This is a genomic window from Paenibacillus sp. FSL E2-0178, assembly GCF_038593005.1.
GTDB classification, from domain to species: domain Bacteria; phylum Bacillota; class Bacilli; order Paenibacillales; family Paenibacillaceae; genus Paenibacillus_AQ; species Paenibacillus_AQ phytohabitans.
This window is the reverse complement of sequence record NZ_CP151953.1, coordinates 6508503-6623845: the sequence shown is the minus strand read 5'-3', so window position 1 is coordinate 6623845 and position 115343 is coordinate 6508503. Positions and strand designations below refer to the sequence as shown.

Genomic DNA, 115343 nt, shown 5'->3' with positions numbered 1-115343 from the left:
CGTTCTTCTTCAGCCAGCTCCAGGAACAGCTCAATCAGGCTGTCATCCGGTTCCGCGCCGCCCGTCTGGCGCTGGTAGAACTTGCGGAACAATTCCTGCACAGGCATGCGTGAACGTGCCATCTCTTCCAGCTCCTGCTCCATCTGCGGATAAACCGGACGGATATGTACAATGCCTTCCCGAGACTTGCGCAGCCGCTGGATATCGTTCATCGACATCGCTTCCGTCAGCCGGAGCTCCAGATCGATGAAGGCCCCCGCATCCCTGCCTTCATCCAGCCAGCTGTAGACCTCCTGTAATCCGCCGGTTGACTTCCAATTAACCAGCGGACGGCCGCAGCTCAGATAGATTTCTTCGAAGACCGGCTCCCCTCCGGGCGCAACATCTATCAGGGCTACAGATTTTGCCTGCCCTGCCTCTGAGAAGCTGTAGGCGAGCGGCGATCCGCTGTAGCGGATCATGCCGTCGCCCTTGACCCGCTGGGCCCGGTGAAGATGCCCGAGTGCCGTATACTGTGCACCGCAGGAGAGCGCCGAAGGATCTACGGTATAGGCACCGCCTACCTGGATCGGGCGTTCAGAGTCGCTCTCCACCCCGCCCAGTACATAAATATGGCTCATCGCCAGATTGACGGTCTGCGGCGAGAACTCCCGGCCGAGCAGATTCATCAGCCTGCCGACACGTGCGCTGTAAGCCAGCCGCAGCTCAGCCTCTCCGCCGTCACCGGCGAGCAGCTCGCCAAGCCGGGCTTCAGAGGGGTAAGGGAGCGCAGCGATTTTGGCAATCTCACCGGTTCTTGCAGCATGCACCGTCACCGGCTCTGAGGTCGGCATCCCTACCAGTGTAATCCCCTGTCTGCGGACAAGCGGAGACACGGAAGCTACGCGCTCCGGCTGATCATGATTGCCCGAAATGACAACCAGCGGCCTGCCGCCTGCTGTCAGTCTGGCCGCAGCCTCGTAGAACAGCTGCTCCGCCGCAGCCGGAGGATTTACCGAATCGTAGACATCTCCCGCCATCAGAATCAGATCCGCTCCGGAGGAATCTGCAATCCCCACCAGCTCATCCACGAACTGCTCCTGCTCCTTCTGCCGGCTTCTGCCCTCCAGCGTCCGCCCCAGATGCCAGTCTCCCGTGTGCAATATGCGCATTTCCGCCCTCTTTTCCCCGCCTGTCTGCGGCAATCATAGATTTATATATAGATGTTTGGATTTCCTGCTGCTGTAGCCAGAGCAAAAGTTTGATAATCTTCCATATGTGTTGACCATCCGCGTATTTTGTTGAAATCCTGCACGAAATACAACATTTTCCTCATAATATCGATCCTAATCCAGAATTGTTGTATAAAAGGCAGCATTTCTGCTTCTCCAAGCGGATTAGAAGGAGAATTCTTGTATTTCGTACAACAATCTCTCGAATAGCTATGAATATAAGAATTCAAGTTGTATAACGTACAACATTTGCTCCTGTGCAGCGTAAACGTAAGGCTTTCATTTCTTTTCTGCCACTAAAATCAGGTATAAAAATCAAAAGATTCCGAGTGACAGAATAGCGGTGGCCGGTTACTTGTTTGTTTATAGTCTAAGCGCCTTCTATATAGGAACTCTTCGTCAGTCTATCCGCTCAAACTCGTGACTCCAGAGAACACTTCGCCCTCCGGCCGTTGCCCGTCTGCAGATTTCTTGAAATATTCCGCTGTTCACGGTGGAAATCCGCAGACAACGGCAGACGCTGACGCTCCTATATTCCAAAATGGTTCCCCGCCACGTTCCCCTGTCTATATACTTTCATGTTCAACCTACATATGTTACATCTCTCATTCTCTTAATCTCTAAGTCTATGAGAATCCTTAGCCTCTTGTCTAATAGCATCCTAAGTCTCTTAGTCTGTTAGTCTGTTAGCACAGTTAGCACTCTTAGCACTCTTAGCACTCTTAGCACTCTTAGCACTCTTAGCACTCTTAGCACTCTTAGCACTCTTAGCACTCTTAATCCCCTATTCTCATAGCCTCACAGCATGTCCGCCATCGAAAAAGTATAGCCAGACCTCGCTGACAGGCTCGCCCAGAATATCAAGCAGCGCCTTGCTGTACAGCTCCAGCTGGAAGCGGTATTTCTCAGTCAGCGATTCGAGCCCGCCCTCTTGCACCGGGACGAAATCTGTTTTGTAATCGAGCAGAATCAGGCGCCCTTCCTCCCGGAACAGACAGTCGATTACCCCTTGAATCAGAACGGTCTCATTAAAAGCTCCGCTGGCGCCGTCAGCCGGGAGTCCCGCCGCCGCTTCGTCCAGGTATGCCAGCCCCTGGTAAGCCTCGTCTGCAGGAACGCTATAGCTGAAAGGCTGCTCTCTGGTCTTCCAGGAAGACTTAAAGAGTCTGCGGCCCAGTTCACTAGTACAGAAATCCTCTACTTCGCCCAGTTCAACCGCGTCTGCCTGCTCCTTGCTGAGTATGGCTAGCCGTTCAAGCCGTGCAAGCGTGGCCTCGAGAACAGACCGGTCCACCGGCTCATCCAGCGGAATATGCTGCATAACGGTATGATACGCGGTTCCGCGCTCAGCAGGGGTAAGTCCCCGCTTTTCCATAAATTTCGGGCGCTGCAGATGCAGGCTGTCCCCATATCCGGTACCGCCGCTTCTTGTGTTCTGCTCCCCGGGAATATAGGTTTCTTCCAGCAAATCAAGGGAGGGCTGGTCCTGCATGGACAGCAGTGCCTTCAGCTCGGTCACCGATGTTTTGGCGGGAATGCCGGAAGCAGCCGCATATGGATAGGTCCACTGTAGCCTGTCCGTAACCTGCCCTGCTGAGGCAGTTCCCAGCGAAGGCACAGTCCTGCCCTGACGGAGCGCCTCAAGCGCTATACGGCGTTCTTCGTTCTTGTCACTGTCACCGTCTGCTGCCAGAAAAGATCCGGAGCCAAGCTCCGCAGCGCCGAGCACCGATATGCTCCAGTTGGACTCATCGCCGTGAAGCACCGTAGATACCGTGCCTTCACTACCCGCAAGCTTGCGCAGAATAGCGGCTGCGGGATGGCGGATCAGCGCCGGTCCCACCCAGTCCAGATAGCTGCGGCCCCGGGCCAGCAGATGGTCTGCCAGGAGCAGCTCCTCCCGGCCCTGCATAGCAGTCCAGCCGGATACTGTGCGCGGCAAATCGCGGACCGTGCCTACCAGGATCATTTTGTCGCGCGGACGGGTCAGTCCGACATAGAGCACGCGCATCTCCTCAGCCAGCAGCTCCAGCCGTGAACGGCGGTTGATGGCCAGGTAAGGCAGCGTCGGGTAGCTGACCCGTGTCTCCCTCTCCACGAAGCGGGGGCCGAAGCCGAGTTCCTTATGCATCAGGAACGGGGAATGCAGATCCTGGCGATTGAACATTTTGGCCATGCCTGCCAGGAATACAACCGGGAACTCCAGACCCTTGGACTTGTGGATCGTCATAATCCGGACGCCGCCAGCCTCCTCACTGCTGCCTCCGGCCACCCCCAGATCCCCGCCGTTCTCTCTCAGCCGTGAGATAAACACGAGGAAGCGGAACAAGCCTCTGGCTGAGGTCTCATTCTCGAACTGAACAGCCCGGTCATACAATGCCTTCAAATTGTTCTGGCGCTGAAATCCGCCGGGAAGTCCGCCAACCCATTCAAGATATCCGCTTTCCCGGTAAATACGCCAGATTAGTTCGCTTAAGCTTCCCTGCCGGGCGGCGTTTCTCCAGTCCTCCAGCATGTCCCGGAAGGTCTTCAGCTTCATCCGCAGCTGCGGATGAATAGCCGTCAGCGCCGCAGAGGCTTCTGTCTCGGCAGCCTTGTCTTCAAGCAGAGTCTCTTGCTCTGATGTTGTAAAAAGATCATACGCGGCAGCAGTCTCTGCCGTTAAATCACCGCCTGCATCGCCGCCGTGCTCCACCCGCAGGGCAGCACCCGCTGAACCCATCGCCGGAGGATTGTCCCCCGGTATATTCGCAGCTTCGGATGCAGCAACCAGCGCGTCATAGAACGTTCCGGTGCTGCATAGGCGCACCTTGGCCAGCTCCTCCTCGCGCAGATTCACCACCGGCGAGCGCAGTACACCGGCCAGCGGAATATCCTGGCGGGGATTATCGACAATCTGCAGCAGCGAGAGGGCGATCTCCACCTCGGTAGCCTGGAAGTACCCCTTGTTCTGGTCGCCGTATGCCGGAATGCCTTCATTCCGCAGCTCTTCAATCATCAGCGGCGTCCACACACGCGCGGAACGCAGCAGAATAACGATATCACCGTATACTACCGGACGCATGATCCGCAGTGCCTTATCATAGATCAGCAGCGGTTCCCCGCCGGTCATTCCTGTCATCTGCGAGATGCGCCGGGCAATGGCCCGTGCTTCCAGCTGTGCAGTCTCACTCTCTACTGCCTCATTCTCCTGCTGGGGCAGCTCATCGTCCTCCCCGGTTTCCTCCGGCTGACCGGATGCAGAGGTACCCTTATCAATCAGCAGCAGCTCCGGCGCAAAATAAGTATCCGGCCCTTTCTCCGCCGCTCCCGGGAAGTTGGCTCCATAGACCAGCTCTGCGCGCTCGTCATAGCTTATCTCCGCGACATTGCTGTCCATGATCTGCCGGAAAACCATATTTACGGCATTCACAACCTCCAGCCGGCTGCGGAAATTGCGGGCCAGATCGATGACCGAACCGCCGCCATTATCGTTCTGCCCGGGACTGGCTTCAGTCCGGGGATCCGTTTCACCGGCAAGCAGGCTACTGCCGTTACCGCCAGCAGACGGCTCAGCGCTGAACCTGCGGTATTTGTCCAGGAACAACCCCGGCTCAGCCAGGCGGAAGCGGTAGATACTCTGCTTCATATCCCCGACCATAAAGCGGTTGCCGGGGAACTCACGGGAGATCAGCCGGACGATCTCCTCCTGTACGCTGTTGGTATCCTGATATTCATCCAGCAGCACCTCATCGAACTGGCTGCGGTATTCCATCGCCGCATCCGAAGGCAGGGAATGCCCCGGAAGCGAGTCCGGATGCCTCAGGATCTGCAGGCAGTAATGCTCCAGATCACTGAAATCCACCAGCCCCCGGCCCGCCTTCTCCAGCCGGTAACGTTCACCGAACCCTATAACCGTCTCCGCCAGCTCGTGCATCAGTGGTGCCGCTTCATGAAGTTCACCCAGGAAAGACTCCGCCGGACGCCCGAACAAGGATTTCTGCAGCTCCAGCAAGCTCTTCTTCACTTGATCCCGAATTGCCTTAACACTCTCCTGCAGGCCGGGATCGGTTGCATCCTTCTTGCAGGGCTTCAGCTTGCCGAAAGAGATTTCCATGAAAATATCATAGAGTTCAGCCCATGGCTGCGATTCTACCGCATCCCGTAATCCCTGCGCCATATCCAGATCGGCCGCCAGGTTATCCGCATAAGGAGCAGGTCCGCCGGGTTGAAGCGCGATCTCGCGGGCCTGCAGCAGCTGGCTGATGGCACCATCCAGCGTCAGCCTGGCTTCAGCGAGAATGCTCTGTACCCAAGGGGTATGGCTCAAGGACTCTGCATCCGGCAGTGAGAAATCAGCAGCCGTATCCCGCAGCCACTGTGCCGGCCAGGGATGACTTCGCGCGAAATCATGCAGCCGCTGAATCAGCGAATGCACCGCATCGTCACTGCGCTCCCCGCTGAACCAGTCCACAAGCCGGACAAATACGCTATCTTCCCCGTCTTCAGTGACCTCACCGTATTTCTCCTCCATCAGCTCTTCCAGCAGCTCCTGGCGCATCATTTCCGCTTCATGCTCATTGAGTATACGGAAGCCCGGATCAATCGGAATCAGCTGATAATACCGGCGGATCACTTCAAGACAGAAGGAATGCAGCGTAGTAATAGAGGCTCTGCCCAGCAGAGCAAGCTGGCGGCGCAGATATTCGTTCTCACCGCTTGTGTCCTCTTCCAGCTTGCGCTCCAGCGCCTCCCGGATCCGCTGCCGCATCTCGGAGGCTGCAGCCTTGGTGAATGTCGCTACCAGCAGCCGGTCCACGCTGAAGCCTGCTTCCTCATTGCTGATTTTGCGGATAATGCGCTCTACGAGTACCGCAGTTTTACCGGAACCCGCTGCTGCCGCGACGAGAATATCGCTGCCGCTCTCGGCAATGGCGCGCCACTGGTCGTCACTCCACAGACTCCCTTCCGGCTTCGCTTCCGTTACAGGATGTATGCTCACAATTTTTCTCCTCCTTTGCGGGACAGCAGATCCCAGATTACGTCTTTGCCGGGCTTACTCAGATTATTGTAGCCATTGCCCTCCACAGCCTCGTCGAACTGGCAGACCGGGCGGAAGGAGCAGAAGGTACAGGCAGTCTCCTGCTGGATGCGGTAAGGCTGAATAGCCACATCACCTTCCGTAATACGCGTACCGATATCCGAAATCGTGCTCCGCACTGAAGACAGCAGCTGACCCCATTGCTCCGGGGTAGCTACAGACGCGCTGCTGTAGAAGCTGCCGTCGCTCTTCAGCGCTACCGGAACAATAGAGGAATAGCCTTTGTCGAGTGTGGTATCCATCAGTGAGACCACTTCACGGTCAGCCGTCAGCAGCCCCTTCATTTTGAAGCGCTTCATCAGCTCCTGCTCCGCTTGCTCCCGGTTCATTCCGTTGGCTGAGGTCAGCAGCGGATCATGAACATGGAAATAGAGCGCGCCTGCCGGGAGTGCAGCCTGGCCAAGCCATTGCTCGGAATAGGTGAGCAGCACATCAAGATAGGTCAGCATTTGCAGCGACAATCCATAGTAGACCTCGTGCAGCTTGAGATCCTTCTGGCTTGATTTGTAGTCAATGACCCGCAGCAGAATACCCTGCTCGCCTTCAGCCATATCCACACGGTCAATCCGGCCGACCACCTCCATTACGCAGCCGTTCGGCAGTGTAATTCTCAGCGGAGGCAGATCCTTCCCGGGACCGAAATCCAGCTCCAGCCCGACCGGCTCGAAGCTCCCCCTGCGCGAATGCTCGCCGAGGATCACTGAAGCGCGGCCGACAATATTCTTCAGCTTGCGTGAGATATAGCTGTAACGTTTGCTGCTCATCAGAATTTCGCCCTGCAGCAGCGGGGACAGACGGTCTACCGTCTCACCCGCCTCACGGCGGCATTCCTCGGCCGTCATACTGCCCCAGCTGCGGCCCTCCTTCTGCAGCCGCTGCGCCATTTGGCTTAGAGCCGCATGGAACAGCTGCCCGATATCCGGGGCCTGGAGCTTATAGAGCTGGCGTTCCTTCAGCCTTAGCCCGTAAGAAGCGAAATGAGAGAAGGAGCAGGCGACAAATTTCTCCATGCGCGACACGCTGCCGCGCAGTGTGTCGCCGCCGTACAGCCGCAGGCTGGTCTCCCGCTTCAGCCTGATCCCTTCGTTGCGGTAGAACAGCGAGCCCAGCAGCCGTTCAAGCTGCAGCTTCATTGAGACTTCCGCCTGCCCATCTGCCGCTGCCTGTGTGTTCACCGGTTTGTCCGCATGTCCATCGGCCGCAAACCAGTTATAGACATCCCACCACAAGCGGGGAATCTCTACCCCCTGGCGCCACTGCCGGAGCTGAAGCATCAGCATGCGGAGGGTTTGCTCAGGATGGCCGATAAAATTCATGTGGACCGCTTCCGTTTGTGCAGACATGCTGTCTTCAGCTGCTTCCCCTCCCTGGGGGAAGCCTGACAGATGCTTCTCATCCAGCCCTTCAGGGAACATGCCCTGCAGCTGGCGGATAATCTCCGAGGGCAGCAGCGCTTTGCCTTCATCATCAGCCGTTGCGTAACTAATCCACAGCTTCCTGCTGGCAGTTGTAAGCGCATTGTAGATCAGGAAGCGCTCATCCAGCAGCTTGCGGGATGAACCGGGGGCGAGCTCCATACCGGCATTCTCCAGCAGCAGACGCTCTCCCTCGGACAAGATCCCGTCTTCCTTGAACTGCGCCGGAACCACACCTTCATTGAAGCCCAGCAGGAAGGCATACTTCACGCCCGACACCCGCGTACGGTCCATCGTTCCGACCAGCACCTGATCAAGGGCAGGCGGGACAAGCCCCATCTTGAGCTCAGCCAGCCCTGTTTCCAGCACGCCGGCGAACAGCTCAAATTCCATTCTTTCCTTGCCCATCATCTCGGCAATCTGATCGAGCAGATCCAGCACAGCCCCCCACAGCTGGTTATGCTCACGGGCAGCTTCCGGGCGTCCCTGCTCCAGAGATTCGGCTCCCATCCGTTCCAGCTTGCGCGCCGCCTCTGTGTCCTCAAGCAGCAGATATACCGCTCTGCACAGCTCCAGGCCGCTGCGGCTGGCTTTGACCCTCTGCTCAAAAGCCTGCAGTGGTCCTGTGATCGCGCTCCGGCAGGCTTCCATTCTGGCCAGCATGGCTTCATCTACGGCCTCACTCCCCTCCAGCGAGAGGCGGGGAATGCCTTTCCAGGAACGGCCGTCAGTCCACCGGTACCCGTGAATACCGCAGGCCAGCACGTAATTCTCCAGTTCATCCATATTGGCGCGCGTAATGCTTCCGTCCAGCGGAAGCAGCAGCTCGGTCTTCACGCAGCGGAACACATCCTCATAGCGCCAGCGGCGGCGGACTACATCCAGAGCGGAACGGATGAATTCCACCAGCGGATGATGCAGCTCATTCAGCTTCTGGTCCAGGAAGAACGGAACGCCGAAGTCCTGGAACAGCGGAGCAATCAGCGGCTCATAATCACTCATATTCCGCATGAATACAGCCATCTCACCAAACTTGGCCCCTGAATCTCTGGCCAGGCTAAGCATCTCGCGCAGCACGCCTTCAACCTCTGTCCGGCGGGAGGCCGCAGCCCGGATACTGACTGCCTCCTCCACTTGCCCGGCCGCTCCGTTCCAGCGCAGCCGTCGCTGGAATCCGCGCTCCAGATGGGCTAGAGCCGGACTCTCCTTGAACCTTGGAAGTACAGGCGGGGCCAGAAGCTGGTCCCAGACTGTAAGGCCCATCTCCTCGGCCATACCCCGCAGCTTGATATATGTAACCGCAGCCGGGTGAAACAGCTCCAGCTCATGCGGCGCCTGGCCTGCGGGATAGATCCGGTCCAGCGTCAGGGCAATGGTCACCCCCGAAGCATATTGCATAAGCTCACGCAGTACGATGAATTCCTGATTGGTAAACCCATGGAACCCGTCTACCCAAATCTCGGCTCCCCGGATATAGCCGGAATCCTGAATATGCTCAGCCAGCTCAGCCAGCCTGTCCTCCTGATCCATGTAGAGCTGTGACATTTCCTGCTCCAGCTCACTGAAGACCAGGTGCAGATCTTCCAGCTTGCCGGCCAGAATCGGACTTCCTCCCAGGGCATCCCGCATTCTGCCGAGCTGTTCTTCGAGGTCACCTGCTCCAAGGCAGCAGCGCTTGAGCTCCGTGTGCAGGTCGCTGAGCCGTTCCACGAATCCTGGCCGGTCCGAGGAGGCGCCGAACAGCTTCAGTTCCTCCTTGCGTCGGTTGACGATCTTATAGATCAGCATCTTCTTGCCTTCCTCGCTGATTGGCAGACTCGCGCTGCCGCCGGTCTCCTGCTTCACCCGGTAGGCCAGCCGCGAGAAGCTGAGTGTCTGGGCGCGGATGCTGCCCTTCACGTTGCCCGCAGCCAACAGCCCGCGCTCCGCACCGAATGATCCCTGTTCAGGGACAAGTATAATTATCGGCGCTCCAAGCGGCTCTGTCTTCAGCCGTGAGGATACCGTCTCCCATATTGTAGTTGTCTTGCCGCTGCCCGAGCGTCCGATCAAAAAGTTAACCGTCATATCAGCAGACTCCTTCCGTGGCGGAGAATTAGAATGCAGGCCGCCCTGCTGCTGCACACACAGAAGCGGATTGCCTGATGAATATCAGAATCTATGAATAATCTCGTCCCAATAGTATAGCATACCTCCACCGCGCGCTCCAGAACGTACGTTTGCCATTGTTTGCAAATACCTGCCGCTTTTTTTAGGCCACGGCAACCAAGGGCAACAGCAAAGAAGACTCTCCCGGAGCCATGGATCAGCTGGTCGGGAGAGCCTGGATGGATTGTATTATTTAGCCGGATCGGATATATAACCGGGATAGCCGCAGAATTAAGTGTCATAAATCCATCTAGCATCAATCCGGAAGGATAAACCGGATTATTAAATGGAGAAAATCCAATTAAATCAGCAGAGTCACTCCTCTGCTGATTCCGGCTCAAGTGCAGGACAGCACCCAGCGCGATTCCTCTGCGTAGTTCATGATCCCCAGCCCGGGAAGCGGACTGAAACTCCGTTATATGAGCAGATCAGGCGGATTCGCCGGGCAAACGGACTCAGATTCCGCTAAGGGACCAGTCAGAGCTCCTAATGGAATCCAGCCGGCAACATAACGGAATCTCAGTCCGCTTAGGCCCCATTCTGAGGTTTTTTGGAGAAATAGGAGCTTCTCAGTCCGCTTCGCTCTGCTGACGGTTCCCCGCTACAGTGCACAGCAACTTCCCTGTAAGAAAAAAAGAGAGCCTCAGTAGCTGAGACTCTCCCGGACAAGCCTTCCGGCTTGAACTAACATCATTATTTGCTGCGCACTTCAAAGATGGCAAACTTCAAATAATGCCCTTCGTCCACGCCGAGGATCTGCGGGTGATCCTTGCCTGCGGCCCGCCACTCGATCAGCCGGAGCACTTTGCCGGCATCCTTGGCCGCTTCCTGGATGGTCTCCAGGAACAGCTGCGGCTGCATATGGTACGAGCAGCTGGCCGTAACCAGATATCCGCCTTCGTTAACCAGCTTCATCCCGTGCAGATTAATGTCCTTGTATCCGCGGACAGCGCCTGCTACAGCACTTTTGGTCTTGGCAAAAGCGGGCGGATCAAGAATAACGACATCCCACGTACGTCCGCCGCCTGCCGTCATCGGCTTCGCGGTATCCGCCTTGGCAGCCGGCTTAGCGCCGGGTTTGCTCTCTGCCGCCGGACCTGTCGCCCGCTCAGAGCGTTCTTCCAGTCCCTTAACCTGATTGCGCAGGAAGGCAAACGCATCATCCACTACAAATTCCACCCGGTCGGTGAATCCGTTGATCTCCACATTGACTTTTGCACTCTCAATCGCATGCGCGGACACATCAAGGCAGGTTACCTTCTTGGCGCCGTATTTGCAGGCATGCAGGGTGAAGCTGCCGGTGTGCGCGAAGCATTCCAACACGGTTGCGCCGTCCCAGAACGGGAAGGTGACCGGCTTGCCGCTTTTGTTGACCGGCAGCATCTGGAGCGATCCGTCCTCTGCCGCTACCTCCTGCAGCGTAATTCCGCTGCGCCCGCCCCAGCCCTTCATGAGCGGAGCGATGGAGGCTCTGTTCTCGCGCTGATCGAAGAAGTAGCCTGTCTTCTGGCCTTCTTCAATATCGACGATAACCTTCAATCCATTCTCGCTTACCGTAATGTGGCGCGGGCATTCCCCGTAGAGTACGCCTGTGGTCTGCTCAAGGCCTTCCAGCTCGCGGACGCTGACATCACTGCGCTCATAAATACCGCGCGGCGACATGACCTGCACCAGCGCTTCCACAATCTCGGAGCGGTGCTGATCCATCGCCAGCGTCAGCAGCTGCACGACAAGAACCTCACCGAAGCGGTCGATGATCAGCCCCGGCAGGAAATCCGCTTCCCCATACACCAGGCGGTAAGCATCCGCACCCGGCAGGAAACGCTCCCTGTGCTGCAGAGCGCTTGTGAACCGGCCGGCAAAAAATGCCGTATCCATCGCCGCAAGCTTACTCTGCGACAGAATTCTTACCCGGATCTGCGAGGCCGGATTGTAATACCCCGTGGCCAGATAACGTCCCTGGTGATTCAGCACATCCACAAGTCCCCCTGCCTGCGGCTCCCCGTCTACCGAGGCCACTTCGCTGGCGTAGACCCACGGATGTCCCTGTTCCAGTCTTTTCTTACGGTTTCGTTCCAGAATTACCGATGCCAATGACTTCAACTCCCTGTTCTTGTTGCTGGATTTGTATACATGTCCCATGCAATGCCTTCATATATTGGTGTACAACCCCCGTCCAAAAAGGAGCCTGTCCTTATGATCCGTGACCTGCTGTTCCCTGTCATTTATGGCCTTGTCATCTTTCTCGCCGGCATGAAGGTGATGGAAGCCTCATTGTCGAGGCTCGCCGGCCCGCTGCTAACCCGGAGTCTGCATAAGGCAACCTCTACGCCGGCCAAAGGCCTGATTGCCAGCAGCCTGCTGTCCGCACTGCTGCAGAGCAGCACGGCCGTAACCGTGCTGACCATCGGCATGGTCAATGCCGGGCTGCTGACCTACGCCCGGACGCTGGGCATTATCCTCGGCAGCAACATCGGCACCTGCCTGACTACAGAGCTGATCAGCCTGCAGATCAGCACACTGGCAGCGCCGCTGCTGGCTGCCGCGCTATGCCTCTGGGCGGCCGCGGTGATTGCCGGCGAGCTATCCCCGCAGGCATGGCGGCTGGTTGAAGCCTGCCGCCGGATCTCGGGGCCGCTGCAGTTCATCTGCCTCGCGGTGGCCGGCTTCGCCCTGGTCCTGTGGGGCATCGCGGTCATGCAGTCGATTGGTCCGGCTCTGGAAGGCAGCGAACTGTTCCGCTGGTTCCTCGGGCATGCCGCCACGAGCGCACTGTGGGGGCTGGCCGCAGGTGCCGTGCTGACCGCGATGGTGCACAGCAGCGCGGCGGTAATTGGCATGGCGATGGGCCTCGCGACCAGCGGCGTCATGCCGCCGGAGCTGGGGATCGCCATCGTGCTGGGCGCGAATATCGGTACCTGCGTCACGGCCGTAATCGCCGCCATCGGCAGCACGCCGTCCGGCGTGTTCGTTGCCTGGTCGCATGTGGCGCTCAATGTCGGCGGCGCCCTGCTCTTCCTGCCCTTCATCGGACCGCTGCAGTCACTCTCTGCCTGGATCGGCGGCGGACCTGCCGCACAGCTCGCCCATGCCCAGACCATCTTCAATGTTGTGTGCTCGCTCGGGGTACTGCCGCTGTGCTACCTGCCCGTATGGACCAGGCTGGAGCAGCGGCTTCAGCGCTAATCCACACCGTCCGGCCAGGATTACAACTGTCTTATTATACTTCAATCCGCCCCGCAGTTCTACGGAAGCTCCACTTCCAGCATCCCCCTCAAAAAATACTATAAAACCGCGAACCGTCATAAAAAGTAATAATCGTCGCGGCTGCGGATATCCCCACCATCAGACACAGCGCAGCATAGTCGCTGCGGGTAAACGGCCGGGCCCGGTACCAGGTCCGGGTGCGGCCAGTTCCGAAGCCGCGCAGCTCCATCGCGGTGCTGATCTTCTCGATCCGCTCGATACTGGTCAGAATCAGCGGCAGCAGGATGGATACGATGTTCTTCAGCCGCTTAGGCAGCTTCTCCTTGCGGGAGATATCAATGCCCCGCGCCTGTGCCGAGAATGAGATGTTCTCGTAATCCTGCTGGATGTCAGGAATATAGCGCAAAGCCAGCGAAACGGAATAAGCGATCTTGTAATTGACCCCGACCCGGTTCAGCGAGGCGGCGAATTCACTCGGATCTGTCGTCAGCAGGAACAGCAGCGCCATCGGAATGACCACGGCATACTTCAGAGCGATATTGAATTGGTAGAAAAGCTGCTCCGCCGTCAGCGTATAACGTCCGGCGAGATGCAGCAGATCATGCCGGGTGCCATAGATTCGTGTACCTTCCAGCGGTGAGAAGGCAAAGATCGCGATGTGATTCAGCAGGAAGAAGAGCAGAATGAAGTAGAGCACAAAGGCATAGTCCTGAAACCGGACCCGTGAAATGCGGAATACGGCCAGGCTGAAGAGCAGCATCAGCAGCAGGCAGCGGGTATCGTAGATAATCATGGCAGAGACCGACCACACGGCAAAAATAATCAGCTTCGTTGCCCCCGTCAGCCGATGCACCGGAGAATCTTGCCTGGTATAGGTTAGCATCTTAGCTTTCATCCGCGCCGGTTCCCCCTGTCATATTCGATAAACCGCCGGACAAATTCCACCGGCTGGTTAAGTCCCGCCTTCACTGCCAGAGCAAACAGTGATGTCTCCTTCAGGTTGGCGCTGCCCACAATATCCCGGTCCGTCAGAATCACCTCCGGCCGGGCATCCGCCAGCTTCCTGCCCTCCGCCAGCACAATTGTCCGCTCTGCATACTCCAGCATCAGGTGCATGTCATGCGTAATCATGATCACCGTAATCCCGGTGCTGCCGAGTCCGCGCAGAAACTCCATAATCTCGTTATAGTGCCGGTAATCCTGTCCGGCGGTGGGTTCATCCAGAAGGAGCACCTCCGGCTCCAGCACCAGGATGGAGGCAATGGTCACCCGTTTCTTCTGCCCGTAGCTGAGCGCTGAAACCGGCCATTCGCGGAACTCATACAGTCCGCAAATCCGGAGCACCTTATGTACCCGCCCGCGTATCTCTTCTTCCGCGAAGCCCCGCAGCTTAAGTCCGAGGGCAACCTCGTCATAGATCAGCGTCATGGAGATCATATGATTCGGATTCTGCATCACGAAGCCGATATGCTCTGCCCGCTCCTTGATCGTATCCGTTGCCAGATCCCGCCCGTTCAGCAGAATACTTCCCGCTGACGGCTTGTAGAACCCGCAAATCAGCTTCGACACCGTTGATTTGCCCGCACCGTTCCTACCGGCAATGCATAGCATCTCGCCGCGGCGGACGCTGAAGGACAACCCCTGCAGCACCTTCGCCTGCTTGTCATAGCCAAAGGTAAGATCCCGCAGCTCAAGCAGCACAGGTGCTGCTTCCTCCTCCTGCGGTACTTCACTGGCCTCATACCAGGCGCGGAGCCTGGCGGCTCCGGTCTCCAGCCTGATCCCGTCCAGATGCTGCGGGTTCATCTCCGGTGTAATCTCGCAGCCGGCATATTTGAGCGCAGTAAGATAGAGCGGCTCCCGGAGGCCTGACTCTGCAAGCAGCGGTGAACTCAGCAGCTGCGCAGCCGGCAGGTCCGCCGCAATCAATCCTTCATTCATGACAATGATCCGGTCCACCGGCCGGTGCAGCACTTCCTCCAGCCGGTGCTCGATAATAATGACCGTATTGCCGGTCTCACGCTGCACCCGGTCGATCAGCTCAATGGCCCCTGTTCCCGTATAGGGATCAAGGCTGGCCAGCGGCTCATCGAACAGCAGGACGTCCACATTACTGACCAGGACCCCGGCCAGCATGGTCTTCTGCTTCTGTCCGCCGGACAGCTCCTGCGGAGAAGCTGTCAGCAGCTCCTGAATATCGACCGCTCTTGCCGCAGCTTCTACCCGCTCATGCATCTCCTGCACCGGAACCGCTGCATTCTCCAGACTGAAGGCAATATCCTCGCCTACGGTCAGGCCGACAAACTGCCCGTCCGGGTCCTGCAGCACAGTCCCCACCACCTCCGACAGGCCGGCAATCCCCAGCTCCTTCGTGTCTGTTCCTTTAACGGTAAGAGTACCGCTTATTTCGCCCGGATACGCAAAAGGAATCAGGCCATTGATGCAATGGGCCAAGGTGCTTTTGCCTGACCCGGAGGGCCCGACAATCAGAATCTTCTCGCCTTCATGAATTTTCAGGTTAATCTTATGCAGTGTAGGTTCCTGCTGGGCCCGGTATTTAAAGGTGAAATCGGTGAATTCTATAACCGTTTTGCTCATGGGTACCCTTCCTCATATGCTGATTTACGTATCCTAACTGACCCGCTCAAACAGAAAGGCCGGTGACGGGCACCGGCCTTTCTGTTTGAATTATATATTATTGCAGTCTTTTCAGGCTACCCTGTTTCGTTCTCGTCTTGGAGTAGGCTATAGCGAGCAGTGTTCCGATGACCGCCACCGTTACGATGTTGGACGCCCCGGCGATCAGCCCCTGGGTGAAGACCTTGTTAGCCGGTTCCGCGTAGATGAGAATGTCCAGCACCGGCGCTACCAGGAACCACGCAATGGCGTTGGCGACAATCTGCGCTAAATTGAAGGCAATGATCTCCTTCCGGCCGAACTCACCGTCCCTGATCGCTATTCTGGCTGCCAGCAGCCCGATAATCAGTCCGACCAGTCCCGAGGAGATGACCCAGCTGAACCAAGGGGAGCCATAGAATATCGCATCCTTCAGTGTGTGCCCGATCAGTCCGATGAAGAGCCCTGCAACCGGTCCGTATAGCAGCGCAAACAGTGCCAGAAGTGCGTATGTAGTCTCAATGTTGGTATTCGGAATACCCGAAGGAATGGAGCCGAACCTCCCCAGTATTACGAACAACGGCGAACCGATGCCGATTGCCACAATCGTTTGAATGGATAATGCCTTGTGCTTAGCCACCTGCTTCATCTCCCTTAATGGACTTTATAGTACGCTTTTTCCGAATTATACATCGGTTTACTCGGGATTACTATAGGGGAGAGCAAATTAATATCCGAAACTGTTACACAATAAAAGACCTGAACACCACCCAGAGGCAAATGTTCAGGTCTGATGATCATGCTTAAGGATAGCAGGCAGTACTGTACTATTTCACAGTAACTGATACTGTCACTGTCTTCGTGCCCAGCTTGCCTTTAACCGATGTTGTTCCTTTGCTTACCGCTGTAATCTGCCCGGAGGAATTCACTTTAGCCACAGAAGGCTTGGAGCTGGTCCAGACTACGCTTCCTGTGACAATAGCGCTCTTGCCTGTATCATACAGTGCGGTTACAACTACGCTTTTGCCTGCACCCGGAGCAAGAATCAGCTTATTCTCACTGACCGTAATCTTCATTAGCTTCGGCACCACTGAGATTTTGACGGTGGCAGGAATTCCCTGATAGGAACCGCTCAAGGTTACTGTACCTTCCGTAATCGCTTTGACTGACGTTCCCTTCACAGAAGCAACTTCCGGATTTGACGATACCCAGTTCATTCCGCCCGAGAAGTTCGCAGTTTTGCCGTTTGAGAAGTATCCGGTGACCTTAATCGTCTTGGAGCCTTTGATATTCATCTCAAGCACAGCCGGTTCTACGACGAGCTTCACGACCTTCTGCTCAATTGTTACCGGAACACTGATCGTCTTATTGGAATAAGTACCTTTGAGTGTTGCCGAGCCTTTGACCAGACCTTTAATGGTCTTGGCAGCTGCCGATTGCTTGAGAACCGCGTTGCTTCCGCCCAGTTCCCAGACAATAGTGTCTGTCACATCGAGCTCATCACCGTTCTCCAGTACGGCCTGAACCGCCGGGAGCGGCGTTTCTTCACCGATGACCAGACCCAGTGCATCTTCCGGTCCAATCAGGACAAGCACTTTATTCTTAACTGTAACTTTGAGCTCAACGGTCTTGGAGCGGATCGCAGTAGCAGAACCTGCAGTTACTGCACCTGCTTTGATCTTGCCCGTCAGGGTAGCCGTACCTGCCTTACCGCCGGTAAGCTTCCCGTCCTTAATCGAGACAATCTCTTCATTGGCGGAGGTCCACTCGATTTCATCGCTGATATCCAGCTTGGTTCCGTCATACTTCGTTCCGCTTACCTTCGGCAAGCCGGCGGAGTCTGCTGTGTATATTTCCTGTTCTGTCTTCTCGAGGGTCAGCTCCGTCAGGGTTGGATAGACCGTTACCTTGAAGGTTTTGCTGATTCCGAGGTGATCTGCTTTGATGACAGAAGTTCCTACCGCTTTGCCTGTCACTGTAGCAAAAGCATTGCTGGCATCGGTAACATTGGCAACTACCGTAGCTGCCATCAGGTTGTCCGAGGTCCAGGTAGCTGACGCCGTTTCGTTCGTGGTCGAATTGACCGCATTACGCATCTTTGCCGTTACATTTAGACTTTCTCCCAGGAAAATGGACTGGTCGCCGGATGGTGTCAGCAGGAGCGCTTCATAAGGCGCCCGCACATAGACGTCAACGGACTGTTCCACACCCAGGTAGCTTGCTGTAATGACAGCCTTACCCACGCCATGAATAGTAATCATGCCGTCTTTTACTGTAGCTACGCTCTCGCTTGAGCTGCTCCAATCTGCCTCTTTCTCGATAGGGAGCTCATCACTCACCGCTGTAGCTTTGGTTACTGCTTTCAGCTGCACCGGGTTGTCTCCAACCAGCATTTCAAGCTCTTTGACTTCCGCACCGCTCACTTTGTCTTTAAGCATGATTGCCGAATAAGGAAGCTCCACAACCGCCTTGAAAGTCTCGGTTAATCCCTTGTACTTGGCAGTAACTGTCGCCGTTCCTTCGCCAACCAGCGTAATCTTACCCTCTGTAATTGTCAGTACGCCTGAATTCGAGCTGCTCCAGTCGGCGTCCTTCGTCACATTTTTCTCTTCAGTGGCTGATTCGCCGCCCTTGGCCGTTGCGGTAACCAGGAGTGAGGCTTCTTTGTCTCCTAGTTTATAGCTGCCCTCCGTGCTGCGTTTCAGTGTCAGATCTTTATACGGATACGTAACAGATACCTCAACAGTATCTACCGCATTATTACTATAAGTAGCTGTAATCATTGCCGTCCCGTAAGTAAGCGGCTTGATCTGACCGTTAATTACGCTGACAACTTCATTCTTGGAGGAGGTCCATGTGGCGGATGCCGTCACATCCCTCTTGGAGGAAGAGCCTTCTACATTGGCGTATACCTTAAGCTGCTTCGGTGTCTGGCCAACGGTTAGCTCTATTTTGTCAGAGCTGTCGATTTCAATAGAGTTGATGTCTCCAGCAGCGGCAAAGACGTTTACCGGAAAAGCTGCAGCAACGAGCAATATCATAATGAGGAGCGTTTTTGTCATTTTCCTGTACACGGTCATCTGTTCTCTCCTTAGACGGTCTTATTATCGGTGGTCTTTTACCACACTCTTCCACTATATCGACAAATGGAGCCCAAGTCTTTACCCCATTTTCAGTTAATTTTCAGTTTCTGCTGAATTCAGGTCTTTATAACTATAAAAATCGCGTTCTATATCTATACATTTAGTTCTTCATCATCGGCGCCTTGCTGGCCAAGCACAGAACTGAACTGATGAGCCTCTGCCGGCGTGCCGGACAGCTGTGCAAAGCGGCCGGCCTGGCCGCAGCGATCCTGCTCTATGCCTACTCCCGTCTCCTCTCCGACAAAATCCATCTGCCGTTCAACCGTGTTATCGATGACTATGGAATTACTCTAGCCATGGCGTTCTTCATCATCCTTGCACTTACTTCAGCGCAGCTGAGGCTGTGACGCAGCAGATCTGATTTCTTGATACCGGCAGGCGGTTTGGGTCAGTAGACTAGTCAGCTATCGATCAGGAAGCAAAAAAAGGGGAGCCCTTAGAGCCGTTACCGGCTCTTGGAGGCATCCCCTGAGTGTTGTTCATACTTGCGTACGCTTACGCGCGGCGCGGTTCGGCTGTGGCTCTGCTCACACTGACAAGCTCACCGCGGCATTCATTTACACCAGCTTCTGTCACCTTCACCTCGCAGAGCTCGCCCTGAAGCGAATCATCACCGCTGAACAGAATCTGCAGATAGTTGTCACTGAAGCCGTGCTGAATGCTGCGTCCCGGTGAACCCTTGGCTGCACGCTCAGGAATGACGGACAGTGTTCTGCCGACGAATTTCCGGGCATAAGCCAGCTGCATCTCCTCAGAGAGGTCAATCAGCTGCTGGACACGCGCATTCTTGATCTCTTCATCCACTTGGTTCAGCATCCGTGCTGCAGGCGTACCGGTCCGCTTGGAATACGGGAACACATGCATCTCGGAATAGTTGACCGCCTTCATGAAGTCATAACCGGCGCGGAACATCTCCTCGGTCTCGCCCGGGAAGCCGACGATAACATCGGTTGTAATGCCAACATCCGGCATCGCCTGGCGGATCAGCTGCATTTTGGCATAATACTCTTCGGTCGTATATTTACGGCGCATGGCCTTCAGCACATCGTTATGACCGGCCTGCAGCGGAATATGCAGATGGCGGCACATCTTGGAGCTGCGGTTCAGCACCTCAAGCAGCTTGTCATCAATCTGGCTGGCTTCAATCGAGCTGATGCGGACCCGCTCCAGGCCATCCACCTGATCCAGCTCCCACAAGAGATCGGCCAGACGGTAATTCTCCAGATCATCGCCGTAGCCCCCGGTATGAATCCCGGTCAGGACAAACTCCTTATATCCCGCCTCCACAAGCTGATGTGCCTGGGCGACAATCGATTTCGGATCACGGCTGCGCGACAGCCCGCGCGACCAGGGAATGATGCAGAAGGTGCAGAAGTTATTGCAGCCGTCCTGAATCTTCATGAATGCACGCGTCCGGTCAGCAAATCCGGGAACGTCCAGCTCCTCGAACTCCCGGGTCTTCATAATGTTGCGGACCGCATTCACAGGCTGGCGCGATTCCTGGATATTCTTCACATGGGTCATGATATGCTCGCGGTCCTGGTTGCCGATAACCAGATCGACACCGGGAATGTCGAGAATCTCTCCGGGCGAGGTCTGCGCGTAGCAGCCGGTTACAGCGACGATGGCTTCAGGATTGCGGCGCACCGCGCGGCGGATCATCTGCCGGCTTTTTTTGTCGCCCGTATTGGTCACCGTACAGGTATTGATCAGGTAGACATCGGCGGAACCTTCGAAATCCACCTGTTCGTACCCTTCATTTTTGAACAGCTGCCAGATGGCTTCTGTATCGTAGAAATTGACTTTACAGCCTAATGTATAAAATGCTACGGATGGCATTGTTTAAGCTCCCCCCATTTCTCCGGATTCATATAGAATGCATGCGGCGGCGACCATACCTGCGGTTTCACAGCGCAGAATGCGTGCTCCCAGGCCTACGGAGACCGCACCGGCCTCTTCGGCCGAGCGGCATTCCTCCGGACTGAAGCCGCCTTCCGGTCCGACAACAATCATTACCTTCGCAGTAGAATCCTGCGGCAGCGAGGACAGCCAAGGCGCGGCTGCGCTGCGGAGCTGCAGCCCTTCTTCTTTTTCATAACAGAAATAGACAGCGTCATACCTACTAAAGCTCTTCAGCAGCAGCTTCCAGCTAAGCGGCGAATGCACTTCCGGAACGATATTCCGGTGAGCTTGTTCAGCGGCCTCCTTGCAGATTTTGCGCCAGCGCTCTACCCGCTTGCTCTCCTTGCGTTCATCATACTGCACAATCGTCCGCTCGGAGAGGAACGGGGTGAAGGCAACCGCACCGATCTCGGTACATTTCTGGATCACCGTCTCCAGCTTGTCCCCCTTCGGCAGGCTCTGGGCTACAGTAATCTTAATCCGTGGCTCGTGGGTCATGGCCAGGTTCTCCAGTATGCTCACGGTTACGAGGCCAATCTCTATTTCAGCGATCTCAGCCAATGCCTCGCGGGAAACGCCGTCGCTGACGATCAGCTTATCCCCTGCCTTGCCGCGCATCACCTTGGCAATATGCCGGGCATCTTCGCCGTCAATGCTTACCTTATCTTGGCCGAACTGCGCCGGTGTTACGAAATAACGCTGCATCTTTTATCATCATCCTGTCTCTTATTCAGCGTAAAAGCGGCGGCGTTCCCGTCAAATCAGGTCCCGGCCGCCGCTTCGCATACATGATTAAACCTCGAAAATACCACGTTATATTGTACAACGTTTAGAGCTGCATGAACATCCCTCAATCTGGATTCTAGCCGCCGAACAATCCGAAAAAGAATTTCACGGCTCCGGCGCTCATTTGATTGGCCCAGTTATCCAGCGGTGTAATCGTGTAGGCACGCAGACCCGGGATAAACAGAATCAGCAAAAAGATGAAGACCGCCCACTGCTCATACTGCTGCAGTCTCCCGCGGATCGGACGAGGAGCCAGATCCTCCACGATCCGGTAACCATCCAGCGGCGGCAGGGGAATCAGGTTGAACAGGAACAGGAAGAAGTTAAGTTGAATGAAAATGCCGAAGAACCAGTAAATAGCCTGAAGCACACGGTCATTGCTGATAGATTCCAGCACTCCAGTCGCCGCCAGAGCCGAATAAATCATTGCTCCGAGGAACCCCAGCAGCAGATTGCTGATCGGACCGACAGCAGATACGATAACGCCCATCAGACGGGGGCGGCTGAAATTGTCACGGTTGACCGGAACCGGCCGCGCCCAGCCGAATCCGGCGACCACGAGCAGGATAATTCCGAAGAAATCGAAATGTACCGCCGGGTTCAGGGTCATACGGCCGAGCAGGCGGGCTGTCGGGTCACCGAACTTATTCGCAAAGTAAGCATGGCTAAACTCATGTACTGTAAAGGCGATCAGCAGGGTAATAAGCAGGAACGGAAGCTGTTCCAGCGGCATTCGTATAAAGCTTTGCAGAAATTCCATCTCTACCTCTTTCCGGCTGTGAACGCCACCCAATCTTCTTCACGGGTTACTTCTATAATCTCGAAACCGGAAGACTTCAGCGCTTCTGCCACAAGTCCTTCCTTATCCTTGTAAATACCGGAGGTGATGTAGATTCCTTCCGGCTGAAGTGCACGGTACACATCATCCGTGAACAGCACAATGATCTCGGCCAAAATATTCGCCACGACAACCCGCACCGGCAGGGTAACTCCCAGTCCCTCAGCAGCCGGAGCAGCGGCAGGAATAGCTGCTTCCTGTCCAGCCTGTTCAGCAGTATAGCCCGGTCTGGCCGAAGGCCACATATCTCCGGCTGTAGTATCTGCCGCCCGTTCTCCGCCGAGCAGGGAGAGCAGATCGCTCTCCTTAACGGTAATGGCAGCTTCAAGCCGGTTCAGCGCCACATTCTCACGGGCGCTCTCCACCGCCACAGGGTCGAGATCCAGGGCTAGAACGGATTTCGCGCCCAGCAGCACCGCACCTACGGCAAGGATGCCGGAGCCTGTGCCGACATCGATCACTTCATCGCCGCTGGCGATATGCTTCTCAAGCGCGCGCAGGCACAGCGCCGTCGTCGGGTGCGTCCCCGTTCCGAAGGCCATGCCGGGGTCGAGCTCAATAATCTTTTCATCCGGGGATGCCGGGGTATATTCTTCCCATGTAGGCTTAATGGTCAGCCGTTCCGAGACGCGCAGCGGCTTGAAGTACTGCTTCCAGGCATGGGCCCATTCATCCTCATCCACTGTCTTCCAGGAGATCAGCGCTTTGCCGGGATCGATCCCGAACCCTCTCAGCTCTTCCACCCTTGGCGTTACCTCCGCCACAATCTCGTCCATTGCCACCGTTTCGGCATAATAGCCCTTAATTACCGCTTCCCCCTCGGGGATGTCATTCAGCGGCTCATCGTATAATTCACCATAACGGGTATCCCGTACTTTATTCAGCGTTCCGGATTCCTCAATGGAAACTCCGCCCGCACCGGCCTCATACAGCAGATTGGATATCATCTCCTGTGCTTCCTCCGTTGTATGTACCGTCAGTTCGTGCCATAGCATGTTAGTAAATCCTCCTGAAAGTTTGGTAGCATATGCTCCGTTGGTTCTGCTTCGCAAAACTTGCTTCGAAAGCATAAGCTTAGTTATGAGAGCCCAGTCTCCCTGAAATCACTCCGCGTAACTGGATTCGAAAGCGCGGGCTTAGTTGTGTGAAGCATATCTAGGATAGTATAGCATTTCTTACCCGTGCAGCGCCAAACTGCGGGTCAGATCCCTTAATCCGTCACACCGCTGCGGCAAAAGCAATCCAGTACATGATCGTCCACCATCCCCGAGGACTGCATGAATGCACAACAAATGGTTGAACCGACAAACTTCATTCCCTTGCGCTTCAGCGCCTTGCTCATGCTGTCAGACTGCGGAGTGGTAGCGGGAACCTCTGCTCTGCTCTTCCATTGATTCACCACCGGCGTTCCGCCTATGAAGCTCCAGAGATATTCTCCGAAGCTGCCTTCCTCCCGGCCAATCTGCAGATAGGCCTCCGCATTGCGGATGACCGCATTAACCTTCAGCCGGTTGCGGATAATCCCCTCATTCTGCATCAGCTCGGCTATCTTGTCCTCCCCGTACAGCACAATCTTCTGCGGATCAAAGCCGTCGAAGGCTTCGCGGAAATTCTCCCGCTTCTTCAGTACCGTATACCAGCTCAGTCCGGCCTGCATGCCCTCCAGCATCAGCAGCTCGAACAGCTTCAGATCATCATATAGCGGCTTGCCCCATTCCTCATCATGATAAGCAATATAAACAGGGTCCTCATTCACCCAGGCGCAGCGTGTTATCGTCAAGTCTTGTTCTCTCCTTATGCACTGAAATGGAAATTCAGGATAGTTGTATTATGTACAATTAAAAACAGCGAAAATGAATGCTCGCAACTTATAAGTGTAGTCTGTACAACTAAATCTGCCCAATGGGCGATAATCCGTCTACATAGAGCTGTTTAATTGTATGAAATACAACTAAACGGATAATCGGTGGAAAATCAGACGTTTTAGTTGTACAAAGTGCAATTAAGTATACCGCATATCCCGTAATCGGGTCACGGCCAACCCTTTATATGTATCTACTGCGAAATCCGTCCGCCAGATGGCATGCGGGAGCCTTCAGCATAAAAAGAGCAGCCCCGGCCGGGCTGCTCTTCCTAATTGGACTCGTTTATTCCTATACTCGCTACAAAATGCTGCCTATTATTCCATGAGCTTATCCATAAGGCGGAGGATCATCACTACAGATTCGGCGCGGGAAGCCGGTTCCTCCGGCTTGAACTGTCCATTGCCTTTTCCCGTTACGATACCTGCTCCCGCAAAGGCATTGATAGGCCCTGCTGCCCAGCCCGCAGTGACGTCAGAGAATGGAACACTATCGCTGCTCACATAATTCGTCAGACGGGACAGCATCGTCACCATCTCCGCCCGGGTGATCTCCTGCTTGGGATGGAAGGAGCCATCGGCGTACCCGGTGATCACTCCGTTGCCTTGAAGTGCACTAATGGCTTCCGCGGCCCAGTGCCACCGCGTATCCGAGAAGCCGGTTCCGCCGGAAGCGCTCAGACCAAAGGCCTTGAACAGCATCGCTGCAAACTCGGCGCGGGTTACTCTGGCGTCAGGACGGAAGGAACCATCCGCATAACCGGTTATTATCCCCATCCGGGCTGCACGTTCAATGAATGCGGCACTCCACAGAGCTGCTGGGGCATCCGGGAATGTAACTGCAGGAGCGGATTGCCCTTTTGCCATGATCGCTTTTACCTTATCAAGATCTACTCTGTCGTTGAACACAGGCTTCGTTACGGTTGGCAGCGTTGGCTCCGTAGTTACAGCCGGTGTCGGTGTTACAGCTGGAGTGGATGTTGCCGTTGCTGTCGGAGTTGGCGTTGTCGCTGGCTTTGGAGTTGCTGCAGGTACCGCGCCTCCGTCATTGTTGCCTGTAGCCGCCGTTACGGAGACCTGAATCTCCTTCTTCACTCCTCCGTATGAAACTGTGATCATCGCCGTTCCCGTACCCACTGCTGTAACTACGCCTGCTTCGCTCACAGCAGCAACCGAAGGATTGCCAGTGGCATATTTCGCTTCCAGGGTCTTGAGGGCGCTAGAAAGGTCGGAATATTTCGCCGTGACTGCCAGGCTTTGCGTCTGACCTGCTGTCAGGGAGACTGAAGCTGGCGTCACCTCCAAATCAACCACTGCCGGTGCGGATACCTCCGAAATCACAATCGGAACCGCAACGGACTTGCCTCCGAATGAAGCCGTGACCGTTGCTTCGCCTGCCGCAACGCCCGTGATAAGCCCATTGTCCGATACAGAAGCAATAGCAGGGTCCGAAGATAGCCAAATGACTTGATCCGTGACCACCAGGTTCTCTGCATGATCATATACTGCCGTTATCACAGAAGCTGCGGTCTGACCCACTTGCAGCGTATGTTTACCCGGATCAGCTGTCAGTTTCAGCAGAACAGGAGCCGTGCTTTCCGCCTGAACCGTTACAGCAATGCTGACTGCCGGCAAGTTTCCGTATTGTGCTTCGATTGTAGCACCGCCTGCTGCTAACGCGTGAATCACGCCTGCGGCATCTACCGTAGCCACATTGTCATTGGAGGAAGTCCACAACGCTTCATTAGTGACATCTGCTGTGGACTTATCGCTATACGTAGCGGTGAGAACTGTCGCGCGTTCCTCCCCGGCCTGCAATGTCAGCTCCGTAGGCGATACCGCCACGGAAGTCACCGTAAGCTCATCCTTCTTTTCAATAGTATAATTGTCTATTAATGCATCGCTTTCCGTAGTACGGGCCTGGATGGTGATTTTGTCATGGCTGACTTGAATGGCAGAATACACCGGAACGTCCTCGTCAAACATGAAGTTGAGATACTCATACTGCTTACCATCATAGAATTTCCAGCCGGAGGCGCCCCCGTCCAGATAGACCGTCCCGCGCTCGCCGTTTAGCAGCGGCTTTCCTCCATTCATCGGATAGGTGCGCGCATACACATGGTCATGGCCTTCCAGCACCAGATCTACTTTCAGTTCCTCCAGAACAGGTGCAAAATACGTTTGCGTGTATTCAATTACATTCCCGCGCCCATCTTCGGTATGATAAGCAGGCTTATGGAACATTACAATTTTCCATTTTTTATCACTGGCCTGAACATCCCCGCGCAGCCATTCGGCTTGCTTAGCCATGGTCACTTCGTCTGCCTCGGAGTTCAGCACAATGAAATGCACCTCGCCTGAATCGAAGGAATAGGCGTAATCCTTCTGAATATCCGGGCCGTTCTCCGGCAAATCTAGTCCCTTGGCAAAAATCTCCTTGCCTTCACCCTTCACATCATGATTCCCCATCGTATAGCCTGAAGGAAGAGAGGATGCATAGACCGAAGAAGCTTCCCAGAACTGGTTCCACTCATTCAGGATTCCTCCGTCGTCAACCATATCGCCGCCGTGCATCACAAATTGGGTATCCGGATAACGGGTCAGAGCATCGCTGATCAGCTGCTGATAGATTTCAAGCCCATTATCTCCTTTGGTATGCGAATCAGTTACGAATACGAAAGAAACGGGAGTTTCCGGTGCTGCATCCAGCGTCTTGTATTCGTACCAGGCACTCCAATGGCCTTCATAGCCCACCCGGTAATGATAAGCCGTACCCGGCTCCAGGCCGGCAACCAATGATTTGTGGAACTTTATTTCGCCCAGCGGTCCACCCTCCACTTCATGGATGACCTCCACTTCAGTAAGCGCAGACTGCTCTACCGCCTTTGGCTGAGCACTGTCCGAGCCATTGTCCGCCCAATCGCTGTTCTTCACATATTGAATCGAAGTTGCTTGAACTCTGGGGGCCGTCTGCCAGCCTACGCTCAGCATCGTACTCATATCTTCGGTAACAAAGGTCTGGACAAATTTCGGATCATCTCCGCCGAATTGGGTCACAACATTCATGCTGAAGCTCTCACTGGTGCCGCCATCCTTGACCGCCTGCACTTTCCAGGTGCCGATCGCAAGATTAACCAGCGAAGTATGAATTTCACCCTTGGCATCCGTCAGTCCCAATCCTTCGGTAAGACTCTTCTGCTCTACATCAGCAGAGGAAATATAGCCTGTCTTCGTTCCATCCGGCAGATATACTTTGACGAATCCGGAGGTGCTTCCTGCTGTAGCGAAGAATTGCCCGTTGTTCTCTGCTGTAAGCAGCACGGCGGACGAATGATCAGCGCTTGTATATATACTCGAATTGGCGGCTGTTACCATCACATAGGTCTGAGGGCCGCTTGCATCGGTAAAATCGATCTCCGCCCCTTCTACCGGAGCTCCCGCATGGGTAGTTACGGTAATGATATTCTTCGTTTGCAGACCCGATCCCTTGACGCTTAAGGCATACGGGAAACCAATCTTATAATTAACCGGAGAGGCAAAAGAGCTTACGGCAGTCCCGCTATGATACCCAAAGCTGCCTTCCGCCATGGTGAACTGCTTGTAGGTCTCGCCACGTTCCATTTTTGCGGACCGGCTCACGGCGAAATCGATGCTGGCCAAGGCATCCGCAGAATCTCCCTGCAGTCCTTCTGCGCTAAATTCAACATAACCGCCTGTATTGTCGATGGTGCTCTGGACGTTGCTTAGTCCGTCACGAGCGTGCACAGCCTCCGCCTGCAGCGTCTGCGGGTCGAACTTAATCTTGGTCAGCACGCTGGTTGCTTCTCCGGTATTCTTCGCCGCCAGCTCCAACCGGTAAGTCTCGTTGCTGACCGCTTCCTCCGGCCCTTCCAAGGTGAGCATCGCTCCATGCTCAATTGTAAAAGCATACTCCACTGAAGCCGGATTACCGGCCAGATCCTTCACTTCAGCAACCACTTGATGATAACCGCCATCCAGCGGCACCTCCGGGTGATATGTAATGGCCTTAGTGTTCAGATCGTAAGCGTAAGCCTCCGGTGCAACCGGCTGGCCATCCACAGTTAATTGGATCGAGTCTGAATCAATGCCCGATTCCGCATCATCCGCCGACAGGATAATATCGGCTACGGTAGCATTCAAGATTTGATCCGGTGCGGGTGAAACCGGAGCCAGCACGGGAACATCCATATCTTCATCCGCCGGCTCATCATAAATAAGTCTGACGTCATCGATCCAGATGGAGCCTTTGTTCTTTTTGCTCATTTGCCGTTCTTTCATCTGGAAGTAGAATGCCACGGTACCGGGCAGCGTCAGATCACTCCCTATCTCGGCCTCGACATATTTCCAGCCGCTCCAGTCTATCCCTGTTTCTTCACTTCTCATCTCATACGTTTTGGACTTCCCGGTGGCTGATACATAGAACTTGGAGGTTAGGCCATGCCCTTCGTTATTGGCGTAAATCCACATGCCGATTTTGTGGGGCGTTCTGCCTGTCAAGGCTAACTGCGTTGCAGGCCCGACTGCAACCTGGGAGGGATTATCGGTTATGCCGATAAAGTCATAATCAATCCGTAAGGATTTTGCCCCGTCACGGACGTATTTCGGATCACTTTCAAGCGCCATATTGCCGCTGTAGATGCGCGCACTGTCAAACGTCAAGTCTGCCAGGCTCACCTGTTCAAAATCCTCCAGCATAACGACACCGTTAGGCTCAGCCGGATCCGCATACACGGTCGATGATGAGAAGGAGGGTGGAATGAACGGGATCAACACCGACATTGCCAATATCCCGGTTAATACTCTCTTTACAAGCGGATGCTGCTTACTCACTGCCTGCCACGCTCCTCGTTGTCTGTTCTTGTTCACTGGGACAAGTTATTCCAGCATAACGCGGCAACGTATTCGTGAGATCATCGCAATGTAAGCACAATAAATATTCAGCCCAATGAATTCCCGGGCGTCTCCCAAGAAAAAAAAGGCGTCCGCCCCCTTTCAGGTTTGGACTGCCTTTTAAGGCTGCAATTGCACCCGCGTTTCTTTATCCGGCTCGTTGGTGGAGTAGAAGAACATGTATATAGCAGCTTCTGTTCCTTTGAAGTCCTTATACACATCAATGCTGTGGTTATTTCCTTCTCCGCGGAAGTTCACTGTCACTATTTTACCTAAGATCCGGTCTTTCCCTATGCCGATATGAGTCTGATTCACGCCGCCAAAATGGGGATCATCGCTCTTCGTCTCTACATAGAGATCCGCACCCTGCATATAGTAGGTCCACTGTACCGGAATACCGCCGGTTTCCCGGATCAGCGTCTGCTTCTCGCTGGAGATGTTGGTCAATTGGAGTGGTGTCTTATCATCCTCATGCCGGGTAACTTTATATTTCCCTATAAGCGTCATTGACGTCGTCTTTGTAATCTCAAGATCTGCCGGCCGTTCGAAACGCAGGGTTGTCAGATCCCTGTCCCCGGTTGTCGAATACCATGCTCCGCCTTCCAGCTTCCGGCCGTCCACCTCGAGTGTATAATTAACATACGGCAATTCAGCGAATTTAGCTTTGCTCCGGACGGACACACGAATTTGCGTAGGCGTGACTACCATTTGCTCAATCCTGTTATCCGTGTCTCCCGCTTCCAGCGGCAGATCCAGCGCCGTCTTGATTGTGGCGTCTGCCATCTTCTTCTTGCTCAGTTCCAGATCAAACGTCCAAGGACCGTCTATATTGCGTTCCAGCTTGGTATAACTGAGCTTATACACTGTATCAGCCTTGGGGACGTCATCCGGCTTATAATACTGAAGCGAGGTGTATTCCCCGTTGTCTCCCGGCTTGCCAAAAGCACCTGATTGAGAATTACTGACAAGCTCTCCGTCTCTATAGGCTATGATTTGCGGGAAAGCTAAGTCCTTCGCTTCCGAATTATTAAAGACTGCCGCCGTGGACAGCATCAAACGTTCATTCCCCTCCTTAAAGGGCTGAACACTGAAGGATTCCAGTCCATCCCGGTTCACAGGGAAGCTCTGCTGCTGCGGTGAATCGGTATCCAGGTTCAGATCGACCTCCTGCTGTGAATACGACTCGATTCTCTCTGCCGTCAGGCTCACCTTGACCGTCTCCTGATCCGGCGTCCAATTCGACTCGAAATACCCGTTATACCGTTGATTCTTCTCGTCCCATTGCTGATAATTGTATTCCATTTCATCGCCGTTCCCCTTCGCATCCTTAAGGGACATGCCTTGAATATTCCACATTCCGCTTTCCCTGTCTGCACCGACATCCAGACTGTACAGAATCACCGTCCGGTTCTCATCAGTGAGCGCCGTATGCAGCGTCAGGGTTACTCCATCCTTGGTGATCGTCTGTCCAAGCGGCTGACCCAGATTCTGCGCCAGCGCGGCCTGTACACCGCCTCTATCTCTGAGCAGGATGCCCCAGTCATATTGCACAGCAGCATATACCGGTACAGCCACCAGCAGGGCGCTGAGCGAAGCAGCGATGGTGAACTTGCGCCAGCTGCGGTGACGGCGCGGAGCGGGAGCCCCTGCATCGGTTCTGCTTACTGTACCAGCATGTCCGGCCTGCTCCATCCGTCCCCACATCTCCTCAAAATCAGGATACAGAATCTCGTTATCGTCATTTAAGCGACGCTTTAGCAGTGCTTCGGTTCTGTCCATACTGCTCTTCCTCCTTAGCTATAATCTGAACTCCCGTATCCTCCAGAATTTTCTTCATCAGGCGCAGCCCCTTGTGCTGCCTGGATTTGACCGTTCCCAGCGGAATAGCCAGCATACCGGAAATTTCATCCATACTGAAATCATGCATATACCGCAGTGTCAGTACAGCCCTGATCTTTACCGGAAGACGGGACATATATCCGGCCCATTCCAGCTTCGTTTCCTTTTGCTCCGCCAGCTTCTCTACCGGGGGCTCCGGACTCCCCTTGAACAAATGCAGATTAGCCATCAGCTTCTGCTGCAGGCTGTTCCTGCGTTTCAAGTGATTCAGGCAGGTATTAACCGTGACCTTCATAATCCAAGCCTTCAAATGATCTATGTTCTGCCACTGGCTGCGGAAAAGGGTAATGAATACCTCTTGGCATAGATCCTCAGCATCGGCAGCATCGTGCACCATATAGTAGCAGGTCCGGTATACCTCTTTACTGTAGGTTTGGAACAATTCCCTATTGCCCACCTGAGCATGCCTCCTTTCTTGTTTGGACTACCCTATATAACAACCGGGGGCTTCAAAAGGTTCATTTTCTACTCACAATAAGCAAAAAAAGCATGTCTCCACGTAAATGCCCGGGATACATGCTGTAAAAGGAAATTCTATGCGGAACTGGAACAGTATCCGGAGAAAGCAACCGTCAGACGATGTTCATTACTTCACGCGCCTGATTGTCCAGTTCCTGCGCAGAGGAAGCAATCAAAGTGAATTCATTCAGGGCTACCTGAATCTGCTGCTGGCTCACACCCACATTCTCCTGAACCAGGTTAAGTCCGATAGATATTCTTCCCACTTCCTCTGTGATGGCCTGGACGCTGTCGCGGACTTCCGTGATCTGATCCTGAACCATTGCGGACAGCTTGCGTACTTCTTTGGCCACTACGTCGAATCCCCGGCCGAACTCACCGGCATGAGCAGCCTCAATAGCCGCATTAAGCGCAAGCAGGTGGGTCTGTGACGCAATATTACGGATTGTCTGCACAACGCCGTGAATGGCCGCTGCCTGCGTCTGCAAATTCAGCAGTGTATCGGTATTTTCGCTCGACACTTCGGCAATTTTATCAATACTCAACAGCAGATCCTGACTGCGCTCAATTCCTTTTTCCGCACGCTGATTCAGGCTGTCAGCCATTTCCTGCATCTGTTCCACTACACGGTTCATATTATTCTGTCTGCCCGTGATATTGGTCGCCACCTTCGACACCCCAATGACATGCGTATCCGTCTCATCAAACACCGGCATATACGTGGCTTCAAGCCAGACCGATTCCCCGTCCGCGTCCATCCGTTCGATTTTATCCTGAAAGCTCCGGCCCGCAAACAGGTTCTCCCAGAATAGCTCATAGCCGGGACTGTTCACGAAAGATGGGAAACACAGCTCCTTGTGCTGCATTCCATACATGTCCTCAACCCTGTATTTCATCGAACCGGCAAACACCTCATTTACATACGCTACCCGGCGGTCCAGATCAAATCGGATCAATGCGAGATTCTTTTCCAAAGCTTTGACAACCAGTTCGTCTGTAACTACTTGGGCTGATAGATTCTCCATTATGACTACTCCCTATAAATCTCAATTTTTATCCGGCTTTTTGTTGGTTTTGGTATTCTTCGCTTTACTCATATTAACGGATATCCGGGCAGTTTGGATTATATTAATAAATTAAAAAAATCAGCGTAAATGAAGCAGCTGCACAAGGAAGGCTTCCCGATGCCAGTCACGGTCCAGCTATACAGAAAGCCCCACCCCCGGCTGGCGGAGAATGGGACTATCTTTCTTGGAATGGGGTTATGCGTCTGGTGAGAAATCAACCGATGTGGCCTTCCTCATATATGTACAGATTCCGCACTATTTTCTGGGTCCGTAATCCCCGATCTTAATTCCCCATACACTATCCTTCTGGTACGCAGCCGCTTCCTGCAGATCCGGGAGCCTGGCATCCTGGGGATAATGGCGCTCCAGATACTGGACGAAAGCCCGGCGCAGACCAATCTCATTCTCCAGCTTATTGAACTCATTAGGGTGCTTCTCCATTTCGGCAAGTGAAGTCTCCCAGCCTTCCAGATCAGCAGCCTCCGATTGTCCGGTGCGGACCTTCGCGGTAAGCTCCCGAAGCTCCCGGTAAGCCTTTTTTACTTTGGAAGAATAGACTTGCTTCTGGTTCAGGAAGGTTAGCAGCGCAACCAGCAACGCCAGTCCAATCCATAAAATAACAGTATCCACTTCAGTACCCTCCCGGTTTGACATGTCTCTTCATTATACACGGCTGCGCACAAAAACACCCCACTTCTGTGGGGCATCTTTGGCAAAAGTATCAAACTCACATTATAAGGAAGGTTTCCGCTATTCCTTCTTCAGAATCTCCTCCAGCTGTCTTTTATCAGCCTCCCGGGACCGGTCCATTGCCTCTATATCATCGTGATCCGCTTCAGCCGCTGAGAATTCAACATCCTCTGCCTTTGCCTCATAGAGCATCTTCAACTTTTCCGTCTTGGAGAAAATTTTCGAGTTTTCTCTGTCCACTTTTAATCAGCCTCCCAAGTAGTGTTATCTGACAATCAAATCATCCCGCCGGCTTCCTCAATAAGTGACAGCGCCTGATCGTAAATGGCCGAATCTACAATTACAGTCAGCAGAATATTTCTGCCTGTCGGTCCGCCATCCCCGCCGTGACTCATCCCGCTGCCGCTCGTATGCGATGCAGAGAGGATGCCCGTATGCTCACTTACTGCGGTCATGGAATCCATACTTGCCAAATTGCCGGTGACCGGATTCACTCCGGACTGCAGCCCGCTTCCGCCAAATCTGCTGAATCTGTCAATGGAGACCTCTTCTACCCGCAGCGCCTGAAGCTTGCGGGAGACCCCTTCCGCTTCCTCCGGAGCCCTAAAGTACGCCAGTATATATCGTTCCAAGACCGTATCCCCGCTCTCTTGAGATTCAAGCTCTTAGTTGTACATGTTTATGTTGTCTTGGCTACGCCATTTTTATGCTTTTTTTTCAATAGCCCAGTATATTAATCGGATTTCGACAATTTATTCAGCACATTACCGTAATATGGTACTAAAGTAGTATATTCCAATCTGTAAATTGACTGTAAAATAAATGTAATTTTCACAATTATTTTTCTTCGAAGCAGTTAAGCCACTCGGAAGGGAGAGAACCGGTTTATAAGGTTGCTGTAATGAAAATCAAATACTACTGGGGAGGATATTAAATGTTCAAACGCTCCATTCGCAAATTTGGCATAGCCACTGCAAGTTTTAGTCTAGCGGTTTCCATTCTGCTTCCTTCCGCATCTTTCGCAAGCAGCACTTCGTTTTTACCAGCAGCACCGGATCTCAAGAATCATGTCTCTCTGCTTAACTCCAGGTTAGGCAACACCCCGGACTCCTTAAAATCATCCATCCAGAACTACACTTCAGCATTAAACTCCAAACCGCAGAATTATGCGGGCAACATCACCACTTCAGCGCCTGTAACTTTCATTGTCCAATTGCAGAACGACCCGGTCAAAGTAGCTGAGAACCAGGGCGCCAAGAGTAAGGCACCTGCTTTGCAGCGCAATATTCTCCGCACAGAGCATAACAGCTTCGCTGCCGCTGCCGCCGCACTCGGTGCAACCACCGGCCATGAATACACGGAGGTATTCAACGGCTACTCTGTGACTCTGCCGGGTAATCAAGTGGACAAGCTGCTGACCTTACCTGGTGTGAAGGCGGTCTTCCCTAACCAGAAGGTTCAAGCGCTGGAAACTGCAACAGATGCCTCTACTCTTACCGAAACCCTTAAGGAGGTAGATAAGGTCGGAAACGGAGACATCTTCGGTTCTGATGAACTGAATGAGGATGGCATTACTGGTGAAGGAATTCAGGTTGCCGTAATCGATACCGGTATCGACCTTACGCATCCGTACCTTGAGAAAATTTATAAAGGCGGGTATGATGTCGTCGACGGTGACTACGATCCGTCAGAGACAGCGCCTGATTCCGATTATGCGCCAATCAACGGCAATCCTTATGAGACGGCTCATGGCTCACACGTCTCTGGTATTATCAAGAGCGTAGCACCGGATGTTGAGCTTTATGTGTACCGCGTGCTCGGTCCATATGGAAGCGGCACTACGGACGACGTTATTGACGGTATCGAAAGAGCCGTAGCCGACGGTGCCGATGTTATTAACCTCTCGCTTGGTTCAGATGTGAACCAGCAGTATTCGCCTGATGCCATCGCAGTGGATAACGCTGCTGCTGCCGGTGTCACCGTTGTACTGGCCGCAGGTAACGCCGGTCCCGAAGCGGAAACCGTCGGTACACCAGGCGGTGCGCACCGCACCATTTCCGTTGCCGCTTCTACGACCCCTGCCGAAATTACTTTCATTAAGGTGGGTGTTACCCAGACGGTCTATGGTATCCAGGCTTCCGAAGAAGGACTTCTTGGAGAAGCCAACGGCTTGGAAGTTGTCTATGCCGGACTCGGGCTAACTGTAGATGATTATAAGAACGCAGATGTTGAAGGTAAAATTGCAATTGTTGACCGCGGAACCAATACCTTCGTGAACAAGTCGGCAAATGCCCGTGCAGCAGGTGCTGTCGGCTTGCTGATCGCTAACAACAGAGCAGGTGAACTCAATGCCGCTACTGATGCTACCGGAGTCCCTACTTACGGCATTACCCAGGACGAAGGCAAGGCGATCAAGGCTGAACTGGCTGAAGGCCGTAATACGCTGTCATTCGAAGTTGGTCCCGATAAGGACAACCTTATTGCCGGTTTCAGTTCGCGCGGACCTGCACTTCCGGACTTCACCATCAAGCCGGATGTATCGGCTCCTGGTGTAGCCGTGAATTCATCAGTACCGGTATGGGAAAGCGAAACCGGCTACGCCAAGTTCAACGGAACCAGTATGGCCAGCCCGCATGTGGCCGGGGCAGCTGCGCTGCTGCTGAGCGCAAGCATTCCTGATAACGGGGAAGAGCCATCCCTGACTCCGGACCAGGTTAAAATCCTGTTAGCCAATAATGCCACGACTCTTTCCGACCGGAATAATAAATATTACAGTGTATACGAGCAGGGTGCCGGGCTGATTGATCTGCCAAAAGCACTTAGTGCTACTGCCATCGCCCGTGTTCCGGAGGTGCTTGATACCAAACGTCCGGAAACCGAAATACCTAAGGTTAACTATGACACAAGCTCCTTGTCCTTCGGACTGGTGACTTCGCCGTCCACTGTGACTAAGACCGTGTATGTAGACTCCCTGACTGGGGAACCTGACACTTTCAATATTGATGTGGAATGGCGTACTTCATCCCATGAAGGTATTGAGTTCGCAAATCTTGAAACCTCTGTTGAAGCAGATGATTACTTCCAGGTACCGCTAACGGTAGATGCGGAGGCTCTAAGCGGAAAGTACGAAGGTGTACTGACGCTAACTTCAGGTACAGAGACTCTGACACTGCCATTCAGCGTGGTAGTAGGTGCGCAGTACAAACCTGATACCATCACGAATTTCGAAGTCGGTGCAGAGAATTTCGAGTTCATTTCACCTAACGGTGATGGACTTCTGGAGAGCACCTACCTGACCTTCTCTGTAAATGAAACGGTAGAAAACCTTGCGCTGGAAGTTGTCTCACTGGACGGTTCTACAACCGTTGTCGGAGATGTGTATGCCACAGGGCAGAAATTCTACCCGGGCCTCTATGAAGAACCGGAATGGACTGGCATCGTTGATGTTCAGGGTGAGTCTTATGTATTGCCTGACGGCATATATTCCATAACCCCTGTCCTAGACGGCGGAACGACCCGGTTCGATGACCTGTCTGCTATTGTTATTATTGACCGGGAAGCACCGGAAGTCAGCGGTGCAACCATAACGGAGCACGCCCGGACGAACGAGCAGGAACCGCGAAGTGCAACCATTAGCGGTGTCATTGCTTATGATCTGATGTTCGAGCTTATCGATGAACAGACGGATCCGAATGAACTGCTTGCAGTATCTGCAGCCTATGAAGAACCAGATGGTACTGTAAAAGAAGCGGATGGCTATATTGATTCCAACGGTTACTTTGAAATTGAGGTTCCTTTGACCGAGGGCTTGAATCAGTTCTATCTGTACGCTTACGATTACGCGTCAAACGGTTGGCTCGATTATGCTCAGCTTCTGCGCTACAACACAGATCAGACAGTTGCAACGGTCTCACCTACAGCTTCCAGTGCGACTGTTGAGCTGGGCACTTCAATCACCATTGATGCCGGCTTCTCCGTAACTGAGAATGTGTACGGTATCTACGGAGCCACTTTCAATTTGCTCTACAGCAATAGCCTGGCTCAGCCAAATATCAAGTCAAGCGTACAACTGGCAACCTATCAGGAAACTCATTTCCCTGGTGTACCGTTGCCTGAGTATACGAACCTGATTCATTTGGAGGACGGACGCGATGTCCAGCAGTATGGCGTGCATGTAACAGACGGAGCTTACGATGGAATTGGTACCGGATCCTTAGGACAGTTCACCTTTACTCCGACTAAAGCCGGAACTTATACCTTTGAATTATCGGATATCAAGCTTTGGAGCGACAATTACTCGGCGACAATTCCGGCAGGTTCATCCACTGTGAGTGTTGTCGTGAAAGAACCATCATCAAGTTCAAGTAATCCATCACCATCTCCAACTACACCAACAGCAGCTTCAGGCACTACTGCGACTTCCGGACAGCTTACTGTAACAGCTGATCCTGCAGGTGGTAAGCCTACAGCGAGCCTGGCTGTTTCCGACTCCATTCTGGATGCGGCATTGAAGAGTGCGGTGAATAACAATGTCGTACTGAGCATCACTGATGTAGACTTCTCCAAATACGGACAAGTAAGCATTGTGCTCACATCTGCCCAGGCGGACAAGCTGAAGAGTTCCGCAAGTGCACTCAGTCTGAACGGCAAGGGATTCTCCCTAACCATTCCGGCTGGCACACTTCCGGACTTCATTACCGCCAGTGGCCTAACCGTCACACTCGGTTTGCATGAGGAAGCAGATACCGCTCCGCTAAGCGGCAGTACCGGAAGTATTGATATCGGCTCCTCCTCACTGACCCTCAAGAACGGCTGGACCACAAGCAAGCCTGTATTTGTACAGCTTGCCCTGAACCCTGACGGCTTGAAGGATGTCCGCAAGACAGGGGCTTATAAAGAATCTGCTGAAAACTCATGGAGTTATTTGCAGCCAGGCACCATTCCTGCAGACGGCCTGCTGCAGTTCAGCATTACCGGTGACGGCACCTACACTGCTGCCGCCCGTAATACCAGCTTCTCGGATATCGGCACACACTGGGCCAAGGATGCTGTCGAAGTTCTTGCCGCTCACGGTATCGTAGCCGGTAAAGGAACTACCGCCAGCTTCAAGCCTGCAGACAGCCTGAATCAGGCCGAGTTGTTGACCCTGTTCGACCGTTTGCTCGGCAAAGGTGACACCTGGACAACACACATCAAGGAAAGCGGCTCCCGCGATGTCCTGACCCGCGAAGAAGCAGCGGTAATTCTGGCTGAGGCACTCGGTGCCGATGTCACTTCCTCTACGCTGACCTTTAAGGATGCAGGTTCTATCTCGGCTAACGCCAAGAACGCAATCGCTTATGCAGTAAGCAAAGGCTACCTCCAAGGTGTAGGCAACAACACCTTTAACCCGAAAGGTACCCTGACCCGTGCCCAGGCTGCTGTCATCCTGGAGCGTGTGCTCGAGGATCTGCGTAAACAGTAAGACAAGTAATCTGTATCGTAACTAATATGCCTTACTAAAGCGGCGGCAGCATCCTGATTTGTGGATGCTGCCGCCGTTTATTGTGCACAGCCAGTACATCAATTTGTTATACGTGCACGTAGATCTTACTTTTCCACTAACGGAGACCGTTTTAACCCCATCAGCCGCTGTTTCGGACTGAGATTCCGCTAATTCGGAAATTCAGTCCGATTCACAGGCCAAACGGACTGAGATTCCGTTATATGACCAGATGCCCCTAATTTCGGACTCCAATGAACAAGATAACGGAATCTCAGTCCGATTCAGCCTCAATACCGGGGGATTTCGGGAAATAAGCGATTCTCAGTCCGCCTCAGTCCGCCCCACTCTGCTGACAGCCCGGTCTGTTGCGCCAGTCAAATATAAAACGCCCGCCTCCAATTCCCATGGAGGCGGGCGTTGCTATGCGGCTCCGTAGGGCCGCAGGATTAATACTCTTATGAAGATCAGTCCCCGCGGAACGCACGCTTCACGCGGTCAAAGAAAGACTGCTCCTGCTCATGAGTGTTCTCTCCATTGTGGGAGGCGAACTGGCGGAGCAGGTCTTTCTGCTCATCACTAAGCTTGCTAGGCGTGACCACGATGACGCGGACATGCTGATCGCCGACTCCGCTGCCGCGCAGATGCGGAACACCTTTGCCTTTGAGGCGGAAGAAGGTTCCGGTCTGTGTGCCTGCAGGAATCTTAAGCTTCACTTTTTCGGTAAGTGTAGGGATTTCGATCTCGTCACCAAGCGCCGCCTGAGCGAACGTCAATGGAACCTCGCACATAATATCATCGTTCTCGCGCTCGAAGAAATCGTGATTCTTGACGCGGAACACAATGTACAGATCTCCGGCAGGGCCGCCGCGTGTGCCGCCTTCGCCTTCACCGGTCATGCGCAGCTGCGCGCCGTCATCGACACCGGCAGGAATGCGCACATGAATCTTGCGCTGTTTCTTAACCTTGCCCTGGCCTGCACATGTTGTACATTTTTCTTTGATGATCTTGCCTGTGCCGCTGCAATGGGAGCAGGGACGGCGGTTACGCATCTGTCCAAGCGGTGTATTCTGCACGAATTCCTGCTGGCCGCTGCCGTGGCATACGGAACAGGTCTCCGGCTTCGTTCCAGGTTTGGCACCGGAGCCAAAGCAGGTATCACAGGTCTCCGTACGCGGAATGGTAATATCGGTTTCTTTACCGAATACCGCTTCCTTGAATTCAATGGTCATCGTATACTGCAAATCGCCGCCGCGCTGCGGTGCATTCGGATCACGCCGTCCGCCGCCGCCGAAGAACATATCAAAGATATCGCCAAGACCGCCGAAATCTCCGCCGCCTCCGCCAAAGCCGCCGCCCATGCCCTGGTTAGGATCAATATGTCCATATTGGTCATAACGAGCCCGCTGCTGCCCGTCACTGAGGACGTCGTAAGCTTCCTTAACCTCTTTGAACTTGGCTTCTGCATCGCCCGCTTTATTCACATCCGGATGATACTGGCGCGCCAGCTTACGGTACGCTTTCTTCACATCTTCGTCTGAAGCATCTCTTCCGAGGCCCAGAACCTCATAATAATCGCGTTTATCTGCCACTGCTTTCACCTCCGTACATCGTTATTCTTCTGCCCTTAACATGGCAAGTAGAAACGGCTACGCCGTCCCGCGGGGACGGCACCGTTTCTTCGAGAAATGTAAGAAGAAATTTATGACGGGAAACCCATAAACCCTTACATTTTAAAGGGAAAGCCAAAACACGGGATGCCCCGGTTTTGACCTTCCCCTCTCACCAAATAGAAACTTATCGTTTAAGGTTACCCTTGATTCTTCTCATCGTCAACCACTTCATAATCGGCGTCTACCACGTTGTCTTTCTTGGCATTGCCTTCAGAAGCTCCCTGGCCGCCTTCAGCGCCTTGCTCAGCTTGTGCAGCCTGTTCATACAGCTTCACAGACAACTGCTGTACGATCTCATTCAGCGCCTCTGTAGCAGCAGTGATTTCTTCCAGGTTGTCGGTTTCCAGTGCAGCCTTCACTTTGTCTTTGGCTTCATTGGCTTTCTCGATTTCGGAAGCGTCGACTTTGTCAGCAAGGTCCTTGATGACTTTGTCCGTGGAGTATACGAGCTGGTCAGCGTTGTTCTTCGCTTCTACCAGTTCTTTACGCTTGCGGTCTTCCTCAGCGTGCAGCTCGGCATCCTTCATCATCTGTTCTACTTCAGCATCGCTCAAGCCGCTGGAAGAAGTGATAGTGATCTTCTGGCTCTTGTTGGTGCCTTTATCCGTAGCAGATACGTTAACGATACCGTTGGCATCGATGTCGAAGGTTACTTCGATCTGCGGTACACCGCGCGGTGCCGGTGGAATCTCGTTCAGCATGAAGCGTCCCAGTGTCTTGTTGCCGTTCGCCATCTGGCGCTCACCCTGCAGTACGTGGATTTCCACGCTCGGCTGGCTGTCAGCGAAGGTCGAGAACACCTGCGATTTGCTTGTAGGGATCGTAGTGTTGCGCTCGATCATCTTCGTGAATACGCCGCCTGCAGTTTCAATACCCAGGGACAGCGGAGTTACGTCAAGCAAGACCACGTCTTTAACATCACCAGTCAGCACGCCCGCTTGAACAGCAGCACCAAGGGCTACTACTTCATCCGGGTTAACGCCTTTGTGAGGCTCTTTGCCTGTAAGCTTCTTGATCGCATCCTGTACGGCAGGAATACGTGTGGAACCGCCGACCAGCACGATTCTGTCCAGATCAGCAGGCGTCATGCCGGCATCGCTAAGCGCTTGACGGGTTGGTCCCAGCGTACGCTCTACCAGGCTTGCAGTCAGTTCGTCGAACTTGGCACGGGTCAGGTTGACCTCCAAGTGCTGTGGTACTCCGTCAACAACCGTGATGAACGGCAGCGATACAGTAGTTGTCAGTACGCCGGACAGCTCTTTTTTCGCTTTTTCTGCAGCGTCCTTCAGACGTTGTACAGCCGCTTTGTCTTTGCTCAGGTCAATGCCTTGCTCTTTCTTGAATTCAGCCACGAGATAATCCATAACCAGCTGGTCAAAATCATCCCCGCCCAGACGGTTGTCACCGCTGGTAGCTTTTACTTCGAAGAAGCCGTCGCCCAGTTCAAGGATTGATACGTCGAATGTACCGCCGCCAAGGTCATAGACTAGGATCGTCTGGTCTTCGGATTTCTCCAGACCGTAAGCAAGTGCTGCTGCCGTTGGCTCGTTGACAATACGCAGTACTTCAAGACCGGCAATTTTGCCCGCATCCTTCGTAGCTTGACGCTGGCTGTCATTAAAATATGCAGGAACCGTAATAACGGCCTGGGTTACTGTCTGGCCCAGATAGGCTTCAGCATCGGATTTCAGCTTCTGGAGAATCATCGCCGAAATTTCCTGTGCGGAGTAGTCTTTGCCGTCAATGCTTTCTTTGTGGTTCGTACCCATGTGGCGCTTAATAGAAGCGATGGTACGGTCCGGGTTCGTGATGGCCTGGCGTTTAGCTGTCTCGCCGACGATACGCTCGCCGTCTTTCTTGAAGCCTACAACCGACGGGGTTGTACGCGCGCCTTCCGGATTCGGGATAACGACGGCTTCGCCGCCTTCCATAACGGCAACGCAAGAGTTCGTGGTTCCAAGGTCAATACCGATAACTTTACTCACTGTAATTTGCCTCCTCAGACATAAGGTGAAGCCCGGGGCTTCAACCATTCATATTATTATTGTGGTGAAACGTTGTCTTCATAGAATAATGCTCACTTATATAGACAGAACTACATGCTGACTTTGACCATGGCCGGACGAAGAACTTTATCTTTCAGGAGATAGCCCTTCTGGACTTCTTCTGTCACGATGCCTTCCTCGTGCTCCTCGCTCTCCACCTGCATGATCGCCTGATGATATTCAGGGTTAAAAGGCTGTCCTACCGTTTCCATAGCTGTAAGTCCTTCAGACCTCAGCACTCCATCCAGCTGCCGGAAAATCATATTGATGCCTTTGGTGAACGCTTCGGAATCCGCGCCTGCCGGAGATGTAGCCAGTGCACGCTCGAAATTGTCGAGTACCGGAAGCAATTCAGTTACGAGCTTGGAAGTCGCATATTGCGCCAGCTCTTCCTTTTCCTTCTGTGTGCGGCGGCGGAAGTTATCGAAATCAGCCTGTACACGCAGTGCGCGCGCCTGATGTTCATTTGCAAGCTCCTGCAGCCGTCCGAAATCCTCTCCACTGCCTGAAGCCGCCTCGCCGGCCTCTTCAGCCGTAAATGTGCCAGTGCCTTCTGCAGCTTCCGCCTCATCAGCAGCCTGGTTTTCATTTATGGAGGGATCATTCTGTTCATTCATTTCCTGAACCTCTTCCTCTTTCAAGTTGTCTTCACCTCCTTATCATCATTCACCGTAATCAATTACGCTCTGTTCACTTATACCAGTGTGCCAGCATCGCTGTCAAATCCCGGGACAGAATCCCCAGAATGCCCATTACGCGCGCATACTCCATCCGGGTCGGACCCAGGATACCGATGCTCCCCAGCGCCTTGCCATCCAGCGAATAGGTAGCGGTAATCAGACTGCAGTTCGCAAAAGCATCATGCTTATTCTCTGTACCAATGCGCACTTGCATCCCTGTTCCTCCGCTTGCCGGGGTCAGCATTTTGAGCAGGGTTGGCGTCTCTTCCAGCAGGTCCAGAATATTCTTCACCTTGTCGACGTCCTTGAACTCCGGCTGGGTCAGCATATTCGTTGCGCCGCTGAGATAGATGCGCTGTTCATGGTCGCTTTCGAGCGCCGTGTCCAGCACCTGCATTAATTCTTCATAGTGGGAGATGTGACGCTGCATTTCCTCACCCAGCTCGGAATAGAGCTGGCTCTTCAGCTTATAGAGCGGTACATTCACCAGCTTGCTGTTCAGCAGATTGACGACCTTCTCCATTTCGGATACAGAAATATCCGGAGGAAGGTTGACGATCTTGTTCTCCACCTGTCCCGTGCTGGTAACGATAATCGCCACCGCAGTGTTGTCATCGAGCGGAAGCAGCTGAAAGTGGCGCAATGAAGTATGAAAAACCTCCGGTCCCAGCAGGATGGAAGTATAATTCGTCATATTGGAAAGAATCATTGCCGCATGTTGGATAACCTGCTCTGTCGCATTCAGCTTCTCGGCGAAAAAAGCGCGGATCGTGCCCAGTTCGGCCGTTTCGGCGGAATTCCACGGTACCAGATGGTCCACATAATAGCGGTAGCCCTTATGAGAAGGGATTCTCCCTGCCGAAGTATGAGGTTGCTCCAGGTACCCCAGGTCCTCAAGATCAGCCATTTCGTTGCGGATCGTTGCAGGACTGTAGCCTACATCGCCGCGTTTCGAGATACTGCGCGAGCCTACCGGCTCAGCGGAAAGAATATAATCATCTACGATTGCATTCAGTATCATTCTCTGGCGTTCAGTTAACATGTTATTCCCTCCTATCGGCTGTGGCTCCGATTCGTTAGCACTCTAGTCAGATGAGTGCTAACCACTAATACAAAAATACCAAACTGACCTTGGCATTGTCAAGTCAGTTTCACAAATCACAAAGCACTGGCGGATGCATTTTTTTCAAGATAAAACCATTATTTCGGATATGCCCCCGCAACCATTCATCCGCTTCATCGTCAGATAGAACAAGGGGTGATGAAATGCGCTTGATGAAACCATGGTTATTTGCCTTATCCGCCGTGATCCTATGTGTGCTGTTGCTTACGGCCTATACAGTGAAAACAACTCAGAACAAGTGTTACTTTGACGATGTGGATTATGCATCCGTCCTGCAATGGAATGGTGTCCTCTATGGCGGTGATACGGATAGTGATCTCAGCGGACTGAGCAAAGGAAAGGCTATCGGCAAGATTACCTACAGCAAAACCGAGCATAGATGTCCCCGTAAGAAGATGCAGGATGGAGATGCCACGAATCTGAAGACAGGTACTCAGCTCTATGAAGTGAATGGATATGAACCTTCGGCGAGAATCTGGGCGGGTGACCAGCTCTATGAGGCGTACAGCAACCCTGCAGCCAGAACCCTTAACGATCTGCTGGATGCCGAGGGCAAAATACAAACCGTCCGTTTCATCAGCGGCAATGACGGTTCAGAGCTGATGGACTTTTCTCCGGAGGCCAACGCCATATTCATCCGTGAATTCCCCAAGCTGGAGTACATCCCGCAAGAGGAGCTGTCCAAACAGACCAAGAGCTGGGTGGGCAATCTGTACTGGATGGAAATCGAAATGAAAGACGGGTCCACCAGAAGGATTGCCTATAATACAATGTTCCCTTCATTTCACTCTGCATATGCCACTCCGGAGCTGGCCGAGCTGATAGAGCAGCAGCGCAAGCTTATTTATGCCAGGTAACCGGTCAACCGCATCTGTGTGCGAAGCGGAATTGTTGTACGTTATACAACTTGAATGCTTAGAAGCGACAACAGCAGCACAGATCCAAATATTCACTATATAGAGTGAAGTGTAACATCCACATATCCGCGCAAAAAAACCACTCCCCCGGAGCTTCCGATCCGTAGGGCAGTGGTTTCTTATTATATAGGTTGCCGCAGAATCTGTGCCCCCGGATTAATCCAATCTCTTCAGCACAGCGATTTCATCGCAGGCATGCTGCTTCTTGCAGTGCACACAATCAGTCCAGACCTTCTCCGGGAAAATCTCCTTCTCCACCACATCGAAGCCGTTTCTGAGGAAGAAATCCACGGCATAGGTCAAAGCCATAATCTTCGGGATTTTCTGGCGTCTGGCTTCTTCCGTCAGCTTCTCCAGAATCATCGAGCCTACGCCTTTGCCCTTGCCTTCATCGCGCAGACCGATCGAACGCACCTCTACGAGGTCGCTTCCGAGTCTGAACAAGGATCCGCAGCCGACAAATCTGCCGCCGATTTCGGCAATCACGAACTGATCGATCTGGCGGGTCAGTGCTTGCCTGGAACGGGGCAGCATAATTCCGCGCTGAGCGTATTCCTCTATCATCAGATACAGCGGCTCTACATCCTCCACTGTAGCATTTCTGCATATCACTTGTTGATCTCCCGCAGGAGAAGACTGGCGGAACATATCCGTTTTGACAAGCACTTTGACTCACCCCTCGTTGTTAATATGAATAAATATACAACAGAGTGAATTACAATTCAAGGGGTATTTTAAAATTAAACTTCTGTCAAAGCACCGACAAATTCTCCAAATACATCGTTGCCGAACAGGATTCCCTGCTTGCTCAGACGATAGGTGTCCCCCGTCTGCTCCAGCAGCCCTGCCTTAAGCATTTTATGCAGCGATCCCGCAAAAATATCCTCCAGCGACTTCCCGAATTGTGAGCGGAATGCCGTATCCGACACCCCTTCGCGCATCCGCAGGCCGACCATCATGAAATCCTCCATCGCCTCCTGCTCGGAGATAGGGAAGCTGTCCAGACGGGGCAGCCCGCTGCGCGTAGCTTCATTATATGGATTAACGCCCTTGATATTCATATGCCGCTGGCGGCCTACATATCCGTGCGCCCCGGCACCGAGGCCATAATAATCCTCGTTACGCCAGTAGGTAATATTGTGGCGGCTCTCCATCCCCGGCTTGGCAAAATTGCTGATCTCATATTGCGTATAACCCGCAGCTTCCATGGTGGACATAAGCAGCAGATACATCGCCAGCTCATCCTCTTCATTCGGCAGGGGAAGTTTGTTCTTATTAAATAGGGTGTGGAATAGCGTGTTCTCCTCAACCTTGAGACTATAGATAGAATAGTGGGGAAGATCCAGCGCCAGCGCCTTGTCGATGCTCTCTCTCAGCATATCCACCGTCTGGTTCGGCAGGCCGAACATCAGATCCAGCGAAAGATTATCCAGCCCGGCCGCGCGGGCATTCTCCAGACTGCGGTAGACATCATCCACATCATGAATGCGGCCGATTCCGCTCAGCAGCTCGTTCTGGAACGCCTGAACGCCGAAGCTGACCCGGTTGACGCCACCTTCCTTCATTACTCTGAGCTTATCTATATCGGTAGTGCCGGGATTAGCTTCCATAGAGAACTCGATATTCTCATCCCACTGCGGGAAGTGTCTGCGGACCGATTGCAGGAAATATGCCATCTCATCCGGTTTAAGCACTGTAGGCGTACCGCCGCCGACAAAAATAGTCTTGATTACACCGGGAGGCGTGTTCTTCACGGTCAGCTCCATCTCACGGTCAAGGGCATACAGATACTCCATGACCGGCTGATCCTTCAGGACATAGGAATTGAAATCACAGTAGAAGCACTTATTGGTGCAAAACGGGATATGAATATATACGGCCTCAGGGGGACGGCCATTGTGTGCTGTGTTCATAGCTGTCTCCTTTGTTCTATTTAATGTAAAAGCTATTTGCAGCCTCTGCTGCTGAAAAGTAAGAAGAAACGGCTGCGCCGCCCTGCTTAGGACGGCACCCGTTTCTGCGAGAAATAAGCAATGATTATTATCTTAATCCTGTTTCCCGGGAAATATAATATTTCCAGAAAAGGGAAGCCCTACGGCTTCCCTTGCAGGTCTATAATCCAGCTGTCAGCTCCAGGGAGCCTGCACGCTGCTACTCAATCTGAAGCACAGCCATGAACGCTTCCTGCGGCACCTCTACGCTGCCGACTTGCTTCATGCGCTTCTTACCTTCCTTCTGCTTCTCCAGCAGCTTCCGCTTACGCGAAATGTCACCGCCGTAGCATTTGGCCAGTACGTTCTTGCGCATCGCCTTAACGGTCTCGCGCGCAACCACCTTCGTGCCGACGGATGCCTGGATCGGCACCTCGAACATCTGCCGCGGGATAATGCCGCGCAGCTTCTCACAGATGACCCGGCCGCGGTTATACGCGCGGTCGCGGTGAACGATGAAGGACAACGCATCGACCTGCTCATTGTTCAGCAGGATATCCATCTTCACCAGATTCGACTGGCGGTATCCGGAGATCTCATAATCGTAGGAAGCATAACCCTTTGTTCCCGATTTCAGCTGATCGAAGAAGTCATAGACAATCTCGGACAGCGGAATCTCATACGTTATGGTTACACGGTTCGTATCCAGATACTCCATGTTAACGAATTCGCCGCGTTTGTTCTGGCAAAGCTCCATAACTGTACCTACGAAGTCATTCGGTACAATAATTCCTGCCTTCACATATGGCTCTTCAATGAAGTCAATCGTCCCGATCTCCGGATAATGCGACGGATTGTCGATCTGAATGGTCTCACCGTTAGTCAGCTTGATGCGGTAAATAACGCTTGGTGCTGTAGTAATCAGCGGCAGATTGAACTCGCGCTCAATCCGCTCCTGAATGATCTCCATGTGCAGCAGTCCAAGGAAGCCGCAACGGAAGCCGAAGCCCAGTGCACTGGAGCTTTCCGGCTCGAAGCTAAGTGAAGCATCGTTCAGCTGCAGCTTCTCCAGCGCTTCACGCAGATCATTATAATCAGAGGTCTCAATCGGATACAGACCACAGTAGACCATCGGATTAATCTTGCGGTAGCCCGGCAGCGGTTCAAGCGTCGGATTCTTGGCATCCGTCACCGTGTCACCGACACGCGTGTCGCCAACATGCTTAATTCCGGCCACAATGAACCCGACATCGCCGATGTTCAGCTCAGGCACAATGGTCATACGCGGCATGAATGCTCCGACTTCGATAACTTCAAAGGTTTTGTCGGTTGCCATCATCTTAATCTTGGAACCGGCACGGATACTTCCGTCCATAACACGGACATAGACAATAACGCCTTTGTACGGGTCATAGTGGGAATCGAAGATCAGGGCCTTGAGCGGTTCTTCGGAGTTGCCTGTCGGCGCCGGAACCTGCTTAACGACCTGCTCCAGAATCTCCTTAATACCGATGCCGGCTTTGGCGGAAGCCAGAACCGCTTCGCTCGTATCCAGCCCGATTACATCCTCAATCTCCTGCTTCACCCGGTCAGGATCGGCATTCGGAAGGTCAATCTTGTTGAGCACCGGAAGAATCTCCAGATTGTTATCGAGTGCCAGATACACGTTAGCCAGAGTCTGGGCTTCAATCCCCTGTGCTGCATCCACTACCAGCAGTGCGCCTTCGCAGGCGGCAAGACTTCGGGATACCTCATAGGTGAAATCGACATGCCCCGGTGTATCAATCAGATTCAGATAATAATCCTGTCCGTCGTCGGCACGATAAGTCAGGCGTACAGCCTGCAGCTTAATGGTGATACCGCGTTCGCGCTCCAGGTCCATTTGATCGAGTACCTGCTCCTGCATTTCACGCGAAGTGAGCGCACCTGTATACTCCAGAATACGGTCAGCCAGTGTCGATTTGCCATGGTCTATATGTGCAATAATCGAGAAATTGCGGATTTGTTGTTGTCGTTTCTGAACGTCAGTCATTCCTTACCCCCACAGACAGCCTAATGTTAATCCTCTTATTATAACAGTACGGGCTTCACCCATCAATCCCGCCAGCTGCGGGAAAATAAAGAAACACCCGGGGCAGCCAAAAAATCACAGGAGAATCCGTAAAAAAGAACGGCTGCGCGCTCCAATTTAAGCGGCAACCGTTGCATAATGGCATATTAACCTTCGAAGTCTGTCCGGCTGCACACGGACACTCCTTCACTCCTCCGATGAATCGAAGAGGGAGACTACCCAGCGTATGCTTTTCTGCGAAGCCTGCTGCAGCAGGCCGGCCGTCTTGTCCGCGAGCACATCTACGGTCGGCTTCTGTTCCCCGGGAATCAGAATCTGTTCAGGACTGAGGGTAGTGTAGTCCTTCACTTCCTGCTGCGGAAGGCTCCCCGTGCCGGCTGCTGTATCCGTACCAGCTGCAACCGGCTGCTGCACAGGCAGCACCTTATAGGCCCCGGTAGCCGGATCAATGACAACCGGCACATATACATAGGCTTGCCCGCCCTGAGCCCTACCCGCGGCCGGAAGAGACGCAGCTCCCGCTGTGCCGCTCTGCCCAGCCTGGAGCTGTCCACCGGCCGAAGAAGTATTCCCGGCCATAGTGTTCCAGCCCGGCAGCACGCCGGAGACTCCTGAACCGCTGCCGCCGCCGAATTGCAGACCCACCAGAAGCCCGACTCCCGCCCATATCCCGACCATGACCAGCTTTTTACCGAACCGCGTCATATTCCCCGCTCCTTTTTCAAGTGAATTAGCTTAGGAAGCACCGCCTGCGGATGTCTTCGCGCTTGTGCCCTCCAGTTTGACATCGCCCTCTTCAGGCGCCGCCGCTTTCTCTGCATCCCGGCTGGCCCAGTACACATCCGCGATGGCATCTGCCAGAATATCTGCTGTCCGCTTCAGCTCTTCGGCAGAATTATCGATTCCGCCTACCTCAATCAGCACGCTGTTCGGGGATAGTGTCTGGTTATACTCCCCATTATTCCCGTTTCCCGAGGATTTCCCCCATATACCGCGGGATACTCCCGGATAATTTTTCTCCAGCAGCTGGTGAATCTGATTGGCGAAGGCTTCATTTTGCTTCCAATTCTTATTCGCATGCCCGAGGATGAAGTACACCTGCGCATAATTTTTACCGTTGATTTCTGCTGTAGTTTTGCCATGCCGCTGCGAGTCGCGGTGGATATCGATCAGCTCACTCATTTCCTGATTGGCGGCCATCGCCGATTTCACAGTCATGCGTGAATATTTATAGGAGAAGTTCCAGTTATAATCCGGCACCTCCGTGGCGTAATCCTCCTGGGCATGGACAGTTCCTATCCCGCGGGCTTCCAGCCGCTTGGCAATATATGATCCTACCAGCATTACATTCTTGGAAGGAACCGCAGAGCTTGGATTATCGCTCGCTGCGCCAAGCAGAGGATTATAGGCCTCGCGGGGATGGGAATGATAGATTAGGATACGTTTGATCGAGGTATCCCCGGTACCGTTCTCCGCATCTCCGCTCCCGGAATAACCTTCACTCTCACCAGGGTCTGTAGCCGTACCGCTTGAATCCGGTGCAGGCGTAACCTCCGGCTGCACAACTTGTCCGCCCGGGTTGTCCGTTTCACCTCCGGCAGGCGGATCATTGGTCCCCGCCTCTGTGCCTGTGCCCAGGTCCGTTCCCGGATCAGCACCGGTTCCTGATTCGCCACCAGCCGCTAATTCATCGACACCGGGATGATAATCCGCAGGCGCCCCTGCCGTACCTGTCCCCCCGGAGCCTTCCCGCAGCAGAAAGGGATCATCTGCCGCAAGGCCGGGCATCTCACGCGATACCAGACTTTTGGGATCGCCCGGGTCAACGCTGGTGAGCAGCCGGAATACGAAGGAGGTAACCTTGTCGCCCGAGAATGCTGAAGGCTCCTCACCCTGCGGCAAATGCGGAACCTCCATGCCCAGCAGCTCCATGAAGAATCCGCTGGAGAGTGAAGCAGCCAAGCCCTTCATAGAGGGAATGGGTGAAGAGTTCAGCTTCTGTCCGGCCAATCCGCCGGCTCCAAGCAGCATGAAAAATACAAGTGAACCTCCGGCCAGCAGCAGCATCGTTCTCCCCAGCGACAGAACATCCAGCAGCCTTCCCCGCAGCCGGCCAATATTCCATAGCTGAAACCATTTTCTGTTCATGATTGTTATGTCCTCCTCTAAGCCCTCTGTAATCTCTCATACTCCAAATCTATGAGCGGAAGAGTAATGCTAGAACCTTAGAATGAGAGGACATAGAGAAGACCCGCAGGGCAGTGCTGCCTTACGGCAGACTGTGCGGGCCTGTGAAGAATGGTGCAGATTAGTGAGTATAGGCTCCAACATTGCCCGGATCTACCGCTTCATGCAGTGCAGCGTTGAGTCCGCTGGCGACAATATTGGCGATCTCTTCAATAAACTCGTCAATTTCCTTGGGGGTGACGATGAGGTCATGCCCCAGCGGTTCAAGCACTTCCTTAACCAGCGCCAGCCGCTCCTGCCCGGAGATATCATCCAGCAAGCCCATAATCTCTTTGGTATGGGCACCGCCGCCTTCCATCTTCCCGAAATGATTGCTCATCATTTCCAGCACGTTGTTGACGATCGTTGAAGCGTAGCAGACAGTAGGAACGCCGATGGCGATGCAGGGAACACCCAGCACCTCTTTGGTCAGACCCCGCCGTTTGTTGCCGATGCCTGAACCCGGATGGATGCCGATATCGGCAATCTGGATCGTTGTATTGATTCTTTCCAGCGAACGCGAGGCCAGGGCATCAATGGCTATTATCACATCCGGCTTCGTACGGTCTACAATCCCCTGTACAACCTCACTGGACTCAATGCCGGTCAGGCCGAGCACACCAGGGGCAATCGCACTCACATTCCGGTAGCCGGGCGAGACCTGATCAGGAACCAGCTCATAGAACTGCCGGGTAATCAGCGAATTCTCCACGACCAGCGGCCCAAGAGAGTCCGGAGTTACATTCCAGTTGCCGAGCCCTACAATGAGTACGGAGGAGTTACGGTTAATGCCGATCCTGTCCAGAAAATGCTCAAATTCACGGGCAAACACAGTGGAAACCTTCTGCTGCAGGCCGGTATCCCCTCCGCGCAGTGCCGGAACCTCCAGCGTCACGTAGTTGCCGATGGCCCGTCCGATCGCTTGGGAACCGGCATTGTCTGCTACAGCAAGCCGGGTAACCTTGATGCCATCTGCTTCCTGCACCTCTTCATTGACGCCGGGAATGGGCGCATTGGACCGCGCCTGAGCCATTTCCTTTGCTTCCACTGCCAAATCCGTACGTACCGAATACAGCTGAAGATCCAGTTCCATTATTAGTTCAGCCTCCTTAAGCATATTGCCGATAGTGTGCGAGAGAAAGCCGCTGTTTATACAATCCCCGGTGCTATAATTCAAAAGCTTTTAGTGTTGCTTTTTGCTACCCTTCATGCTAAACTATTTTAAGTTGTGAATCATATGATGATTTCGAATGTCTTCCAGGAGGTGAATGCAATGCCAAATATCAAATCCGCGGTTAAACGCGTCAAGACGATCGAGAAACGCCGTGCACTGAACGCTTCCCAGAAGTCCGCGCTTCGTACAGCTGTGAAAACTGCTGATGTAGCACTGACAGGTACGGAAGTGGAAACTGCTCACGCTGCTTTCCAAGCTGCTTCCAAAAAGCTGGACAAGGCTGTAACTAAAGGCCTGGTTCATAAAAATGCGGCTGCCCGCAAAAAATCCCGCTTGGCTAAGAAATTGAACGCTCTGAAGGCTCAAGCTTAAGCCACGGGCGACAATCATAACGAGCACTTGAAGAACCTGACCGCTATGCTGCATACGGTTAGGTTTTTTTGTGCTCTTTTTCTTATACCGGAATAGTCTAAGAGCCTGCCCACCCGCATAGATGCGGAGCGGACAGGCTCTTAGGCTACCCTAACCTGTACCTGATTACACGCCAAGGCGAAGCATAAACATCTCCAGCCCCAGCACTTTATCGATTGCGCCTGTCTTCATCTGATAGTCAAGATCGGCCAGTATGCTGAGAATCTGCCGCAGACGCTGGCTGCCGAACTTATGGGCCTGCTCTCCCGCAAGCTTGACCGCATACGGATGCAGCCCGAGCTGGGAGGCAATCTGCCCTTGCGAATAGCTCAGACCGGACAGATCCTTGACCTGCAGGATGATCCTGAACTGCCGCGCAATCAGTGCAGCGATCTTGATCGGCTCCTCCCGCTGCTTCAGCAGCTCATAGAGTGTATTCAGTGCCTTATCGAGGCGCAGATTCGCGATATCCTCCACCAGCGTAAATATGTTCTGCTCCGTGCCGCGGTGGACCAGACTCTCTACTGCCGCAGCATCCACCTTACCGCCAGTACCGGCGAACAGACACAGCTTGTCCATCTCTGCCGACAGGCCCTGAAGCCCGGTTCCGGCACTTGCAATGAGCACCTCGGCCGTGCCCGGAGCAGTCGTACAGCCCCGGTCGCGGAAGCCCTTTTCCACCCAGCGCAGCAGCTCCTCCGCACCCAGCGGATTGAAGGCTAAGACGGTGCCGGAGGCCTTGGCAGTTTTGACGATTTTTTTGCGTTCATCCAGCTTATCGTTGTTCACCATAAATACAATCACGCTGAATTCAGCAGGATGCTGCATATAATCGCTTAGCAGCTCTACACGGTGTTCAATCTTGGCGTTCTCCTTGCCTGCCGTGAACAGGGCGGCATCCCGCACCAGCAGCAGCTTGCGCTCTACCATAAAGGGAACCGTCTCTGCTTCTTCTATGACGGCCTGCACCGGCGTCTCGGAGAGATCGAAGGGAATCACTGCGAAGTCACGGTCCTCTTTGGCTATCAGGTGTTCCTCCAGCATGGCCGTGAATTCATTCATCCGGAATTTCTCGCTGCCATACAGCACATACAGCGGTGAAATTTTCCCCTGTTTGATGTCTTTGGCCGCCGTTTTGGCATCCATCCCGCCACTTCCTTTTCCATTTCATTGCCTGGTTGCGTACAACGTACAACACATACATTCATACATTTTAACAAAAAAACGCCTGCAAACATAGGCAAAAACGGAGCAACCTCGGCAGCCAGGGCCAAAGTTGCTCCGTTTCAGCGGCGCATCTATATAAACGACGGAGAGGGAAGCTCTAGAAACTTACCATCCGGCGGTCATACCGATGATACTCGCAAATCCTGTAATTCCTGTCCTCATACCCTAGCATATTCCGCAGGTGCTTAAAAAGTTCCAGTTCGCGATTATTTATTGGACGTTGCCGCGTCCGGAGTAATCACCGGGCTGGACTGGGGGGAAGCGGGAGCCGATGGAGCAATAGAAGGAACCGGTGCTGATGTCTCTCCCGGAACCGTGTATGTCTTCGTTGCCTGCGTACCATCCTGCAGCTGTGTTACATAGGTGAACTGGCTGCTATCCTCCGACCACACGCCGGAGACCCAGGCCCCTTCCATGGGCAGAGAATTCAGCGCAACCCGTTCTCCCTCTGCACTGCCTGCCGGAGCGCTGTAGATTACAACCTGCTGTCCGGCCAGCTCAGCCGTATAACGGCCGTCGGGGGATGGCCACGAAGGCTGGGAAGCTACCAGAGCAGGCAACAGACCCATTACTCCAGGCTCCGGTGCTGCGGGAGGCTGCAATGCTCCCTCCTCGGGAGCTGCCATATCAGCCGCCGCATCCTCCTGGGCCGTGCCCATGAATATCTGGGTCTGGCCTGCAGGATCAGCGGCACGGTCAGCATTCCCGTTGCTGCCCTTCCGGGAACTCTCTGCCGGCGGTGCTGTGGCATTGCGTTTGGCGGAAGGAGCTTGTGTTGCCGGAGGCTCCTTGGCCGGAGCCGGACCGGAGTCCGCTGCTGCAGGAGTGTCAGCACCCTTCACACTATCCTCCATGGCAGGTATTGCACTATTCAGATTAGTACCATTAGTACCTTCAACATCAGGCTCCGCTGTGGCTTGCTCTGCGAAGAAGATCTCGCCGCTGCCGTCAGTACTGTTGTTCTGTCCTGCATCCGCCGTAGCTGCATTGTCTGCGGATTCTGTCATCATCTTAGAGGAGGCTTCACTTCCTGCTGCATTATACGCCTGATCCATATCCGCACCCGGCATACTGTCCGGCATGTTGAAGACGGCGAATAACAGAATTACCGCTGCCGCAGCAGCACCGATGCCTGTCCGTGTTGCTATTGAAGCGCCCTTGGACTTCTTGCCGCGGGTGCTTTGGCGTGTAAAGGGAATAATCTTGGGATCTTCAGATCCCACCATAACAGGCTCCTCCCGGACGCCGCGGTCCAGCTGTTCAAGCTGCGGCAGGATAGAGTCAACCAGACTGAAGGGCGGCTTCACGTCCGGCAGCTCTTCCAGTTGCCGGGAGAGCATCGTCAGCCGGTCAAAGACTTCCGCGCAGGAAGGACAATCATCGATATGACGGAACATTTCAAGCATTTCTTCCTGACTGAGATCATGATCTAAATAGCGGTGCATCCATTCCATCACCTCCGCGCACTTCATCCTGACACACCACCTTTCTGATACTCCTGAAGTCTATTCTGCAGCTGTGCCCGGGCCCTGAACAGGTAGGATTTCACCGTGTTCAAAGGCAGATCCAGACAGTCTGCAATCTCGTTGTAAGAAAAATCCTGTAAATACCGGAGTACAATCACCGTCCGGTGATGCTCAGGAAGCTGATCGATCGCCTCGCGGATATCCTCCGCCAGGTAACCCGACATCACTTCGCGCTCTACGTTATGCTTATTATCCTGGAACACCATTTCGTGCTCATCGATAGAAACAGTAGGCTTCGTTCTCCGGAACTTGTCAATACAGATGTTCGTCACGATCCGCTGAACCCATGTTTTGAACTGGGCCTTCTCCTCATAGGAGCCGATCTTGGTATACACCCTGATTAATGCCTCCTGGGATGCATCCAGAGCATCCTGTTCATTATGCAGAATGTAGAAGGCCGTCTTATACACATGTCCTTCAATTTCTCGCAATAGGGTGATTAGAGCGTCGCGATCGCCCGCTTGAGCGGCTCTGATGAGTCCCTGCTCCACCACGAAGGTTCCCCCTCTCTATGCAATCTTACTGACGCGCAAGACTGCGAATTTGTTGCAAGCCTGTAATCAATATTTTTAGAATACCAAACTTGGATAATAACGCCATAATGAAGAACCTGGTTCCCGATTCTGCGGCTGCCGCAGACCGGTCCATAATCCTTACTAAGCATACAGGGGATGCTTCAATCATTCAAATACTCTTTTATAGAAGTTTGTTACAAAAATGACATGAAAAGCAGGCAGCCCCGCATGGTAACCCCCTGCGAATGAAGACTGCCTTATAATTTATAAAGTGTAGCTGCGCACAGCAGGAGGACGGCATAATTCTCTCTGGAATCATCATCTAGCACATATACTTCACCCTGCGTAAAAAGTTGCGGATGGTTATAGTTCCGGTGCAGCTTATAAAAAGCCCCTATAGTCACCCTGCAGCCGTGTACAGCGGAGCGGATTTCTATATACTCCGCCTCTTCCATATTCAAAGTGGGATACAGCTTGCTGCGAATATCATCGCCCGGCATGGCATCACCTTTCAGGAAAGCTCATCAATTTCGGCAGGCGCTTCAGCACCCCAGTCCTAGTTGTAAGTATTGCCCTGATCGGCCTTTTTCCATCATTTACACAACCGGGAAATCAGGCAGACAAAAAAATGCCCTGCCTAATAGAGGCAAGACATTTCACATGGTATAAAGCTTCAGATCCGCGAACGGCTCTGCCAGCTTACAGACCTTGGATCTCTTTGAATTTCGCTACATACTGTGCAGCCAGTTCTGTGATCTGGTCATAACGGCCTTCTTTGGCCGGTGCAGTCAGGTTGCCTCCGATGCCGACAGCGATACAGCCGTTCTTGATCCACTTCTCCATATTGTTCAGATCCACGCCGCCGGTAGGCATAATGTTCACATGCGGCATCGGGCCCTTAACTGCCTTGACATAATCCGGTCCGAACGCACTGCCAGGGAACAGCTTCAGCACATCCACGCCCAGCTTCAGGGCTTCCTTCATTTCATTCAGCGTCATGCAGCCCGGCATATAAGGAATGCCGTAAAGATTACACATCTTGGCGGTATCTTCTTCAAAAGAAGGGCTGACTACAAATTCCGAACCGGCCAGAATAGCGATTCTTGCAGTAAGCGGGTCGAGCACTGTACCTGCACCGATCACAGCGCGGCTTCCATATTCGGCAACGAGGCGCTTGATCGCCACATCCGCATCCGGAGTCGTGAAGGTGACTTCAATGTTGTTCAGTCCGCCTTCAATACAGGCTGCCGACATTTTATAAGCATCATCGGCATTATCCGCGCGGATAACGGCTACAACGCCAACAGACGTGATGTTCTGCAATACTTTGATTTTCTTCATTTAGAAACTTCCTCTCTGGGTACATTCTGATAAGAATATTTATTTAGATAAACTAATTTATCTAATTTACTAACAACAGGCTTTATCCTTCTAAGAAAATAGTAATAATATTGTTGCCATCAGTCAATATATATTTATGTGAACAACTGAAATACACTTTAAAGAAATGCATAAAAACCTTATATATCAAGGAATTACAGCCTGAGTTACGCAACTTCCCAATAAAATAAGACCGCTGAATGAGCAATGCCATATTGTACAAAACCGTTTTATGTGATAATTTCAATTTATATTCGATCCCACAGCTTTATACGGGGTTCATGCTGAACCTTAGCTTATGCTTACCAAACCCTTAGAGTACGCTTCCGTAGCGAGTTTTGCGAAGTGAATTCAAGAAGTCGATGCTATCAAAACTTAAGCGTATGCTTTCGTAGCGAGTTTTGCGAAGTGAATTCAGGAAGTCGATGCTATCAAAACTTAAGCGTATGCTTTCGTAGCGAGTTTTGCGAAGTGAATTCAGGAAGTCGATGCTATCAAAACTTTTAGGAGGAACTATTAATGAGTAAACAGCTGGATGCAGTCACATTCGGGGAGCCTATGGCCATGTTCTACGCCAATGAAGCCGGCCCCTTGCATGAGGTTACTTCTTTCTCGAAAGCGCTGGCAGGGGCGGAGAGCAATGTGGCCACCGGATTGTCGCGCCTGGAGCACCTGACCGGTTATGTGACCAAGCTTGGCGAGGACAACTTCGGCCAATTCATCGTCGGTGCGCTGAATAAAGAGAAAATTGATACGGACAGCATTACAACAACCAAGGAGTTCTCCACCGGCATGCTGATCAAATCCAAAGTGCTGACCGGAGATCCCAAAGTTGAATATTTCCGTAAAAATTCCGCCGCCTCCAAGCTGAGCCTGGCTGACTTCAATGAGGATTATTTCGCTTCTGCAGGTCATCTGCATGTGACCAGTATCTCTTCCGCCCTCTCGGCTTCCTGCCATGAGTTCTCGCTGCATGCCATGGAATTCATGAAGCAGCGCGGCAAAACCGTCTCGCTTGACCCGAATCTGCGCCCGACCCTCTGGCCGGACACAGAAACCATGGTCAATACAATCAATGACCTGGCGACCCGCTGCGACTGGTTCCTGCCGGGACACGGTGAAGGCAAAATTCTGACCGGCCTTGATACTCCGGAAGAGATTGCCGGGTACTATCTGGAACGCGGCGTATCCCTGGTTGTCATCAAGCTCGGTCCTGAAGGCGCTTATTACAAAACGTCCACCGGTGAAGAAGGTTATGTGAACGGCTTCAAGGTGGAGCAGGTTGTGGATACAGTCGGCGCCGGAGACGGCTTCGCCGTTGGCGTAATCAGCGCGATGCTGGAGAAGCTGAGCGTAGCCGAAGCTGTGAAGCGCGGCAACGCGATCGGCGCGCTCGCCGTAATGTCGCCTGGCGATATGGATGGGCTTCCAACCCGTGACGGGCTGGAGAAATTCATGAACGCTGGCGTGTAAACGGCTTCCCGCAGCTGCCGGGAACGTCTGATCCAAAAAAGTGCGATTCAGCAAACAGCATATAAAATCTTATAATTTGAAATAAGGAGCGTCATAATAAGCCACCCGGCTTATTATGATGCTCCTTTTCGTGCAGAACTTTATATAAACCGTTTTATTTCTTCAGCACCGGCGGCCGGACCGACTGGCCCTGCTGCAGCGAAGGCGGAAAACGGTAGGTAATCGGCACGGAGCCGTCCGCGTCGTTGATCAGGGAGAGCATAATCTTCGCAGCCTGCATGCCCATCTCATAAGCCGGCTGGCGGATCGTAGTGATGTCCGGATTATAGATCCGGGCGAATTCGGCATCGTCAATCCCAATGACGGACAGCTGGCCGGGAATGGCAATGGCATTACGGTTCGCGTACTTAAGGATCTCCCCTAGTACAAGATCATTGGCGGCAATCAGCGCCGTCGGCGGCTGGGGAAGCCGTAGCAGCTCATCCAGCGCAATGGCGATTTCTTCCCGCGGCACACTGCGCATATAGGCATCCTGCAGCGGCAGGCCAGCTTCCTCCATCGCTTTTTTGTAACCGCTCATCCGCTCTTTGCGCGGGGTAATAGCATTCAGGCCAAGCGGCAGTGACAATATGGCGATCGCCTCATGTCCGTGTTTGGTCAGCTCCTTGACCGCTGTCTTCACCGCCATCTCGTTATCAAGCAACAGGCTCTGGGTCGAGATCCCGTCTACCAGCCGGTCCATGAAGACCAGCGGGTATTCCGCTTCAATCAGCCTGATGTATGGCGCGGCCTGATCACCGGTCGGGAAAATAATCAGACCGTCCACCTGGCGGGCGACCAGGGTCTCCACATAAGTATTCTCCTTGTCCGCATTCTCGTCAGCGTTGCAGATAATGACCTGAATTCCGTGGCGCTGCAGCTCATTCTCAATCGCCCGGATACACTGGATGGACAACGAATAATCAATATTGGCCACAATAATACCCACCATATGCGTACGGTTCTGCTTGAGGCTGCGGGCCAGTCCATTCGGCTGGTAGTTCAGCTCATCGATAACCTCAGCAATACGCTGTCTGGTCGCCTCACTCATATATTTGAACCGTTTATTCAAAAATTGCGAAACCGTGCTTTTCGATACGCCCGCTTTCTGGGCCACATCCTCTATGGTCAGCTTTTTCATTTACCCCGCCCCACTCTTCTATATAGAACCAAACCCAGTTGTTACGTTACCGCTAAGATTACTAGTGATAAACGGAGAAAAACTTTACTTTCTGATATTACCAAAAAGTATAGCTTTTTTTTAGTAAATTATCTAGAGGGATGGAGCTAAGGGCGCGAAAATTGGAAATATGAGGTGTCGAAGGTTAGGGAAAGCGATTCGGAATTGGGCGGATAGTGCCGGGGCATTAGCGGTGGGCAGGCGATAGTAGAGGGTACTAAGAAGCGCACTAAAAAGCGCACCCAGCATGATAGGATCGGACTGAGATGCGCTTATTTTCTTAAAAAGCATCATTTCGCCGTGCTTGCGGACTCCAGTGCTCTTATTCACTGTAAGTCACCCGAAAACTGCACGATTTGGAAACAATAAACGCACTCCAGTCCGCAAGAGTGGTCAAATGTGCCAAATAGAGATAATAAGCGCTTTACAGTCCGTAAGGGGCAGGAGTTTGGCAGGAAAACGCAGAATGTGAGAAGCTGAGGTACTGGGGGCAAAAAGAAGAGGTCCCCCGTAATCTCACCGGGTTTCCTCCTGCATCTCCTCGCATGCGTCAGCTACGGAGCCTCGGGCAACATCAGCCGACATCTAAGACAGCACCAAGCTCCAACTCGCGCAATCCGGAACACCTGCTACCATAGCAAAGCAATGTAACATGATTCTGTTCATCACACAGCATCGTTGAGTTTTATCATTATCAAACCCTGATGCTCAATTTCCTTTTTTGGCTGTGTAACTTACTGTCCTTTCAACATACTCAGCCATTCGGAATCGGAATACCACTTCCGGCCGAGGAGGAACACTACTTCCGCTTTACGTTTTGTCCCGTTCACTTCATAAGTAGCCGTCTGCTGCTGCCCCTGAATGTCCATGCCGATCTTGCTGTCCACGTCCTGAATTCCGCCTGTTGCCATGTCGTATAGCCGGCCATGGACGTCGTAACCGTTATGACTATTATCGCTATAATAGACGAGCAACATATCATCATTCACTTTATCGATTGCAAGATAAGATCTGTATTCGAAGTGTTCATTCTTCAAAGTAAACAGATCAACCGGCGTAACGGTCTCACCGGCTGCGGCCGCAGTTACGTTAACGGCTGAGAGTTTTACCGGGGTTCTGATTCCGCCCTTGCCTAACGTATATGTGCTGCTGGTCATAACCACATGATCGCCGCCGGCAAAGATTACGCCCAATTCATAATAGGTCTGCGAACCTCCCGCATACAGCGGAAAGGAATAGATCCGCTTAGACGTAGCCTCTGATAGCTCCGGCTGCCCTTTTGGAGACAGATACAAGGTGTACGGCTCAGTAGGATGTGTGTATTTAGGCTTACTGTAATTCACCATCGGGGGTGGAGGCGACCATACAATCCCGGCATTCGTTTCTACGGCACGCGCAAGTCCTTTGTTTCTGTTTAACGGAAGGGGCATGTAGTACTTCATCCCGCCTATCTCAAATTCAGCAGAGCCAATCGGCGGATTGTAAGATTGCGGCGATGAGGAAGAAGTAGCTGCAGGTGATGCCGAAGGCTGAACTGCCGCTGCACCAGAACTTTGGTTGAAGATCGCCGCCAGCTGCCCCATCGGATTGCTGTTCCCCCATTGTCCGAACGGCCAGAGCAGCACGCCGAACAGCAGCACCGCTGCCAGTCCACCCAAGCCTGCTATACGCCCGAACCGCAGACTGCGTTTTCCCGAAGAACGCTCCTCGGCAGCCTGTTCAATCTTGGCCATCAGCTGCGGTGTAAAGCCCGGCTCGGCCAGCGGGTTGCGTCCTGCTTTGTCATACCAATCCTGCGTGCCGCTCATCACTTGTATTTGTTCGTTCCCGTCCTCTCTCTTCACAGGTCTTCCTCCTTTATCGCCGTTCTCACTTTATTTCGGGCCCGGCCGAGCCGGGATTTGACGGTCCCCTGCGCGATGCCGAGCAGAGCGGACATCTCGGCCACCGATAAGTCCTGCTGAATATCCAGCACCAGCACCTCTCTGTACTTATCCGGCAGCTCCATAATGATCTCCCAGATGCGGTTCGCATATTGATTGCCGATGGCTTCCTTCTCTGCGGACAAGGCCGCTTCTCCGGTATCCTCCCGGTCGCCAAGCGGAGCGAATCTGCGCCAGAAGCTGTTCCGCCTCCAGCTGAACGCGGTGTTGCGCGTGATGGTCAGCAGCCAGGTTTTCAAAGTGGCCTGGCCCCGGTACTTGCCGACACTCTTATATGCCTTAAGGAATACCTCCTGGCTGATGTCACTCGCCTGCTCCCGGCTGCGGGTTAAGAAAAAAGCATAGTTCCACACATCCGAACCGTAAGTCTCCATCATTTCCCGCAGGGTTATGGACGGAGCGATGGTCACGCTATAAGGCATCTCTCTACTTTGCATGCTTCACTCTCCCCTCTTGCCCAATAAGACTCAGCAGATCCGAAACGGTTCCCAGTAAACCCCATATTCATGTCAAAAATTATTTACGAATAAGAGATGCACACGATTGTCCTTAAATTTACGTTAAAAAAATTTATTTTTTACGTTATTTTTTACGTTTTTTATCGTAGATTCCTATGGAATGGATGATTATAATAACAGTGCCGGAAGCGATATACTGCGGCAGCACGATAAAGCGGGGGGTTCTTTTGAAGACTAAAAAAGTAACGATCACACATATCGCCCAGGCCATGGGCCTCTCACCTGTATCAATCAGCCGGGCACTCAGCAATCAACCCGGAATCAGCGACGAGCTGAAGGCGGCCATTGTGCGGAAAGCAGCAGAAATGGGCTATATTAAGCCCAAAAAGCATACGCCTGCCCGAATTCTGGTGCTGCACCAGAAGCCCTATTCGCATGATAACAGCAATTTCAGCTACATGGTACAAGGGATTGAGCTCGCTTTGCAGAAGGCGGAGACCGATTACAGCATCGAGTTTCTGGATAAGGAGAATCAGAATAAGCTGATCCTGCCTTACCGCCTGAGCCGGGGGTTCAAGTTCGACGGGGTTATCCTGATCGGCCGGTTTAATCTGGAATACGCCTCGTTTATCCATGAGCAGATTCCGAATCTGATTTTCTATACCGGTTATTCGCCGGCCTATGATTACGACAGTGTATGGTTCAGTTTCCTGGGCGCGGGCTATAAGCAGTGCAAATATCTGCTGGACCGGGGGCACCGCCGGATTGGGTTCATTGGAGATCCCAGTGCTTACCGCAACAAGGAAAAGAAAACCGGCATCACCTCTGCATTGGAAGAGCACGGGGTGCCTGTGGATGAGAAGCTTTTTCTGGGGCGGGATGAGACTCTTCCCCTGAGACTGTCCGGCCTTATTGCGGACGGCCTGCTGCCCAGCGCATTCATCTGTGATCATGATTTCACTGCGGTTGAACTGCTTCGCGAGCTGCAGGAGCATGGTATCAAGGTGCCGGGAGAGGTGTCGGTGCTCAGCAGCGGCAATACCGAGGTCTCGGCCTTCTCGCTGCCCGCTTTGACCACGATGGATCTGAATATCGAATATTCATGCCGCACGGTTGTTGCCACACTGCTGAAACGGATCGCTGAGCCCGGCAAGCCTGCCGAGAACATCGCCATTCTCAGCACACTGGTGGAGCGGGACTCCGTGCGTGAGCTGTGATTTTGTAAACCCCGGGCTCTTTATTTAACATGCGCACTATCTATAACAAGGGTATTGTAAAGGTGGGAAACCGATGAATTCATCTGTATTACTGCGGTTCTTCAAGTCCCGCAAGCTAAGCTACATTATAGGCTTCGCCTTCATGTTCGCCGCCTCCTTCATTCAAACGCTGTTCCCCAAGGTGCTTGGCAGTGCGGTCGATCTGATGAAGAATAACGGCTTTGAGCCGGGGCAGGTGCTGACCCAGGTCTTCTGGATGGTGCTGATTGCCGCTATCGTCTTCCTCTGTACCTTCCTCTGGAGAAACATTATTATCGCGAACGGGCGGAACCTGGAATGCTACATCCGCGAGGAGCTGTACCGGCACTTCCTGAAGCTCTCTCCCGGATTCTTCAGCAGCCGCAAGACCGGCGACCTGATCGCTTATGCCATCAACGACATTTCAGCGGTGCGCATGACCTTCGGTCCGGCTACGGCGATGTCTTTTAACGGAATTGTTATCTGTATCTCCTCGGTCTATTTCATGTTCGCGTCAGTCAGCCCCAGCCTCACTCTACTCACATTGTCCCCGCTCCCCTTCATCATCCTCTTGATGCTCTTCAGCGGCCGCAAGGTTCAGACCCGGTTCAGAATCGTACAGAATCAGTTCGGCGCCGTCTCGGACAGGGTTCAGGAGAACATTTCGGGCATCCGCGTCATTAAGGCTTATGTGCAGGAACGCTCGGAAATGGAGAAATTTAGTGAGCTGAGCAGCCGGATGAAGCAAGCCAACCTGGATCTGATCAAAGTCTCCGCCGCCCTTCCTGCGATGATTGAATTCGGCTTCGCCGTCTGTTTCGTCATGAATCTGATGTTTGGCGGCCGGATGGTGCTGCGGGGGGAGATCAGTATTGGTGACTTTGTCGCTTTTAACGGCTACCTCAGTCTGATTGTAAGTCCCATTGTGTCGATCGGACGGATCGTGACGATATTCCAGCGCGGGTTGGCTTCACTCGGAAGATTAAATGATATTCTGCGGGTTCAGCCTGAAATCACGGATCTCCCCAACGCTGTCCCTATTCAGCCGGAAGGAGCTATGGAGCTGCGCCAGCTGACTTTCTATTACGAAGGTTCCGATGTTCCGGCACTACGTGAGATCTCGCTCGTTCTGCCAAAAGGACACACGCTGGGAATCATCGGCAGGACCGGCTCCGGCAAAAGCACCCTGGCCTCCCTCCTCTTCCGCTTCTTTGGCGTGGAGCCTGGGCACATTCTGCTCGATGGGCGGGATATCAACGATTATGCCCTGGACACGCTGCGGGAGGGGCTCGGTGTTGTGCCGCAGGATACCTTCGTATTCGCCGCCTCCGTGAAGGACAATATTGTCCTGTTCAAAGACGGCTATACGGACGAGGATGTGCAGCATGCCGCAGCGCTCAGCCAAATTGCCGGAAGTATCGAGGCGTTCCCGGACGGCTATGACACTCTGCTGGGTGAACGCGGTGTGAACCTGTCCGGCGGGCAGAAGCAGCGGCTCGCAATCGCGCGGGCACTGATCCGGAAACCGGCGATCCTGATTCTGGATGATGCGCTGTCAGCGGTGGATGCGGTAACGGAAGGACAGATTCTGAACAGCCTGCGGCAGACCCGCAAGGGGAAGAGCAATATCCTGATCTCGCACCGGGTATCGGGCATCATGGAAGCCGACGAGATCATCGTACTGGATAAAGGGCGCATTGCCGAACGGGGCACCCACGAGCAGCTGCTGAAGAAAGGAGGTATGTATTATGACATCTATACCGAACAGCTTGAAGAAGGAGAGGTCTGCTAGACGGGACAAATCCGAAGCTGGTGCAGTAAGGCTCCTGCTGCGGTTATCGGCCCCTTACAAGTTCCAGCTTCTGCTTGCCTGTCTGTGCGTGGTGATTGTAAATGGCGCTTTTCTGATCCAGCCGCTGATTCTGCAGCGCGTGATCGACCACTTCCTGATCGGAGGCGCTACTCAGAGCGGACTGAATTCGATTGGGGGCTTAGCCCTGCTGTATGTGACCGTAGCCGCGGCTGGCGGGATCTTCTCGTATCTTCAGGCGCTGATTGCCGGCAAAGCGGGACAGAGCCTGATCCATGAGCTGCGGGTCAGAGTGTTCTCCATCATTGAACGGCTCCCCCTGCCTTATCTGGACCGGACCTCCTCCGGGCGGCTGATTACCCGGGCCACCAACGATACCGCTGAGATCAGCGAGCTATACACCGATGTGGTCATCTCGCTGGTCAAGGATGTCCTGCTGCTGCTGGGAATCATCTACGCCATGCTGCTGCTCAGTCCGTCCTTAACACTGGTTTCTTTTACCGTGATTCCGGTGATGGCCTTCCTGGTTCTCTTCATTAAGAACCGGATCAAAAAGAACTTTTTCCATATGAAGCACTTTATTGGACAGATCAACGGGTTCATTGCTGAGAGTATCTCCGGGATGCGGGTTATTCAAAGCTTCCGCGCAGAAAAGGAAAAAGAGGATCAATTCCTGAAGCTGAACGGGGAATATTTCAAAACCACCCTGATTCAGGTCCGGCTCAACAGTGTGCTGAAGCCCGCCTCGGATATGTTCCAGAGTCTGGCCGTAGCCATCCTGGTCTGGTACAGCATCAGCCGGATCTCCGGCGGCAACCTGCAGATCGGCGTGCTGTTTGCGTTCACGACGTACATCAAGCAGTTCTTTGGCCCCATCTCCGACCTGGCCGACAAGTACACCTCCATACAGTCTGCCCTCGTATCCACAGAGCGTATCTATGAGCTGATCCGTGAGGAGGACCGCCTGGAGCAGCCGGATCGCGGCTTATCGATGGACCGCCTGCACGGAACCATTGAGTTCCGCCATGTCTGGTTCGCCTATAACGACGCCGACTGGGTGCTGAAGGATGTAAGCTTCGTGATTGCTAAAGGGCAGACCGCCGCCTTCATCGGTGAGACCGGTGCAGGCAAAACTACAATTATCAGTCTGATCAACGGCTTCTACCGCGTGCAGAAAGGCGAGATTCTGATTGACGGTGTCAATGTGAACGATATCCGGCTGGATGATCTGCGGCGGAATATTTCCGTCGTGCTTCAGGATGTCTTCCTGTTCTCCGGCACAATCCGCGACAACATCACCCTTGGCGATGATATTGCCGAGGAGAACGTGCTGGAAGCGCTGCAGGCTTCCTGCGCGGAAGTGTTCGTGCTGAGCTCTCCCGGTGGGATGGAGGGCCCGGTCACTGAGCGGGGCGGCACCCTGTCTGCCGGCCAGCGGCAGCTGATCTCCTTCGCCCGGGCCATCGCCCATGATCCGGCGATCTTCGTGCTCGATGAAGCCACCGCTAACATCGACACACATACAGAGAAGCTGATCCAGAAGGCGATCGACAACGTCGCCAGCGGCAGAACGACGCTGATCATCGCCCACCGGCTGTCTACGATTGCCGGTGCGGATCTTATCATTGCGATGAAGGAAGGCCGGATCGCCGAATCCGGACATCCCCGTGAGCTGCGGCAGCGGGGAGGATATTATGCCGAGCTGCTGGAGGAGAGCCGGAGTCATATTATGAGTTCGTGACGGCGCTGCTCACACGGGGAATAATATAGTGCTTGGCGGGGCTTATCTTAGCCCCATAGCCCATCGGGGAACCTCAGCCAGTCAGGCGGACTGAAAATCCGCTATTTGCCGAAATGGGGCAGATTTGCCGGCTAAGCGGACTCAGATTCCGTTAATTGGCCTGCGACAGCCTGTTTCAGGCTCAAATGAGCAAGATAGCTGATTTTCGGTCCGCTTATGTACCGGAAAAGGGTTTTTCAGGGAAATATGAGCTTTTGAGTCCGTTTCATTCTGTTGACGGTGCGCTCCCCTACGTACGCTCACCTGGTCCAGCACCTAACATGCTGCAACTTATCCTCGCCAGGCTCTGTCCTGCAAAAAAACAACAACCCCCAAGCGGCTTATCGCTTGGGGGTTTGGTCTGCACATTTGTCCGGGTACCAGTTGGCTGAGCGTCAGCGGCTGCAAAGGGCAACTTCCCATTCTACAGGACTCAATTCTCACCCGACACCGGCCCACAAAAAAGCTTAAAAAAAATACTAATAAATTATAAGAGAATAGAATGCAGGCGGGGCGTGGTTTTCTCCCTTTTTCACGGGCAAATCAGGGGGTTAGAAGGACCAGTTGGTCTATTGACTTTTCAATATATGGTAGTAAAATGATTAAACGTTACTAAATATAGTGTATATAATAGAAAAGCCAATAAATCTAGTGAAATTGCCGTCATCATTTGTCAAGTAGAAATAGATACATGTTATAGGAGGTTAGGAACCATGCTGATTGCTTACGATTCCAAGACCGGCAACGTTAGAAGGTTCATTAATAAGCTGAAGCTTCCCGCTGTTCAAATCGAAGAGCATATGACGATCGACGAGCCTTACGTGCTTGTTACATACACCACCGGATTTGGACAGATTCCAGAGAAGGTAGCTTCTTTCTTAGAGAAGAACCATTCCAGGCTCAAAGGCATCGCCGCGAGCGGCAACAAAAACTGGGGTGAGCTATACGCGCACAGCGCAGATTTAATTGCACAGCGTTACAACGTACCGGTGGTCGGCAAGTTTGAGTTGTCGGGAACATTTGGTGATGTACAGCGCATAAAACAGGAGGTGGACCGGGTTGCGGCATATTGAACTGAACAACATGTTGATGAAGAGAGACGAAAGCGGCTTTTTCCAATTGGATAAGGACCAGGAGGCAGTAGCCGAGTTCATGCGGGATGTGGAGCGGCGCAGCCTGACCTTCACAACTACCAAAGCGAAGATCGATTATATGATTGCCAATGATTACTACGAGGACCTGTATGACCGTTATTCCGCAGCTGAGATGGAGGACGTCTACCGGATTGCCCACGAATATAACTTCCAGTTCCCTTCCTATATGGCGGCTTCCAAGTTCTACACAGACTATGCCGTCAAAAGCAATGACCGTAAGCAATATCTTGAGCATTACCCGGACCGCGTAGCTGTGGTGGCCCTGCATCTGGGACGCGGCAACGTGGAGACAGCCCGCACGCTGGCCCGCTCAATGATGGAGCAGCGCCTGCAGCCGGCTACCCCGACCTTCCTCAATGCCGGCAAGAGCCGCCGCGGTGAGATGGTCTCCTGCTTCCTGCTGGAAATGGACGACTCGCTCAATTCGATCAACTATGTACTGAACACCTGCATGCAGCTGTCCAAGATCGGCGGCGGTGTTGCGGTCAATCTGTCCAAGCTGCGCTCGCGCGGCGAGACGATTAAGGGTGTCGAGGATGCTGCCAAGGGCATCATGCCTGTCCTGAAGCTTATGGAAGACGGCTTCTCCTACGCGGACCAGATGGGTCAGCGCAAGGGTTCGGGCGCGGCTTATTATAATATTTTCGGCTGGGATGTACTCGAATTCCTGGACAGCAAAAAAATCAACGCAGACGAACGGACACGCCTGAAGACGTTGTCTATCGGCCTGATCGTGCCTAACCGCTTCTACAAGCTCGCACAGGATAATCAGCCGCTGCATGTATTCGCTCCTTATACTGTGTATCAGGCGTATGGAACGCATCTGGATGATATGGATCTGGACGTGATGTACGATACCCTGCTTGCTGATTCGCGCGTGAAGAAGAAGGTTGCCATGAGCGCACGCGACATGCTGACCAAAATCGCCATGATCCAGCTCGAATCGGGCTATCCATATATTATGAACAAGAGCAATGCCAATAACGCCCACGCCTTGCGTAATGTGGGTCAGATCAAGATGTCGAACCTGTGCACCGAGATTTTCCAATTGCAGGAGACTTCCGAGATTAACAACTATGGAGAGCAGGACGCGATCCGCCGTGATATCAGCTGCAACCTGGCTTCCCTCAACATTGTGAATGTGATGGAGCATGGCAAGATTCGTGAATCCGTTCATGAAGGCATGCTCGCACTGACTGCAGTCAGCGATATGACTACGGTCTCCAATGCTCCGGGTGTGGCTAAAGCGAACAAAGAGATGCACTCCGTCGGCCTGGGTGTGATGAATCTGCACGGTTACTTTGCCAAGAACAAGATTGCTTATGAGAGTGAGCAGGCCCGCGATTTCGCCCGGACCTTCTTCATGACGATGAACTTCCATTCGATCGAAAAGAGTATGCAGATCGCAGCGGAGACTGGCGAGACCTTCCATAGCTTCGCAGAATCCGATTATGCGTCCGGCGTGTATTTCGACCGTTACCTGACTACAGACTACCGTCCGGTTACTGCAAGAGCGCAGGAGCTGTTCGAGGGCATCTACATTCCTACAACCGAGGACTGGAAGCAGCTGCGTGATGATGTGATGAAGAACGGCTTGTACCATGCCTACCGTCTGGCGATTGCGCCGACTGCGAGCATCTCTTACATCCAGAATGCCACGTCCAGCGTAATGCCGATTGTAGAACAGATCGAGACCCGCACCTATGCCAACTCGACCACCTACTATCCGATGCCTTACCTGCGTCCGGACAATGTGTTCTTCTATAAATCTGCATACCAGATGGACCAGTTCAAGGTGATTGACCTGATTGCGGAAATTCAGCCTCATATCGACCAGGGTATCTCGACGGTCCTGCATGTGAACAGTGATGTAACGACCCGTGAGCTGGCCCGCTCTTACCTGTATGCGGCACACAAAGGGCTGAAATCCCTGTACTACACCCGGACCAATAAACTGTCTGTCGAGGAATGCCTGTCCTGCTCCATCTAAGAGCGGGCACAGGTACAGAAAGGGAGAATAGATCATTATGAGCGCAATCAAAGCCGTGAACTGGAACCGTCCCGATGACGACTACTCGCTGATGTTCTGGAATCAGAATATTATGCAGTTCTGGACCGATGACGAAATTCCATTATCCGATGACAAAATGTCCTGGCTCACGCTGAGCGAGATCGAAAAGGACTCTTATATGAAGGTGCTGGGCGGACTGACCCTGCTCGATACCATCCAGGGCGGCGTCGGCATGCCGCAGATTATGGAGCATGTGGACGGCTTGCAGCGCAAGGCGGTCCTCGGCTTCATGGGGATGATGGAGCAGATCCATGCGAAGTCTTACAGCAGTATTTTCACAACCCTGGCTTCTACCGAGGAGATCGACGGCATCTTCCGCTGGGTGGAGGACAATACGTTCCTGCAATTCAAGGCAGAGACCATCTCGGAATATTACAAGAAGATTGAGTCGCCCAAAGACCTCTATCTGGCAATGGCTGCCTCTGTTCTGCTGGAAAGCTACTTGTTCTACAGCGGCTTCTTCTACCCGCTCTATCTGGCCGGCCAGGGCAAAATGACCTGCAGCGGCGAGATCATCGACCTGATCCTGCGGGATGAGAGCATCCACGGCGTCTACGTCGGCGTGCTCGCCCAGGAGATCTTCGAGGAGCTGTCCGAAGACGATCAGCGCGATGTCTACCAGACGCTGGTCGGACTGCTGCGTCTGCTGCATGCCAACGAGGAGCAGTATACCGAGCAAATCTACGCCCAGATCGGGCTTGTAGATGAAGTGAAGTCCTTCCTGCGCTACAACGCCAACAAGGCGATGATGAACCTGGGGCTGGACCCGCTGTTCGAAGAGGAAGAGATCAACCCGATCGTCCAGAACGGGATCAGCACCCACACCAAGCAGCATGACTTTTTCTCCAAAAAAGGCAACGGCTACGTCCGTGCGATGAACGTGGAGCCTTTGCGGGATGAGGATTTCAGCTTCTGAAATAGAAGCTGAATCTAAGAACCTAACTTAAAGCTCAGCCGTCACTACAGAGAATATTTGGACTTCCGGCCGCTGCCCGTATACAGATTTCTTGATTGAACCCGCTGTTCGCGGTTGAAATCCGTATACAAAGGCGAACTCTAACGCTCCTTCAGTTCCAAAATTCCCTTCCGGTCCTTCCCGCTTATGGTTATATTCTTTTATTCAGCTTATATGGTTTTAATTAATAAGGCATCCGCCAGCTGAGAGACAAGCTGACGGGTGCTTTTTTTGAGACTAACTCCATGCAGGAACGTACCAGTAGGAGTGAATTTTTTCCAATGAGGAGTGAGCTTGCTTGGTTATGCATTATCAGGAGTATGGAGATCAAAGCGCATCTTATCTGATGGTATTCTTGCACGGTGGCGGAGTGAGCGGCTGGATGTGGGATAGACAAGTGGAATATTTCGCCCATTATCATTGCATGGTTCCAGACTTGCCTGGACACGGGTTAAGTAATGATGACGTTATATTTTCAATTCAAAGCAGTGCAGAACAATTAATCCAAATAATCGGAGAAAAGGCAGGCGGAAAGAAAGTCGTCCTGGTCGGATTCTCTTTAGGTGCACAGGTTGCTGTCCAGATGGTAAGCCTGAGACCTGCGCTCATTGATTTTGCCATAATAAACAGTGCTCTGGTCAGACCCATGTCGTACGCTAAAAGGTGGATTGGACCGGCAGTCAGACTAACCTTCCCTTTAATTAAACAGAGATGGTTCTCCAGGCTTCAAGCTAAGACACTATATCTGGGCAATGAATACTTTGAACGATATTATGCAGAAAGCTGCCGGATGCAGCCTGACGCCCTGATCGCAGTGCTGGAAGAGAATATGACGTTCACTATTCCAGCCGGTTTCAGTGAGGCCACAGGCAAGATACTGTTTACAGTAGGTGAGAAAGAAAAAGCTGTGATGAAGCAATCCGCTAAGGATCTTGTTGCTGCCAGCTCCAATTGTAATGGCGTGATCATCCCTGGCATTGGACATGGGGTCTCTCTGGCGAGGCCAGACTTCTTTAATCAAATGGTCGACATGTGGGTGCATAAAGGTGACGTACCCAAGGAATGCAAAAGGGTTTGATGTATTTTTTTGTTCATCGTAAATAGTTTATTCCGTATCCTTCATATTAAGCTTATGTCTCATTATTATCGCTTTCTTACCCACCCTGAGCTGAACCTCGCCATGCTGGTCGGTCCGGTATACCTCTGTATTTGCGTCCTCCAGCCGCGCTAGTACATCTCCATTCGGATGCCCGTACAAGTTGTTCACACCCGCAGAGATTACCGCCGCGGCCGGATGCCAGAAGGTCAGCCAGTCTGCGCTGGTGGCGGTTTTGCTGCCGTGGTGGGCGACCTTGAGGATGTCGATGGGCTTACCTGCCTGTATTCCGGCCTGCTGTGCGGATTGCAATATCGCTTCCTCCGCTGCCTGGTCCATATCGCCTGTGAAAAGAAAGCTGCGGCCGTTCATCTCCAGCCGAAACACGACCGATTCGTGGTTCTGATCCTCTACCTCGTTTAGCAGAGTCTGCCCGTCCGCAGGCGGCTCCGGCCAGAGAAAATGCAGCTGCGCCGCCTCATCCGGAGTCAGGACCATACCCTGCTGTACCGGATACAGCCGGACTCCTGCGGCAAGCGCTGTAGTCATCAGCTTGGTGTACGGCTCCGTATCTGCCAGCGTCCCGTTGAACAGCAGAGCAGACACTGGCATACCCTCCAGCACAGCCTGCAGCCCTCCGGCGTGATCCTGATCACCATGCGTCAGGATCACCGCATCCAGCCGGTGGATGCCCCGCTGCTTCAGCAGCGGCAGCAGCGTCTTGGCTCCGACCTCGAACGGGCTGCGGCGGATTCGCCATGCTTCCTTCTTCCCGAAACTCACCGTTCCGCCGCCGTCCACCAGAATATGGGCTCCGCCCGGCGTGGTAATCAGGATGCTGTCTCCCTGCCCCACATCCAGGTAGCTGATCGCTCCCGTCCCGTTCAGGTCCTCCGCATTGTAGCCTCTGTACAACAGAAGCGCCAGACTGGCAGCGCACAGCATAGCGGCGAGACTGCTCCAGCGCGTAACGTCTGAATGCGGAAATGCCTGGAGGGCCAGCGCGGCTCTTCTGCTGTTCGCAGCTGCCGCTGGGACCGCCTTGTTACTGCTGGTATTGCCGGCCTTACCACGGCTGTTTCCCGGCAGCTCCAGCTCGGCCAGCGGCCGGGTCTCATCCTCCATATACTGTGGAGCAAGCGTAATCTCCGTCCGTCTCTTCAACGCATACAACACACCGTAAAGTAGATAATAGTATAGGCAAATCCACAGTAATGAAGGTGAAGCCCAGATCAGCACACCTGCCGTAAACCCGTTTACCCACTCTACCGCCGCAAACGTAGCATTATTCAGCAGCTCTGCAAGCTGCACAGTTAAGAGGGCTGTAGTATTCCAGAACCGTCCAAGCAGCAGCGCCAGCGTACCAAGCGGCAGCACCAGGAACGTGATGAAAGGCACAAGCAGCAGATTGGCGGCAAAGGACAGCAGCGAAAATTGGTTAAAATAATATATCGTTAGCGGGAAAGAGACCAATTGCGCAATGATGGTTACCGAGAGGGCGCTGCCCAGCCAGTTAGGTAAACATCTGAACAATGGCGCGGCCAGCGGCGTATATACCATGAGACCTGCTGTCACCAGAAAGGACAGCTGAAAGCTGACGCTGAGCAGCAGATACGGGTTCCATACCAGCATCATCAGCGCGGCAGCGGCCAGAATGTTCATTCCATCCTTAAGGATAGCGAACCTTGCGGCAAGCAGAGCAATCATGCTCATTATCCCGGCGCGAACCACTGACGGTCCGGCACCGGACAGCAGTACGTAGGCTGGTACAAGCAGTAATGTTACCGTGAGTGCTGTTTCTCTCGTGAAGCGGCAGCGGCGCAGAAGAAATAAGATCACCCCGACATAAACCGCAACATGCATTCCCGAGATCGCCAGAATATGAGTCAGCCCCAGCTGTGAGAATTGCTTGAAGGTCTCCGGGTCCAGATCCTCCTGGATGCCGATGACAAGTCCCTTCATATAACCAGCATGCGGCTCCTCGAATAAGCGCTCCATCTCTGCGCCGAGGGTGGCGCGCATTCTATCATTCCAGCGCAGAATGCCGGATAGCTGCCACGATGCCGGAGGGGCAATCTTAACACTGGCTGTTCCGCTCCCTTTTAACAGCCAGTGGATTTTCTTCGTGAGCAGATAAGCCCGGTAATCGAATCCGCCGAAGTTACGCGCTATCTGCGGCTGGGCCAGCTCTCCTTCAATGACTACCCGGTCTCCCCGCTGCCATAGGGCAGCTACAGCGATTTCGCTTTCTTCCTGAAGCTTGATTTGAACGGCAACAAGCTCCCCTTTTGCTTCCTCTTCTGCTCCTGTTATTGCGTCTGCCCCTACTCCTGTTTCAGCTTCTGCTTCTGTTTCTGAATCTGCTTCTGCGCTTCCTAGTGTTGCTGCATCTGCTGCCGCCCCTGCCGCTACCACGACAGCTACTTTTTCTTTTGTAGCTACTTTAGCTCCCGTTTCTACATTCGCCGATGTTTCGGTCTCCTGACTTCCCTGCCGCTCCAATCCGATCCGTGACAGCTTCACCGTAAAATCAACCCGGTCCCCGTCCCGCTCCACCGGGGAAGCAATAACGCCTGCGGCTGTAACGTTAGCCTCATTCAGTTCGTTTGCCGATCGCCCCAATTGCTCCGGCAGCAGGCTCACGTTACGCGCCTCACTCCACTCCCAATACAGGACTGCCGCAGCAATCGCCAGCCCGAACACAGCAGCCGTTCTCCAGCGTATGCCGCCGCTGACCGCCCAGATTGCAGGCAGCAGCAGTAGGCCTGCGAGGTAGAACAGCAAGCTGCGGCCGGAAAACATACAGCCTGCCGCACTTCCGGCAATCCAGCAGATCGTGAAGCTTAAGAGCGGCCTTCTGTTCATCAGCATCTCTCCTTTAATCATGGGTCTATTCTCTTCTTCCCGTCAAAATGGAACTACTATTTTCCTGTCCCGCTGCCGCAGCAACGACAAAGAACCCCTGCAAACGCAAACACATGCGTAAGCAGAGGTTCTTCCCCTGAAGATCTGAAGCTATCCATAACACTAACCTGTCCCTATTCTGTGTGGTGACGCAAGTCCTCCGGTATACTGCCGGTTATTCCGATACCGAGATCATCGTTTCCTTCGGCGGCTCATAGTTCTCCAATTGGCGGAACACAATTCCTTTGGAGGAGAGCATGGCCTCCACCTTCTCCATATCCTTGCGGTACGGACGCAGATAGACAATCTCTACAATCCCGCTGTTGGCCAGCATATTGGCACAGGTCCAGCAAGGTTCATCCGTGACGTAGACGGTGCTGCCTTCCCGGTCACTCCGGTCTGTGAACAGCAGCAGATTCTGCTCAGCATGGATTGTACGGATACAGCGCTGCTTCTTCACCATGGTCTCTACGCCGTCAATGATCTCCCGCTCATATTGCTCGGAGACCATACAGCCTGCTTCCGAGCAGTCTGGAACACCCATCGGTGCGCCGTTATAGGCGGTGCCCAGCAGTTTCTTGCCCTGCACCAGCACAGCACCGACATGGCGGCGGGGGCAGCGGGAACGGGTGGAGACCATGCAGGCAATATCCATGAAGTATGTATCCCAGTTCTTGCGGTAAGCCACAGTCATCAGCAATCTCCACTTCCTCTTAGATAGTTGTTCATTATTGTAACATAATGCAGCATTCTTTCACTATACAGCTTGTCCTAACACTAGCCTGCCAACCGTTCTCATTACAGCATCATGCTGCGTAAACCGCAATTGCTGATAGAAACGTCGATTCTGGCGTTAAGCTCAGTTTACGGCAGGCTCAAACTTGACTGTTACTGTTACTATTCCTTTTCCTTTTCCTTTTCCTTTTCCTTTTCTGGACTTAACTGTATTCTGTACAACTAAAAAGACCGAAATTCTGATAAAAAACAGTTTAATTGCACTTCGTACACTTATATCACGATCTGCTGAGCTAAAATCGCCACACAACGTATTTTAGTTGTACGAAGTGCAACTAACTTTAAAAAATTAGTAGTTTTACAGTTTTTAGTTGTACCAAATACACTTATCTGACTGGCGGAGCATACGGTTGGGCATGGCGGGTAGACTCGGCTCCATCAGATAACTTTGTGTAACAACAACCCGGTAATTCCCTGCCAATTGTAGTGTATACAAGCTTCAGTATGAATGCTGCCGCCCGTTCGAATCATCCAGCGGGTCCCTGGACTCAAAATGCCACCAGCGGCTTCAGCTGCTCCAGCAGCTTCGGCCCGATCCCCTTGACCTTGCCCAGATCGGTCAGGCTGCGAAACGCTCCCTTGCTGCTGCGGTACTCGATAATCGCCTGTGCCTTCTTCTCCCCGATGCCCGGCAGGTCCATCAGGGCTGCGGTATCGGCAATGTTCACGTTGACCCTGCCATCAGCAGCCACTGCTGGAGCTAATGCTCCTGCGGCACCTGCTGCTTCAGCGCTCCCAACTACTCCAGCCGTCCCGCCACTTGCAGCGCCCTCGTTTCCGGATGCTCCTGCCATCCCACCACCTACGCCGCCACTTCCCTCTGCTCCAACAGTCCCTCCATTAGCGGCTCCACTCCCAGCTGCTCCTGCGATCCCGCCACCAACCGCCGCTCCGGCCTTACCGTTCGCATTCCCGTCATCCCCACCTGCCACTGCCCCGGCTGCCACTGCCCCGGTTGTCTCCGCCGGAGCAGCAATCCCGGCGCCATTAACCACTCCGGCCTTATCACTTACAGCACCGCCCTTACCTCCGGCCTCACTTACAGCACCGCCCTCACCTCCGGGCGCTGCCAGCGCCTTACTACTCCCGGCACCGCTGCCACCAATAGCCGCTGCCCCTTCAGCGCCGCTCCCACCATCTTCACCACTCTCCCCTGCCGTTCCCGCGCCGCCATCCGCCACCCCCAGCGCCTGCGCCATCCCGGCATTCAGGGTCTCCCACCCGGCGATGCCATCCTCCGCCCTGTGGTCTGCAGCCCAGACTAGGCCGCCGCCCAGCAGCGCAGCGGCAATGGCGCAGCCGATCATTCTTTTGCCCATGAAGCTGTCCTCCTTCAGTAAACTGGAATTTTATTCAAAAACAAGCTTGAAACCTGTCATTTGTCCAAGACTGCCGTGCATACATTGAACGAAGAGTATTCCTGTAAGCCCAGAACCCAGCAACATTAGAAAGGAGGTAACCACAGGATGAAAGTGGGATTTATCGGAACAGGCAGCATGGGCGGTCTGCTCATCGACACCTTTCTTCGTTCGGGAGCCCTTGATCCGTGTGATGTGCTGGCCAGCAACCGCAGCCCGGGCAAGCTGAGGGAGCTGAAGAAGCTTCATCCCGGAATCACTGTATGCTCGGGCAACATCGAAGCCGCGTCCGAGAGCGATATCGTGTTTCTGTGTGTCAAACCTTTGCAGTTCAAAATGTTAAGCGATGAGATTGCCCCTTACCTGCGCAGCGAGCAGATTGTCGTATCCATTACCAGTCCAGTTCAGCTGTACCATCTTGAATCCGTACTGCCCTCCAAAATTGCCAAGATTATTCCCAGCATCACCCATTCCGTCAAAAGCGGGACTTCTCTGTGCATCTTCGGAAGCAGATTAAATAAAAAAGACAGGCTGGTCCTGCTCCGGCTATTCTCATGTATTGGTGTTCCTGCGGAAATCCCGGAGAGTCATACGCGGATTGCCTCTGACTTCTCCAGCTGCGGCCCGGCGTTCATCAGCTATTTCCTGGAACGGTGGATCGAAGCTGCTGTAGAAGCAACCGGTATTGATGAGGCCCTGGTCAGCCGTCTGGCCGGTGAAATGCTGCTTGGTACAGGCAAGCTGCTGACAGAAGGCTCCTTCACCCCGCAGGGGCTGCAGGAACGGGTTGCCGTCCGCGGAGGCATTACAGCGGAAGCGCTGAACCACCTGCGCACGAGTCTGGAAGGGGTGTTCGAACGCCTGATCACCACTACGCATGACAAATACGATGAAGATGTGGAAAAGCTCGACGAGCTGTTCGGGCGCAGCAGCATCGTCCAGAGCCCTCTTGACCGCTAAGGCAGCTGCGGCTATAGCCTGCTGCCAACGTCCATTGCCATAGCTTATTGCAAGGGCCGTATGCCTTGCCATCGTCCTTCCCCTCTTGCCATGCCGCCTTATGCTACGCTCTGCCGCTCCGTTCTCCGCTTCCGGTGCACTGCCGGAAACCAATAAAACCCGCAGCACGGATTCATCCGTTGCTGCGGGCAATGTTGCGTTCTTCGCTTAACCCACTACTATATTTACCAGCTTGCCGGGAACGGCAATAATTTTACGTACGGTTTTGCCTTCGACGGCTGCCTTCACGTTCGGCAGGGCCAGTGCATGGTTCTGCATGTCTTCCTGACCCATATCCATAGGGATCAGTGCGCGCTGAACGATTTTACCGTTAACCTGCACGACAATTTCCACTTCCGCATCTACGGTCCAGGCTTCATCATAAGCCGGCCATGCGACATAGCTGATGCTTCCTTCGTGACCCAGCAGCTGCCACAGCTCTTCGGCAATATGCGGTGCCAGCGGCGACAGCATCTGGACGAACTGTTCTGCCGCTTCTGTGGACAGGCTCTCCTGCTTGTAAGCGTCGTTGATGAAAATCATCAGCTGGCTGATCGCCGTATTGAACCGCAGATGTTCAAAGTCTTCGGTTACCTTCTTCAGCGTCTTATGCCAGGTCCGTTTGAATTCATCGGTACCGCCATCTGCCGAGATCTTAGCGCTGATGCTGCCGTCTTCGTTCACGAACAGGCGCCATACGCGGGAGAGGAAGCGGTGGATGCCTTCCACGCCTTTTTCGTTCCAAGGCTTGGTAGCTTCCAGCGGCCCCATGAACATTTCGTAGACGCGCAGTGTATCTGCGCCGTACGCTTCCACGATCTCATCCGGGTTGATGACGTTGCCGCGCGATTTACTCATCTTCTCATTGTTGTTCCCCAGGATCATCCCCTGGTTCACCAGCTTGTGGAACGGTTCCTTCGTATCGACTACGCCGATATCATAGAGAACCTTGTGCCAGAAGCGGGCATACAGCAGGTGGAGCACCGCATGCTCGGCTCCGCCGATGTACAGGTCAACCGGCAGCCATTCCTTCTGCTTCTCCGGTGAACACAGCTCCTGATCATTGTGCGGATCAATATAACGCAGGTAGTACCAGCAGCTGCCGGCCCATTGCGGCATGGTGTTGGTCTCGCGGCGGGCTTTCATGCCGGTCTCCGGATCGATCGTTTCAACCCACTCGGTTACATTCGCCAGCGGAGATTCACCTGTGCCCGAAGGCTTAATCGCATCCACATCCGGCAGTACCAGCGGCAGCTGATCCACAGGAACGGTCTTCATTGTACCGTCTTCCAGATGCAGAATCGGAATCGGCTCACCCCAGTAACGCTGGCGGCTGAACAGCCAGTCGCGCAGGCGGTAGGTTACTTTGCCCTTGCCGCTGCCCTTCTCTTCGAGCCAGGCAATCATTTTCGCAATGGCTTCGGTATTGGACAGGCCATCGAGGAATCCGGAATTCACATGCGGACCGTCGCCGGAATAAGCCTCTTCTTCGACGTTGCCACCTTGCACTACTTCAATAATGTTCAAGCCGAACTGCTTGGCGAACTCCCAGTCACGGGTATCATGACCCGGTACAGCCATAATCGCTCCGGTTCCGTAGCCGGCCAGCACGTAGTCGGCAATCCAGATCGGCACCTGTGCGCCGTTCACCGGATTAATCGCATAAGCGCCAGTGAAGACACCGCTCTTTTCTTTTGCCAGATCCGTACGTTCCAGATCGCTCTTACGGGAAGCTTTGTCGCGGTAATCCGCAACGGCAGTCTTCTGCTCCTCTGTTGTAATCACATCAACCAGCTTATGCTCTGGTGCGACAACGCAATAGCTTGCTCCGAACAGGGTGTCCGGACGGGTAGTGAACACTTCAAGCGTAGCCTCATGCCCTTCAATGGCAAAGGTCACCTCAGCACCGGTCGATTTGCCGATCCAGTTACGCTGCATATCCTTGATGCTCTCTTCCCAGTCCAGCTCATCCAGATCCTCGAGCAGACGGTCTGCGTATTCGGTAATTCTCAGAATCCACTGGCGCATCGGTCTGCGGACCACGGGATGACCGCCGCGCTCGCTTTTGCCGTCGATCACTTCTTCATTGGCCAGGACGGTCCCCAGCGCTTCACACCAGTTCACGGAAACCTCAGCTACATAAGCCAGACCGCGGTTGTACAGCTGGATGAAAATCCACTGTGTCCATTTGTAGTAGCCCGGATCAGTTGTGCTGATCTCGCGGTCCCAGTCGTAGGAGAAGCCCAGCGACTTGATCTGGCGGCGGAAATTATCAATGTTCTTGAAGGTAATGTCACGCGGATGCTGTCCGGTATCCATCGCATACTGCTCAGCCGGCAGTCCGAAAGCGTCCCAGCCCATCGGGTGCAGCACGTTGTAGCCGCGCATCCGTTTGAAACGGGAAACAATATCAGTAGCGGTGTAGCCTTCAGGATGGCCTACGTGCAGCCCTGCGCCGGAAGGATACGGGAACATATCCAGGGCGTAGAACTTCGGTTTGCCTGCTTCTTCACTTGTTTTGAATGTCTTGTTCTCGTCCCAGAATTTCTGCCATTTCGGCTCGATGGTCTGGGCACGGTAGCCGGTGTGGGCTTGGGTAAATGTGTTGTCGCTCATCTTATGCTCCTCCTTGGAGTGTTGCTGTCTTAGGTAAGGCTAATGTTATAAAAAGAAATACTGTAAATAAGGGTCACTGCAGAAAGTTTTGGGCTTCCGCCCGCTGTTATATTCGGATTTCCTGATTAGAACCGCTCATCGCGGTAGAAATCCGAATCTAAAGGCGGCCACTAACGTTGCTACAGCTCCAAAATTTCTATCCGTTCCTTTATCTTTACATAAGTTCTGTTAAACCAATCCGCTGGCCCTGGCGGAACAGCAAAGTCCAAGAACCCGCAATGATTCGCTGAGCCGGAAGGGCTGAAAAGCCAAACCCGCCGTTGATTCGCCGGGTTGGTAGGAACCTACCTAAGCTTCGCCGGGCCGGCAGAATCCGCAAGGCCCAGGCCCCGCTTCGGATCGCGGAACTGCTGAATATCCTTGACCGTGCGGCGCCACTGGAACCATCCCAGCCTTCCCGCCGGGCTAACCGCAAAAAAACCTCCCATCCCTAGCGTATTATCGCTAGGGACGAGAGGTTTGAATTCCCGTGGTACCACCCTAGTTAGCGGCGGACATTCTTTGTCCGGCACTCACTTTGACACCCTTTAGCGGGGGTGAGGCGACGACGGTTCACACGCCGGTCTCCTTATTAATGAAGCTTAAGGAACCCTGCGGCTCGCGCCGTTACTCCGAGGTGAGTTCACTGCGGTCCGTTAACCGGCTCGCACCTGAGGTGCCGGCTCTCTGCAATAACGGTCTCACGAATTAATACTCCTCTTCATCGCACTGCTATGTGTACTGCTTCTTATTCGTAATATTCACCACATTATAACCAAAAGATACATGTACCGTCAATGATTTAGCAATATCCCTGCTTTTATGCCGGCTTTCTGCGGATATAATAGGCGATGATATGCTGAATGACCACTTTACCGGCTGCGAAGAACGGCACCGCCAGAATCAGTCCGATCATTCCGGCGATCTCCCCGCCGACCAGCAGCGCGAAGATAATCAGCAGCGGATGCAGATGAAGCTTCCGCCCGACGACCTGCGGCGAAATGACGTTGCTCTCCAGCATTTGGCATAGTGTATTCACCACAGCTACCATTAGTACCAGGCGCCACGAGAGGGTTGAAGCCATTACAATGGCCGGAGCCGCACCCAGAAACGGACCCATATAAGGCACAATGTTAAAGACCGCAACCACGCAGGCGAAGAGCAGCGCATAAGGCATACCGATAATCATATAGCCGATATAGGCCAGCACACCGATGATGATGCAGACAAGAAACTGCCCGCGGATATAATTGCCGAGTGCCTCATCAATATCCTTCAGCAGGGTGACAATCGACTTGCGGCGGGAACGGGGCAGGCAGGATACAACGGTCCGTTCGAACACATCGAAGTCCTTGAGAATGTAGAACACCAGAAAAGGCACAATGAATGCATTGAACAGGATACCGATCGTCGACGCAATATTATCAAGGAAATGGGAGATACCTTCGGCCAGGCGGTTTTCCAGCTGATAGAACCAGTTATTCATCCCCGTCTCCACGCCGGGCGGAATCAGTCTGGAGTTCATGTTCCGCATCAGACCCTGCGCATGCAGTGTCATTTCGGGCAGATGCTCGTTAAGCTCCTCAAGCTGCTCGATGAACATGGGGATCAGGTTGATCAGAATTACCGCGAGTGAGGTGAGAAATACGGCATAGATCAGCAGGACGGCCACGCTGCGCGGCATTTTTCTCCTGGAGAGCATGGAAACCACGGGATTCAGCACATATGAGATGATCATTGCCGCCAGGAACGGGGCGAGGATCGCTTTTAGAAACAGGAATATTCCCTCCAGCATTGGGCGGAGCAGCCAGACGAAATAAAGAATGATCAGGGAGAGCAGCACGCCGATCATCAAGCGGAACCATTTACTTTGGGACCATTGCTCCATAATACCCCTCCTGAACATGTACAGCCTCTAACAGTCATGCAATATTAGTATGTGTGAGAGGGTAATGAAATACTCTTGCCTGCAAAAAATTGGTTTTTTGTTATTTGGGTTGGAAAGTTGGTATAGTGGCCGGCATCAAGGTCCGCTAAAATCATATTGTAAAACGCTTTCATTCCGAGGAGGGGTACTTTTATTATGAAAAGGTTAAAACGATTATGCGGTGCAGGCATGCTGTTGCTGCTTGCGGGATTGCTCACTGGAGCTCCGTCTGTTTCGGCAGCCACCGTCTTTGATGAGCCTCTGACCTACTTCAATTCCGCAACCTGGCAAAAAGCCGACGGCTATTCCAATGGCGGGATGTTCAACTGCACCTGGCGCGCTAACAATATCTCATTTACAAGCGGCGGACAGCTTCGTCTGGCACTGACCAGTCCCAGCAATAATAAATTTGACGGTGCAGAAATGCGGTCTGTCTACAAGTACGGCTACGGTAAATATGAAGTCAGCATGAAGCCTGCCAAGAACAGCGGAATCGTCTCTTCCTTCTTCACCTATACCGGACCTTCCGACGGCACGCCCTGGGATGAAATTGATATCGAGTTTTTGGGCAAGGACACCACTAAAGTCCAATTCAATTATTATACAAACGGGGTTGGCGGCCATGAAAAGATCGTGAATCTGGGATTTGACGCTTCCCAAGGTTATCATACGTATGCCTTCGATTGGCAGCAGGGCTACATTAAATGGTATGTGGACGGCGTTCTGAAGCATACAGCCACCAGCAATATTCCGTCCCGTCCCGGTAAAATTATGATGAATCTCTGGAACGGAACCGGAGTGGACTCCTGGCTCGGTTCCTATAACGGAGCCAACCCGCTCTACGCTTACTACGACTGGCTGAAATTCACAGGCAACTAAAAACGAAATTTGGACTCCGGCGGTGCACAGAGCGCACCTGCCGGAGTCCTTTTACATCTGCCCGGAAGCCGTTATCTTCAGAATTTGTTATCCGGATTGACACATTGGTATAGCGGCCAGAGCCTGGGTTCTGTACGATAAAAGCAAGAAACATCATCACAGGAGGAACAGAATTGATACGCAACAGGTTAATCAAAGCATCCGTAGCCGTTGCTGCTCTGTCAGCAGCAGTATGGGGCCTATGGGCCTTCAGTACAGCACCCCGATCCGAAGCAGGAGGCGTGAAGGACAATTTTACAGAATTCAATTCGGAGTTCTGGAAAAAAACGGATGGTTATTCCAACGGAGACATGTTCAACTGCACCTGGCGAGAAGATAACATCTCATTTGCCGGGGATGATCTTATGACCCTGTCTCTTACCAGCCGGTCCCCCGGCGAGTTCGACGGTGCAGAATACCGTTCGCTGGAAAAGTACAGCTATGGCAAGTATGAAATCCGTATGAAGCCGGCGGCCAATCCCGGTGTAGTCTCTTCTTTCTTCACGTATACCGGCCCTTCGGAAGGCGAGCCCTGGGACGAAATCGATATTGAATTTTTGGGTAAAAACACCCGCCAGATGCAATTGAACTACTTCACAGACGGCATCGGGGGACATGAAAAGGTGATTGACCTCGGCTTTGACGCGTCAGAAGAATTTCACCGGTATGGTTTCGACTGGAAGAGGGATTCCATTACCTGGTATGTAGACGGCCGCCCAGTTCATACAGCGACCGAGAGTATTCCCTTTACTCCGGGCCGTATTATGATGAATCTCTGGAACGGAACAGGTGTGGATTCCTGGCTGGAGGCTTATGACGGCAAGGCTCCGCTACATGCTTATTATGACGAATTCCGCTATACTCCAGCGCCAGACCGGGGCGAGTAAGAAGCTCCAGCGCCTCTCCGACAAGAAACCGCCTTCATCAAGGCGGTTTCTTGTCCCTGCGGACTCATCGGCGGCTGCGGTCCCAGGCATTGACCTCCGAGGTTTCGGACAATCCCCCGTAGGCCTTCCATTTGCCGACAAACTCGTCAAATTCCCCGATACCGCTGTCTGCAAAGATTATATTTTGAAAGCTTTTTTGTTCCAGCTTCTTCAGCAGCTCACCGTCGCTCTTCATCGTCTTGGTGGGCGGTCCCGTGAACTGTTCCTTACGGGAAGCCTCCTTCTGGCCCAGCAGCACCGGGGCAATATCCTCCGGAATCTCCTTAATGACTTCGGAGGGAATTCTCGCCCCGTCGAAGGTCAGTGTGTAGGAGGCCACCCGGATGACGCCCATCGGCAGCGCAGAGGGCTCAATGGTCGCCTTGCCGCCCGCCATTGCCCAGTCATAGCCCTCTGCAAGACCATTAATGAACTCGCCGGTGGAGGTAGCATAATAATCAAACATATAATTCTGATAGGTAAAAAAGATTTCGGGGTGCTTCATTTTCTTGTTAATCAGTATTGCTCCGTTGACAGGTAAGGTGCCTCTTCTCATAGCGGTACCTTCCGGTCCGGAGGGTATCGCAACAGCCTTGACAGACGCCTGCGGGTCTGCGGCAGTCAGGGAAGACAAAGGCCAGCCGCGCATCCAATACGGGCCGGCAATCATGCCGGCCTTGCCGGAGACGAACCGGTTGGCGGCGCCCTCTTCATCAAGCCAGGCACTGTCCGTCGACAAGTACCCCTGCTGGACCCAATGCTTCATAAGCGCAACAGCCTTCCGGGCGCCGGGCTGCACGGAACCATATTCCAGGGTTCCGTCACTCCGGCGGTTCCATTGCTCGGGAACCGTGCCAAATGCTCCAAAAATCCAGCTGCTGTCCCCCATCCAGGTACTGGGACCGTTTCGGAATCCTAACGCAAGGCCGTAAGTATCCTTTAATCCGTTGCCGTCCGGGTCCTGGTTGACAAAAGCGTCCATGACCTGTTCCAGCTCATCCAGAGTCCGTGGTGTTTCCAATTTCAGCTTGTCCAGCCAATCCTGGCGAATCCAGAGCAGCGGATCGGAGTTGTATTCGTAATCCATGATGGGAATCGCATACTTATGCCCGTCCCGCACGAAGGCATTCCATGCCGAGGTGTCCTCGGCAACAGCCTTCTTCCACACCCGGGAGGCATATTGTTCAAATAAACTGCCGACTTCCATGAATTGCCCGGAGTCAATCAGCTCCTGAATGATGGCTGCATCCCTTGTAGTGACAACATCGGGCATATTGCCTTTGGCCAGCTCAAGCCTCAGCTTGTTGGCGTAGTTCTCGGAGGTGCCGGAGATGGTCCAGAGATAACGGATACGGATTCCCAACCGTTCCTCCGCCCAGGCCGTATGCACATTATGTTCAAGGCTCTCGCCTTTTTTAAAGGTCAAATTGGGGTTCACGGAGCCCACTGTGTACAGGTCTATGGGCGGATTATATTTACCCGCTTTGACGTCAAAATGAGGCGCCGTGCTCTCCGGGGAAGCGGCCGGGAGAGTGCCCCCGGAGCTGCGGAAGGTGCACCCCGACAATATCAGGACCAGCGCGATCAACGGCAATCTGAATTTCATGGAACCACCTGCTTTTCGTAATGTTCTGGAGGGCCGGACAACTTGTATCATAATCTTCTTCGGCATCACATGGTACACTTCTTTTATTACGGCTAACAGTGAAAGCTTCTGAAAAGGATGATTTTATGGCCTGGCGTCCGAGTTTGTTTATTAAAATGGTTGCAATCCTGCTCTCCCTTATATCAACCACACTCTTATTCTACGGATTATCCTACCGCAAGGATATCGGAGTCATCACGAGTCAGATCAAGACAACGGACCTGAATCACCTGGAGTTCCTGACCCAGCAGATGGACAACAATATCAACCAATTGGCGGGCAGCATGTATGCTCTTCAGAGAGACCCGACCATCCGTGACTACGAGCAGATCCGGCAATTGGGCCATCTTATTGACCCCGCCCAGACCATTATGACCGTGCTGGAGAAGCTCTCCCTTCAGACCAGCTCCAGTACGTGGGAGAACCGGATTGTCCTGTACAAGCCGCACAACGGTGAGACCTTGGGGTCAGATTCCTCACTCTCCTTTGATTCCTCCGTACTTGAGAATCCGCTCCCGGCCGGCTGGGAGTATATTTCTGAGGACAGGGGCAGCACTGAAGCGGGCTTCCGCCTGCTGCTGTCAGATCCCGCTACAGAAAGCAGCCCTCCCCGAGAGGCGGAACTGCTGTTGTCAATGTATTTCCCTGTATCCAACATTGAACGAATGTTCGATGCCTACCAGTCGCAGAACAAGGGCGATACCTTCCTGTTCCATCCGGTTTTCGGGATGATCCTCTCCCGCAATACCGACAGGGAAATGGCTGAACGGATCACCGCAACGCTTGATTCCGCAGACGGACAGGGCACATCGGAAATCCTCAACCTCAAGAAGGGCAGCTTTCTTATCAGTTCGGTTCCTTCATCGGCCATTAACTGGCGGGTCGTGCATTATTCGCCGTTGAAGCAGATTCTTCAGCCGATCCGCAGCAGCCGTTATTTCTTCCTGACGGGATCGGCTTTTCTCCTGGTCATGAGCCTGTTGTTCTCATTGCAGCTATATCGTCAAGTGCAGCGTCCGGTTAGCCTTTTACTGCGTTCGCTCAACAGGATGAAGGAAGGTCGCTGGTCTACCCGTATTCATACCAAGACCAATCCTGAGTTCACAATGCTCAACGAAGAATTCAATGAAATGGCAGAGAAAATTCAATTGCTGATTGAACAGGTCTACCTGGAGCAGCTCCGGGCCAAGGATGCCCACTTGAAACAGCTTCAATCGCAGATTAATCCGCACTTCCTCTACAACTGCCTGTTCTTTATTAAGAGTAAGGCCGTTGTCGGCGACACCGATTCGGTGGAGGCTATGGCGCTTAACCTCGGAGAATATTACCGCTACATCACCAAGGCGGACCATTCCCTCACTACGCTGCAGGACGAGCTGAAGCTGCTGGAGAATTACCTGGAGATTCAGAATTTGCGGAAACAGCGCATCCGCTATGAGATGGATATCGCGGAAGATCTGCTGGGTCTGCAGATTCCCCGGCTGCTGATCCAGCCCTTGGTGGAGAACAGCATCATTCACGGTATTGAGAAAAAGATCGGCCAAGGCTCCATTCGGATCACCGCCTCCCATACCCAAGAGAGCGTCATAGTCACCGTTGCAGACAACGGAGCTGGCATGACGGATGAGGCAGTTACCGCTTTGCAGGCCCGGATTTCCGAAACGGCGCGCGAGGACGGAGGCTGCGGGCTATGGAACATCCAGCAGCGCCTCAAGTCCCATTATGGTGATTCATCCGGCCTTCTGATCGCCCCTTCACCTGAAGGCGGCTTAAAAATCACTCTTCGCATGGAGAAGAAAGAGGAACCCTATGCATCAAATTCTTCTGATTGACGACGAACCTTATGTCGTCGACGATCTATCCATTTCGCTTCCTTGGACGGAAATGGGATTTGAACAAGTCCACAAGGCTTATTCCGGATACGAGGCACTGGAGCTGCTTCAGCGTTATCCTATCGACATTGTTGTCACAGACATCAATATGCCTGAAATTTCAGGCATCGAACTAATCGCCTCCATCCGTAGCCGCTGGAAGCATATCCGGGTCGTTATGCTGACCGGTTATGCCGAGTTCGAATATGCCCGCAAGGCGATTGAAGAGCAAGCCAGTGCCTATCTGCTTAAGCCAATTGCCAATGACCAGTTGATTGCCCTTATTGGCAGGCTCCAGGATGAGCTGCGCGGCGAATGGGAGACTTGGTCCTCCTATCAGCGGACAATGCAGACCTTCCGCGAGCATCTTCCGCTCTTGCGGGACCGGCTGCTCGGCGAGCTCCTGCAGGGGCGGAAGATGTCCAGGCCGCAGCTGCACGAGCGGCTCTCCCAATTCGATCTGCCGTTCTCCACCAGTCTGCCGGTATGCCTTGTAATCGTCAGACCGGAGGAGTTCTTCCGGCGTCAGGACATGGGCAGCATGCTGCTGTTCGAATACGCCATTATTAATATCGCGCAAGAGCTGTTTCAAGACCGGTTCCACATCTGGTCAAGCAAGGATGTCCATGATTATCTTGTATTTCTGCTGCAGCCCAGGGAAGACATTGAACCCCGCCTGAATCTGGCAGATGATATCACCCAGGCCGCCTATCAGCTGCAGAATCATGTCAGCACGCTGATTGGCGGCGGCCTTTCTGTGGTCACTACGGGTTGGGGAGGATTCCCGGATCAGGTGTACACGCTTTATCAATCCGGCATCTCAGCTATCCGCCAGCATATCGGCAGCGAAACAGGCATCTATCTGGATGCCACGGACAACAGCAGCTTTAACCCTGTAGAAATTCTCCAGCCGCTCTACGAGCCTCCGCTTTTCTTCCATTTATTCGAAGCGAACAACTGGCAGGGGATCGAAGACAAGCTGAACGCCATCGCTTCGGAGCTGGCCCGGAATCCGGACCATTCCCTGGAGCATATCCATGAAGCCCGCCTGCATCTGGAGACGGCATTCTATTATTTCGCCCATAAGAATAAGAAGATGCTGGGCGAGATCGTGGGCAATCCGCTAATGAAGCAGGCCCCCTTCCAGACGGCCGACAAGCTGCGGGAATGGGCGCTGGAGATGGTTACACTGCTGAAGGAGCATTTCGAATCCGAGCGGCGGGACAGCCGGACAGTCCTGATTCGGAACGTACATGAATATATTGACCGCAATATACATTATGTCTCCCTTCAGGCTATCGCCGATCATGTCCAGATGCATCCGGTATATCTGTCCAAAATGTACAAGCTTGAGACAGGCAAGCGGATCAGCGACTACATCAGTCAGGTTAAGATGGAAAAAGCGGCGTATCTGCTCATTCATACGCCGCTGAAAATTTATGAGGTTTCCGCCGAGCTGGGTTATTCCAATGCCCATTACTTTATCAAGCTCTTTAAGGAGTACACGGGGATGACCCCGCATGAGTTCCGTGACCGGGCACTCTAACATCTTTACTCTTCAAACCGCAGCTCCACCTCGTGGGTGAGCCCGTCATCCGGAGTCGGAATAAGCCCGTCCTCCAGCGCCCGGCCATCCAGTGTCAGACGGGCAGCACCGCCGCGCATCCGGCGGAAGCCTTCCGGTTTCCTGATCCGGATACAGTATGAAGATTTGCCAAGCTTCAGAGTGTAAGAGAATTCTGTCTGCTCTTCCCGCAGGATCGGACTCAGTGCAATCCCCTGCGCTGTATATTCAATGCCCAGCGCTTCCATCAGCGAGAGGGTGAGCCAGGTCGAGGTGCCGCTTAGCATTGGACCGATGTTCTCCCCCGTCTCGCTGTTATTATATTGAGTGCAGAATCGCGGATTTCCGCAGACTGCAAACGGATCTTCCATCGTCTTGAACGGCATGATCCGGTCCAGCAGCCAATAGCCGAAACGGCCCAGCTCGGCAGCAAGCCCTGAATCCGAGACTTCCTTGGCGCCCTTGAACATCGCAGCTGCGGCCATCATGCAGGCATGCTTGAATACGCCGCCGTTCTCCCGGTCACCCGGAAAGTATTCGTCCGAAGCTGTGTGGGAAGAGACCCGGCCCAAGGCAACCGGCGAAACCAGCTTCAATCCGAAAGGAGTCATAAGATGTGACTTCATAGTGTCCAGCATCACCGAGATCTGCGCTTCATCGGCACAGCCAGACAGGATGCTCCAGCTGAAGGAATTTAAGAAGTAAGAACCATCGGATGCCGGATCTGCTGACAGACCGTCTCCGGCAGCTCCCAAATAGGTGTATTCGCCATCCGGGTACCGGTTGAAGAGCACGCGGGCGAAGAAGTTGCCCTTCCAGGCATGCTCTTGAATACGCTCGCGCAGCTTGGCTCCGAAGCGGTCCAGCTCATCGGCATCATCCTGCTCCCCTTTGCGGGCAGCCAGAGCAGACAGTTCATCTACCGCTACCTTCAGCAGGAAGGCGTTCATGACGCTCTCGGAATAGTCGCTGTCCAGTGAATCCCCGAAGACCCCGCCTGCCTGCAATTGCTCCCGGTAGAGCTTTTCCTTGGCTGGACCGTTCAGATACGTGTCATCCAGCTTAAGACAGTCGTTCCAGTCTGCGAAGTCCAGTAAGGGCAGACCGTGGCGGGCGATTGAAATCTGCCCTGAATAAACAATAATCGCCTTGAGTGTCTCGAAGACCGGCCGGCTGGCGTCTTGTCCCGCTACCGGACAAGACTCATCCAGGAACTCGAGATCGCCGGTAAGCATTACATAGCGGTAGACGGCTTGAACAAGCCATAACGCATCGTCGGACCATTTGCCCGGCTCCTTGCCGGCCCAGAAGAAGTTATGATAGGCATAGCCCAGCTCAAACACCATGCCGGTCCATTCTTTAAGCAGACTTTTCACCAGAGCGCTTCGTCCCATGCCGACAAAATAATACATCGATGCGTACAAATCCTGGATTTCGCGGAAGCCGATCTCCCTGTAGCCCTTCTGTGTCTGGCAAAAGGAACGGGAGACAAAGCTTTGATAGAGCACCTGAAACGGCAGATTGCGGTTGATAAACACATCGAAATCCTTGTCATCGGAGAATACCTGCAGGAATTTGCTGTAATCCCGTACGAACCCGGCTGATTCCTCCAGCGCTGATTCCGCCGCGCCTGGATCGGAGAAACGGGCGACCAGCGCCCCCACTTCATCCGCCAGCACTGTGTCATTCCAGGGCGCCCCGCTCTTGTCGGAGACAAGACCGGTCAACTGGTCAACAGCTGTCTTAGTTCCCGCCGCCGCTTGAATTTCCCCGGCTACCGCGAAGAAGCCGGGCCCCTTACGGTGCAGAATGTTACTCAGTCTGAGCGCGCCGGACGGACGGTGCAGCGAGCCTGTACCGACAAATTCATTGTAGCTGACGCAGTATTCACGGGGCAGCACCGGTCCTTCTGCCCCGTGAACGATCATTGTGTGGAAGCGCAGATCATGACGGCCGCCTTCGGGATAATAATCCGGACTGATGGCTGCCACGGCTCCCGTATTATCCTGGAGCACTCCGCCCTGCATAATAACGTTGCTGTACAGCACATCCTCGAACAATGCACCCGGTGCGGCGGAACCGAACATTCCTGTGTAGACGATCCGCAGACGGCGGTCGGCTTCTCCATGGTTCTCAATCTCAATCCGCTGTAATTCGGTAGCCAGAGGCAGGCCCTCGTATTGAGGCAGAATAGAGATGATTCGTGTAATCTCCAGTCCGCAGCGCGTGCGGCAGGTGATTCGCGTTACATTCTGTGAATGCCGGCAGACCGCCGATTCCATTCCCTCATCTCCGGGGTCCGCGGAATAGAAGATCTGCTTCCCGTCCTCGAACAGATAGAATTGCCGGTTAGCCGGGAACCCGTTCTCCTCCTGGCGCATATCCCAGCGGGTGGCCAGCACCTGGGTGGCCGCATGTGAACGGAAGCTGCCGCCGCCCAGCCGGTCAACAACGCTTTTCGGGGTGGTCTGAAGCGGATGGGGAAAGCTCAGACGGTTGCCCATCAGCAAATTGACCGCGAAATGCGGACCCGGCACGGGTGAACGCAGATCAATTACATGCTCGCCCTCAGCGTTAAGCGCGCCTGCCCAGCCCGGGGCAGCCTGCAAGTGCGCCAAAGCCAAGCTTGCGGTAGCCTCCGGTACGTCAACAGTCTGCTCCTGTCTTCCGGCGTGCCGGATATACAGTGACAATTCCGTGGCATCTTCGTTTACGGCGAACAACGCGGAGGCACCCGCTTCACCCGGCAGCAGCGCTGCCACAGCGGGGAGCTTGAGCAGCTCCTGAATGGCAGGCAGCCGAAGCGGCAGACCGGCTATGCCTACAGCCCCCCGGCGTTCCGAATCCGTAAAGAGGGCGCTGATGTGCGCCCCGGGGCCAATCCGGTCTGCGAAGGCTTGTCTCAGGATATCTTCAGCCGAAGCCATCGCTTCTCTTGCGGTAGTAAATTTCAGCATGATTGCTCTCACCTTTCCTGGCATGCTGCGGGTCAGCCCTTGACGGCCCCCGCGGTCATACCGCTGATAAAGTATTTTTGCGTCATGAAGAATATGACCATGACCGGTACGGTTACAACCGTGGAGGCTGCCATCAGCAGGTCATAGCGGGTATTGTATTGGCCGACAAACAAGCGGATACCGACCGGAATCGTCTGTACATCCGAGCTGGTTGTCAAAACCCAGGCGAAGAGGAGCTCATCCCACGCCGTAAGGAAGATGAAGATGCCTGTCGCAATAATGCCGGGCAGAGACAACGGCAGAATGATTTTGTAGAAAGCCTGAAATTTCGTACAGCCGTCAATTGTGGCCGACTCTTCCAGATCTCTTGGAATTGAGACAAAGAAACTCCGCATAATCCAGATACTGATTGGGGTGTAGAACGCCGTGTAGACGAGAATCATTCCCCAGTACGTATTGATCATCGGCAAACCGAACGTATTCTTGATCCACAGGAACATCAGATAAATCGGGAACAGGAACATAATCCCCGGAATCAGCTGGGTGGATATGATACTCATGCTGAACAGCTTCGCTCCGGGAAAATCAAACCGGGCCAGCGCATACCCGGCCAGAACGGCAAAGGAGCCGGCAAGCAGGGTTGTCGCACCGCAGATCAGAAGGCTGTTGCGGAAATAGACGGCAAAATTAACGGTATCCCACATATTGATATAATTGACCCACTGCGGCTTCGGCAGGCTAAAGGTAGTGATCCCGTTCAGAATTTGGTCATTGGAGTGCAAAGAGGTGAAGATCATCCACAAAATGGGGAATATCGTCAATACAACGATGACCCAGGTTAGTGAGGTCAGCAGGAACGAACTGACAGAACGTTTACGGTGTGTACTCATTGGGCATTCAACTCCGATCTAAAGGCGCGGTACCAGATACCGACGACCATCAGCATGGCAAACATCAGCATGATTGAAGCGGCAGAACCCGAACCGAAGGACCAATAACCGAAGGATTGGCGGGTCAAGGCTGTCATCAGGAGGTCTCCCCATTCCCCCGGATATCCGGCACCGTTGCCGAACATCGTGGAGACGATGTTGTAGGAGTAGACATTATTAATAATCTGGAATAAAAGCTGTACCGCAATAACCGGCTTAAGCATCGGCAGCGTCATGTTCCAGAACTGGCGGAACTTGCCCGCACCGTCAATGGTTGCCGCTTCATAGATATCTTCGGGAATAGTCTGGAGTCCAGCCAGGAAAATGACCATCAGGAACGGCCAGCCGCGCCAGATGGTTGGGATAATGATCGCCCAGATCGTATTCGGCCCCAGCAGCCAGAAAGGCTTCTCATTGAAGAGATGCAGGACATCGACCAGGAAATAGTTGATAATGCCTTCCTTCTGCCACATGAAACCCCAGAGCACACCGACCACGTAAGACGGAACGACCCATGGGAGCAGCATGGCTGTACGGGCAATGCTGCGTCCGGGAAAATCACGGTTCAGCAGCAAGGCCATCATCAGGCCCATGATCATTACACCGATCGTCACAATGACCGAATAAATCGCGGTGTTGCGGATGGCAAAGTTGAGCCCCTGGCGGACCGGGTTATCGGTGTTGAACAACAGGCCAATATAATTGTCGAGCCCCACAAACGGGGCCTTAAGATATTTGCCCAGTGTAAATTGGTTCAGCTTCAGGAATGACATCCAGAATCCCTGAATCATAGGGAGCAAATGCACCAGCAGCATGAAAATGATGGTCGGCACCATCAGCATGTAAGCAAATTTATTCTCTCTGACCCGTTTGCGCCACAGTCCGCGCTTGTCGGAAGCAGCCTTCGCAGGCAGATTTTTTTCAGTATGGAGTCCCATCTCTTATCCCTCACTTTACTAATGGAAGAACCGCCGCACCCTATCGCGCGGCGGCATCCCCCTAATCCTCATAATTATTGGTTAATAATTGCTTTGACTTCGGCCGCTGCAGAATCCAGCTCTTGCTTGACGGTTTCTTCACTATATTTGCCCTTCACACCAGCGACAATATCCCAGATGTTGGCAAAATGCTTTTGCAGCGCCGTTTCCGTAGGTCCCCATTGAGGAATGGATGGATAGGTTCTTCCGTATTTCGTGGCTTCCGAGAATGCTTTCATGCTTGCATCCAGATCAGGCGATTCCAAAAGTGACAGTCGAGCCGGGAGCTGGCCGGATACGGCAGCATAAGCCTTCTGCGCTTCATCGCCAGTCAGGTACTTAATCAGATCCCAAGTCGCTTCCTTGTTCTTCGAGCCGCTGAATACGGTCAGCTCGCTGCCGCCGACGAAGGTAGCCTGTCCGCCCGGACCTGCCGGAAGCGGAGCCACCGCGAAGTTCTTGGCCGCTTTCTTGTCATCCATACCGCCGTTTGCTTTCGGTGTCGCAAAGTTCTTGGCGAGCCAAGGGCCGGAGATAATGACCGCCGATTTACCGTCGCCGAAGTCGCTCTCAATCTGCGACGAATTCTTCTCAAGCGAAGATTTATCCACAAGGCCTTCAGCGGCAAGTCCGGTGTAGAACATCACGCCGTCAAGCCCCTTCTCTTCGTTGAAAGCAACATTTTTGTTATCCTCCGAGAGAACATCGCCGCCTGCGGCCCAGATCCAAGGGAAGATATTATGCACTACGTTCCAGTCGTTTTTACCCGGAAGTCCGAGTGCAGCGATCTTTTTGCCGTCAACGGTCTGTCCGTTGACCGCTTGCAGCGCGCTTTTGAAGGAATCCCAATCCTTGAAGGCTGTGGCTGTATCAACCCCGGCTTGCTTGAATACATCTGTCCGGTAGTAGATAGCACGTGCATCTACGAACCAAGGGACTCCGTAGACTTCACTGTCGCCCGCGATGGAGGTAGTCTGCCAGATTGCCGGCAGGAAGGCTTCGGCGCCGCCCACATCAGCTACCTTATCCGTTACTTTATCAATGCCGCCCATGCTGGCGATAGCAGGGACCCAGGTCGAGCCGAGCTGAAGCAAATCCGGGCCTTCGCCGCTTGTAGCCGCCGTTGTAATCTTGGTCCAGGCGGAACCCCAGTCCAGCACGGTTACCTTAACGGTGACATTCGTATGCTCCTTCAAGTAAGGATCAAGCGTCTTCAGGAAGTCAGCATCCGGCTTGGGACTGTTCGGCATCACCCACGCGTTCAGGGTAACAGGGTCCGTGCTTGGCGTTGCAGGAGCGGCAGTTGCACTGGATACTCCTTTCTTTTCTCCGTTGTTATCCGAACTTGATTGGTTGTTATTGCCTCCACATCCGCTGACCACTACTGAAAATGCCATGAGTAGTGCGGTGATGGATACTGCTGTCTTTTTCACAATAAATCTCCCCCATTGTCGTTTGAAAATCACGGAGAACGGCTGCCCGTCCTCCATGTACTGATTATAAAAGTGTTTCTTGCCGGTCTAAATACCAAATCGCAAGCCTGGATAACAAATTCTAAAGCTTGTTCAAGGTGCTGCTACGGTTCCGTTATTCATAAGCACAATATCATCGATATCCACTGCAAGCTGACCCGTGCCGCCATCCTTAATGTTGCCCAGCTCGAACGAAATGCGGCCGATAGAGGTACTGTCTCCGGCAACGTCGAATTCCAGGGTATATTCGGTGTATTCCGTACCCAAATCAACAATCTTGCTTGTGTACCCGTGCCAGGTGTAATTATTCGCCACATCCAGCCAGCCGATGCTGATATTCATTTTGCGCTTAAGATCCGCCTTGGCCTTGAAGGTAAGTGTATAATGATTGCCTTCGTTGTAAGCGACTCCCTCATAAAAGACCTGCCGGTCCCAGCTGTTCGTTCCTGTGGAACCTACCTTTATCTTCAGCGCCCCATTCACATTGTCAATGGATAACTCGCCGCTGTCGGAGGAGAAGCTGCTCCAGCCCTTAAGCGGAGCGGAGAAGTCTCCGTTCGGAATCAGATTCTCCCCATACGCCTCACCTGCCATGACCGGGCTCACCTGCAGCAGGGAAATATTGCTCAGTCTAACCGTATGCTCTCCCAGCAGCTCGTTAACCTTGCCCAGACTGAACTGCAGCACAGCAGCGGGATCGCTTGCCGGAGCAGTGAACAGATATTCATAATGTCCGCCCGCTTCGCTCAGACTCACGGTCTCGTTCGTATAAGGGGTCCAATCGTTGTCTGTAGTGCCGTCATGCTGAACCAGCACCCGTATCTCCCGGTCCATGGAGGCATCGGCATCGAAGCGAAGCAGATATTTCTTGCCTTGCTCTACGGGTATCGCTCCTTGCTTCACCTGTACATTCCAGTCGTCATCACCGGTGCCGCCAAGGTCAATCCGCAGTGCACCGTACACAGCGTTCATTACGGTATTCTTCACCGGATTACTGTCCCAATCCCTCTTGTACAGCGTCCAGCCTTCGGTAGAATCGCCCTTGAAGCTGCCGTTCACCACCAGCTCGCGGGTCAGATCCAGCCAGGCCAGATTGTAGCCGCTGCCGCCAAGACGGATATAATAACTTCCCGCAGGCAGCTCCAACGGCTTACCCACGATGGCCCGGTAGGCTTGGAGACCTCCGGTATCTCCAATTGCCGTGCTATAGACAGAGGTCGTCACTACACTCTGCTTGCCGGCATCCAGCACCGACAGCGTAAGCTCCGAATCCGCATGCACACTGGATACCCGGGTTACCGGAACAATGCTGGCAGCCTGAGGCAGCACCACTTTGTATTCCACATAGTCGCCCTGATCCATATCCGTGATGTCCTTGCCGCCTTCGCCGCTCGGAATCAGGCCGGTACCCGATGTTCTCCAGTACTGTTCGCCCCGCAGATGCAGGTAATCGTTCATTACAGGCGGATCAACCATCCGAACCAGACGCACATTGTCGATCTCGGTCTGCCCCGGAGTCTGGCCCAGAAGGAACGATAGTGCCGCTTCTGTACCGTACCCGCCAGACAGCGCTATTTCCGCTGTATAGCTCTTCCACTCCGTTGTCAGCGTGAAGGTAGACCCGTCAGGATAGACGGTCTTCCCATCGCCGCCGTCCAGCTTGATGCCGACCGGCAACTCCTGCTCCGATCTCGCCTCGAACGCAAGCTGATAGACTCCGCCGGCTGTCACAGGAATTCCTGTCTGGATGAGCGTCACATCCTCAGCCGAGCCTCCGGCTTTCTGGATATCTGCCTTGAATTCGCGCTTCATCAGCGGCAGCTCCAGGACATTGGTTACACTGGCCCTTGCAGCAGCTCCCGATTCCGGCTTAACGGCGAAGCTCCAATAACCCAGCCGCCCTTCTCCCAGCTCGAATCCGCCATTGTAGATCAGGTTGCCGTCAGACAACGGAGTACGTACCACTGGCAGGGGCTGCGTCTCCACCACTCGAACGTTAGCGAAATAGGCGGCAATATCGCTCAGTCCCAGATTGAACTCGAACCGGACATTATTGTCAGAATTCTGGGCCATGGTAAAGGTATACTCAAATGACTGCCAGTCCGGCGAAAGCTGGAAATTGCGTTCCTTGGAATACGCCGTCCATCCTCCGCCGAATTCGGTCAGCTTACTCATCAGCGGACGGTTTGCGTCTGCTTTGGCATCAAAAGTCACTTTGTAGGCTTTGCCCTTCTCCAGCAGAAGCGGCTTCTGGGTGAGCTGAATGGAATAATTCTGTGTTCCAGCCTGCTCGACGGCCACCTTCACCACCGCGCCCTTATCCTTGTCTTCAATGACCGAGGCTGTTCCCTCACCACCTGCATTCTCGATCATTTCCCAGTATTCCGGCAGGCCGTCCGCTGCTACCGCACCCTTGAACTCCCCGTTATAGATCTGATTGCCGTCAGCCAGGGCAGGACGCTGCGGAGTCGAGAGCTCCGGATTCGTTGGACGCTGTCCTGTCACATCAGGCCATTGATCCAGGTTCTTGTACTTGTAGACCCGGACATAATCTACATACATCTCGTCGGACTTGAAGTCAGCTGCCGGATTCCCCGGCCAGTCACCGCCCACCGCCAGATTAAGAATCATATAAAACGGCCGGTCAAACGGTGCGGGGTACGTATAGTAATCCGGCTGGCCCTCACTTTTGGTTCCCCAATCGCTCGTTTCAAAATACATTTTACCGTCCACGTAATACCGAATCAGGCCCGGAAGCCATTCAAGCGTGAAATCATGAAAATCGTCAGCGAACGTCTTGCCTTCCGGCAGAACGTAGGTCTTGGACTGGGACATATGCGGGATGTCGTAATGAAGTGAGCCGTGCACGGTTCTTGGATACAGATCCGCCTTCTCCTTATCCCCGGCTACCGGTCCTGTTAATTCCATAATGTCCATCTCGCCGCTTCCGGGCCAAGGTCCATATTGCTTCTCTTCATCCGTTGGCATCATCCAGATGGCCGGCCACATTCCCTGCTGAATCGGCAGCTTGGCGCGCACCGTGAATTTGCCGTAGGTCCAGTCGCCCTTCAGCTTGGAGGTCAGCTTGGCCGATGTGTACTCTTTTCCGCCGTAAGCCTCCTTCCGCGCTTCCAGCGCCAGTACGCTGTGTCCGCTCTCTGTTGTAAGTGAAGCGTTGCCCGAATGATAATATTCCAGCTCGTTATTGTATACCGTTCCGGTATCCTGGACATTCCATTTGGTCTCATCAATGGAGCTACCGTCGAATTCGTCATTCCAGACCAGCTCCCATGGATTGTCTTGGGTTGGCGGAGTAACGACTGGCGTTGCTGTCGGCGTTGACCCAGGTGTCGCTGTTGGGGCAGGTGTCATAAGTGCAGGCGTTGGCGTTGACATCGCTCCGCCTGAACTCCCGCCACTCCCCGCAAAGGTGGCGGCTGCACTTGCCTGTGGTGTGGCTCCATTGCCGGACAAGCCCCGAAGCGTCTCACCAGCCTTGAGCGCTAAGCCGTTGAGAAGCACACGATCCGCTTTGTTCTCAAGCAGGCCGATGTCCCCCCGGTTCACAATCTCTGATCCGGCAGCGCCGGCACCGATAATCAGTGCTTCCACCCTTGTGCCGGCCCCAATCTCAACCTTGGCCGGCTGGAGCAATTCAATCCGGGCTACGGAGCTGCTATCCTCCAGAACGAGCCGTACCGGTGCTTTGGGCTTGTTCAGCTTGATCTGCCCCAGTGAAGATTTACGGAAAACTACCGAATGGTCACCGCCTCCAGAGATATGAGTGGTTCCCTGCACCTTGATTCCCGAGAACGTTACTCCTCCCTCTCCTACTCCGGCAGTCACATAGAGATTTCCGTTAACCGTTCCGTTCTCGATCTGCACATTCGCCTGGTTGACAATCACATTGCCGGATACCCTGCCAATCGAATGGCTTCCTTCGCCTGAACTGATCCACCCGATCATCCGGCCCAGCAGCTCCGCCAGTTCAGCCCGGGTCATCTGCGTCTGCGGATTCAGCTTGCCATCCGGCCCGCCGCGCAGGTAGCCTGCGTCAAGCATGGCACTCACTGCTTCCCGGGCATAGTCGCTGACCGCTGACCCGTCAGGCTGCGCAGCCAGCGTAGCTTGCGAGGCCGCCTCCAGGCCGAAAGCCCGGCTCAGCATCGTCATGGCCTCCTGCCGGGTTACAGCTGCTCCAGGCTGAAACCGTCCGTCCGCGTAACCTTGGATTATGCCTGCTGCACTAACCCCGCCCACATCCTTGCCATACCAGGAAGAAGCGCTTACATCACTGAACACAGCTGTTCCCGGAGCTGAGTAACGAAACACACGGCCCAGGATAACCGCTATCTCTGCGCGTGAGATTGCACGGCTTGGTCCAAATCTCCCCTGCCCGTCCCCTTGCAGAATTCCGGCGGCTGTCAGCCTGTCCACCGCCGGCGAAGCCCAGTGCTGGTTCATATCGGCAAATGCTGCCTTTCCGGCTGCAGTAGCGCTGCTTGTGCCTGCGGCTGATACGGGAAGCTCCTCCAGCCCCTCTGCTCCTGCCACTCCAGTGTTTCCCGGAAGCTGAATCGCTGACAGCAGCATACCGGCAATCAGCAACTTGGATATTCCTCTACGGTACATTTCAATATTCCCCCTTATGCAGAACCTTGCAGAATCCGGCGTTGCCGCCAGTCGATTTCAGTATAGAGCCCGTATCCCGGAGGCGACATACCAATTCGTTAGCACATATAACAAAGATGCAACTTCCGCATTTATAGGAGAAGTTATCCTGTAAACAGACGCTGTCCAGGGTCCACACACAACAAAAACCAGCCGATCCTGATCCAGGATTGGCTGGTTTTTGTTGTGTAGAAGATTGAAGACCCGTTTCGTGGAACACCCACCGCAGGCTTGTGGATCTCCTGCTTAAGAGCAAACAAGGCTGACCCAGGCATCCGTTCGATGCTTTGAGGTCAGCCCCACGGCGAATCTATGTAACTTTATCCGGGAATGAATCAGGCTAATGATCAGGAGGATGCATGGATCTGCGGGAAATCCTGTGCAACATCTTCACCCGAGAACAGATCGTCAAGCGAACTGAGCGTGCCATCTTCTTCAACCTGATAAACCGACATTTTCTCGCCGTTGACCGTTAGTTCGATGAAACAGCCCCAGCAATAGAACTGGTGGGAACCGATCTTGCCGATATCCTTGGAGTTGCAGTTTGGACACTTCATATAATACATTCCACCTATCCGTTAACAATATTAATGGCTTTTTGAAGCCGTTCTTCGCTCATCGCAGGAACCAGTACCGAATTCTCCCCGATAGACATTCCTTCAGAACAAGGCAGCCATTTGCGGCCTTCGATCAAATCAGTTACAAGCCCGTCACTGATTTCCAGCGCTACTATTGTGTTTCCCATCTTTTGGTCAAAATAAACATCCGATATTCGTCCAAGTATCGTTCCGGATGCTGTAAGCACCTGCAAATCCTTCAACTTGTTCTTTCCCAAGAGGAAAGTATAGGGTATATGGTCAGCGTCGGTCTTAATAATCGACTCTTTATTGCGGATCATGACAGCATCTTCGCCATAAGCGACAATATCATCCCATGCCACAACTTTCACATGACTGGAGAAAAAAGTTTTGCTTTCCAGTTCAATACCCGTAATGTTCCAGTTTGAATCCAGTCCAATATCGATTATTTCACCGACTTCAGTACCTTCTTCAACTTCATATACGGTGAGGCCAATCATATCTTGAAGTTTCATGGCGTCCAAAGTCCCCTCACCTTAAATAGTACTTACGAGTTCCCTGAGGCTAGAAACCTTCCAAACGGATGCCAGACCGCAAAAATGCCTAGTCTTTAGTACGCAGCCGGTTTAAGATGGTTCCAACTTTTTGGGCAACAACCTGCATTTCTTCATTAGTATTACCCAAACCTGTACTAAAGCGAATCGCCGAGTTCAAAAGTTCTTCCGGAAGCTTCATCGCCTGCAGGACATGCGAGATTTCCAGAGAGCCTGAGGTGCAGGCTGAACCGCTGGCGGCCGCAATCCGCTCCATATCGAGATTCATCAGCAGCACATCTGTCTTCGCACCCGGGAAGCTTACATTCAGAATTCCGGGCACCGTCTGCTGTTCATTTCCGTTAATTACATATCCGCCGGCTCCGGCATGCTTGTCCAGCTCCTGCAGCAGTGTGCTCCGCAGCCTGACCGCCTGCTCATGATGCTCCGCAAGTCCGCCTACTGCCAGCTCTACTGCTGTGGCGAAGCCGGCTGTACTGGCCAGGCTCTCCGTACCCGCGCGTCTGCCGCGCTCTTGAAGTCCGCCATGCTGCCTTGGCTGCAGAGGCGCGCCCCGCCGGACATACAATCCGCCAATTCCCTGCGGACCGCCAATCTTGTGGGCAGAGAAGCTCATATAGTCGACAGGCAGCTCGCGGAGCACCATAGGCAGCGTGCCCAGGGCTTGTACAGCATCCACATGAAAAAGAATGCCCCGCCCGGCCGCCAATCTGCCAATCTCTTCTATAGGCTGTACAGTTCCCACTTCATTATTCACAAACATTACGCTAATCAATACTGTATCCTCACGCAGGGCAGACTCCACATCCTGGAGAGAGACAAGTCCTGTGGAATCTACGGGAAGATAAGTAACCTCGAAGCCTTGTTGCTCCAGTTGTCCGCATGTATGCAATACCGCATGATGTTCTACTGCTGTGGTAATGATATGTTTACCCTTATGAATAGAAGCATAGGCTGCGCCGAACAGGGCGAGGTTATCGCTCTCTGTACCGCCGCTGGTGAACACCCACTCATCAGGGGAACAGCCCAAAAAGCCCGCGATCCTATCGCGCGCTCCATTTACGATTCTTTTGGCCGACCGTCCGAACTGGTGCACACTGGACGCATTGCCATACTGGTTCAATAACATATTGTACATAACCATAGCCACCTCCGGATGAACCGGTGTTGAGGCGGCGTGGTCCAAATAGATGGGTTTCATGACGAGATTCTCCGCTTCTAGAAATTCAGGATTTTCTTACAATATAAGAATTTATATGCTTCACACGATAATTTTTCCTTCTATTTCTCGCTGAAACGGTACCGTCCTTGAGAGAACGGCAAGGCCGTTTCCACTTGCAGGACTACTCAATTATACTGCTGAACAAGCCCTTTTACCACCTGTTAATAAACACAATATTGTAACATTTGTCCATGAAGTATTACTTGTGAAAACTGATCGTGGACATCGCTCTCCGCTGCCCCGGCAGCCTCATTCTGCTGGCTTGGCCGGTTCGTCAGCCCCGAGTTCCGGCAACCGCGCAGCCAGCTGCTCCTCGGAGATCACTTCAATCCCGTGCAGCCGCAAGAGCGCTGAGGTTACACCTTCTCCCGGCACCTTCACACCGGCAAATTCTCCGTTATAGATCATGGAACTGCCGCAGGACGGGCTGTTCTCCTTGAGCACCACCAGAGTTGCCGATAAGCTACTTGCCTGCTCCAGTGCGGCATAGGCTCCCTTTATATACATTGCAGTTACATCATTGCCTGTTCTGTCGATCACCCGGGCCTGTCCTTCCAGTACATCCCTGCCATTGCCGCCTATGATCTCAGCCGGTTCCCGGGGAGTAGAGAAGCCGCCCATCAGTTCAGGGCATATGGCAACCGCCTGATGATTGTCCAGCAGGTGCCGGATGCCCGGATTCAGACAATCCGTGCCGTTATATCTAACCTTCATTCCGGCCAGGCAGGAACTTACGATAATCATAGCCGCCGCTCCTCCTTCACAATCCCTAAGTTTCTTCCTCTATAATGTAATGCTATCATGAGAAATATAGGCAGCATAGCACGAAGCGGCCATGCTGTAAACTGGCAGCCACTAAAGGGGGCACGGATAAGATGTGCGGAAGATATACGATTACCGTAACACTGGAAGAGCTGATGACCAGGTATTTCACCGGCGATCCTTCCTTCGACCATTATGCACCGAAGTTCAACGCGGCTCCGATGCAGTATATTCCGGCGGTTATTCATGACGGTAAGCGCAATAAGCTTGGCCAGCTGCGCTGGGGGCTTCTGCCTTCCTGGTCCAAGGAGGATAAGAACGCTGCGAAGCTAATCAATGCCCGCAGTGAATCGCTGCTGGAGAAAGCATCATTTAAAGGGCTTGTATCGTCCCGCCGCTGCATTATTCCGGCAGACGGCTTCTATGATTGGCAGGTCAAGGAGAGCGGCAAGCAGCCGCTGCGCATCACCTTGCGGGACGGACAGCTCTTCTCCATGGCCGGCCTGTATGATATCTGGACAGATCCAAGCGGCCACAAAATCGCCACCTGCACCATCATCACCACAGCTGCGAACAGCCTCATGGAGGAGATTCATGACCGGATGCCGGTCATTCTGGGCAAGGACGCGGAAGCACAGTGGCTGGACCGCAGCAATCAGGATATCCCCTCCCTGATGAAGCTGCTGCAGCCCTATGATGCAAGGCAGATGCTGGCTTATCCCGTCTCATCAGCCGTAGGCAATGTGCGAAATGACTACCAGGAGCTGATTAACAGAGCCGGGACAGATGCAGTCTAGGCTGCATCGCTCTATCCCGGTATTATCTGCCGGTCATCCATCTGCTGACCGGCAGTTGTTTTGACCAGATGAGGCTGTATGATTCGGAAATCCCCACCTTTGTAAGCCCTCTATCTTCGCTCCCGATCACCCCTATTTTCCATCCCGTGCCCCATCAATCTGGTGTTTAATTCCTATTTATCCCGGGTATTAACTAAAGCTCATAATTCATTCGTTATTATATCCATTCATTATTGATCCCAGGAGGAATAGACATGGCTATCAGCAGACATGCACTGACATCAGCAACAGCACCAGGCACCTCCATTGAGCTTGAGTGCCTCTATCATTCTCCGCAGGGCAAATGGGCCTATGCTTATAACAGCACTACCTTTCACCTGCGTCTACGCAGCAAAAAGAACAATGTGAAACGGGTATTTGCGCTAACGGGCGATAAATACGATTGGGAGCATCATCATCAGGAGCTGGAAATGCTCAAGGTGGGTGCAGATGCCTATTTCGATTACTGGGAAGCCGAGGTAACGCCCGAACACAAACGTTTCTCCTACGGCTTCCGCCTGGAAACGGATGCGGAGACGGTATGGATGGTTGAATCCGGCTTCTATAGGAAAGAGCAGCCTACGCCTCCCGGAGGCTATTATGAAATGCCTTATATTCACGAGGTGGATCTGCTGCATGTTCCGGAATGGGCGAAGTCCGCGGTCTTCTATCAGATCATGCCGGACCGGTTCGCCAACGGCGATCCGGCGAATGATCCTGAAGGAACGCTCGAATGGGGCGCTACGCCGGCGAGTGACAGCTTTTTTGGCGGAGACCTGAAGGGCATTATCGACCATCTGGATTATCTGCTGGAGCTTGGCGTAACGGCGCTGTATCTGACACCTATCTTCCAGGCTCCCAGCAACCATAAATACGATACGGTAGACTACGGAACGATCGACTCCAGCTTCGGGGATTTGGAGCTGCTGAAGCAGCTGGTCAGCCTGGCCCATTCCAAAGGGCTTAAGGTAGTGCTGGATGCCGTCTTCAACCATACAAGCGCGGAGTTTCTGCCATTCAAGGATGTAATTGAACATGGGGCAGACTCCAAATACGCCAATTGGTTTCATATCTATGATTATCCGGTTAAGGCCGAAGGTGACAATCCCAATTACGATACGTTTGGCTTCTTCGCCGGGATGCCCAAGCTGAATACAGCCAACCCGGAAACCAAAGAATATCTGCTGGACATCACCCGCTTCTGGCTCAGCGAGGTCCAGATCGACGGCTGGCGGCTGGATGTGGCTAACGAGGTGGATCACGCCTTCTGGCGCGAATTCCGCCAGGCGGTCAAAGAGATTAACCCGGAGGCGTTCATCATCGGTGAGGTATGGAGCGACTCCCTCAGCTGGCTGCAGGGGGATCAGTTCGATTCCGTAATGAACTATCCTTTCTCTGACCGGCTGCTGGAGTTCTTCCGGGGAGAGGAGATGGAGCCGGCGGCCTTCGCCTCCCATATCTATGGGCTTCTAATGCGGTACCCGCGGCAGGCCAATGAAGTGCTGTTCAATCTTCTCGCCAGCCATGATACCCCCAGAGTTCTTACCCGGCTCGGCGGGGATACCCGGAGACTGAAACTGACAGTCACCTTCCTGCTTACTTTTACCGGAACGCCTTGTATCTTCTATGGAGATGAAATCGGACTTACGGGAGAAGATGACCCGGATTGCCGTAAATGTATGATCTGGGAGGAGGACCGTCAGGACCGAGAGCTATTCAGCTTCTATCAGCGCATGATTGCCCTGCGCAAGGAACATGAGGTACTGCGTACCGGTCACTTCCGTTTCCTGCAGAGTGATGGAGATAGCCGGGGCCTCGTGTATGAACGGTTTGATGACAACAGCCGCTTTACTGTCTGGATGAACAATTCCAGCGAACCGTTAACCCTTCAGCAATCATTCACCGGGGGCAGCTGGCAGGACGCCTTCAGCGGTGAGCCGGTGGAGATGGACGGCGACGGAATCAGCATTACGCTGGAACCGCTGGGGTTCCGGATACTGCGGAGTGTGGCTGAGGCTGCGGATGATGGTGCGAAGCCTGAGAATTAATTGACCCGGCAGGCTGCCAAAAAAAAGAGGTGTTCCTGAAGCCATTACTGGCTGCAGGGACACCTCCTTTGCATGCTGACAGCGATGTTTGCAGCTATGAACGCCTCCGCACTGTAATCGCAGGGACCTCCGGCCGCTCACTCCATCGTTTCCGTACTCGCGCACACTATTCGGTTGCTCACTTTGCCGATTCTCCTCACTGCCTGGACAAACATATAGTCGCCTTGCACTTCGTATACCGTTTCGCGACTCAAGTTCGCCTTACGCACCTGTAGACACTTGCTGGTCGCCAGTTTTGCCACACCGCCCGAAATTAGTGGATTTTCAGCATCTATTCATCCCTTGGAATTCACTTTACGGGTAACAAGTGGATTAACGTCACTTATTTCCATCCCATTCCCCGTTATTAGGCAGCGTCAGTGAAATTAAGTGTCGTTTGTCCAACTAATCCTGCGCAAACAGCAAATCCCCCAACTTTAGATGTCGTTTATCCACTTATTCTCCCGGCGCAGATAGCGCCACTTATATAAACCCCATCCGCGCTATTGCTGTGATCTTATCCGGATGATAACGCGCCAGCCCCGTCTTCATTCTCCTGAATCCCTGCTCCTCATACCAGGAGACCGTATCGGGATGCGTGTACAAAACAACGTTGCATTCCGCCGTCTCCTCCAGGATGAGCGCGATGAGCTTTTTACCGAGACCCTGGTGATGGTACGCTTCGTCTACAGCAATGTTGTAGATCGCCGCCTGCGAAATTCCGTCGGATAAGGCTCTTCCACACCCGATGATCTTATCTCCATCCAGGATGAATACATTCACCGCACTGTTGCTGAAGGCCGTTTCCGTCTGTGCCGGAGTGAAGTCGGTTAAGCCGAAGCCGTTCAGCAGGACGGTGACCTGTGCCCAGTCGATATTCGTGCGGTCTTTCCGGTAGGTGTATGTCATCAGCGTTCCTCTTCATTAAATAGTGAATTCCGGTTCCTGATCCCGGTAATAATTCGCCAGAAACTGCTTGGTGCGCTCCGACTTCGGACGGGAAAAGACTTCCTCAGGCGTTCCGTCCTCCACGATTACGCCCTGATCCAGAAACAGTACCCGCGTAGCTACCTTGCGGACAAAGCTCATTTCGTGCGACACCAGCAGCATCGTATTGCCTGCCTCCGCCGCCTTGCGGATCGTATCCAGCACCTCGCCGACCAGCTCCGGATCAAGCGCCGAGGTCGGTTCGTCGAACAGCAGAATCTTCGGCTGCATCGCCAGCGCCCGGGCGATACCCACCCGCTGCTGCTGTCCGCCGGACAACTGCTTCGGATAATGGTGCATCCGGTCGGACAGCCCCACACCGGCAAGATGCCTGGCGGCAATCTTCCGCGCTTCTTCCTTGGGCACCTTGCGGACGACAATCAGACCCTCCATCACATTCTCCAGTGCCGTCTTCTGCCGGAACAGATTGAACTGCTGGAACACCATCGCCGTGCTCTTCCGCAGTTCCAGCACATCCGCTTTCGTTTTCCGGGCAAAATCGACCTGCAGCTGGTCCAGCCTGATCGTCCCTGCGTCCGGCACTTCCAGCAGATTGATCGACCGCAGCAGCGTGGATTTGCCGGCACCTGATGAACCGATGACCGCGACTACATCCCCTTTGCGGATCGTCAGATCAATCTGATCCAGGACCTTGTGCTTGTGGAAGGACTTCGTTAACCCGCGGATCTCAATCAAGGATGACATCTCCCTTCCGTTTTCTCAGGCTTTTGAAGTCAATATCCAGCCGCTTCTCCAGCAGGGCAATCGCCTGTTCAATCAGGATCGTCATTCCCCAGTAGATCAGCGCAAGCGAACAATAGGACTCGAAGAACCGCAGATTATTCCCGGCCAGGATCCTCGACTGCGCGGTAATCTCCACCACGGAGCAGACGAAGGCCAGCGAGGTGCCCTTCATCAGCCCGATCAGGGCATTCCCCAGCGTAGGAAGGGCTACGATAAATGCCTCCGGAAGAATGATCCGCCGCAGCACCTGACCATACGTCATACCCAGCGAATGCGCCGCTTCAATCTGGCCTTTGTCTACCGACTGCAGGGCCGCACGGATCACCTCGGAGTTATACGCCGCCTCATTCAGCGACAGGGCCAGCAGCACATAAAAAATCGAAGGAATCGAATTCACGTTATAGCTGGTTTCATGATAGTAGTTATAATATTTCAGAATCAGCGGAATTCCGGCATAGGACAAATACAGCTGAACCAGGATGGGCGTTCCCCGGACAAACGAAATGAACACGGCGCTGATCTGGTAGAGCACGGGGATTCTTTTCATCTTAATGATCGCCAGCAGAAGCCCCAGAAGGAGCCCCGCCAGCATGGCAATCACCGTCAGCTCGAGCGTAACCGGCAAGTATTTCAGCAGCTTGGGAATCAGGGTGAAGACCAGCTCAAGATCAAATATATTAGGCATCGCGCCGGCCGCCTATTGAATTTCCGGAGCGAAATCACCATTTAAATACTGCTCGCTCAGCTTCGATACCGTACCGTCCTTAATGAGCTCCTGAATCCGCCCGTTGACATCCTTCAGCAGCTGCTCACTGTTCCCGCCCTTGCTGAGAATCAGATAGCTGTACGGCACGCCGATCCGGTCCGTGTCCTCCTGGGACAGCGGAATCGCCTTCAGCTTCAGACCATACTCCTTGATGTACAGCTGCAGCATCGCCGCATCAATCAGGTTGAAGTCATCGGCGCCGCTCTCCACATTCTGCAGAATCGTCACCAGCTCAGCGTCACTGTATTTCAGATCTACCGGCGTTTTGGCAATTTCCTTATTGTATTTCTCCAGGGCAACCGTATAGTTCACACTCGGGCTAACCTCCGTTGTCTTCCCTTCCAGATCGGCAAAGGACTGAATATCCCCGCGGTCTTCCTTCACGGCAATGACAAACTGGTTTTTGAAAATCGGATCAGAGTAGTTATACTTCTCCCTCCGCTCCGCATTGCTGGCGAAATTGTTCGCGCCAATCTGATAACGGTCCGAATCGAGGCCCGCGAAGATCGACGGGAATTCCGTCTTTTCAATATTAATCTCGTACTGGGGCAGTCCCTCAAAAACGGCTTTGACCACCTGGATATCGTACCCGTCGATTTCATTCTTGTCATTCACATAAGAGAAGGGCTTGGGCGCACCGCCTGTAGCAATATTAACCGTAATTTTATCGTTGTTTGCCGAAGCTTCACCTGCTGAATTTCCGGATTCCTTGTTATCATTTCCGCAAGCCACACCCCCCGCCAGCAGTACCGCCGCCGTAAGTCCCAGTCCAAGCTTTCTCCATATCTTCATCCCCGTAATCCCCCTATAATCTATTGATTTATCTAGGTTGAACTTAATTTTTGAAAAAGGATATGCCGCCGCTGCGGTGAGTTTTGGACTTCCAGCCGCTGTTAGGTTTGAATTTCCTGATTTTATTCCGCTGGTTGCGGATGAAATCCAAACCTAAAGGCGGACGCTATCGCTCCTACAGTTCCAAAATCCCCTCCGCGGCTCCTTCCTTTTCTACAGATTATAATTCAATCTATGATCTCGTCTTAAATTTCTGCTCCGGGTCACTGCTCTTCGCCCCTCTGTCATGCGGCTGCGACCACAGTCCCTCATAATCAATCTGATCCCAGAACCGCGTATTATAATCGATGAAAATCGTTGATTTGTCGCCATTCCCTCTGGCCAGATCCCGCAGATATGTATTGTTCTTGAACGCCGGGATTGCGTACAGGTCTCGTGCATACCCCCAGATGTTCCTGAAATCCACAATCCGGTTACGAAGGGGGCCGAGATTCTTGAAATAGTACGTATCGAACCGGGCCAGTGTTACGAATAACCGTACATCAGAGTCCGTAACATAATCCCCGAATAAAAAGCGGCGGTGCGCCAGACGTTCCTCGATGGAATCCAGCGCTGTATACAGATGCTCATAGGCATCGTTGTAGGCTTCAATGGACTGGGCGAACATCGCTTTATAGACGCCGTTGTTCACATTGTCGAACAGGAAATCATTGTACTTGTCGATGTCTGCCCTAAGCTCCGCCGGATATAAATCCGGTGCGCCAGCCTTATGAAAGGGGGCGAACTCCTTCTCCAGATAGTTGGTCAGCCAGACGTAATCGTTATTGACCACTTTCCCCGTCTGAACGTCGATGACCGCAGGAACCGTGGGTCTGCCTTTATACTCCGGGTCGGCGTTCGCGTATAGCTCACTTAAGAATTGCACGCCCAGCACGGGATCACTCTGATTCTCATTGAAAACAAACTCCCAGCCCAGATTCTGCTCATGCTTGCCGTGACCTACCAGATTGATGCTGATGACCTCCTCAAGGCCGAGCAATTCTCTGACGATCGAGGCCCGGTTAGACCAGTGGCAGCCTTTGGCCCAGATCAGGCGGTAGCGTCCCGCTTCCACTGGCAGCTTGCCCTCCCCTTCGCCGAAGGGGGTGGTGAAATGATTCTTCTGGCGGACAAAATAGCCCTGCTCATTGATCTCATGCTCGGTTTCTTTCGGCCGGACACGTACGTTAGCTTCAGAACTCATCGGTAATGCCTCCTCTTTGCTATTATTTTACCGGGGACAAGCCTGTGTATCCTTGCTCGCTTCCTTACTAGCTGAATCTGTGCCGATTATGCGGTTCGTTCCAGATGGATACGTCCGGCCCTTTAGCCAGCAGCTGATGGGGATTATTCGCATGATTGCCGAGCTGGTAGCCTCTTTTGATCGAATCGAAGTCAGTCGTATCCCCGAAGCCGGGGGTCTGATACAGATCCTTGGCATAGTTCCAGAGGTTCGGGAAATCAATAATCCGGTTCCGGTTCGTCCGGAAGACCGAATAATACGCCGCATCGAAACGCACCAGTGTCACATAGAAACGGACATCGGAATCTGTGATGGAATCGCCGAACAGATATCTTTGTGCCGATAGTCTCTCCTCCAGCTGATCCAGCCGGGTGAACAAAACATCATAAGCCTGCTCGTAGGCCGCCTGGGAATGGGCGAATCCGGCCTTGTACACTCCGTTATTCACCTCATGGAACAGCAGCTCGTTGAACTCATCAATCTCTGCCCGAAGCTCCTCTGGATACAGGTCAGGAGCCCCTTCCTTATGAAAAGGCTTGAATGCTGTCTCGAAGTAGTGGGTCAGCCGGAAATAATCGTTATTCACAACCTTCCGCTCCAGCACATCCACGACCGTTGGTACGGTTGCTCTGCCGCTGTAGTCAGGGTCCGTCTCCGCATAAATGTCCGGCAGATAGCGGATACCCAGCACCGGGTCCACGCCGCCCTCGTCCAGCGAGAACTCCCAGCCATTCTCCGTCCGCACCGGACTGGCCGTGCCAAGACTAATGACATCCTGCAGTCCCAGCAGTTCACGTACAATAACCGCGCGGTGCGCCCAAGGGCAAATCCTTGCCCACAGCAGACGATAGCGCCCTGCCTCTACCGGCAGTTCACCGGACTGATTGCCAAAGGGAGTGGTGAAGCGGTTCTTTTGACGGTTAAAGGCTCCATCCTTGGTGATTTCCTTCGCGATCTCGTGGTTCACAATCTTCGTACCCTCGATGGTATTGTTATTAGGCATGATGCTGCTCCTCTGCTTGGTGGATTTCTTTCTCGGTATGGACGACCGGAATGGAGGACTTGATCACGATCTCCGGCCTCGCGGTATAACCCAGACTCTCATAGAAACCTACGGCCTGCTGCTGGCTGGTAATGACGATCCGCTGAATGCCCAGCTCTCTGATCCATTCCTCGGCGGCCCCGATCAGCTGCCGGCCATAACCTTGGTGCTGAAACTCAGGAATGACACCGACCCGTTCGATCTTGGCGTACTCCTCATGGTTCAGATTAATCCGGGCGGTGGCGACAGCCTGCTCATTCTCCTCCAGCAGCAGGTAGTGATACTGCCCGCCATAGACTTCATCAAATTCAAATTGCTTGGGGATTCCTTGTCCCTGTACAAAGGTTCTGGTTCTGACCTCGTAGACACCGGCCAGCTGCCATACCGCATCTACTCTGTAAATGTTCGTCATGTTCGTCCTCTCTGCTTCTGCCGTCTTAAGCCGGATATTCCCGGTCACGCCCATGCGGAATGTTCCACTGGCTTAAATCAGGTCCTTTGGGCAGGATGCGGTACGGATTAGAGCCTTCAGCAGCCAGAAGCACCGATAAATGATAATGCCGTTTGATAGCGTCAAAATCCGTTGTATCTCCAAACCCCGGAATCTGGTATAAATCCCTGGCATACGCCCATAGATGGCGGTAATCGGCAAGCCGCTGACGGTTGGCGCGGAATGCCGTGTAATAAGCGATATCGAAGCGGGCTAACGTGGTGTACAGACGGACATCCGCATCGGTCAGCTGATCCCCGAACAGATAGCGGCCTCTGGAGAGCCGGTCTTCCAGTTCATCCAGCCGTTCGAATAGAGCGTGATAGGCCGCCTCATAGGCTTCCTGCGAACGGGCAAACCCGGCCTTGTATACACCGTTGTTCACATCATGGAAGATCCGTCCGTTCAGCTCATCAATCTCTGCCCGCAGATGCAGGGGATACAAATCCGGCGCATCCTGCTTATGCAGCGGAGCCCAGGCGGTCTCCAGGTGATGGGTCAGCTTAAAATAATCATTCTGGACTACCTTCCCGGTCGCGATTTCTACAACCGCCGGAACCGTAGGGCGCCCCGTATAACCGGGATCAGCAGCCAGATAAGCCTCACTCAGGTAGCGGGTGCCCAGCACCGGGTCTTTCCCGCCTTCATCCAAGGTAAAAGCCCAGTCCGTATGCGGAAGAGCCGGCCGGAGCGGGTCCACCGTGCCCAGACTGATAGCTTCTTCAAGCCCGAGCAGGCGCCGAACTATGACCGCGCGGTGGGCCCATGGGCAAGCGGTTGACCAGATTAGCCGGTACCGCCCCTTTTCCACGGGAAGCTCATCAGGGTTATCGCCGAACGCGGCAGAGAAACGGTTAGCCTGTCTTACAAATGCTCCGCTGGCCGCAAGTTCTGCGGAAGCTGCCTGGATCTTATTAGTCATCTCTAATAGCCTCCTTTTACAAGTGCCCGCCCAATATTTCCGACTAACTTCATCGGTTTATATGATTATAGTTCGATAAACCATTCACTTATAGTAAAAATCGGAACCCCTGTTCACACTTTCGTTGCTTGACTTGAGCGGCAGGACTCGTTTTAATGTGAATATCTTATTAAATACTATTATTCTCATTGGCTAAATAGGTTTTGAGAGAAGAGAGGTGTCTTCCATATGTATTTGCCAGCCAGACCATCCGTACTCTATCGCCCCTTTCAGCCAACTTTTGAAAAACAGCTGCAATCCTACTCCGAGTACAAGCCTTCCTTGACCGCTCCTTTTGGCGGCGGTATTCAATTTCACGGATTTTATATGGATGACCTCAGCGTCAATCAAATGTTTGTCCTTCCGGAAGGCTGCATGAGTCTTGTCATTTGCTGTTATCCGGAGCACCCGTCAGCCAACATATGCGGCACATTATATAAAGGCAGACAGGGGTTATTTGTCCGGTCGGAGTGCGAGTACTTTGTGATCCGCTTTCTTCCGGGCTACGCGGAGCATTTCTTCCGTTATTCTATTGGGGAATTCAGTGAACTGGAGATTCCGGTCGGGGATGTTCTTCCTCATGCGGCGGAATTGCTGGAGCGGGTGGTGGAGAAGAAGACTTTTCATGAACGGGTCAGAGCCTTTGAGGAATATTACAACACCTACATACTGGGCCGGCTGGAGATCCCGCGGCTGATTGAATATTTAACCGATCGGATTATCCGCAGCCGCGGCACACTGCATGTTAACGATCTATCCAAAGACACGGGCTATTCCAGCCGTTATATGATCAAAGCCTTCGAGCGTTATATCGGGGCCTCCCCCAAGCTGTTCAGCCGCATTATCCGCTTTCAGCATGTACTG

83 protein-coding genes (2 of these 83 cut by a window edge) are annotated in these 115343 nt (G+C 53.3%); 21 read left to right on the top strand and 62 right to left on the bottom strand.

Annotated features, from left to right (window positions below; translation table 11 throughout):
• The 4 genes from MHI42_RS28700 to MHI42_RS28685 all read right to left on the bottom strand — a co-directional run.
• Nucleotides 1-1151, bottom strand: the 5' portion of a protein-coding gene (locus MHI42_RS28700; protein WP_342421376.1) for an exonuclease SbcCD subunit D. Its footprint begins 37 nt before the window's first position; only the first 1151 of its 1188 coding nucleotides appear in the window; it begins with the start codon at nt 1149-1151; its stop codon lies beyond the left edge, outside the window.
• A gap of 850 nt (nt 1152-2001) precedes the next feature.
• Nucleotides 2002-6192 (bottom strand): UvrD-helicase domain-containing protein, encoded by a 4191-nt coding sequence (locus MHI42_RS28695; RefSeq protein WP_342421375.1) that lies wholly within the window; start codon nt 6190-6192, stop codon nt 2002-2004.
• Nucleotides 6189-9773: a helicase-exonuclease AddAB subunit AddB gene (addB, locus tag MHI42_RS28690; RefSeq protein ID WP_342421374.1), complete on the bottom strand. Its 3585-nt coding sequence runs from the start codon at nt 9771-9773 to the stop codon at nt 6189-6191. Before addB ends, MHI42_RS28695 begins: the two co-directional genes overlap by 4 nt.
• 774 nt (nt 9774-10547) lie before the next feature.
• Nucleotides 10548-11948: a class I SAM-dependent rRNA methyltransferase gene (locus MHI42_RS28685; RefSeq protein ID WP_342421373.1), complete on the bottom strand. Its 1401-nt coding sequence runs from the start codon at nt 11946-11948 to the stop codon at nt 10548-10550.
• A 102-nt stretch (nt 11949-12050) separates the two neighbouring features.
• Between MHI42_RS28685 and MHI42_RS28680 the strand changes: the two genes are divergently transcribed.
• Nucleotides 12051-13040, top strand: a complete 990-nt coding sequence (locus tag MHI42_RS28680; RefSeq protein ID WP_342424819.1) for a Na/Pi symporter — start codon at nt 12051-12053, stop codon at nt 13038-13040.
• A gap of 88 nt (nt 13041-13128) precedes the next feature.
• Here the strand turns inward: MHI42_RS28680 and MHI42_RS28675 are convergent, their stop codons facing one another.
• From MHI42_RS28675 to MHI42_RS28660, 4 genes are all read right to left on the bottom strand, one after another.
• Nucleotides 13129-13956 carry an energy-coupling factor transporter transmembrane component T gene (locus tag MHI42_RS28675; protein WP_342421372.1) on the bottom strand — a complete coding sequence of 276 codons (828 nt, stop codon included), beginning with the start codon at nt 13954-13956 and terminating at the stop codon, nt 13129-13131.
• Nucleotides 13953-15659: an ABC transporter ATP-binding protein gene (locus MHI42_RS28670; protein WP_342421371.1), complete on the bottom strand. Its 1707-nt coding sequence runs from the start codon at nt 15657-15659 to the stop codon at nt 13953-13955. The genes MHI42_RS28675 and MHI42_RS28670 overlap by 4 nt, the downstream gene beginning before the upstream one ends.
• A gap of 97 nt (nt 15660-15756) precedes the next feature.
• On the bottom strand, nt 15757-16326 hold the full coding sequence (locus tag MHI42_RS28665; protein ID WP_171720980.1) for an ECF-type riboflavin transporter substrate-binding protein: 570 nt from the start codon (nt 16324-16326) through the stop codon (nt 15757-15759).
• A 178-nt stretch (nt 16327-16504) separates the two neighbouring features.
• Complete coding sequence (locus MHI42_RS28660) at nt 16505-18718, bottom strand: Ig-like domain-containing protein (RefSeq protein ID WP_342421370.1); 2214 nt, start codon at nt 18716-18718, stop codon at nt 16505-16507.
• 251 nt (nt 18719-18969) lie between these two features.
• Between MHI42_RS28660 and MHI42_RS28655 the strand changes: the two genes are divergently transcribed.
• The gene (locus MHI42_RS28655) at nt 18970-19167 is read left to right on the top strand and encodes a hypothetical protein (protein WP_171720978.1); all 198 of its coding nucleotides are present in this window, start codon (nt 18970-18972) and stop codon (nt 19165-19167) included.
• Nucleotides 19168-19315: 148 nt separating this feature from the next.
• On the opposite strand, the gene mtaB is transcribed toward MHI42_RS28655, so the two are convergent.
• From mtaB to MHI42_RS28595, 12 genes are all read right to left on the bottom strand, one after another.
• Entirely contained in the window at nt 19316-20659 is a 1344-nt protein-coding gene (gene mtaB / locus MHI42_RS28650; RefSeq protein ID WP_342421369.1) for a tRNA (N(6)-L-threonylcarbamoyladenosine(37)-C(2))-methylthiotransferase MtaB, read from the bottom strand.
• Between the two features lie 3 nt (nt 20660-20662).
• Nucleotides 20663-21427, bottom strand: a complete 765-nt coding sequence (locus tag MHI42_RS28645; protein WP_342421368.1) for an RsmE family RNA methyltransferase — start codon at nt 21425-21427, stop codon at nt 20663-20665.
• Nucleotides 21428-21584: 157 nt separating this feature from the next.
• Entirely contained in the window at nt 21585-22268 is a 684-nt protein-coding gene (locus MHI42_RS28640) for a site-2 protease family protein (RefSeq protein ID WP_171720975.1), read from the bottom strand.
• Nucleotides 22269-22270: 2 nt separating this feature from the next.
• Entirely contained in the window at nt 22271-23341 is a 1071-nt protein-coding gene (gene prmA, locus MHI42_RS28635) for a 50S ribosomal protein L11 methyltransferase (RefSeq protein WP_342421367.1), read from the bottom strand.
• 215 nt (nt 23342-23556) lie between these two features.
• Nucleotides 23557-24126, bottom strand: coding sequence for a DNA-3-methyladenine glycosylase I (locus tag MHI42_RS28630; RefSeq protein ID WP_342421366.1), 570 nt, complete (start codon nt 24124-24126; stop codon nt 23557-23559).
• A gap of 399 nt (nt 24127-24525) precedes the next feature.
• Nucleotides 24526-29058, bottom strand: a complete 4533-nt coding sequence (locus tag MHI42_RS28625) for an S-layer homology domain-containing protein (protein ID WP_342421365.1) — start codon at nt 29056-29058, stop codon at nt 24526-24528.
• A 180-nt stretch (nt 29059-29238) separates the two neighbouring features.
• Nucleotides 29239-30897, bottom strand: coding sequence for a DUF4179 domain-containing protein (locus tag MHI42_RS28620; protein ID WP_342421364.1), 1659 nt, complete (start codon nt 30895-30897; stop codon nt 29239-29241).
• Nucleotides 30857-31414, bottom strand: coding sequence for an RNA polymerase sigma factor (locus MHI42_RS28615; protein WP_042139456.1), 558 nt, complete (start codon nt 31412-31414; stop codon nt 30857-30859). Before MHI42_RS28615 ends, MHI42_RS28620 begins: the two co-directional genes overlap by 41 nt.
• Before the next feature lie 175 nt (nt 31415-31589).
• Nucleotides 31590-32501: a methyl-accepting chemotaxis protein gene (locus tag MHI42_RS28610; protein WP_342421363.1), complete on the bottom strand. Its 912-nt coding sequence runs from the start codon at nt 32499-32501 to the stop codon at nt 31590-31592.
• Between the two features lie 297 nt (nt 32502-32798).
• Entirely contained in the window at nt 32799-33173 is a 375-nt protein-coding gene (locus MHI42_RS28605) for a hypothetical protein (RefSeq protein WP_052422052.1), read from the bottom strand.
• Between the two features lie 120 nt (nt 33174-33293).
• Nucleotides 33294-33473: a YfhD family protein gene (locus tag MHI42_RS28600; protein ID WP_039300782.1), complete on the bottom strand. Its 180-nt coding sequence runs from the start codon at nt 33471-33473 to the stop codon at nt 33294-33296.
• A 35-nt stretch (nt 33474-33508) separates the two neighbouring features.
• A complete protein-coding gene (locus MHI42_RS28595) occupies nt 33509-33865 on the bottom strand; it encodes a hypothetical protein (protein WP_171720967.1) in 357 nt (118 codons plus the stop codon).
• Nucleotides 33866-34167: 302 nt separating this feature from the next.
• Between MHI42_RS28595 and MHI42_RS28590 the strand changes: the two genes are divergently transcribed.
• Nucleotides 34168-38697, top strand: a complete 4530-nt coding sequence (locus MHI42_RS28590; RefSeq protein ID WP_342421362.1) for a S8 family serine peptidase — start codon at nt 34168-34170, stop codon at nt 38695-38697.
• 485 nt (nt 38698-39182) lie between these two features.
• Here the strand turns inward: MHI42_RS28590 and dnaJ are convergent, their stop codons facing one another.
• From dnaJ to hrcA, 4 genes are all read right to left on the bottom strand, one after another.
• On the bottom strand, nt 39183-40307 hold the full coding sequence (gene dnaJ, locus MHI42_RS28585) for a molecular chaperone DnaJ (protein WP_042139464.1): 1125 nt from the start codon (nt 40305-40307) through the stop codon (nt 39183-39185).
• A gap of 218 nt (nt 40308-40525) precedes the next feature.
• Nucleotides 40526-42373 carry a molecular chaperone DnaK gene (gene dnaK / locus MHI42_RS28580; protein WP_171720965.1) on the bottom strand — a complete coding sequence of 616 codons (1848 nt, stop codon included), beginning with the start codon at nt 42371-42373 and terminating at the stop codon, nt 40526-40528.
• Nucleotides 42374-42483: 110 nt separating this feature from the next.
• On the bottom strand, nt 42484-43074 hold the full coding sequence (gene grpE, locus MHI42_RS28575) for a nucleotide exchange factor GrpE (protein WP_039309604.1): 591 nt from the start codon (nt 43072-43074) through the stop codon (nt 42484-42486).
• A 49-nt stretch (nt 43075-43123) separates the two neighbouring features.
• On the bottom strand, nt 43124-44155 hold the full coding sequence (gene hrcA / locus MHI42_RS28570) for a heat-inducible transcriptional repressor HrcA (protein ID WP_039309603.1): 1032 nt from the start codon (nt 44153-44155) through the stop codon (nt 43124-43126).
• A 233-nt stretch (nt 44156-44388) separates the two neighbouring features.
• Here hrcA and MHI42_RS28565 point away from each other — a divergent pair, with 233 nt between their 5' ends.
• Nucleotides 44389-45093: a hypothetical protein gene (locus MHI42_RS28565; protein WP_342421361.1), complete on the top strand. Its 705-nt coding sequence runs from the start codon at nt 44389-44391 to the stop codon at nt 45091-45093.
• 216 nt (nt 45094-45309) lie between these two features.
• On the opposite strand, the gene MHI42_RS28560 is transcribed toward MHI42_RS28565, so the two are convergent.
• The 6 genes from MHI42_RS28560 to gpr all read right to left on the bottom strand — a co-directional run bounded on the left by MHI42_RS28560 (nt 45310) and on the right by gpr (nt 52474).
• A complete protein-coding gene (locus MHI42_RS28560; protein ID WP_171721047.1) occupies nt 45310-45801 on the bottom strand; it encodes an N-acetyltransferase in 492 nt (163 codons plus the stop codon).
• A 92-nt stretch (nt 45802-45893) separates the two neighbouring features.
• Nucleotides 45894-47066 (bottom strand): radical SAM family heme chaperone HemW, encoded by a 1173-nt coding sequence (gene hemW / locus MHI42_RS28555; RefSeq protein WP_342421360.1) that lies wholly within the window; start codon nt 47064-47066, stop codon nt 45894-45896.
• Nucleotides 47067-47304: 238 nt separating this feature from the next.
• Nucleotides 47305-49116 (bottom strand): translation elongation factor 4, encoded by a 1812-nt coding sequence (lepA, locus tag MHI42_RS28550; RefSeq protein WP_340783466.1) that lies wholly within the window; start codon nt 49114-49116, stop codon nt 47305-47307.
• Between the two features lie 225 nt (nt 49117-49341).
• Nucleotides 49342-49860 carry a hypothetical protein gene (locus MHI42_RS28545; protein ID WP_342421359.1) on the bottom strand — a complete coding sequence of 173 codons (519 nt, stop codon included), beginning with the start codon at nt 49858-49860 and terminating at the stop codon, nt 49342-49344.
• A gap of 30 nt (nt 49861-49890) precedes the next feature.
• Nucleotides 49891-51303, bottom strand: coding sequence for a stage II sporulation protein P (locus MHI42_RS28540; RefSeq protein WP_342421358.1), 1413 nt, complete (start codon nt 51301-51303; stop codon nt 49891-49893).
• A gap of 160 nt (nt 51304-51463) precedes the next feature.
• Nucleotides 51464-52474: a GPR endopeptidase gene (gpr, locus tag MHI42_RS28535; protein ID WP_340985714.1), complete on the bottom strand. Its 1011-nt coding sequence runs from the start codon at nt 52472-52474 to the stop codon at nt 51464-51466.
• 180 nt (nt 52475-52654) lie between these two features.
• Here gpr and rpsT point away from each other — a divergent pair, with 180 nt between their 5' ends.
• Entirely contained in the window at nt 52655-52927 is a 273-nt protein-coding gene (rpsT, locus tag MHI42_RS28530) for a 30S ribosomal protein S20 (RefSeq protein ID WP_039309591.1), read from the top strand.
• Nucleotides 52928-53092: 165 nt separating this feature from the next.
• On the opposite strand, the gene holA is transcribed toward rpsT, so the two are convergent.
• From holA to MHI42_RS28505, 5 genes are all read right to left on the bottom strand, one after another.
• Nucleotides 53093-54112 carry a DNA polymerase III subunit delta gene (holA, locus tag MHI42_RS28525; RefSeq protein WP_171720961.1) on the bottom strand — a complete coding sequence of 340 codons (1020 nt, stop codon included), beginning with the start codon at nt 54110-54112 and terminating at the stop codon, nt 53093-53095.
• A gap of 287 nt (nt 54113-54399) precedes the next feature.
• The gene (locus tag MHI42_RS28520) at nt 54400-55665 is read right to left on the bottom strand and encodes a zf-HC2 domain-containing protein (RefSeq protein ID WP_342421357.1); all 1266 of its coding nucleotides are present in this window, start codon (nt 55663-55665) and stop codon (nt 54400-54402) included.
• The gene (locus tag MHI42_RS28515; protein ID WP_039309588.1) at nt 55662-56213 is read right to left on the bottom strand and encodes a sigma-70 family RNA polymerase sigma factor; all 552 of its coding nucleotides are present in this window, start codon (nt 56211-56213) and stop codon (nt 55662-55664) included. The genes MHI42_RS28520 and MHI42_RS28515 overlap by 4 nt, the downstream gene beginning before the upstream one ends.
• A 278-nt stretch (nt 56214-56491) precedes the next feature.
• Nucleotides 56492-56734 (bottom strand): hypothetical protein, encoded by a 243-nt coding sequence (locus tag MHI42_RS28510; RefSeq protein WP_042139474.1) that lies wholly within the window; start codon nt 56732-56734, stop codon nt 56492-56494.
• 199 nt (nt 56735-56933) lie between these two features.
• Nucleotides 56934-57575, bottom strand: a complete 642-nt coding sequence (locus MHI42_RS28505; protein WP_042238620.1) for a bifunctional 2-keto-4-hydroxyglutarate aldolase/2-keto-3-deoxy-6-phosphogluconate aldolase — start codon at nt 57573-57575, stop codon at nt 56934-56936.
• A 558-nt stretch (nt 57576-58133) separates the two neighbouring features.
• Here MHI42_RS28505 and MHI42_RS28500 point away from each other — a divergent pair.
• The gene (locus MHI42_RS28500; protein WP_342421356.1) at nt 58134-59087 is read left to right on the top strand and encodes a sugar kinase; all 954 of its coding nucleotides are present in this window, start codon (nt 58134-58136) and stop codon (nt 59085-59087) included.
• Between the two features lie 154 nt (nt 59088-59241).
• Here MHI42_RS28500 and MHI42_RS28495 read toward each other — a convergent pair whose 3' ends face one another.
• The 3 genes from MHI42_RS28495 to MHI42_RS28485 form a co-directional block, all read right to left on the bottom strand.
• Nucleotides 59242-60267, bottom strand: a complete 1026-nt coding sequence (locus MHI42_RS28495) for a LacI family DNA-binding transcriptional regulator (protein WP_171720958.1) — start codon at nt 60265-60267, stop codon at nt 59242-59244.
• A 773-nt stretch (nt 60268-61040) separates the two neighbouring features.
• Nucleotides 61041-62150, bottom strand: coding sequence for a hypothetical protein (locus MHI42_RS28490; protein ID WP_342421355.1), 1110 nt, complete (start codon nt 62148-62150; stop codon nt 61041-61043).
• Nucleotides 62147-62686, bottom strand: a complete 540-nt coding sequence (locus MHI42_RS28485; RefSeq protein WP_042139479.1) for a sigma-70 family RNA polymerase sigma factor — start codon at nt 62684-62686, stop codon at nt 62147-62149. The genes MHI42_RS28490 and MHI42_RS28485 overlap by 4 nt, the downstream gene beginning before the upstream one ends.
• Before the next feature lie 248 nt (nt 62687-62934).
• Between MHI42_RS28485 and MHI42_RS28480 the strand changes: the two genes are divergently transcribed.
• The 7 genes from MHI42_RS28480 (at nt 62935) to MHI42_RS28450 (ending at nt 72790) form a co-directional block, all read left to right on the top strand.
• Nucleotides 62935-63924: a LacI family DNA-binding transcriptional regulator gene (locus MHI42_RS28480; protein ID WP_171720955.1), complete on the top strand. Its 990-nt coding sequence runs from the start codon at nt 62935-62937 to the stop codon at nt 63922-63924.
• Nucleotides 63925-63997: 73 nt separating this feature from the next.
• Entirely contained in the window at nt 63998-65734 is a 1737-nt protein-coding gene (locus tag MHI42_RS28475) for an ABC transporter ATP-binding protein (RefSeq protein WP_342421354.1), read from the top strand.
• Nucleotides 65691-67493, top strand: a complete 1803-nt coding sequence (locus MHI42_RS28470; RefSeq protein ID WP_342421353.1) for an ABC transporter ATP-binding protein — start codon at nt 65691-65693, stop codon at nt 67491-67493. The genes MHI42_RS28475 and MHI42_RS28470 overlap by 44 nt, the downstream gene beginning before the upstream one ends.
• A 752-nt stretch (nt 67494-68245) precedes the next feature.
• Nucleotides 68246-68605 (top strand): class Ib ribonucleoside-diphosphate reductase assembly flavoprotein NrdI, encoded by a 360-nt coding sequence (nrdI, locus tag MHI42_RS28465; RefSeq protein WP_042139483.1) that lies wholly within the window; start codon nt 68246-68248, stop codon nt 68603-68605.
• On the top strand, nt 68592-70676 hold the full coding sequence (nrdE, locus tag MHI42_RS28460) for a class 1b ribonucleoside-diphosphate reductase subunit alpha (RefSeq protein WP_342421352.1): 2085 nt from the start codon (nt 68592-68594) through the stop codon (nt 70674-70676). The genes nrdI and nrdE overlap by 14 nt, the downstream gene beginning before the upstream one ends.
• Before the next feature lie 37 nt (nt 70677-70713).
• The gene (gene nrdF, locus MHI42_RS28455) at nt 70714-71673 is read left to right on the top strand and encodes a class 1b ribonucleoside-diphosphate reductase subunit beta (RefSeq protein ID WP_171720951.1); all 960 of its coding nucleotides are present in this window, start codon (nt 70714-70716) and stop codon (nt 71671-71673) included.
• Nucleotides 71674-72010: 337 nt separating this feature from the next.
• The gene (locus MHI42_RS28450) at nt 72011-72790 is read left to right on the top strand and encodes an alpha/beta hydrolase (protein ID WP_342421351.1); all 780 of its coding nucleotides are present in this window, start codon (nt 72011-72013) and stop codon (nt 72788-72790) included.
• Between the two features lie 27 nt (nt 72791-72817).
• Here MHI42_RS28450 and MHI42_RS28445 read toward each other — a convergent pair whose 3' ends face one another.
• From MHI42_RS28445 to MHI42_RS28435, 3 genes are all read right to left on the bottom strand, one after another.
• Nucleotides 72818-75694, bottom strand: coding sequence for a ComEC/Rec2 family competence protein (locus tag MHI42_RS28445; RefSeq protein ID WP_342421350.1), 2877 nt, complete (start codon nt 75692-75694; stop codon nt 72818-72820).
• 193 nt (nt 75695-75887) lie between these two features.
• Nucleotides 75888-76406, bottom strand: coding sequence for a dCMP deaminase family protein (locus MHI42_RS28440; RefSeq protein WP_039300969.1), 519 nt, complete (start codon nt 76404-76406; stop codon nt 75888-75890).
• A 589-nt stretch (nt 76407-76995) separates the two neighbouring features.
• Entirely contained in the window at nt 76996-77826 is an 831-nt protein-coding gene (locus MHI42_RS28435) for a helix-hairpin-helix domain-containing protein (protein ID WP_342421349.1), read from the bottom strand.
• 147 nt (nt 77827-77973) lie between these two features.
• On the opposite strand from MHI42_RS28435, the gene comER reads away from it, so the two are divergent.
• On the top strand, nt 77974-78825 hold the full coding sequence (comER, locus tag MHI42_RS28430; RefSeq protein ID WP_042139487.1) for a late competence protein ComER: 852 nt from the start codon (nt 77974-77976) through the stop codon (nt 78823-78825).
• Nucleotides 78826-79032: 207 nt separating this feature from the next.
• Here the strand turns inward: comER and leuS are convergent, their stop codons facing one another.
• The 3 genes from leuS to MHI42_RS28415 all read right to left on the bottom strand — a co-directional run bounded on the left by leuS (nt 79033) and on the right by MHI42_RS28415 (nt 83407).
• On the bottom strand, nt 79033-81480 hold the full coding sequence (leuS, locus tag MHI42_RS28425; protein WP_342421348.1) for a leucine--tRNA ligase: 2448 nt from the start codon (nt 81478-81480) through the stop codon (nt 79033-79035).
• 344 nt (nt 81481-81824) lie between these two features.
• The gene (locus tag MHI42_RS28420; protein ID WP_342421347.1) at nt 81825-82019 is read right to left on the bottom strand and encodes a hypothetical protein; all 195 of its coding nucleotides are present in this window, start codon (nt 82017-82019) and stop codon (nt 81825-81827) included.
• A 320-nt stretch (nt 82020-82339) separates the two neighbouring features.
• Nucleotides 82340-83407, bottom strand: coding sequence for an AI-2E family transporter (locus MHI42_RS28415; protein ID WP_336101183.1), 1068 nt, complete (start codon nt 83405-83407; stop codon nt 82340-82342).
• 195 nt (nt 83408-83602) lie between these two features.
• Here MHI42_RS28415 and MHI42_RS28410 point away from each other — a divergent pair, with 195 nt between their 5' ends.
• Both MHI42_RS28410 and MHI42_RS28405 read left to right on the top strand, forming a co-directional pair.
• Entirely contained in the window at nt 83603-84325 is a 723-nt protein-coding gene (locus MHI42_RS28410) for a glycoside hydrolase family 16 protein (RefSeq protein WP_039300921.1), read from the top strand.
• A gap of 281 nt (nt 84326-84606) precedes the next feature.
• The gene (locus tag MHI42_RS28405) at nt 84607-85251 is read left to right on the top strand and encodes a glycoside hydrolase family 16 protein (protein ID WP_342424818.1); all 645 of its coding nucleotides are present in this window, start codon (nt 84607-84609) and stop codon (nt 85249-85251) included.
• A gap of 64 nt (nt 85252-85315) precedes the next feature.
• Here MHI42_RS28405 and MHI42_RS28400 read toward each other — a convergent pair whose 3' ends face one another.
• Complete coding sequence (locus MHI42_RS28400; protein WP_336101184.1) at nt 85316-86896, bottom strand: extracellular solute-binding protein; 1581 nt, start codon at nt 86894-86896, stop codon at nt 85316-85318.
• Nucleotides 86897-87051: 155 nt separating this feature from the next.
• On the opposite strand from MHI42_RS28400, the gene MHI42_RS28395 reads away from it, so the two are divergent.
• Together MHI42_RS28395 and MHI42_RS28390 are read left to right on the top strand one after the other, a co-directional pair.
• Complete coding sequence (locus tag MHI42_RS28395) at nt 87052-88767, top strand: sensor histidine kinase (RefSeq protein WP_342421346.1); 1716 nt, start codon at nt 87052-87054, stop codon at nt 88765-88767.
• Nucleotides 88745-90352, top strand: a complete 1608-nt coding sequence (locus MHI42_RS28390; RefSeq protein ID WP_342421345.1) for a response regulator — start codon at nt 88745-88747, stop codon at nt 90350-90352. Before MHI42_RS28395 ends, MHI42_RS28390 begins: the two co-directional genes overlap by 23 nt.
• A gap of 5 nt (nt 90353-90357) precedes the next feature.
• On the opposite strand, the gene MHI42_RS28385 is transcribed toward MHI42_RS28390, so the two are convergent.
• From MHI42_RS28385 to MHI42_RS28345, 9 genes are all read right to left on the bottom strand, one after another.
• Nucleotides 90358-93327, bottom strand: coding sequence for a hypothetical protein (locus MHI42_RS28385; RefSeq protein WP_342421344.1), 2970 nt, complete (start codon nt 93325-93327; stop codon nt 90358-90360).
• 32 nt (nt 93328-93359) lie between these two features.
• Entirely contained in the window at nt 93360-94217 is an 858-nt protein-coding gene (locus MHI42_RS28380; RefSeq protein ID WP_076245114.1) for a carbohydrate ABC transporter permease, read from the bottom strand.
• On the bottom strand, nt 94214-95194 hold the full coding sequence (locus MHI42_RS28375; protein WP_342421343.1) for a sugar ABC transporter permease: 981 nt from the start codon (nt 95192-95194) through the stop codon (nt 94214-94216). The genes MHI42_RS28380 and MHI42_RS28375 overlap by 4 nt, the downstream gene beginning before the upstream one ends.
• Before the next feature lie 74 nt (nt 95195-95268).
• Nucleotides 95269-96666 carry a sugar ABC transporter substrate-binding protein gene (locus MHI42_RS28370; RefSeq protein WP_342421342.1) on the bottom strand — a complete coding sequence of 466 codons (1398 nt, stop codon included), beginning with the start codon at nt 96664-96666 and terminating at the stop codon, nt 95269-95271.
• A 132-nt stretch (nt 96667-96798) separates the two neighbouring features.
• Nucleotides 96799-101337, bottom strand: coding sequence for a carbohydrate binding domain-containing protein (locus MHI42_RS28365; RefSeq protein ID WP_342421341.1), 4539 nt, complete (start codon nt 101335-101337; stop codon nt 96799-96801).
• Nucleotides 101338-101723: 386 nt separating this feature from the next.
• Entirely contained in the window at nt 101724-101933 is a 210-nt protein-coding gene (locus MHI42_RS28360; protein WP_039300906.1) for a hypothetical protein, read from the bottom strand.
• Nucleotides 101934-101947: 14 nt separating this feature from the next.
• Nucleotides 101948-102469 (bottom strand): PRC-barrel domain-containing protein, encoded by a 522-nt coding sequence (locus MHI42_RS28355; protein ID WP_039300903.1) that lies wholly within the window; start codon nt 102467-102469, stop codon nt 101948-101950.
• 88 nt (nt 102470-102557) lie between these two features.
• Nucleotides 102558-103709 carry a cysteine desulfurase family protein gene (locus tag MHI42_RS28350; RefSeq protein ID WP_336102487.1) on the bottom strand — a complete coding sequence of 384 codons (1152 nt, stop codon included), beginning with the start codon at nt 103707-103709 and terminating at the stop codon, nt 102558-102560.
• Between the two features lie 270 nt (nt 103710-103979).
• Nucleotides 103980-104474: a DUF523 domain-containing protein gene (locus MHI42_RS28345; protein ID WP_342421340.1), complete on the bottom strand. Its 495-nt coding sequence runs from the start codon at nt 104472-104474 to the stop codon at nt 103980-103982.
• A 131-nt stretch (nt 104475-104605) separates the two neighbouring features.
• On the opposite strand from MHI42_RS28345, the gene MHI42_RS28340 reads away from it, so the two are divergent.
• Together MHI42_RS28340 and MHI42_RS28335 are read left to right on the top strand one after the other, a co-directional pair.
• Complete coding sequence (locus tag MHI42_RS28340; protein WP_342421339.1) at nt 104606-105289, top strand: SOS response-associated peptidase; 684 nt, start codon at nt 104606-104608, stop codon at nt 105287-105289.
• 254 nt (nt 105290-105543) lie between these two features.
• Entirely contained in the window at nt 105544-107376 is a 1833-nt protein-coding gene (locus MHI42_RS28335; protein ID WP_342421338.1) for an alpha-glycosidase, read from the top strand.
• A gap of 522 nt (nt 107377-107898) precedes the next feature.
• Here MHI42_RS28335 and MHI42_RS28330 read toward each other — a convergent pair.
• From MHI42_RS28330 to MHI42_RS28295, 8 genes are all read right to left on the bottom strand, one after another.
• Nucleotides 107899-108324 carry a GNAT family N-acetyltransferase gene (locus MHI42_RS28330; protein ID WP_342421337.1) on the bottom strand — a complete coding sequence of 142 codons (426 nt, stop codon included), beginning with the start codon at nt 108322-108324 and terminating at the stop codon, nt 107899-107901.
• A gap of 15 nt (nt 108325-108339) precedes the next feature.
• Nucleotides 108340-109098 carry an amino acid ABC transporter ATP-binding protein gene (locus tag MHI42_RS28325; protein WP_342421336.1) on the bottom strand — a complete coding sequence of 253 codons (759 nt, stop codon included), beginning with the start codon at nt 109096-109098 and terminating at the stop codon, nt 108340-108342.
• Entirely contained in the window at nt 109091-109831 is a 741-nt protein-coding gene (locus MHI42_RS28320; RefSeq protein ID WP_342421335.1) for an amino acid ABC transporter permease, read from the bottom strand. The genes MHI42_RS28325 and MHI42_RS28320 overlap by 8 nt, the downstream gene beginning before the upstream one ends.
• A gap of 12 nt (nt 109832-109843) precedes the next feature.
• Entirely contained in the window at nt 109844-110704 is an 861-nt protein-coding gene (locus MHI42_RS28315; protein WP_342421334.1) for a transporter substrate-binding domain-containing protein, read from the bottom strand.
• 232 nt (nt 110705-110936) lie between these two features.
• Nucleotides 110937-111947 carry a glutathione S-transferase C-terminal domain-containing protein gene (locus MHI42_RS28310; protein ID WP_342421333.1) on the bottom strand — a complete coding sequence of 337 codons (1011 nt, stop codon included), beginning with the start codon at nt 111945-111947 and terminating at the stop codon, nt 110937-110939.
• A gap of 67 nt (nt 111948-112014) precedes the next feature.
• Complete coding sequence (locus MHI42_RS28305; RefSeq protein WP_342421332.1) at nt 112015-112989, bottom strand: glutathione S-transferase C-terminal domain-containing protein; 975 nt, start codon at nt 112987-112989, stop codon at nt 112015-112017.
• Nucleotides 112982-113440, bottom strand: a complete 459-nt coding sequence (locus tag MHI42_RS28300) for a GNAT family N-acetyltransferase (protein WP_342421331.1) — start codon at nt 113438-113440, stop codon at nt 112982-112984. Before MHI42_RS28300 ends, MHI42_RS28305 begins: the two co-directional genes overlap by 8 nt.
• Before the next feature lie 25 nt (nt 113441-113465).
• On the bottom strand, nt 113466-114440 hold the full coding sequence (locus MHI42_RS28295; RefSeq protein ID WP_342421330.1) for a glutathione S-transferase C-terminal domain-containing protein: 975 nt from the start codon (nt 114438-114440) through the stop codon (nt 113466-113468).
• Nucleotides 114441-114806: 366 nt separating this feature from the next.
• On the opposite strand from MHI42_RS28295, the gene MHI42_RS28290 reads away from it, so the two are divergent.
• Nucleotides 114807-115343 carry the 5' portion of a helix-turn-helix domain-containing protein gene (locus tag MHI42_RS28290; RefSeq protein WP_342421329.1) on the top strand. The gene runs 165 nt beyond the window's last position, so 537 of the gene's 702 nt are visible here — the first part of the coding sequence; it begins with the start codon at nt 114807-114809; the stop codon falls past the right edge of the window.

Coding starts and splice junctions, on each gene's coding strand:
- addB (WP_342421374.1), bottom strand. CDS start 9,773: ATGACGGTTAACTTTTTGATCGGACGCTCGGGCAGCGGCAAGACAACT.
- MHI42_RS28680 (WP_342424819.1), top strand. CDS start 12,051: ATGATCCGTGACCTGCTGTTCCCTGTCATTTATGGCCTTGTCATCTTT.
- MHI42_RS28675 (WP_342421372.1), bottom strand. CDS start 13,956: ATGAAAGCTAAGATGCTAACCTATACCAGGCAAGATTCTCCGGTGCAT.
- MHI42_RS28670 (WP_342421371.1), bottom strand. CDS start 15,659: ATGAGCAAAACGGTTATAGAATTCACCGATTTCACCTTTAAATACCGG.
- MHI42_RS28665 (WP_171720980.1), bottom strand. CDS start 16,326: ATGAAGCAGGTGGCTAAGCACAAGGCATTATCCATTCAAACGATTGTG.
- MHI42_RS28660 (WP_342421370.1), bottom strand. CDS start 18,718: ATGATATTGCTCGTTGCTGCAGCTTTTCCGGTAAACGTCTTTGCCGCT.
- MHI42_RS28655 (WP_171720978.1), top strand. CDS start 18,970: ATGAGCCTCTGCCGGCGTGCCGGACAGCTGTGCAAAGCGGCCGGCCTG.
- mtaB (WP_342421369.1), bottom strand. CDS start 20,659: ATGCCATCCGTAGCATTTTATACATTAGGCTGTAAAGTCAATTTCTAC.
- MHI42_RS28645 (WP_342421368.1), bottom strand. CDS start 21,427: ATGCAGCGTTATTTCGTAACACCGGCGCAGTTCGGCCAAGATAAGGTA.
- MHI42_RS28640 (WP_171720975.1), bottom strand. CDS start 22,268: ATGGAATTTCTGCAAAGCTTTATACGAATGCCGCTGGAACAGCTTCCG.
- prmA (WP_342421367.1), bottom strand. CDS start 23,341: ATGCTATGGCACGAACTGACGGTACATACAACGGAGGAAGCACAGGAG.
- MHI42_RS28620 (WP_342421364.1), bottom strand. CDS start 30,897: ATGGACAGAACCGAAGCACTGCTAAAGCGTCGCTTAAATGACGATAAC.
- MHI42_RS28610 (WP_342421363.1), bottom strand. CDS start 32,501: ATGGAGAATCTATCAGCCCAAGTAGTTACAGACGAACTGGTTGTCAAA.
- MHI42_RS28590 (WP_342421362.1), top strand. CDS start 34,168: ATGTTCAAACGCTCCATTCGCAAATTTGGCATAGCCACTGCAAGTTTT.
- hrcA (WP_039309603.1), bottom strand. CDS start 44,155: ATGTTAACTGAACGCCAGAGAATGATACTGAATGCAATCGTAGATGAT.
- MHI42_RS28565 (WP_342421361.1), top strand. CDS start 44,389: ATGAAACCATGGTTATTTGCCTTATCCGCCGTGATCCTATGTGTGCTG.
- MHI42_RS28560 (WP_171721047.1), bottom strand. CDS start 45,801: ATGTTCCGCCAGTCTTCTCCTGCGGGAGATCAACAAGTGATATGCAGA.
- hemW (WP_342421360.1), bottom strand. CDS start 47,066: ATGAACACAGCACACAATGGCCGTCCCCCTGAGGCCGTATATATTCAT.
- lepA (WP_340783466.1), bottom strand. CDS start 49,116: ATGACTGACGTTCAGAAACGACAACAACAAATCCGCAATTTCTCGATT.
- MHI42_RS28545 (WP_342421359.1), bottom strand. CDS start 49,860: ATGACGCGGTTCGGTAAAAAGCTGGTCATGGTCGGGATATGGGCGGGA.
- MHI42_RS28540 (WP_342421358.1), bottom strand. CDS start 51,303: ATGAACAGAAAATGGTTTCAGCTATGGAATATTGGCCGGCTGCGGGGA.
- gpr (WP_340985714.1), bottom strand. CDS start 52,474: ATGGAACTGGATCTTCAGCTGTATTCGGTACGTACGGATTTGGCAGTG.
- rpsT (WP_039309591.1), top strand. CDS start 52,655: ATGCCAAATATCAAATCCGCGGTTAAACGCGTCAAGACGATCGAGAAA.
- holA (WP_171720961.1), bottom strand. CDS start 54,112: ATGGATGCCAAAACGGCGGCCAAAGACATCAAACAGGGGAAAATTTCA.
- MHI42_RS28520 (WP_342421357.1), bottom strand. CDS start 55,665: ATGAAGTGCGCGGAGGTGATGGAATGGATGCACCGCTATTTAGATCAT.
- MHI42_RS28510 (WP_042139474.1), bottom strand. CDS start 56,734: ATGCCGGGCGATGATATTCGCAGCAAGCTGTATCCCACTTTGAATATG.
- MHI42_RS28505 (WP_042238620.1), bottom strand. CDS start 57,575: ATGAAGAAAATCAAAGTATTGCAGAACATCACGTCTGTTGGCGTTGTA.
- MHI42_RS28500 (WP_342421356.1), top strand. CDS start 58,134: ATGAGTAAACAGCTGGATGCAGTCACATTCGGGGAGCCTATGGCCATG.
- MHI42_RS28495 (WP_171720958.1), bottom strand. CDS start 60,267: ATGAAAAAGCTGACCATAGAGGATGTGGCCCAGAAAGCGGGCGTATCG.
- MHI42_RS28485 (WP_042139479.1), bottom strand. CDS start 62,686: ATGCAAAGTAGAGAGATGCCTTATAGCGTGACCATCGCTCCGTCCATA.
- MHI42_RS28475 (WP_342421354.1), top strand. CDS start 63,998: ATGAATTCATCTGTATTACTGCGGTTCTTCAAGTCCCGCAAGCTAAGC.
- MHI42_RS28470 (WP_342421353.1), top strand. CDS start 65,691: ATGACATCTATACCGAACAGCTTGAAGAAGGAGAGGTCTGCTAGACGG.
- nrdI (WP_042139483.1), top strand. CDS start 68,246: ATGCTGATTGCTTACGATTCCAAGACCGGCAACGTTAGAAGGTTCATT.
- nrdF (WP_171720951.1), top strand. CDS start 70,714: ATGAGCGCAATCAAAGCCGTGAACTGGAACCGTCCCGATGACGACTAC.
- MHI42_RS28445 (WP_342421350.1), bottom strand. CDS start 75,694: ATGATTAAAGGAGAGATGCTGATGAACAGAAGGCCGCTCTTAAGCTTC.
- MHI42_RS28440 (WP_039300969.1), bottom strand. CDS start 76,406: ATGACTGTGGCTTACCGCAAGAACTGGGATACATACTTCATGGATATT.
- MHI42_RS28435 (WP_342421349.1), bottom strand. CDS start 77,826: ATGGGCAAAAGAATGATCGGCTGCGCCATTGCCGCTGCGCTGCTGGGC.
- comER (WP_042139487.1), top strand. CDS start 77,974: ATGAAAGTGGGATTTATCGGAACAGGCAGCATGGGCGGTCTGCTCATC.
- leuS (WP_342421348.1), bottom strand. CDS start 81,480: ATGAGCGACAACACATTTACCCAAGCCCACACCGGCTACCGTGCCCAG.
- MHI42_RS28415 (WP_336101183.1), bottom strand. CDS start 83,407: ATGGAGCAATGGTCCCAAAGTAAATGGTTCCGCTTGATGATCGGCGTG.
- MHI42_RS28410 (WP_039300921.1), top strand. CDS start 83,603: ATGAAAAGGTTAAAACGATTATGCGGTGCAGGCATGCTGTTGCTGCTT.
- MHI42_RS28400 (WP_336101184.1), bottom strand. CDS start 86,896: ATGAAATTCAGATTGCCGTTGATCGCGCTGGTCCTGATATTGTCGGGG.
- MHI42_RS28395 (WP_342421346.1), top strand. CDS start 87,052: ATGGTTGCAATCCTGCTCTCCCTTATATCAACCACACTCTTATTCTAC.
- MHI42_RS28390 (WP_342421345.1), top strand. CDS start 88,745: ATGCATCAAATTCTTCTGATTGACGACGAACCTTATGTCGTCGACGAT.
- MHI42_RS28385 (WP_342421344.1), bottom strand. CDS start 93,327: ATGCTGAAATTTACTACCGCAAGAGAAGCGATGGCTTCGGCTGAAGAT.
- MHI42_RS28380 (WP_076245114.1), bottom strand. CDS start 94,217: ATGAGTACACACCGTAAACGTTCTGTCAGTTCGTTCCTGCTGACCTCA.
- MHI42_RS28375 (WP_342421343.1), bottom strand. CDS start 95,194: ATGGGACTCCATACTGAAAAAAATCTGCCTGCGAAGGCTGCTTCCGAC.
- MHI42_RS28365 (WP_342421341.1), bottom strand. CDS start 101,337: ATGTACCGTAGAGGAATATCCAAGTTGCTGATTGCCGGTATGCTGCTG.
- MHI42_RS28360 (WP_039300906.1), bottom strand. CDS start 101,933: ATGAAGTGTCCAAACTGCAACTCCAAGGATATCGGCAAGATCGGTTCC.
- MHI42_RS28355 (WP_039300903.1), bottom strand. CDS start 102,469: ATGAAACTTCAAGATATGATTGGCCTCACCGTATATGAAGTTGAAGAA.
- MHI42_RS28350 (WP_336102487.1), bottom strand. CDS start 103,709: ATGAAACCCATCTATTTGGACCACGCCGCCTCAACACCGGTTCATCCG.
- MHI42_RS28345 (WP_342421340.1), bottom strand. CDS start 104,474: ATGATTATCGTAAGTTCCTGCCTGGCCGGAATGAAGGTTAGATATAAC.
- MHI42_RS28340 (WP_342421339.1), top strand. CDS start 104,606: ATGTGCGGAAGATATACGATTACCGTAACACTGGAAGAGCTGATGACC.
- MHI42_RS28335 (WP_342421338.1), top strand. CDS start 105,544: ATGGCTATCAGCAGACATGCACTGACATCAGCAACAGCACCAGGCACC.
- MHI42_RS28330 (WP_342421337.1), bottom strand. CDS start 108,324: ATGACATACACCTACCGGAAAGACCGCACGAATATCGACTGGGCACAG.
- MHI42_RS28320 (WP_342421335.1), bottom strand. CDS start 109,831: ATGCCTAATATATTTGATCTTGAGCTGGTCTTCACCCTGATTCCCAAG.
- MHI42_RS28315 (WP_342421334.1), bottom strand. CDS start 110,704: ATGAAGATATGGAGAAAGCTTGGACTGGGACTTACGGCGGCGGTACTG.
- MHI42_RS28310 (WP_342421333.1), bottom strand. CDS start 111,947: ATGAGTTCTGAAGCTAACGTACGTGTCCGGCCGAAAGAAACCGAGCAT.
- MHI42_RS28305 (WP_342421332.1), bottom strand. CDS start 112,989: ATGCCTAATAACAATACCATCGAGGGTACGAAGATTGTGAACCACGAG.
- MHI42_RS28300 (WP_342421331.1), bottom strand. CDS start 113,440: ATGACGAACATTTACAGAGTAGATGCGGTATGGCAGCTGGCCGGTGTC.
- MHI42_RS28295 (WP_342421330.1), bottom strand. CDS start 114,440: ATGACTAATAAGATCCAGGCAGCTTCCGCAGAACTTGCGGCCAGCGGA.